Source organism: Robbsia andropogonis (assembly GCF_000970345.1).
Taxonomy (GTDB): Bacteria; Pseudomonadota; Gammaproteobacteria; order Burkholderiales; family Burkholderiaceae; genus Robbsia; species Robbsia andropogonis.
Map to the genome: position 1 here is coordinate 1 of NZ_LAQU01000002.1, position 115,343 is coordinate 115,343.

Annotated in this window: 93 protein-coding genes and 1 pseudogene (1 of these 94 running past the window's edge); 36 read left to right on the forward strand and 58 right to left on the reverse strand. The window is 58.8% G+C overall.

The annotated features are described in order from the left end of the window. Positions 1-414: 414 nt before the first annotated feature. On the reverse strand, positions 415-1,749 hold the full coding sequence (gene brnQ / locus WM40_RS02000) for a branched-chain amino acid transport system II carrier protein (RefSeq protein WP_024905886.1): 1,335 nt from the start codon (positions 1,747-1,749) through the stop codon (positions 415-417). Positions 1,750-2,156: 407 nt separating this feature from the next. Here brnQ and WM40_RS02010 point away from each other — a divergent pair, with 407 nt between their 5' ends. Together WM40_RS02010 and WM40_RS02015 are read left to right on the forward strand one after the other, a co-directional pair. Further along, positions 2,157-3,104 carry an HDOD domain-containing protein gene (locus tag WM40_RS02010; RefSeq protein ID WP_046152044.1) on the forward strand — a complete coding sequence of 316 codons (948 nt, stop codon included), beginning with the start codon at positions 2,157-2,159 and terminating at the stop codon, positions 3,102-3,104. After that, positions 3,065-3,595: a hypothetical protein gene (locus WM40_RS02015; protein WP_157685671.1), complete on the forward strand. Its 531-nt coding sequence runs from the start codon at positions 3,065-3,067 to the stop codon at positions 3,593-3,595. Before WM40_RS02010 ends, WM40_RS02015 begins: the two co-directional genes overlap by 40 nt. A 4-nt stretch (positions 3,596-3,599) precedes the next feature. Here WM40_RS02015 and WM40_RS02020 read toward each other — a convergent pair whose 3' ends face one another. From WM40_RS02020 to corA, 3 genes are all read right to left on the reverse strand, one after another. Next, a complete protein-coding gene (locus WM40_RS02020; protein WP_024905889.1) occupies positions 3,600-4,379 on the reverse strand; it encodes a dienelactone hydrolase family protein in 780 nt (259 codons plus the stop codon). Between the two features lie 231 nt (positions 4,380-4,610). Next, on the reverse strand, positions 4,611-5,210 hold the full coding sequence (locus WM40_RS02025) for a hypothetical protein (protein WP_157685672.1): 600 nt from the start codon (positions 5,208-5,210) through the stop codon (positions 4,611-4,613). Positions 5,211-5,382: 172 nt separating this feature from the next. After that, entirely contained in the window at positions 5,383-6,348 is a 966-nt protein-coding gene (gene corA, locus WM40_RS02030) for a magnesium/cobalt transporter CorA (RefSeq protein WP_024905891.1), read from the reverse strand. Between the two features lie 160 nt (positions 6,349-6,508). Between corA and WM40_RS02035 the strand changes: the two genes are divergently transcribed. Further along, positions 6,509-7,882 carry an MHYT domain-containing protein gene (locus WM40_RS02035; protein ID WP_082102411.1) on the forward strand — a complete coding sequence of 458 codons (1,374 nt, stop codon included), beginning with the start codon at positions 6,509-6,511 and terminating at the stop codon, positions 7,880-7,882. 21 nt (positions 7,883-7,903) lie between these two features. On the opposite strand, the gene WM40_RS02040 is transcribed toward WM40_RS02035, so the two are convergent. Then, on the reverse strand, positions 7,904-8,839 hold the full coding sequence (locus WM40_RS02040) for an alpha/beta hydrolase (protein ID WP_413783793.1): 936 nt from the start codon (positions 8,837-8,839) through the stop codon (positions 7,904-7,906). Between the two features lie 607 nt (positions 8,840-9,446). On the opposite strand from WM40_RS02040, the gene WM40_RS02045 reads away from it, so the two are divergent. The 10 genes from WM40_RS02045 (at position 9,447) to WM40_RS02090 (ending at position 22,100) form a co-directional block, all read left to right on the forward strand. Continuing rightward, positions 9,447-10,532 (forward strand): porin, encoded by a 1,086-nt coding sequence (locus WM40_RS02045; RefSeq protein WP_046152048.1) that lies wholly within the window; start codon positions 9,447-9,449, stop codon positions 10,530-10,532. 167 nt (positions 10,533-10,699) lie between these two features. Then, positions 10,700-12,289 carry an ABC transporter substrate-binding protein gene (locus tag WM40_RS02050; RefSeq protein ID WP_082102386.1) on the forward strand — a complete coding sequence of 530 codons (1,590 nt, stop codon included), beginning with the start codon at positions 10,700-10,702 and terminating at the stop codon, positions 12,287-12,289. A gap of 110 nt (positions 12,290-12,399) precedes the next feature. Next, positions 12,400-13,677, forward strand: coding sequence for an aromatic ring-hydroxylating oxygenase subunit alpha (locus tag WM40_RS02055; RefSeq protein ID WP_236693348.1), 1,278 nt, complete (start codon positions 12,400-12,402; stop codon positions 13,675-13,677). A gap of 67 nt (positions 13,678-13,744) precedes the next feature. Then, positions 13,745-14,869 carry an ABC transporter permease gene (locus WM40_RS02060; protein WP_052738127.1) on the forward strand — a complete coding sequence of 375 codons (1,125 nt, stop codon included), beginning with the start codon at positions 13,745-13,747 and terminating at the stop codon, positions 14,867-14,869. Beyond that, on the forward strand, positions 14,866-15,858 hold the full coding sequence (locus WM40_RS02065) for an ABC transporter permease (RefSeq protein WP_082102387.1): 993 nt from the start codon (positions 14,866-14,868) through the stop codon (positions 15,856-15,858). Before WM40_RS02060 ends, WM40_RS02065 begins: the two co-directional genes overlap by 4 nt. Continuing rightward, positions 15,855-17,786, forward strand: coding sequence for a dipeptide ABC transporter ATP-binding protein (locus WM40_RS02070; RefSeq protein WP_046152049.1), 1,932 nt, complete (start codon positions 15,855-15,857; stop codon positions 17,784-17,786). The genes WM40_RS02065 and WM40_RS02070 overlap by 4 nt, the downstream gene beginning before the upstream one ends. 14 nt (positions 17,787-17,800) lie before the next feature. Next, positions 17,801-18,661: a 4,5-DOPA-extradiol-dioxygenase gene (ygiD, locus tag WM40_RS02075; RefSeq protein WP_024905901.1), complete on the forward strand. Its 861-nt coding sequence runs from the start codon at positions 17,801-17,803 to the stop codon at positions 18,659-18,661. Between the two features lie 38 nt (positions 18,662-18,699). Next, the gene (locus tag WM40_RS02080) at positions 18,700-19,779 is read left to right on the forward strand and encodes a PDR/VanB family oxidoreductase (RefSeq protein WP_157685673.1); all 1,080 of its coding nucleotides are present in this window, start codon (positions 18,700-18,702) and stop codon (positions 19,777-19,779) included. A gap of 111 nt (positions 19,780-19,890) precedes the next feature. Next, the gene (locus WM40_RS02085) at positions 19,891-20,967 is read left to right on the forward strand and encodes an acetamidase/formamidase family protein (protein ID WP_024905903.1); all 1,077 of its coding nucleotides are present in this window, start codon (positions 19,891-19,893) and stop codon (positions 20,965-20,967) included. Between the two features lie 29 nt (positions 20,968-20,996). Continuing rightward, entirely contained in the window at positions 20,997-22,100 is a 1,104-nt protein-coding gene (locus tag WM40_RS02090; protein ID WP_024905904.1) for a helix-turn-helix domain-containing protein, read from the forward strand. A gap of 66 nt (positions 22,101-22,166) precedes the next feature. Here the strand turns inward: WM40_RS02090 and WM40_RS02095 are convergent, their stop codons facing one another. The 4 genes from WM40_RS02095 to WM40_RS29870 all read right to left on the reverse strand — a co-directional run bounded on the left by WM40_RS02095 (position 22,167) and on the right by WM40_RS29870 (position 26,031). After that, entirely contained in the window at positions 22,167-23,261 is a 1,095-nt protein-coding gene (locus WM40_RS02095; protein ID WP_024905905.1) for a TauD/TfdA family dioxygenase, read from the reverse strand. Between the two features lie 156 nt (positions 23,262-23,417). Continuing rightward, positions 23,418-24,743 carry a nitrate regulatory protein gene (locus tag WM40_RS02100; protein ID WP_024905906.1) on the reverse strand — a complete coding sequence of 442 codons (1,326 nt, stop codon included), beginning with the start codon at positions 24,741-24,743 and terminating at the stop codon, positions 23,418-23,420. 158 nt (positions 24,744-24,901) lie between these two features. Continuing rightward, complete coding sequence (locus tag WM40_RS02105; protein WP_024905907.1) at positions 24,902-25,837, reverse strand: aldose 1-epimerase; 936 nt, start codon at positions 25,835-25,837, stop codon at positions 24,902-24,904. 44 nt (positions 25,838-25,881) lie between these two features. Next, positions 25,882-26,031, reverse strand: coding sequence for a hypothetical protein (locus WM40_RS29870; protein WP_157685241.1), 150 nt, complete (start codon positions 26,029-26,031; stop codon positions 25,882-25,884). Between WM40_RS29870 and WM40_RS02110 the strand changes: the two genes are divergently transcribed. Next, positions 26,030-26,617, forward strand: a complete 588-nt coding sequence (locus WM40_RS02110) for a hypothetical protein (protein WP_024905908.1) — start codon at positions 26,030-26,032, stop codon at positions 26,615-26,617. The genes WM40_RS29870 and WM40_RS02110 overlap by 2 nt on opposite strands. Beyond that, positions 26,614-27,177 carry a GNAT family N-acetyltransferase gene (locus WM40_RS02115; protein ID WP_024905909.1) on the forward strand — a complete coding sequence of 188 codons (564 nt, stop codon included), beginning with the start codon at positions 26,614-26,616 and terminating at the stop codon, positions 27,175-27,177. Before WM40_RS02110 ends, WM40_RS02115 begins: the two co-directional genes overlap by 4 nt. Here WM40_RS02115 and WM40_RS02120 read toward each other — a convergent pair whose 3' ends face one another. Then, entirely contained in the window at positions 27,178-28,428 is a 1,251-nt protein-coding gene (locus WM40_RS02120) for a lactonase family protein (protein WP_024905910.1), read from the reverse strand. Then, positions 28,370-30,139 carry a carboxylesterase/lipase family protein gene (locus WM40_RS02125; protein ID WP_157685675.1) on the reverse strand — a complete coding sequence of 590 codons (1,770 nt, stop codon included), beginning with the start codon at positions 30,137-30,139 and terminating at the stop codon, positions 28,370-28,372. Before WM40_RS02125 ends, WM40_RS02120 begins: the two co-directional genes overlap by 59 nt. A gap of 205 nt (positions 30,140-30,344) precedes the next feature. Between WM40_RS02125 and WM40_RS02130 the strand changes: the two genes are divergently transcribed. The 3 genes from WM40_RS02130 (at position 30,345) to WM40_RS02140 (ending at position 35,049) form a co-directional block, all read left to right on the forward strand. Then, positions 30,345-31,442, forward strand: coding sequence for a zinc-binding dehydrogenase (locus WM40_RS02130; protein WP_024905912.1), 1,098 nt, complete (start codon positions 30,345-30,347; stop codon positions 31,440-31,442). A 104-nt stretch (positions 31,443-31,546) separates the two neighbouring features. Then, positions 31,547-34,453: a phosphoenolpyruvate carboxylase gene (ppc, locus tag WM40_RS02135; RefSeq protein ID WP_082102388.1), complete on the forward strand. Its 2,907-nt coding sequence runs from the start codon at positions 31,547-31,549 to the stop codon at positions 34,451-34,453. A gap of 293 nt (positions 34,454-34,746) precedes the next feature. After that, positions 34,747-35,049 carry a hypothetical protein gene (locus tag WM40_RS02140; RefSeq protein WP_024904785.1) on the forward strand — a complete coding sequence of 101 codons (303 nt, stop codon included), beginning with the start codon at positions 34,747-34,749 and terminating at the stop codon, positions 35,047-35,049. An 11-nt stretch (positions 35,050-35,060) separates the two neighbouring features. Here the strand turns inward: WM40_RS02140 and WM40_RS02145 are convergent, their stop codons facing one another. After that, positions 35,061-36,506: an inorganic phosphate transporter gene (locus WM40_RS02145; RefSeq protein ID WP_096335607.1), complete on the reverse strand. Its 1,446-nt coding sequence runs from the start codon at positions 36,504-36,506 to the stop codon at positions 35,061-35,063. A gap of 583 nt (positions 36,507-37,089) precedes the next feature. Between WM40_RS02145 and WM40_RS32215 the strand changes: the two genes are divergently transcribed. Next, the gene (locus tag WM40_RS32215) at positions 37,090-38,715 is read left to right on the forward strand and encodes a methyl-accepting chemotaxis protein (protein ID WP_024904787.1); all 1,626 of its coding nucleotides are present in this window, start codon (positions 37,090-37,092) and stop codon (positions 38,713-38,715) included. 85 nt (positions 38,716-38,800) lie between these two features. On the opposite strand, the pseudogene WM40_RS28505 reads toward WM40_RS32215, so the two are convergent. Both WM40_RS28505 and WM40_RS02160 read right to left on the reverse strand, forming a co-directional pair. Then, positions 38,801-39,294, reverse strand: a pseudogene (locus WM40_RS28505) (IS6 family transposase); the annotation flags it as partial. Between the two features lie 54 nt (positions 39,295-39,348). After that, positions 39,349-40,020, reverse strand: a complete 672-nt coding sequence (locus WM40_RS02160) for a GntR family transcriptional regulator (protein ID WP_024904788.1) — start codon at positions 40,018-40,020, stop codon at positions 39,349-39,351. 161 nt (positions 40,021-40,181) lie between these two features. Between WM40_RS02160 and WM40_RS02165 the strand changes: the two genes are divergently transcribed. Beyond that, a complete protein-coding gene (locus WM40_RS02165; protein ID WP_024904789.1) occupies positions 40,182-41,027 on the forward strand; it encodes a fumarylacetoacetate hydrolase family protein in 846 nt (281 codons plus the stop codon). A 421-nt stretch (positions 41,028-41,448) separates the two neighbouring features. Here WM40_RS02165 and WM40_RS02170 read toward each other — a convergent pair whose 3' ends face one another. From WM40_RS02170 to WM40_RS02200, 6 genes are all read right to left on the reverse strand, one after another. After that, positions 41,449-42,333: a hypothetical protein gene (locus WM40_RS02170; RefSeq protein ID WP_157685137.1), complete on the reverse strand. Its 885-nt coding sequence runs from the start codon at positions 42,331-42,333 to the stop codon at positions 41,449-41,451. A gap of 470 nt (positions 42,334-42,803) precedes the next feature. After that, complete coding sequence (locus WM40_RS02175) at positions 42,804-43,790, reverse strand: prolyl oligopeptidase family serine peptidase (RefSeq protein ID WP_157685138.1); 987 nt, start codon at positions 43,788-43,790, stop codon at positions 42,804-42,806. A gap of 514 nt (positions 43,791-44,304) precedes the next feature. Continuing rightward, complete coding sequence (locus WM40_RS32220; protein ID WP_046152051.1) at positions 44,305-45,849, reverse strand: methyl-accepting chemotaxis protein; 1,545 nt, start codon at positions 45,847-45,849, stop codon at positions 44,305-44,307. A gap of 763 nt (positions 45,850-46,612) precedes the next feature. After that, positions 46,613-47,752, reverse strand: a complete 1,140-nt coding sequence (locus tag WM40_RS02190) for a porin (RefSeq protein ID WP_024904794.1) — start codon at positions 47,750-47,752, stop codon at positions 46,613-46,615. 213 nt (positions 47,753-47,965) lie between these two features. Further along, positions 47,966-48,649, reverse strand: a complete 684-nt coding sequence (locus WM40_RS02195; RefSeq protein WP_024904795.1) for a histidinol-phosphatase — start codon at positions 48,647-48,649, stop codon at positions 47,966-47,968. 392 nt (positions 48,650-49,041) lie between these two features. Then, on the reverse strand, positions 49,042-49,824 hold the full coding sequence (locus WM40_RS02200; RefSeq protein WP_024904796.1) for a DeoR/GlpR family DNA-binding transcription regulator: 783 nt from the start codon (positions 49,822-49,824) through the stop codon (positions 49,042-49,044). Between the two features lie 671 nt (positions 49,825-50,495). Between WM40_RS02200 and WM40_RS02205 the strand changes: the two genes are divergently transcribed. From WM40_RS02205 to WM40_RS02225, 5 genes are all read left to right on the forward strand, one after another. After that, on the forward strand, positions 50,496-51,596 hold the full coding sequence (locus tag WM40_RS02205) for an ABC transporter substrate-binding protein (protein ID WP_024904797.1): 1,101 nt from the start codon (positions 50,496-50,498) through the stop codon (positions 51,594-51,596). Between the two features lie 208 nt (positions 51,597-51,804). After that, positions 51,805-52,740 (forward strand): ABC transporter permease, encoded by a 936-nt coding sequence (locus WM40_RS02210; RefSeq protein ID WP_024904798.1) that lies wholly within the window; start codon positions 51,805-51,807, stop codon positions 52,738-52,740. Positions 52,741-52,745: 5 nt separating this feature from the next. After that, a complete protein-coding gene (locus WM40_RS02215; protein ID WP_407691483.1) occupies positions 52,746-53,540 on the forward strand; it encodes an ABC transporter permease in 795 nt (264 codons plus the stop codon). Between the two features lie 20 nt (positions 53,541-53,560). Continuing rightward, positions 53,561-54,631, forward strand: a complete 1,071-nt coding sequence (locus WM40_RS02220; RefSeq protein WP_024904800.1) for an ABC transporter ATP-binding protein — start codon at positions 53,561-53,563, stop codon at positions 54,629-54,631. A gap of 242 nt (positions 54,632-54,873) precedes the next feature. Further along, a complete protein-coding gene (locus WM40_RS02225; RefSeq protein WP_046152053.1) occupies positions 54,874-55,365 on the forward strand; it encodes an MgtC/SapB family protein in 492 nt (163 codons plus the stop codon). A 36-nt stretch (positions 55,366-55,401) separates the two neighbouring features. Here WM40_RS02225 and WM40_RS02230 read toward each other — a convergent pair whose 3' ends face one another. The 12 genes from WM40_RS02230 to WM40_RS02285 form a co-directional block, all read right to left on the reverse strand. Then, on the reverse strand, positions 55,402-55,848 hold the full coding sequence (locus tag WM40_RS02230; RefSeq protein WP_046152148.1) for a PA2169 family four-helix-bundle protein: 447 nt from the start codon (positions 55,846-55,848) through the stop codon (positions 55,402-55,404). A 68-nt stretch (positions 55,849-55,916) separates the two neighbouring features. Then, the gene (locus WM40_RS29875) at positions 55,917-56,198 is read right to left on the reverse strand and encodes a hypothetical protein (protein WP_157685139.1); all 282 of its coding nucleotides are present in this window, start codon (positions 56,196-56,198) and stop codon (positions 55,917-55,919) included. A gap of 236 nt (positions 56,199-56,434) precedes the next feature. Next, on the reverse strand, positions 56,435-57,385 hold the full coding sequence (locus WM40_RS02240) for a TauD/TfdA dioxygenase family protein (RefSeq protein WP_024904804.1): 951 nt from the start codon (positions 57,383-57,385) through the stop codon (positions 56,435-56,437). 179 nt (positions 57,386-57,564) lie between these two features. After that, on the reverse strand, positions 57,565-59,547 hold the full coding sequence (locus WM40_RS02245; RefSeq protein ID WP_046152055.1) for a family 2A encapsulin nanocompartment cargo protein cysteine desulfurase: 1,983 nt from the start codon (positions 59,545-59,547) through the stop codon (positions 57,565-57,567). After that, positions 59,522-60,454: a family 2A encapsulin nanocompartment shell protein gene (locus WM40_RS02250; protein ID WP_046152056.1), complete on the reverse strand. Its 933-nt coding sequence runs from the start codon at positions 60,452-60,454 to the stop codon at positions 59,522-59,524. The genes WM40_RS02245 and WM40_RS02250 overlap by 26 nt, the downstream gene beginning before the upstream one ends. 116 nt (positions 60,455-60,570) lie before the next feature. Continuing rightward, complete coding sequence (locus WM40_RS02255) at positions 60,571-60,822, reverse strand: helix-turn-helix domain-containing protein (protein WP_024904807.1); 252 nt, start codon at positions 60,820-60,822, stop codon at positions 60,571-60,573. Beyond that, positions 60,819-61,769: a serine O-acetyltransferase EpsC gene (gene epsC / locus WM40_RS02260; RefSeq protein WP_024904808.1), complete on the reverse strand. Its 951-nt coding sequence runs from the start codon at positions 61,767-61,769 to the stop codon at positions 60,819-60,821. The genes WM40_RS02255 and epsC overlap by 4 nt, the downstream gene beginning before the upstream one ends. Positions 61,770-61,792: 23 nt before the next feature. Further along, complete coding sequence (locus WM40_RS02265) at positions 61,793-62,266, reverse strand: rhodanese-like domain-containing protein (protein ID WP_024904809.1); 474 nt, start codon at positions 62,264-62,266, stop codon at positions 61,793-61,795. A gap of 256 nt (positions 62,267-62,522) precedes the next feature. After that, positions 62,523-63,326 (reverse strand): ABC transporter ATP-binding protein, encoded by an 804-nt coding sequence (locus tag WM40_RS02270; RefSeq protein ID WP_024904810.1) that lies wholly within the window; start codon positions 63,324-63,326, stop codon positions 62,523-62,525. Beyond that, entirely contained in the window at positions 63,320-64,411 is a 1,092-nt protein-coding gene (locus WM40_RS02275) for an ABC transporter permease (protein ID WP_024904811.1), read from the reverse strand. The genes WM40_RS02270 and WM40_RS02275 overlap by 7 nt, the downstream gene beginning before the upstream one ends. A 299-nt stretch (positions 64,412-64,710) precedes the next feature. Further along, positions 64,711-65,856 carry an FMNH2-dependent alkanesulfonate monooxygenase gene (ssuD, locus tag WM40_RS02280; RefSeq protein WP_046152057.1) on the reverse strand — a complete coding sequence of 382 codons (1,146 nt, stop codon included), beginning with the start codon at positions 65,854-65,856 and terminating at the stop codon, positions 64,711-64,713. 289 nt (positions 65,857-66,145) lie between these two features. After that, positions 66,146-67,129 (reverse strand): GlxA family transcriptional regulator, encoded by a 984-nt coding sequence (locus WM40_RS02285; protein WP_024904813.1) that lies wholly within the window; start codon positions 67,127-67,129, stop codon positions 66,146-66,148. A gap of 132 nt (positions 67,130-67,261) precedes the next feature. Between WM40_RS02285 and WM40_RS02290 the strand changes: the two genes are divergently transcribed. Beyond that, positions 67,262-67,951 carry a DJ-1/PfpI family protein gene (locus WM40_RS02290; protein WP_046152151.1) on the forward strand — a complete coding sequence of 230 codons (690 nt, stop codon included), beginning with the start codon at positions 67,262-67,264 and terminating at the stop codon, positions 67,949-67,951. Between the two features lie 26 nt (positions 67,952-67,977). On the opposite strand, the gene WM40_RS02295 is transcribed toward WM40_RS02290, so the two are convergent. The 4 genes from WM40_RS02295 to WM40_RS02310 form a co-directional block, all read right to left on the reverse strand. Further along, positions 67,978-70,389 (reverse strand): glycoside hydrolase family 31 protein, encoded by a 2,412-nt coding sequence (locus WM40_RS02295; RefSeq protein ID WP_024904815.1) that lies wholly within the window; start codon positions 70,387-70,389, stop codon positions 67,978-67,980. Between the two features lie 58 nt (positions 70,390-70,447). Next, the gene (locus WM40_RS02300; RefSeq protein WP_024904816.1) at positions 70,448-71,704 is read right to left on the reverse strand and encodes an MFS transporter; all 1,257 of its coding nucleotides are present in this window, start codon (positions 71,702-71,704) and stop codon (positions 70,448-70,450) included. A 551-nt stretch (positions 71,705-72,255) separates the two neighbouring features. Further along, positions 72,256-72,645 carry an MAPEG family protein gene (locus tag WM40_RS02305; RefSeq protein ID WP_024904817.1) on the reverse strand — a complete coding sequence of 130 codons (390 nt, stop codon included), beginning with the start codon at positions 72,643-72,645 and terminating at the stop codon, positions 72,256-72,258. A 120-nt stretch (positions 72,646-72,765) separates the two neighbouring features. After that, the gene (locus tag WM40_RS02310) at positions 72,766-74,547 is read right to left on the reverse strand and encodes a cyclic peptide export ABC transporter (protein ID WP_052738131.1); all 1,782 of its coding nucleotides are present in this window, start codon (positions 74,545-74,547) and stop codon (positions 72,766-72,768) included. Between the two features lie 361 nt (positions 74,548-74,908). Here WM40_RS02310 and WM40_RS02315 point away from each other — a divergent pair, with 361 nt between their 5' ends. Further along, positions 74,909-75,556, forward strand: coding sequence for a nitroreductase family protein (locus WM40_RS02315; protein ID WP_081765087.1), 648 nt, complete (start codon positions 74,909-74,911; stop codon positions 75,554-75,556). A 26-nt stretch (positions 75,557-75,582) separates the two neighbouring features. On the opposite strand, the gene WM40_RS02320 is transcribed toward WM40_RS02315, so the two are convergent. Beyond that, complete coding sequence (locus WM40_RS02320; protein WP_024904820.1) at positions 75,583-76,482, reverse strand: LysR family transcriptional regulator; 900 nt, start codon at positions 76,480-76,482, stop codon at positions 75,583-75,585. 294 nt (positions 76,483-76,776) lie between these two features. Here WM40_RS02320 and WM40_RS02325 point away from each other — a divergent pair, with 294 nt between their 5' ends. Next, positions 76,777-77,835 carry an NAD(P)-dependent alcohol dehydrogenase gene (locus WM40_RS02325; protein WP_024904821.1) on the forward strand — a complete coding sequence of 353 codons (1,059 nt, stop codon included), beginning with the start codon at positions 76,777-76,779 and terminating at the stop codon, positions 77,833-77,835. Between the two features lie 136 nt (positions 77,836-77,971). On the opposite strand, the gene WM40_RS02330 is transcribed toward WM40_RS02325, so the two are convergent. The 6 genes from WM40_RS02330 to WM40_RS32225 form a co-directional block, all read right to left on the reverse strand. Next, positions 77,972-78,844, reverse strand: coding sequence for an NAD-dependent epimerase/dehydratase family protein (locus WM40_RS02330; RefSeq protein ID WP_236693349.1), 873 nt, complete (start codon positions 78,842-78,844; stop codon positions 77,972-77,974). A gap of 110 nt (positions 78,845-78,954) precedes the next feature. Further along, positions 78,955-79,734 carry an ABC transporter permease gene (locus tag WM40_RS02335; RefSeq protein WP_096335608.1) on the reverse strand — a complete coding sequence of 260 codons (780 nt, stop codon included), beginning with the start codon at positions 79,732-79,734 and terminating at the stop codon, positions 78,955-78,957. A 227-nt stretch (positions 79,735-79,961) separates the two neighbouring features. Further along, entirely contained in the window at positions 79,962-80,846 is an 885-nt protein-coding gene (locus WM40_RS02340) for an ABC transporter permease (RefSeq protein WP_024904824.1), read from the reverse strand. Continuing rightward, a complete protein-coding gene (locus WM40_RS02345; protein WP_024904825.1) occupies positions 80,843-81,922 on the reverse strand; it encodes an ABC transporter ATP-binding protein in 1,080 nt (359 codons plus the stop codon). Before WM40_RS02345 ends, WM40_RS02340 begins: the two co-directional genes overlap by 4 nt. Before the next feature lie 74 nt (positions 81,923-81,996). Then, on the reverse strand, positions 81,997-83,097 hold the full coding sequence (locus WM40_RS02350; RefSeq protein ID WP_081765088.1) for an extracellular solute-binding protein: 1,101 nt from the start codon (positions 83,095-83,097) through the stop codon (positions 81,997-81,999). Between the two features lie 498 nt (positions 83,098-83,595). After that, the gene (locus WM40_RS32225; RefSeq protein WP_082102389.1) at positions 83,596-86,760 is read right to left on the reverse strand and encodes an HD domain-containing phosphohydrolase; all 3,165 of its coding nucleotides are present in this window, start codon (positions 86,758-86,760) and stop codon (positions 83,596-83,598) included. A gap of 420 nt (positions 86,761-87,180) precedes the next feature. On the opposite strand from WM40_RS32225, the gene WM40_RS02360 reads away from it, so the two are divergent. Further along, complete coding sequence (locus tag WM40_RS02360; RefSeq protein ID WP_157685140.1) at positions 87,181-88,458, forward strand: multidrug effflux MFS transporter; 1,278 nt, start codon at positions 87,181-87,183, stop codon at positions 88,456-88,458. Here WM40_RS02360 and WM40_RS02365 read toward each other — a convergent pair. From WM40_RS02365 to WM40_RS02410, 10 genes are all read right to left on the reverse strand, one after another. Further along, a complete protein-coding gene (locus tag WM40_RS02365; RefSeq protein WP_236693350.1) occupies positions 88,442-89,344 on the reverse strand; it encodes a MipA/OmpV family protein in 903 nt (300 codons plus the stop codon). The genes WM40_RS02360 and WM40_RS02365 overlap by 17 nt on opposite strands. Positions 89,345-89,590: 246 nt before the next feature. Next, on the reverse strand, positions 89,591-90,424 hold the full coding sequence (locus tag WM40_RS02370) for a M55 family metallopeptidase (protein WP_024904830.1): 834 nt from the start codon (positions 90,422-90,424) through the stop codon (positions 89,591-89,593). Positions 90,425-90,451: 27 nt separating this feature from the next. Beyond that, positions 90,452-91,603, reverse strand: coding sequence for a DmpA family aminopeptidase (locus WM40_RS02375; RefSeq protein WP_046152060.1), 1,152 nt, complete (start codon positions 91,601-91,603; stop codon positions 90,452-90,454). 75 nt (positions 91,604-91,678) lie between these two features. Continuing rightward, positions 91,679-92,620 carry a glutathione ABC transporter permease GsiD gene (gene gsiD, locus WM40_RS02380; protein WP_024904832.1) on the reverse strand — a complete coding sequence of 314 codons (942 nt, stop codon included), beginning with the start codon at positions 92,618-92,620 and terminating at the stop codon, positions 91,679-91,681. Positions 92,621-92,646: 26 nt separating this feature from the next. Beyond that, positions 92,647-93,567: a glutathione ABC transporter permease GsiC gene (gene gsiC / locus WM40_RS02385; RefSeq protein WP_024904833.1), complete on the reverse strand. Its 921-nt coding sequence runs from the start codon at positions 93,565-93,567 to the stop codon at positions 92,647-92,649. 31 nt (positions 93,568-93,598) lie between these two features. After that, on the reverse strand, positions 93,599-95,164 hold the full coding sequence (gene gsiB, locus WM40_RS02390; protein WP_024904834.1) for a glutathione ABC transporter substrate-binding protein GsiB: 1,566 nt from the start codon (positions 95,162-95,164) through the stop codon (positions 93,599-93,601). 156 nt (positions 95,165-95,320) lie between these two features. Next, positions 95,321-97,255, reverse strand: a complete 1,935-nt coding sequence (locus WM40_RS02395; RefSeq protein ID WP_046152061.1) for a dipeptide ABC transporter ATP-binding protein — start codon at positions 97,253-97,255, stop codon at positions 95,321-95,323. Between the two features lie 15 nt (positions 97,256-97,270). Then, positions 97,271-98,260 carry an isoaspartyl peptidase/L-asparaginase family protein gene (locus WM40_RS02400; protein WP_024904836.1) on the reverse strand — a complete coding sequence of 330 codons (990 nt, stop codon included), beginning with the start codon at positions 98,258-98,260 and terminating at the stop codon, positions 97,271-97,273. A gap of 167 nt (positions 98,261-98,427) precedes the next feature. Continuing rightward, complete coding sequence (locus tag WM40_RS02405) at positions 98,428-99,315, reverse strand: MurR/RpiR family transcriptional regulator (protein ID WP_024904837.1); 888 nt, start codon at positions 99,313-99,315, stop codon at positions 98,428-98,430. A 111-nt stretch (positions 99,316-99,426) separates the two neighbouring features. After that, the gene (locus WM40_RS02410) at positions 99,427-101,337 is read right to left on the reverse strand and encodes a hypothetical protein (RefSeq protein ID WP_046152063.1); all 1,911 of its coding nucleotides are present in this window, start codon (positions 101,335-101,337) and stop codon (positions 99,427-99,429) included. A 293-nt stretch (positions 101,338-101,630) separates the two neighbouring features. Between WM40_RS02410 and tssB the strand changes: the two genes are divergently transcribed. The 6 genes from tssB (at position 101,631) to WM40_RS02440 (ending at position 106,906) form a co-directional block, all read left to right on the forward strand. Further along, positions 101,631-102,221: a type VI secretion system contractile sheath small subunit gene (gene tssB / locus WM40_RS02415; protein WP_024904839.1), complete on the forward strand. Its 591-nt coding sequence runs from the start codon at positions 101,631-101,633 to the stop codon at positions 102,219-102,221. Between the two features lie 69 nt (positions 102,222-102,290). Next, positions 102,291-103,808: a type VI secretion system contractile sheath large subunit gene (tssC, locus tag WM40_RS02420; RefSeq protein WP_024904840.1), complete on the forward strand. Its 1,518-nt coding sequence runs from the start codon at positions 102,291-102,293 to the stop codon at positions 103,806-103,808. A 63-nt stretch (positions 103,809-103,871) separates the two neighbouring features. Beyond that, positions 103,872-104,351, forward strand: coding sequence for an Hcp family type VI secretion system effector (locus tag WM40_RS02425; protein WP_024904841.1), 480 nt, complete (start codon positions 103,872-103,874; stop codon positions 104,349-104,351). Between the two features lie 201 nt (positions 104,352-104,552). After that, a complete protein-coding gene (locus WM40_RS02430) occupies positions 104,553-104,927 on the forward strand; it encodes a hypothetical protein (protein WP_046152064.1) in 375 nt (124 codons plus the stop codon). Positions 104,928-104,992: 65 nt separating this feature from the next. Beyond that, on the forward strand, positions 104,993-105,955 hold the full coding sequence (gene puuE, locus WM40_RS02435) for an allantoinase PuuE (RefSeq protein ID WP_036011790.1): 963 nt from the start codon (positions 104,993-104,995) through the stop codon (positions 105,953-105,955). 234 nt (positions 105,956-106,189) lie between these two features. Next, entirely contained in the window at positions 106,190-106,906 is a 717-nt protein-coding gene (locus WM40_RS02440; RefSeq protein WP_046152065.1) for an MgtC/SapB family protein, read from the forward strand. Between the two features lie 151 nt (positions 106,907-107,057). On the opposite strand, the gene WM40_RS02445 is transcribed toward WM40_RS02440, so the two are convergent. From WM40_RS02445 to WM40_RS02460, 4 genes are all read right to left on the reverse strand, one after another. Continuing rightward, positions 107,058-107,477, reverse strand: coding sequence for a RidA family protein (locus tag WM40_RS02445; RefSeq protein ID WP_081765084.1), 420 nt, complete (start codon positions 107,475-107,477; stop codon positions 107,058-107,060). Positions 107,478-107,658: 181 nt separating this feature from the next. Then, entirely contained in the window at positions 107,659-109,392 is a 1,734-nt protein-coding gene (locus WM40_RS02450) for an efflux transporter outer membrane subunit (protein ID WP_157685676.1), read from the reverse strand. Further along, positions 109,389-112,493, reverse strand: a complete 3,105-nt coding sequence (locus tag WM40_RS02455) for an efflux RND transporter permease subunit (protein WP_046152066.1) — start codon at positions 112,491-112,493, stop codon at positions 109,389-109,391. Before WM40_RS02455 ends, WM40_RS02450 begins: the two co-directional genes overlap by 4 nt. Further along, positions 112,493-113,797 (reverse strand): efflux RND transporter periplasmic adaptor subunit, encoded by a 1,305-nt coding sequence (locus WM40_RS02460; RefSeq protein WP_081765085.1) that lies wholly within the window; start codon positions 113,795-113,797, stop codon positions 112,493-112,495. The genes WM40_RS02455 and WM40_RS02460 overlap by 1 nt, the downstream gene beginning before the upstream one ends. Before the next feature lie 715 nt (positions 113,798-114,512). Here WM40_RS02460 and WM40_RS31065 point away from each other — a divergent pair. Next, on the forward strand, positions 114,513-115,055 hold the full coding sequence (locus tag WM40_RS31065) for an HAD family hydrolase (protein WP_176026018.1): 543 nt from the start codon (positions 114,513-114,515) through the stop codon (positions 115,053-115,055). Between the two features lie 71 nt (positions 115,056-115,126). Here the strand turns inward: WM40_RS31065 and WM40_RS02475 are convergent, their stop codons facing one another. Then, a protein-coding gene (locus tag WM40_RS02475; protein ID WP_024904849.1) for an ABC transporter ATP-binding protein crosses the window boundary here: on the reverse strand, positions 115,127-115,343 show its final stretch. The gene runs 1,121 nt beyond the window's last position; 217 of the gene's 1,338 nt are visible here — the last part of the coding sequence; its start codon lies beyond the right edge, outside the window — the gene reads right to left on this strand; the stop codon is at positions 115,127-115,129.

The following is a 115,343-nucleotide window of genomic DNA, read 5'->3' on the forward strand; positions in this document are numbered from 1 at the left end:
ACCTCGCGGCGCATAAAGCTCAATCGAAATATCCCCGCGTTCGAACATAACGTTGAAAGGTAACGGGAGTTTAGACAGCGAGGCTGCCGCCCCTTTTTCTGAAATGTGAAAAACGTCGTTCGGAACGGGTTTCATGATCGTGTTTTCTTGCATGGCAAATGCGCCTTGAGCTGATTGTCTTGTCGGCCGCGATCTGCCCTGTCTTGGCATGCATACGACTGCAATGGTCAATCTTTTTTCTTAGAAACAGCCTATGCTGGATAGTGATAACAGGTAGCGCAACAGCGGCCGCTCGGCGACATCATTCTACTGAGTGTAACCAAGCGAGCCTCATGGTCAGCACTAGAAGCCGGTGTCGTCCTGATTACAACAAGCACCAGCAAATTCTGCTTTCAAGCCAACCTATGTTGCCAGTCAAACTTGGTCACGCACCGGCCGCGTATGACCAGCAACACCATCATAGACCCAGGCCAACGCCCAGACCGTAAGTCCCGGCAGCAACCAACCGAGTCCCGCTTGTGCAAAAGGCAAGGACCGCGCCGAGTGGCTCAATACGGGCATCGTCAGGTTGGCGCTGTGTAAGCCATCCAGACACCCCATCACGGTGGTGACAAACATCACGGGCCATAGCACGCGACTGGGCGTACGGGTGCGATGTAGCGTAAAACTCATCACCACCAGAATGATGCACGGTGGATAGATTGCCGTCAGGGCAGGAATGGAAAACGCAATCAGATGATCCAGGCCGAGGTTCGATACCAATAGCGCGAAGAGCGACAAGCCAATGGCCATCGTTCGATATCCAATCTGCAACCACTCACTGAAATAAGCTGCGCAGGCGCAGGTCAAACCGACGGCGGTCACCAGGCAAGCAACGGTGATCAGGACAGTCAGCAACACCACCCCGCCGTTTCCAAACGCATGCGCAACGTATGCGTCCAGAATCTGTGCCCCATTCGTGGCGCTCGGCGCCAACGTGCGGCTCTCCGCACCAAGCTTGAACAAGCCCAGATACAGCAACGCCAGCCCCACGCCCGCGATGATGCCCGCGATCATCGCATAGCGCGTCTGAGCGTAGGCCGAGGTAACACCGCGTGAACGCATTGCGTTGACCACGACAATGCCAAAGACCATGGCACCCAGCGTATCCATTGTCAGATAGCCATTGGTGAAGCCGGACGACAGCGCATGGGTGGCGTACTCGGGTGTAGGCACGCCTGGGTAGCCTGCGGCGATAAACATGGCCGAGGCGGCGAGAATGGTCAGCATCCCGATCTTCACCGGCGCCAATATCCTACCGACAATGTCGAGTAACTTTCCGGGGTACAGTGACAACAACAAAACCGCGACAAAATAAAGCACGCTATAAATGAACAGAGCGGATGCGCTGTTTCCGGTCCAGGGCACAATACCCAGAGCAAACGAAACGGTTGCCGTGCGTGGTGTGGCAAACAACGGACCCACCGCCAGATAGCACACCACGGCCAGCGCACGCGCCGCGACAGTGCCGAGCGGGCCGCTCAATTTGTCCAGTGTTCCTCCAACGCGCGCCATCGCGACGATTGTCAGAATCGGCAATCCGACCCCGGTCAAGAGGAAACCGATCGCAGCGGTGCCATACCGCGTACCCGCTTGGAGCCCGATGAGGGGCGGAAAAATGATATTGCCTGCCCCAACAAACAGTGCAAATGTCATAAAACCCAGCGCAATAATATCGCGCCGACGTAAAACTTGATTTGAATCCAACATAACCCGCTATCACCATACCTGACTTACCACGCATGCGGCCACTGCCTCCCTCGTTCCCCAACTGCTTGGCGAAGAGTGAAACCATGCAAAACGCAAAGGAAAAGCTGCATATTCTAGCGCCAGTGCGTTTTCAAGACTTTCAAATAAAAGGATGGCCCTATCGAAAACACTGTTTCATCAACATCACTTCGCTCCATACCGTCCCAATGTCATGCTGCAACGCGTCAAGCGGCGCAACGCGGGGACGCGCATCCAGCCCCGCCTGATCGACCCCATCGCATGTCGAAATACGTCGTTTTCGCCCGACACCTCCAGTCAAGGCTCGAATTAAAACAAACGATCGAAATACTTTCAGGGTATCTTTATTATCCCGGTCCATTGCAAACTGCGATTAAAGGATAAGTACGGTGATAGAAATCGAAAATAAAGCCGACCTTCTGACCCGATTATTCACGGCAATGGCGGAACGTGGTGAATTACCATCACTACAAAGCTCATCGGACCGCATTATCGCCTCATTAAAAGACGAGGAAGCCTATCTTGCGGATTTAACGAATCTGGTACTGTCCGATATCTCGCTTTCCCAAAAGGTTATCCGGCAGGCAAATTCCGCAATGCGGCATTCATTTGGCGACGAGATTATCTCTATTTCTCGTGCCATCCGGGTTCTTGGCGTCAATACCGTAGAGCAATTTAGCGCGGAATTGCCCGATATCGCAGATTTTCAGGCCAACTCGCCGCACCTCGATACCGGTCGCGACGCGCTGAAACGCGCGATGGTCGCATCGGAGTTTGCGCGCAATATGACCCACCGTCATGCCAGCCAAGCCAGCGAAGAGGCGGTCCTGTCCACGCTGATGTACTTGCTGGCTCCCACAGTGCTTGCGTTGTACCTGGAAAAAGACTGGCAGCAGGTTCTGGACTACACGCGCTTGTATCCGGACGTGACGATCCGGGACGCATGCCGGGAGGTACTCGGGGTAAGCCTGACAGATATCGCGGCAGCCCTGGCGCGGCATTTCAACGTCCCGGAGACATTGGCGGACTGCATGGCGGGCGCCCTGCCAGACGCAGGCGTGCGAAACGATTCGCACACGCAGTGGCTGATAATGATCTCGACCGTCGCTGCGGAAGTGGCGACGATGATCGAGAAAAAAACAGCGCCCCGCGATATCGAACAATTCGTCAAACCTTACCTCAATGCCTTGGGCATGGATGCGCCCACATTGAATAACGCGTTGGAGCACGCACAGAGCGCCGCTGTTCGCGTGGATCGGGGGGGACGGGGAGATCGGATGACGCAGAGGCTTTCGAGATGCCAGCCAATCCGATGGAACGATTTGGCGAAGCGCTGACACATGTGCGGTCGCTCGCACCGACATTGAACACCGCCGGCGTCATTCCGCTGGTGGTCGAGAATATCGGCCAGTGCCTGAACTTAAGAAATGGCTTTCTGCTCCTGCTGAATACGAAGGAAAATGTTTATGCGGCCAAGGTGACGTACGGCGAAGGGGTACGCGATCATCTTGTCGATCTGCGCTTTAACGCTGGCTTCGAAGACAACATCTTTCACCAAGCACTAGGTAGTCGCAACCCCACGTTTTTCCAGGACATACGCGCTGACAGCTTCGTCCATCGCGTGCCGGAATGGTACAAGACCGCTTTCCCGACCGCACGATCGATCGTATTCGTGCCGGTGCATCTCAATGATCGGTGCATCGCTTTATTTTGTGGCACATGGGGCGCAATAGCGGCATCGCGCCCCCTGCTCCACGGCGAATCACAAAGTGTCAAAGCCCTTGCAGACGAAATCTCGCGCAGTCTGGAGCGGTCGATTCGTCGGTAGGCATTTAACCGATCGTACGCCTGTAGAACGCGAACAAGGCCTTCCAGCCGCGTTCGGCGGCTGGCGCATCAAACACCGGCATGTCCGGCTTCATCCAGCCGTGCAGCTTGCCTTCGTAGGTTTCACTCTCGTGCTTGATGCCCGCTTCAGTCAAGGCAGCGTTAAAACGCTGGGCCATTTCGGGCGGATAGCTATTGTCCTTATCCGCGGCAGCCACCAGCAGTTCAGCCTTGATCTTTGACACCAGCAAGTGCGGGCTGGTCGGGAGATCCGTTGCCAGATTGCCGCCGTGGAAGCTGGCGGCGGCCGCGATACGATCCGGGTAGTAAGCAGCCGCACTGATTGCCATTCCGCCCCCCATGCAGAACCCGACGGTACCAACCTTGCCCTTCTTCACGTCGCCGCGCGTATCCAGATATGCGAGCAGTGCAGCGGTGTCTTCCGCAGCCTTGTGATTATCGGTACTGGCCATCCGCGGGCCGACGATCGCCCGGAAATCGCCCTTGAAGACCTCTTTTGGGTCAAGCGTTTCGTACTCGCCGAAGCGGTAGAACAGATCGGCTAGCAGTACAACGTAGCCCTGCTTGGCTACATGGCTCGCCATTTCGATCATTGCGGGGCGGATGCCGAATGCGTCCATGTAAAAGATGACGCCCGGCCAATTGCCCTCCCCCGCAGGCGTCAACACCCAGACCCTGCATGGGCCGTCTTTGGCTTGGACGGTAATCTGCGTCTGGCTGGCACCATACGCGTTCACGGCGGCGGCTTGATTCGTGTTTGACATCGAAAGGATCCTCGTCATGAAAATGAAAGAAAAGATCCACTATGCAGCGGCTTTTCCTGCTTGGCGACAAGTGTAAAGCAGAGTGCGAATCAGTGCTTCGCGCGCCATAAGATGCGGGAGTGCCTGACTGGATCGGCGGACGTTTTCGACATCCCGTCGATCTCGCAGTCGCAGGCAACACCAAGCAGGAACCGCAACCGTCCCAGCGCCGCGGCATGCATTCACATTACGTTACCGATGCATCAGCGAGGGCATGGCCGCACGTAACAGCGATGCCGCCGTCGACTGCTTGCGCTCCGATTCGCCGCTAGGAAGCCCGTTTCCGTCCCCATCGATTCCGGCGCCCGGACATTGCGATGCGATATTTGGTCCGCCGATCATGCCCGGCAGCCACTTGCCCGCCTCGGCCGCCACCGCGCGTTGCAGGGCGACACAGACCGCCTCCACGCAACGCGAATCGGTCAGGCACTCCGCGGGAATGAGATTCCCTGCGATATCGATGGATACATGGCTCTGGTGCGGCACGCGTTCCACCGGAATCCACGGATCGGCAAGCAATTCGAGATCGTGCTCGATCGGCATGGACAATGTGAACTGGATCCGGCCCGGAGCGTCTTCGCAGACAATCACCGCATCGTCACCTCCCACACCATTTCGGTCGAGGACCCGTACAGATCCTACTGGGGCGCCTAGCCGACGCTCTACCGCATACGCAAGCGCGTTCACCTCTTGGCGGCAACGCCGTTTAAAGACGCGCTGAGCCTCCCGGCCTTCATGCAGCGCGGCGATCATTTGATCATACGGTGTAGTGGGAATATTATCGGCAGGCATGGCGTTTCTCGGTATTCAGGGTTTGCTCGCCGCCCGTCAGCAGCTGAATACGCAGGCAGCAAATACGTCGCCTCATCGGCGACGATGCATTGCACAGTACGATCATGCACGGCAACGGGCAACATTGACTGCCGGAGGAAGACGCAAATGCCATGCCCGTCCTTACCCGCGTCTACAACCAACCCGCCCGCCGAAATCGCCAGTACATGACGGCACAGCCAATTACCGTCCCGCATAGCGTGACGGGATAGCCCATCGACCAATCCAATTCGGGCATGGATTTGAAATTCATACCATAGAGACTGAATACGATTGTCGGCACGGCCAGCACGGCGCCCCACCCCGCGAGTCGTTTGACAATCTCGTTTTGCGATACCTGTACCAGTGCCAGATTCACCTGGATGGCCGTGGTCAGCATTTCCCTCACGACATCGACCGTATCCACTACACGGGCAATATGATCCTGAACGTCTCGAAAATATGCACGCAATTCTTTCGAGACAAGATCCTCATGCAGCCGGATCAGCTCGCTGCAGATGCCCTCCACCGGCATGGCAGCGCCCCGAAGATCCACCATCCGTGCCTTGATTTCATACAGTTTTTGAATGGCGCGATTATCGAATTGGTCAGTGAAAATTTCCCGTTCCAGCGCATCGAATCGCAATTCCAGTTCCGTTGCTACTTCACTGTACTGATCGACAACAAAATCGAGAATGGCGTATAAAACATACGCGGCGCCTTTATCAAGCAAATGCTTTGCCGACTCCGCACGCTCCCGCACCGGCGCGAACGATCGTACCTTTCCATGGCGGATCGTGATCACGCATTGCGGACTGGCGAAAATATGCACCTCGCCTTCCTCGATATCGCCATTTACCATTTGCATCGTGCGCAGTGCGATAAAGAGCGAATTGCCATACGTTTCGATCTTCGGCCTTTGCTCAGCCGTCAACGCATCCTCGATCGCTAGGTCGTGCAGGCCAAACTCCTCCTGGACCTTGCGTAGCTCATCGATTGTCGGATCGGCGATACCGAGCCATACAAACGTTTCCTTGTCGCATAAAGCGTCGCTGATACCGTCCATCGTCACCGGGCGTGGTGGACGATGCGGCGCATAGGCCAGACAATTGACAATCATGAGTTGCACACCGCGAAATCACGTAAACGAATGTTTTACGGGAAATTTCTAATCAATGCAATCACGGTGTAAGTCATTATAGAGAATGGCGCGAAAGGTTCGCATTTTTCCGCCTTTCAGCGCCTCCCAATTTTGCTCGGTCACCGGAAATGCATGCATCATGGTAGGAACATTCAATCCGACGCTCGTTGTATTGTCTCTGATCATCGCAACGCTGGCGTCCTATACGGTTCTCGACCTGACGGCGTTCATCTCGTTTCTCGAGCGTCCTCGTGTCAAGCATGCATGGCTCGCCGCTGGTGCCACCGCGATGGGTATCGGCATCTGGTCGATGCACTTCGTGGGCATGTTGGCATTCTCCCTCCCTATTCCGCTAGGTTATGACCTGAAAATCACGGTGGCGTCACTGGCACTCGCCATCGTGGTCTCGTATTTCGCACTGAACGTCGTCATTCGTCCCGTGTTGTCGTTGCCACATATCGCCGTCGGCGGCGTCCTCATGGGTTGCGGCATCGCCGGCATGCACTATGCCGGGATGGCCGCCATGCGCATGCAGCCTGGCATCGACTACGATCCAGTGCGGGTCGCACAATCGGTGGCCATTGCCATCGTGGCCTCGGCTGCCGCACTCTGGCTGGCCAACACGCTCAGCGGTACGACGCGCCGCCATCTTCTCGCGAAGCGAGTCGGTGCGGCGTTGATCATGGGCTTGGCTATCACCGGTATGCACTACGTGGGCATGAGTGCCGCGCATTTCCTGCCGGGCTCGGTCTGCGGGGCCGCGCGTGGCATGAATATGCCGTGGCTGGCCACCACCATCGTCGTGCTGACGCTGATGATCCTGATGGTGACACTCGTCGTGTCGCGTTTTGACGCCCGAGCGGCGTTCCTGCGGCGAATGACCAGCACCCTCGAAGGCCAGTTGCAAAGTCGAACCGGAGAATTAGAGCGGGCGGTTCACCAGCATGCCCTGGCGACCCAGGCCTTGGATAATGCCCGCTTGAAAATTGAACAGGAGCTGATCGTGCAGCGCGAGACAACCGCTGCGTTGACCGAGCAAAACGAGCGGCAGTTGCAGGAAATCGACGCGTTGAAGCGGACCGTGGAAAGCCTCCTGCAATCGATGGAAGCCTCGGTGCATGGCGCACCGATCTGCGCGCTGCCCGACGTGTCGAGCCTTCCGGCGACACTGGCATCCCGCGCGACCGAAGGATCATCCACTCATGGCGCTGCCGTCGCACGAAAGGTCGGAGTGTCCGACAACGACGTCTCTTCCGTTGATCCGGATGCCTCCGCGGATGCGTCGATGCAGCGACTCGGCGCAAATCTGATCGCATTGAAAGCCCGACTCCACCGCATGTTCCGCCTGCCGGCCATCGACGCCGGAGAAGGAGAATTGTGGGAGGCGCCAACACCGGCACCGAATCACCCGTTACGGCGCGCCAGCGACAGACCTGCCACGCAGCCTGATCCGGCGCAACAACAAGTATTGACGCTGGTCGACGAAACGATCGACCTGGCGTTGCAGCGTTGACGCGCCGCCGCTGCGCATGGCTCACCGAATCGGCAACGCCGCCGACGTCTGCCGTATGAACGCCACTACATCGCGCCGCACGGGCGCGATGAAGCGCAACGGCGCACCCACGACCCCCACCGTGAGGGCATGGTTGACTCGCGGATAATATCGGACGGTCACCCGGTCGCCCGCTTCCATCAAACGCGCCGCAAATCGAGTCGTATTGCCGGGATCGACAGTCTTGTCGGCGTTACCGACACCCAGGAACATCGGCGGCTCGGTGCCATCGATGTAATGGATCGGCTGGCTTTCCTCGCGGCGAGCCAGCGGAAAGATGCGCTTCAACGTGTCATCCCGCAAAGGCAGGAAATCGTACGGACCGGCCAACCCGACTACGCCCGCGAGCATCGATTTGTTCAATCCCTGCGCCCGCAGGTAACGATCATCGGTTGCCAGCAGGCCGATGATCTGCGCCCCTGCCGAATGCCCCATCAGGAACAAGCGGCGCGGATCGGCACCATAGGCGCCGGCGTGATCACGCGCCCATGCGACTGCCGCGGCCGCATCGTCGACAAAGCCCGGAAAGATCGTTTCAGGATAGACGCGATAGTCCGGAATAACCACGACGAAGCCGGCCGACGCCAGGGCCTCTCCCACAAATCGATAATCGGTCCGCGACCCGCTTTGCCAACTGCCGCCATAGACAAACACGATGATCGGCACGGGCCCCGCGTCGGCCGCTAAAGCGCCCTGCGCCGGCGCGCCGTTACCCGATGTCTTCGTGCCCGTGAACGTCGGCAATGCCGTCGCCATGCCCTTTGGCACATAGACGTCAAGTTGCTCTCGATCCGACGTGCCATAGCGAATGCCGCGCTGTGCCACGTAAGTATCGCCGGGTGTCAGCGCATTGAGCGTCCCAACCGGGGAACATGCGGCCAATCCTGCCATCCACAGCGCCATCATGACGCTTGCCATCTGCCTCATCGTGCAAACCTGTTCGTCGTATCCACCTCTTTATCGTGCCATGGATCAACCGGGGAAGCAGATGCGCGTCCAGGAACGACGTCACCGCGCAACAGACACGTCCACAGTGACGCTCCCATATCACCCGCATCCGTTTGAGCCGCTCACATTGGCGTTTGGCAGATGCCAGCCTTGCGATGTCTCGGTTCGCGATTCGTCGCGATGACAATGCGCCAGCCGTCGCACCACTGGCCTCGAAAATGCCCCGTTTTTGCGCTTGCCTTACGCGGAAGAGCAAAAGATCAAGTTTGCGCGCGTGCGCGGACAACTTCGCCCGAATATGGTCGGGTACGTTTTGTACTGCGCCGCGCACGTCACCACAAGCGTGTTTCAGCGCAATGTCCAAGGTTGATGCAATCCCCATTCCGCCACACACGGCCCAGCGACAGGAAACACCATGAACCAGGCACACCCGGCCCGCAACCCGCAAGAAGCACCGCACCCCATCGCGGTTGCTTGCGCGCGGGTCCAAGACGTTCACACAACGCCCCGCCGCCTTGCCACCCGCCTCTTGCCATTATCCAGTTTCGCCCGAGGCGCTTGCGCGGCGCTGTTCGCCATGGGTGCGACAAGCAATGTCCATGCACAAAGTAGCGTCACGCTATACGGCATCATCGACGCTGGTATCACCTATGTCAGCAATCAGGCAGGCAAGCACCAGTTCAAGTTTGAAGATGGTGCCAACTTCGGCAATCGGTGGGGCTTGAAAGGGAGTGAAGACTTAGGCGACGGCATGAAGGCCATCTTCGATCTGGAGAATGGTTTCTCGCTCGGCACGGGCGCATTCCGCCAGAACGGCGCGGAATTTGGGCGCCAGGCCTATGTCGGCCTCGCCACACCGTATGGCACGGTGACGTTCGGCAATCAATACGATTTCATCTTCGATACGATCACACCGTTCAACGTCAACGGCTATGCCAGCGTGTACTCGGGCCATATGGGCAATTTTGATCGGATATCCGGCGTCCAGGTAGCGAATTCGGTCAAATACATGAGCAATGCCTATAACGGCCTCTCCTTCGGCTTGATGTATGGCTTCGGCAACGTAGCCGGAAACTTTCATCAGAACAGCTCATACAGCGGCACCGTGGCGTACACACATGGCGGATTCAGCACCGCAGCCGCCTATACACGGCTCTATAACGTCGCCATCTATCCTTACGCTCAGATTGGTGTCACCCAGTTCCTGGGACAGACCGTTGCCACCCGTAATGCAGACGGCAGCGTGACGGACCTGTATTACACCTCACCGTTCACGGTCGATCGCGATGCCACTGCCGCTGTCGGCGCGAGCTACCAGTTGGGAAAAGTCACGCTGGTAGGCAACTTCACATCGACGAACTTGCGCTATGGCAGCAACAGCGCCACGATGAACGTCTACGAGGCTGGCGCCATGTACGCGCCGCGACCTGATGTTCTGCTCATCGGCGGTTGGGAATACACCACGTTCGAAGGTGCACACTGGCATCAACCAACGCTCGGCGCACAGTATTACCTGTCCAAACGTACGTCGTTCTACGCGAACGTCTCTTATCTACGCGCATCATCAGGTGTCGATGCCAACCAGGGCGCCGGTTTCTATTCCCTGCCGTCCAATACACAAACCCAGGTCGTCTCACGGATCGCCATGATTCATCGTTTCTGAGATGGTCACGCCGCACCGGATGCAACGGCGGTACGCCGTGCGCATGACGACAAGACGGCGGAAATTTAGCTGCTTATGCTTGGTTCAATCACGTTGTCGACGTCGTCCATGCCTATAGCGGCGCGGCGACGGTTCATCGATAGACAAAGCCTCGGAAAAGGGCCCCAATGATAAGCCGTAGACATTTTCTTCAAGCGCTGAGCGGCGGCATTGCCTCCGGCATGCCGCTCGCCGAGACCCTCATCGCAGGTCAGCGCCTCCTCGGCGGCGCCGCTGCCGGCACGCTCGCCACGGGACTCGGCATCAGTACGACAGCGCATGCCGCCGCACCCCTTGCAATCGCGTTCCCGGTTGATGTGCCATCGTGGGACCCCTTGGTCCGCGTTGCACCAAATCCGATTTCGATCTATCGCTGCGTATTCGACACCGCACTGGATATCGACGCGAAAGGCGCACTGTCGCCCGCCATCCTGACGGCGTGGCGATGGAAGGACACCGCAGGGACGGTCCTGGAACTGGATCTGCGCGACGACGTCTATTTTCATAACGGCGACAAAGCCAGCAGCGACGACTTCAAATTCACCTACTTCGACCGCCTGCATGCCGACAAAACGTTGCAAGTGGGCGGCATCTGGTGGGCACTCGATCGAATCGAGACCCCTACGCCGACCCGGGCAGTGATGCATTTCAAGGCCCCAATGGTGTCGGCACCGGCCTACCTTGCCTATCTCGGCGGCTATCTGTTGCCGCGCAAGTATTTCGAGAAAGTAGGCAAGGAAGGCTTCATCGCCAAGCCGGTAGGATCAGGACCCTATCGCCTGACGGACTACCAAGCGGACTCACGCGTGACGCTCACCGCATTCGACAAGCATTGGCGCGGAACGGCAAAGGTTCGCGATGTGGTGTTTCAAGTGGTCAAGGACGCTACCGCGCGCATCGCGGCGGTGCAAGCAGGGCAAAGCAGCTTTGCTTCAGGACTGCCGGTGAAACAAACAGCCCGTCTGGGCGGCACGCAGGGACTAGCCGGCACGATCACCGCGACCAGCGACACCTATCTGATTCACATGATCAATGCGGGCCCGACCGCCGACAAGAACGTCCGGCTGGCTATGCATCACGCCATCGACAAGCAGGCATTGGCACGCGCGTTCTTCAATAACGTACCGAAACCCCAGTCCACGCCGGCCGCTCCTGGAACTCCGGCCTACGATCCGGATTACACGTTCGCCTATGACCCTGCGCTATCGACGAAACTGCTCGCCGCCTCCGGTTTCAGCCCGGCCAAACCCGTCAAGCTACCATTCCTCGCCACCAATGGCGTGTATCCGGGCGACCTCGACATGGCCCGTGCCATTGTCCAGATGTGGAAGCAAGTGGGAATCGATGCCCAACTGACCATCATCGAGCCGGCGCAGTTCTTCACCCAGGCGGCAAATGGCACGCTGGCTGGACCGGTGCTATGGATGTGGCAGAACGGCAGCGGCGACCCGGAATTGTCGGCAGGCAGCTACCTGAATCCGAAAGGCTCGTTCGCGGTCTGGCGCAGCCCGGACATCTCCGCCTATCTCGATCCATTGACGGCGCAGACCGATGAAGCCAAACGTATTGCCGGCTACAAGGCGTTCCATCGATGGGCGATCGAGCACGGATATGCATTGCCCTTGCTGCAAGGGATCGCCACCGCGGCCTACAAGCACGACCTTGCTTATACGCCGTTCCTGAGCGGTTGGATGCTGCCAAGCTACTGGTCCGCTTGAGCGTGATGCGCGCCAACGCGCCATACGTGAATCGACATACCGATTTTCACGCCTTGCCCGATGCGCTCGCATATGCAACGCGATTACGTTACGTATTAAGAGATATTGTCATGAAGCCGAATATCGCCCTCCCACGGATGCCGCAAGCATTCGACGACGCATTCTTCGCAGGACTGGAAACGAGCACGCTACCAGTGGGCCAGGCCGAGACCCTGCCGCCCCAGTGCTACACGGATCCCGCCTTCTATGAATTCGAGAAGGAAGCGGTCTTCAATCACGAATGGCTCTGCGTCGGACGTACCGACTGGATTGCCAAACCAGGCGATTTCTTCACCACGTCGATCGTCAACGAACCGCTGCTGATCGCGCGCAATGCGCGTAATGAAATCAAGGCGATGTCCGCCGTGTGTCAACATCGCGCGATGCTGGTCGCGGAAGGCAACGGCAATACCCGCGCATTCCTCTGCCCCTATCACCATTGGGCCTACTCGCTCGACGGCGAATTGATTGCCGCTCCGGCAATGGACGCCACGGAAGGTTTCGACAAAAAAGCATTTTGCTTGCCGACGTTGCTCGTGGAAACGTGGCAAGGCTTTATCTTTGTCAACTTCGACAAGGAAGCCGCGCCGCTTGCGCCGCGACTCACGGCGCTCGATCCGGTACTGGCGAATTTCGAACTCGATCGCGCGGAAGGACCACGGCCGAGTGACGCTGCACACTTTCCGTGGAACTGGAAAGTCATGTTCGAAAACAACAACGACGGGTATCACGCAAACCGGCTGCATCACGGTCCGCTGCACGATTTCGTGCCAAGCGCGTTGGCGTCCTTCCCGGACAGTCTTCCCGAAGACACGGCCGGCTATTACCGTTTCAACGGCACGATTCACGCGGACGCCGCCTTCAACCCGACGCAAAAAGCGCTGTTTCCGATCTTCCCCAAACTGACGGACGAAGAGCGCAACCGGATGCTGTTCGCCAATGTCCCGCCCACGCTGTCCTTGGTGGTTACGGTCGACAGCGTGATCTACATGATCCTGCGCGCCGACGCGGCCGGTACGCATCATATGGATCAGGGCGTGCTCTATGCACCCGGCGCGATGCAGGACCCGCTGTTTCAAAAACGGGTCGAGCTGTCGTTCAGCGCCGTGTCCGATATCGTCGCGCAGGACCTGCACGTGGACGAGCTCGTGCAAAAAGGCCTGCAATCACGGTTCGCCATTCGCGGCCGGTATTCCTGGCAAGAACGCGCACAGCAAGAGCTGAACGCCTGGCTCGTCCCACGCTACCAGGCCGCACGTCAACGTATCGGCAAGGCGGCCGCTGCCCGCACGACGCTAGAGGGCGCGCACGCCCGGCTCGCCGCCATTGACGTGGTCACGGCAAGCTGAACGCAGTACATGGTCCGCACAGTGGTTTGCAAGTCCCTTATGCAGGTCTACGTCGACGAGGCGCCGTATGTTGACGCATCCCAATAAAACGCACGGCAGACGAGTTCGTGCTGCCGATGCCACGCTGCCGGCATCTCCCTCCCCCACCGCCGATGCGACAGTGCGGGCTGCCGTACGGCGCCATAACGCGCGGCGCTTCGGCCTGCGGCTGCTAAGGCGCGTGGCGACGATGCTCACGGTTTCGGTGGTTGTCTTCGTCGTGCTACGGATGCTCCCGGCAGATCCGGTCGCCATGCTGCTGCCGCCCAACGCAAGCCAAGCCGATGTACTGGCGATGCGTCATCAGCTTGGTCTCGATCGCCCCCTCCCGGTACAGTACCTGCAATGGCTTGCGGATATCGTGCGCGGCCAGTTTGGCTATTCGCTGCAAACCGGTCAACCGGTAGGCGCGTTGATTTTGAATGCGCTGCCAACCACACTGCAATTGCTGGCAGGCGGCCTGTTGCTTGGCGTCGTGGTCGGCGTGGGCACAGGCATCATCGCGTTTCTTCAACGTGACACCCGGGCCGAGAAGATCGCGGAAGTCGCCAATGGTCTGGCGATGTCGATTCCCGATTTCCTCTGGGGCATTCTGCTGATGCTGGCGTTCGGTATCGGCCTCCGGTGGCTGCCTTTCGTCGGACCGCTTGACGGCCGCTATACCATCGTACGTCATACCGGCTTTTTATTACTGGACGCATTGCTGGATGGTCAGTTCGCAGCCTTCGGCAACGCGTTATGGCACCTGGTGCTGCCTTGCGTCGCATTGGCGATGGGTATCGCACCGCCGCTGATGCGGCTATTGCGCTCGTCGTTGCTGGAAGTCTATGCGGACGACTACGTGACGGCCGCGCGCCTGCGCGGCCTCTCCGACCGCGAGATTTTATGGCGACATGCGTTGCGCAATGCCGCCTTGCCGACGATCAACGTGCTAGGCATCCAGGTCAGCCTGATGATCGGCGGCACGCTGTTGGTCGAGAAGGTTTTTGGCATGCCGGGCATCGGCAACGTGATGATTTCAGCCATCGGCGCGCATGATCTTCCCACTATTCAGGCGCTGGCCTTGCTGTACGCGCTGGTCGTGCAAATGGTCAATGCGATTGTCGACGCGTTGGAGTTGATGTGGAATCCCCGTCTGCGGAGTGCATCATGATCGCTACCCTGTTGCACGTCCTGCGCGAACCCCGGGTTGTCCTGGGCGGCCTGATATTGCTCGCCGTCGCCGCGATGGCCCTGTTCGCACCCTGGCTTGCGCCTGTCGCACCGGACCAGCAGGACCTCATCAACACGCTGTTGCCGCCCGCATGGGCAGCCGGCGGCATGGCGAGCCATTTTCTCGGCACGGACTCGCTTGGCCGCGACATCCTTAGCCTGACGATTTACGGTGCCCGCGTCGCCATGTTCGTCGGTTGCGTCGCCCCGATCGGCGCGGCGCTGGTCGGCGGCACGCTCGCATTGCTGGCCGGTTGGCGCGGTGGGCGAACGGATTGGGTAGTGATGCGAATCGTCGAGACCTGGATGTCGTTTCCGGCCGTGGTCCTTGCCTTGATCCTGATGGTCGCGCTGTCGCCCAGCATCATCAATGTCGTGATCGCACTCGTGTTCGTCGATTGGACGCGCTTCTGCCGCGTACTGCGCGCGGAAGTCGCCGTGATCCGTCGTCGCGAGTATGTTGCCGCCGCGCGCATCGCCGGTGCGGGAACGTTCCGCACAATCGCGCACGACGTCCTGCCCAACATGATGCCGACGTTGATCACGTTGATGAGCCTGGAAATTGGGATAGCCGTCGTGGCCGAATGCAGCCTGTCTTTCGTCGGGCTCTCGGCGCAGCCCGGCACACCAACCTGGGGCAGCATGATCGCCGATGGACTGGCCAATGTTTTTACCACCCCTTGGGGCTTAATTGCCCCCATCACCTGCATTGTCGTCACGGTGCTGGCTACCACGTTGCTCGGCGAAGGACTGCGGCGTGCAACGGATGCCCGCTTGTTGGTGCGCGGGACGAATCGCGGAAACGAGCGCGGCGGCAAGACCGATGGCACGCGTCCGGTATACGCAGTCGCGGAATCGACATCGCATGAGGCCCGCCCGTCGAGGAAAGCGCGTGCGCCTACACCGGCGCGCGAGGAGGCGGCACGATGACCGCATTACTACACATCTCGCGCTTGAACCTCCGCCGCGACGGCGTCGCGTTATTGCGAGACATTTCGCTGACCCTGAAAAAAGGCAGTACGCTCGGCCTCGTAGGAGAATCCGGCGCGGGAAAGAGCATGCTGGGCCGCGTGCTGGGTCGGTTGATTCCCGCGCATTTTGCCACCGATGCCGCGTTCCTGTCTTTCTCCGGCGAAAACCTGCTGTCGATGTCACCTTCGGCGCATCGTGCCTTGCTCGGCCGTCGGATTGCGTATATTCCACAGGAGCCGACCACGGCACTCGATCCGACGTTGTCGATCGGCAAGCAATTCGCATTACATCTCGCGCGGCTCGGCATCCCGTCGGGCGCACGGCGGCAACGCACGCTGGATGCCCTGACGGAAGTGCTGTTGCCAGACCCTGTTGCCTTGTTGACGCGCTATCCGTTCGAATTATCTGGCGGCATGTGCCAACGGGTGGCCATCGCGATGGCATTTGCAAGCAATCCCGAACTCGTCATCTCAGACGAAGCCACCACCGCGCTGGATGTCAGCACGCAACGCCATGTCGTCGATCTGATGCGCACAATGCAAGCAAAACGCGGCACGGGGATTTTGTTCGTCACGCACGATCTAGGCCTCGCGCGATTTGCCTGCGACGACATTGCCGTTCTGTATGCGGGAGATATCGTCGAGCACGGTACCGCGCAGCAGGTGGTGACCCGTCCAGCGCATCCCTACACACAGGCGCTGCTACGCGCGAATCCGCCTCTGAAGGGGCCTTTGGTCCGCGTGGTGCCGTTGGCCGGCCACATGCCCGGCTTCGAATCGTTCGGCGACATCGGCGGCTGCCGTTTCGCATCGCGCTGCATGCTGGCCGTCGAGGCTTGCAACAAAGCCCCCGTGCCGATGATCGATACAGGTGGCACGCTATCGCGCTGCCTGCTGCCGATGGGCAGCCCTGATCATGCTCGCGGCACGTTGTCGGACGCACGCCCTTCGAAGACGCTGACGCCGCCATCATCCGCCGCTGAGACCGTGGTTGATGCATTCGCGGTTGCCGCATCTTCAATGGCAGCCCAAAGCGCACGCGCTCCACGCCGCGAACCTGGCCCCTTCCTTCGTTTGCAAGGTGTGTCGAAACGCTATACGGCGGTGGGTGACACCGCCGGCGGTGGTGCGAACAATATTGCGCCCTCGGCGCTCGCGCCCCTGGATCTCGATATCGCGCCCGGTGAATTCGTCGGTATTGTCGGCGAAAGTGGCAGCGGTAAAAGCACGCTTGGCCGACTCGTCATGGGCCTAGACACCCCCACAAGCGGCACGATCACGCTCGACGAGCGTGCGTTGGGAGCAAGCCGTGCTGAATGGCAACGCCGCATTGGCGCGATCCAGATGATCTTTCAAGATGCGCGCGCCGCGCTGAACCCGCGCCGACGCCTCGGCGACATCGTCACGCAAGCTTTGTCACAGCGCGCGCATTTGCACGTCGATCGCGAACGCCGCGCGCTGTCTCTGCTCGAAGAAGTAGGTCTTGCGCCGGAACTGGTCGGACGGTACCCCGCACAACTGTCCGGCGGTCAACGGCAACGCGTCAATATCGCCCGCGCCTTATGCGACGTACCACGCCTGATCGTCGCCGATGAAATCGTCTCCGGCCTGGATGTCTCTGTGCAAGCCCAGATCATGGCACTGCTGCTGTCGCTGCGCGACTCGCACAATGTTGCGCTGCTATTGATCTCTCACGACCTTGCCGTCGTGCGCTATCTCTGCTCGCGTGTCCTGGTATTGCAACGCGGCGTTGTTGTCGAACAGGGTCCGACCGAAACGGTCCTCCACAATCCAAGGCACCCCTATACCCGCAGCCTGCTGGCCGCCGCACCGCATGTCGAGCGCCATGACGATCCGGCGGCGGTTCCCGTATCCTCTTTTGCCTGACTGACCACCGTACCATGCCCGACATTCCATACCGCCAGCCGGTTCTCTTTTTTGGACATGGCAGTCCGATGAACGCATTGGAAGACAATGCCAACACCCGCGCCTGGGCCGAGATGGGTCGGCACGTGCTCTCACGTCGGCGGCCGCGCGCGATCGTCATGGTATCGGCACACTGGATGACCCGTGAAACGGCGGTCACCGCGATGGCACAACCACAGACTATTCATGATTTCGGCGCCTTCCCACAAGCGCTATTCGACGTACAGTACCCGGCACCAGGCGCACCGGACGTCGCACGGGAACTGATCGAATGCGCTGCGGCCGCGGGCATCGCGGTCACGCCGGACGAGCGCTGGGGTTTCGATCACGGCACATGGTCGGTACTCGTCAAGGCAATGCCCGAAGCCGATATCCCGGTCTTGCAACTCAGCCTGAACCGGGCGTTCTCGCCACGCGATCACTTCGCGCTGGGCCGTGCATTACGTCCGTTACGAGATGCGAACGTCCTGCTGGCCGGCAGCGGTAACATCGTGCATAACCTGCCCGCCATGAACTGGTCGCGGCCAGACTCGGGGTATGACTGGGCGCAACGTTTTCATACCGTCATTCGCAATGCCATTGCCGCGAACCAGTCGGATGACGTCATCGATTTCGCCAGGCACGGCCGCGACGCCGCCATGTCGATCCCCACAGCCGAGCATTATCTGCCGGTCCTCTACGCGCTGGGCGCCCGACACGATGACGATATGCTGCGCTTCGAATCCGAGCGCGTCGAATACGGCTCGCTGAGCATGCTGAGCTTCTCCTTGCAAAGCATATCGCCCTTGACACAAGCCACGAATGGTGCGTTTGCGTCTACCGGGGCAATGCAATGAATGCGCACCTTCTGCTCCCTGGTAATCCGGACACACACATGGAATCGATGCGCACGCCGGTTGCCACGACGTCCTCCCGTCCGCCAGTACTGCGCTTGCGCGTCATCGCGCGGTACGCGCTCAGCGAGCGCATTATCGCGCTCGAACTCGAAGCGGCCGACGGTATGCCCTTGCCGGCCTACGAGGCCGGCGCGCATCTGGCAATCGACTGTCGCCCCGCATCGGATTACGCGAACGATCCGGCGCAAGATGAGCCGCGTTTGCGGCACTATTCGTTGTGCGGTGATCCGTCGAACCCCATGGTCTACCTGATCGCAATACAACGGGAATCCGATGGTCGTGGCGGCTCGCGCTTTCTTTGCGATGACGTACGGCCCGGTGACCTGCTGCACGCATCGACGTCCTCGAATCTCTTTCCCGTGCGGTGGCCCGCCGTTGGGCCGAATAGCACGCCGCCCCAGTTGCTGATCGCCGGCGGCGTGGGGATCACACCACTGATCGCCATGGCCTGGGCCCTGGACAATGCAGGGATCGCCTTCACGCTACATGATTTTGGGCGAAGTGCCGATGCACATGTTTCCGCCCAACTGTCGACCGGCACGCGCTGGCGGCATGCGGTGCGGCGTCACGTCGGACGCGGTCAGGATCTGGTCGCCTTGATCGGCCCGCCCGAACCGCATCGCCATTTATACGTATGTGGACCGGCCTCGATGATCGATGCCGTTTTCGAGACAGCCGCGACGCTAGGCTGGCCGCACGATCATATTCACACCGAACGCTTCACCGCGCCGACAACTGGCGCGGAACGACCAGGCGGCGAAGCGAACGCGGAAGGCGGGCATCATGCCGATGGTCCCTTTGTCGTAGAAATCGCCAGTACCGGCCAGCGTATTCCGGTAACGGCCGGTGAAAGCGTCTGCACCGCACTGTCGCGCGCTGGTGTGCGCATCACGGTGTCGTGTGAACAAGGCGTCTGCGGTGCCTGCACGACGCGCGTGCTGTCCGGTACGCCCGACCATCGCGACTGGGTCCTGAGTGCCGACGAACAGGAAACAGGCACGGTCTTCACGCCTTGCTGTTCGCGATCCCGGTCACCGCTACTCGTACTCGATCTGTAATGCCGTGTCGCGTGATGCAGCGTGCCGCGGCTCGTCACCGCCTAGGCCCATGAAGTTTGCGGGTGTTGCCCTATTTTTTCTACCGATCCCGTTACCTGTCAGGAAATTGCAATGGCTCTGATTCCCTCCCCTGCGCACGTCCGCGCGGACACGCCTCCCAAGCAACTACACACGCTGCGCGCCACTCCGGAGAATGTGCACTGGGGTTACTTTGATGCATCGTTGCGTCCATCCCTGACAGTCGCGAGCGGTGACATCGTCCATGCGGAAACGGTCACGCATCATGCCGGCGACGCGCCGGACTTGATGATGGATGAGGCGCTGCATACGCTCTGGCGCGCTATCCCGGAAAAAGATCGCAATCCCGGCGTGCACATCATGACTGGCCCGATCCATGTCACGGGTGCGCAACCAGGCGACATGCTCGAAGTCCGCTACCTGTCGATGACGCCGCGCTGCCGCTACGGCTCGAACCTGGCGGCAAACTGGGGCTATCTATACAAGGAAATGGGCGAAAGGGAACGCGTGACAATCTATGAACTGGATGCCGCCGCGCAGTACGCTAGCGCACGCTATGCCTACGATTTCAAGGGAAAATACCTAACGCCCGGCACGATCACCGATTGCCCGGTCTGTGACCGACAGACCGCATTATCCGGCGTGCGCATTCCCGCCCGCCCACACCTCGGCACCGCGGGCGTCGCGCCAGCGCTGAATGGCCGTGTCAGCACGATTCCCCCGGGCCGGCACGGCGGTAACATCGATAACTGGCGGATTGGCGCGGGCGCGACGATGTACTACCCGGTGCAGGTAGAAGGCGGTCTATTCTCGGTTGGGGATCCGCACGTCTCGCAGGGCGATGGCGAAGTCAGCGGTACGGCTATTGAATCATCGCTGAATGTGACGATGCAGATCATCTTGCGCAAGGACTTTCACTTTCCCGCGCCGTTGCTGGAAACGCCCGACTGCTGGATCGTTCACGGGTTTGGTGATCAACTGGACGACGCCTTGCGCGGCGCCACGCTGGACACCATGACCTTGCTGGAGGAGCACCTTGGACTCAGTCGCAACGATGCCTACTCGCTGATTAGCGTGGCGGGTGACGTTGGCATCACGCAGGTGGTGGATACCACGCTGGGCGCACACGTACGCATCCCACGCGGCATCTTTCCGCCGCGCCACGACTGACCGCCCCTCTCAACACGCACTTTTTTGAATTGTTTGACTTGCATCACATTGGCGCGACAATAGGGCTAGACAAAAGCATCAATATCCCCTGTCTTGATTTATTCCGCGATATCGCCACGATCGAGACGAACCGTGCCGAGAGGACCGATGCGATGATGACCGTCAAGAACTGGCATTATTCGACCCAGGGCAGTGCCGAAACGGCGCGTCCGTATGTGTGGCGCGAGGCCATGGATACGATGTGCCTGCCCATGCCGGAAATAGCGTTAGGCGACGATTTCCACGCCGAAGTCGTTGGCATGGTGTCGCCGACAGGCATTGAATTTTCCCGCCTCAGCGCCTCGCCGCTGACCATCTCAGGTAGCTATCAGAACCAACAGGCCGGCCTCTGGCTTGCGGTATTGCTCGACGGGAGGTCGGTGTTTTCCGAAGCAGGCGATCGCATCGCATTGTCTCGCGGCGACATTCTCTATGGACCGAGCCGACGCGATTCGACGCTCGAATTGCATGCCGATTTCCGGATGCTGTATGTGCGGATGCCGATCAACGCGTTGCACCCCGGTCTTGTCGATCCGGGGACATTGCGCAGCGGCATCCTGCCGGGAGATAGCCGGCTGACACGGATGCTGACCGGCATGTTGCTGTCCGTCGGTGATGAGCTGGAAGCGTTTGCTCCGCACGAGATTCACCCGCTGGAAGTCGCGCTGTCGGAATTCCTGGTTGCCAGCCTCGCCGATGCGCAGCCAGGAAAGCGTTTCGGCGATCGTATCCGGGCGGCGCATTTCCATCGAATCTGCCAATCCATCGATCAGCAATTAGGTGATGCCGAGTTGTCGTTGTCAAAACTGACCGAACAGCAAGGCATCTCACCGCGCTATCTGCAAAAATTATTCGAAGAAGCCGGTCTGACGTTCAGTATTTATCTTCGCGATCGTCGACTGGCACGTTGCCACGCAGACCTGTGCAGCAGCGCGCATGGCACATTGTCTGTGTCTGAAATCTGCTTCCGATGGGGTTTCAACGACGCCGCGCATTTCAGCCGTAGCTTCCGCGCGAAATATGGCATCACGCCCCGCGAATGCCGAACCAGGCAAATGCGCGTCACCATAGCCAGCACGCGCGCGGTCGTTTAAAGGAAAAGACCCGGCAAGGACGGGATCCAGACCCGTTGCTGTTGCCACCGCGATGCGGCAGCGGCATTACCCGCCCATGCGGGGGACGGCAGCAATCGCAATCTTGAAATTACCGGCGACATCGGCCATTGCATCGGGCAGATCTTGCTGCCGCCGACCTTCGTGTCGATCCTGCACGACCGCGTTCTTCCCGAACCCGGAGACAATCGGCCGCCCGCCCGCGCGCCGCAACCACAAACGCAACAGGTGGCGTCGTCTCTGCGGCTCCGGGAAGTCGACAAATCGCGTGCGCGAATGCAGCGCCGCGTAGTTCGAAAGCCACTGGATGTCGCCCGGACGGAAATCCATTTCGAGCGACATGCCCGGTTCATAAGCAATGTCGTCGAATAGCTTGAGCACTTCCGTCTGCGCCGACGTCAAGCGCGGCACTTCCGGGTAGTCTTGCGCGGTGAACACGTAGAGCGAGCCCGCATACATGCTGAAGACTCCCTCGGCCAAGCTGACGATCGGCGAGGTATAAGTATTCGCCGGAGCGCGTGGGTCCTGTCGACGCCAATCCCAATGGAATGGCTCGAGCAACAACGGCGCCAGGTCCGGACGCCGCCGCAAAATCTCGTTATAGATTTCCGCGCCCGAAACGAGGCACGATGCGCCACCTTCTTTCGCGGGCCGCAGACACATCAGCGCGACGATATCGGAGCTATCGGAATGAAATGGCAGCAGATCGCGGATCTTCGAGGACAAGGCGCTCGGATCGTCAAGCAGCTTGTCCGACGTGGCGTAGACGTGATCGAGCAGATCACCCAACTCGTTCTGTCGCATCGGATCGCCCATATGCAAGCCAAGAATGTAGTAGATGGCCGCCGACAACGCATCCGAATAGAGATGCGTGCGCAAACCACGCGCGAGCACGAAACCGCGGCCCGTGTCGACATCCTTTCCCCACGCCGCAATCGCCGATGCGCAGTGGTCCAGCGGATAATCGGCTGCGGTAACACAACGCAAGTCCGGATCCGCCTCGACAAAGCGGCGCCCGAGTCGCTCCAGTTCCGCGACCTGTTCTTCGCTGAGTTGATAGATCCAGCTGTCCTTGCCACTGAGCGCGTCGCCGCGCCAGGCCGGCGCGCCGCTGACCGGCGTCAATGCCACTGAAGAAGTCATGATGTCGTGATCCGCGAATGAAGGAAACGTGCCGCCGAAGGATTGCGCGCCAACCGGTATGCACCTTTTCGGGCCCCCGTTGCACCCGCGCTCCGTCGCACGACACGATCCGTCATCTTCGCCGCCTCGGGCGGGACTGTCTTGTCTGCATGCGCATCACGACCGGCCCTTGGCGCGCAAGGCGTCACGCCCGTCCCCACCGGGCATGTGCGGTGAGGTGTCGGGCGACGCCAACGCCGCTTCCGCGACATCGACCAGGCGTTTGTTCTGATCCATCGCCCCTTTTTGCAGCATCCTGAACGCCGCTTCCTCACGCAAGCCATGCCGCGCCATCAATGCCGCCTTCGCACGCTCGATCAGCTTGCGATCATGCAGCGCGCGCCGTGCCGCGTCGAGCTCGACCTCCACCCGCGCCAAGCGCGCCGCCTGCGCTTGCAATACCGATTGCAGGCTCGCCACGGTCGAGCGGTCCGCGGAGGAAAAGCGGTCGGGCAATGCATACGCGGCAAACTCGTCGCCGGACGCTCCGGCAAAAAAATGTTCGAGCGCATGGGTGTGAGGAGGCGGATTCTCGCGCCACTGCCGGAACAAATGTTCCGAATCCCGCAAGGCCTGCCGTGCCACACCAATCTGCGTGTCGCACGCCTGCCGTACATGCATCGTCAACGCGATTTGCAAATGCCAAAGGTCGGTAATCCGCGCGCTGGTGGCATCAAACCAGGACTCGGTCAACGCCGCGTCCAAGGTGTCGCCGGCCTTGGCGGCAGTGATGATCTGGCGCAACGTTTCAACACGGCTCACATGCGGCGTCGCCGTGCGCGTTTGCCACCATTCGCAATGTGTTGCACCCGCGAACTGCAGGAACACGTCCAGGCTGCGCTGCTGCGCACCGATCAGATGCGCGAAGCGCTGCTGCTGGTCCGCGGAAAACGTCCCCGCGGCAAACATATGCCCGCCCACGGCCCGTTCCTGCCCAGCCGCCTCCTTGCCTTGCACCACGTGAACCAGCGCGACCAGCGTACGCGAAATGCCAGGGTCCGGCGATACATCCGCCAGTTGGAAGATCAACTCCATCAGACCACCGATGACCTTGCTGAAGGCCATTACAGAGTCAGGCGCGGACACCGTACGCCGATCGATTCGCGCACGCAGCGCGTCAAGGGAGTCCAGATCGAGCAGCACCCAGGCGATCATCGACAACATGCGCGCCGTGGCGTGCTGGGTCGGCCCCAGCTCCAGATCGAGCCGGTCACGCAGCGCCAGCAGGATCGGCGAGGACGCGTCACGCACGGCACCGCGCTCGGTCACGAAACGTTTGCCATCGGATGCAAGGTAGATGCTCGAAATGCCCCGCTCACGCTGCAATGCGTGAATCAGCCGGCCGAGCAGATCAGTGAGTTCGATCCGGTCGGCCAGCAAACGCAACGCGTCGATTTCCCGTTGCTTCGCGTGCAACGTGAACTGCATGGCTGGGGAGGACATCGTCGAGAAAGAGGCGTGTATCGTGAAGGAGGATTTTTTCCATTGCTATTGTAAGCGTGACAATATCAGCGCGACCGTGCTCGTGCGCGGCGTCGCACAAGATACGACACATCCGCCGCCTTTCTCTATCGCGCGCAATGGAATAATCGCCTGTCCCGTCAACAATGCGCGTAGGCGATCCGCATTTCGACACACAGTCGCTGTCCCGGGGGTAGTGCTTGCATGCTGGCCTGCCCCGGCAACGCGCGATTGATCACGTCCACGCCATGGGTGACCGGCTCGATGCAGAAGAACGATTGTCCAGCCGGACGATACAGAATCAGCGAGCGCAAGGGTTCGGATGCGATCAGTTGCAAGACCTCATGCCCATCGATATTCCCGGCATCGGGTTCGGAAACTTGCCGTGACAGCGTGACCGTGCCGGCCCAACCATGAAAACAGTGGTCGATCTCGATATCCGCCATTTGGACGCCGGTGTGAAAGGACCAGGCTTTCGGCGGGGGTACGACGGCCGTCGGCAGGCCATCGTCTCCCTTTATCTCGATGGTGCCTACCGATGTGACCAGCCGCGTCCCGGCTTCCAATGGAAAATAAGGGTGCCATCCCAAACCGGCGGGCGCCGGCACGCCGGAATCATTGACCAATTCGAGCCGGCATGTCATGCCCGAGTCGTCGAGCCGGATTGTCTGCAGTGCAGCGAAGTCGAATGGCCAATACGCGTCGGCGCGATGCCGCAGCACCATCGTCACGGCCTGTATATCGCGCGACGTCACCTGCCAGGCGCGACGCAAGCCAATGCCATGCAATGCATGCGGGGCGGCGCGATCGTCTGGTGGCAATCGATAGCGAGCGCCTTGCCAATAAAAGCTACCGTGATCGATGCGATTGGAAAACGGCACCAACGGAAAACACGCCAGTGCCCGAATATTGCCGGTCATTACATCCGTCTCGCCGCCCCCACGCAAGACCTCGCGACCGCTACGCCATAGTCCGACAATCGCGCCACCGAGTGACGGACAAACCGACGCGGTCCATGTGCCAGCCGAAAGCGTCAGGATTGCCGCGGACGAAGGAACCGATAAAACGTTTTGCATATGCACGCTCCATAGCGCATGCTGACAGCAGCGCGATGTGGACATTACACATCATTATTGAAAGCATCGTCAGATTCGAATTGTCCGTCGAAATGCTCTGAGCGACAATCAGCGCCAATAGGCAGGCACATCTCCTGGTCATTTGCCCAGTTTGCCGTTAAACCGGAAAGCCGTCCCGAACCACGCTGATTCATGTCCCCTTTCCGCGTTCACCTCGCCTCGATACTGGGCACGATCCTCATGTTCATCGCGGCGCTATGGCTCAATGAGATGCTATTTGCGCGCACGGAGTTCGTTCAAGGCATCAACTGGATCTACCTGCCCGCTGGCGTTCGGCTGCTGAGCACATTACTGTTGGCGGAAGGAGGGGCCATCGGCTTGCTGCTGGCCGGCTGGATCGTCAAATTCACTTATGTCTTTCCCCACGATCCGCAGCGCGCCTTCATCGGGGGCATCATCTCGTCCCTGGTTCCCTACCTGATCTATAAAGCCGCGCAGCACAGATATGGACTGGAAGCGTCGCTGTCCAATCTGACAAGCTCCCGGTTGTTCGTGCTGATTCTTGCGTTCTCCTTTCTGGACCCACTGGCGCAGCATGTCTGGTTACTGCTGCAAGGACGCACGCATCTGCTTTTCGAAGGCCTTACCGTAATGGTCATTGGTAATCTGGTCGGCACAATGCTGGTAATCTACACGCTGAAAGCCGGGCTCGCCTTGTCGGCCCGACTGTTGCCGCACCCGCCGGCCCGCGCAAAGGCGCATCAACGTATTCCCCCATGACCATCTCATCCGCACAAGGCACCCGACCTGACGTCTCCGGCGACGTCGATACGATCACCATCCGTGCGGCAACGCCGGCGGATATGACCGACGTAGCACGGATCTACGCGCCGTATGTGTTGTCTACAACGATCTCGTTCGAAACAGAGCCGCCTAGCGTCGACGCGATGCGCCAGCGCTACCACGATATCGTCGCTGCAAATGCACCCTACCTGGTCGCCGTGCAGGATGATCGCGTTGTTGGTTACGCCTACGCCGGCACCTACAAAGCGCGCGCGGCGTATCGCTTTACCGTCGAACACTCGGTCTACCTCGATGCATCCGTCACCGGGCGCGGGCTCGGTCGCCGGCTACTCGAAAACCTGATCACGGCATGCCGCAGGGCCGGCTTCAAGGAAATGATCGCGACGGTTGCTGGCGACGACAACGCCGCATCGCTGGGCTTGCATGCACGCTGCGGGTTCGTGCCGATCGGGCGCTTGAAGAACGTCGGATTCAAGTACGATCGGTGGATAGACGTCACGCTGATGCAGTTGTCATTGCGTGACGCCAATGCTTGATCAACCAGCCAGCGGCGCGGCGACCGTAATCCAATTCGCGCCTTTACCCGATGCACATCGGTCAGATAGCGTCAACGCACCGGTTGCCGAATCGATGCGGTAAGCCGACAGGAAATCGGAGCGCTCGCCGCTGGCAAACAAGTATTGTCCATTGGCATCGATTGCGATGCCTCGCGGCTGCGCTTCCGTGTCGATCCATGACACAGGTTGCCAGCCGTGCGTTTCATCCGCAGCATGCACGATGATGCGGCTCGATGCCCGCTCGCTGATATAGAGGAAACGATTGTCGGGGGTCAGTTGCAGATCCGCGGCCCAGATCCAACGGGCCATCTCGGTGGGATCGGGCTGATCCGGATCGGAGAAGTTCGGTCGCGCTCGCCCTTGTATCAACGCTGACAAACCGTCGCTGCGGGGTGATATCGAGATAAGCGTCAAATGCCCGGTCTCCGGCGCACGCGCATAGGTCGCCACCACGCCCTGGAACTCGCTAAGGACATGCAGATAGTCTTCGGCGAGGCTCAGGCGCATGTGACGGGGGCCGAAGCCAGCACCCACGTCCACCACGTCGTTGACCGTGAGTTGGCCATCCTGCAGAGTAAAACACCACACGGCGTTGCCGCCCAAGGCAGACACATACACGTGGCGTCCATCACGGCTTACGACAACGGCATGCGCATGCGCGACGCCATCGATCACCTGCCGTGGCGGTACTTCCCGCGACATGTCGATGTCGGTATCGCGCTTCTTCCCGTCGCCTTCCTGCGCGGAATGCCCACCGGCAGCGGAAAGGAGCGTGTCGACGTCATACACGCTCACGCGGTTCTCACCATACGACGCACCAATCGCCGTGCGGCCTGATGGATCGATTTCAACATACGCCAGACTGGACGCGATGGAAGCCCGGCCCAACCGTTGCAGTCTCGGCCACGTCTTCTCGAAAACGGCTGGCGAAATCGAGGCGTTCCCACTGATCGACGAGGAGGCCGTATCGACCACGCGGTAGATGACGATATGACGATTTTCCGCACGTGTCGCCGCCAGCAGCAATGCCCCGTCCGGACGTGCGGATACCCTCGCGGCGTGAGGCGACGCGAGGGTTACGCGCCGCGCCCACGACAGCGCCATCGGCATGACGACCGGCTCAGCCGGATGGCGCGCCGATCCTACAAAACGGCCGATATCGCAATCAAAATCATAGCCGCCGATATCGCCGTCCTGCGCATGCGAGACCCATACCGCCAGGCGGGTCATAGCACACCGTCCCACAAGGCCAACTCGTCACCCGATGGATTCGATGCCAGCGCGGGCTTGTCACGCAGCAACATCGTTTCACGCGGGGCCGGGCCGCTGTCGTCCTGATCTTTCTGGCGCGTGCGCGCATGTGCGGTTGGATCGTCATCGACCAGCAAGGCCGGGCGCAGCTTCTGCGGATCGGGCGAATAGGGCAACCAGCGCGGCAGCATCCGCGATGCGGGCGCATCACCCTTGATGAAAGCAACCCATGCCTCCTGCATGGCCTTGCCAATGGGCGGCATCGGCGCACTGCCCTTGTAGTACATCTGTGTGAATGGATCGTCCAGATTGCCCCAGACAAACGGCAATTCCGAGCCGTGCACGGTATATCCCTCGAAGGCGCCAAAAGCCAGTGGCCGTTCGAAGCGATAGGACCACGTATCGCCCCCGCTAGCGCATGCGCATCCGCCAGTCGAACCGTAGGCACCCAATATTCCTCGGCGGTCAGCAAGCGGATGCGCCGGTCGAATGCGGACAGCGATGAAAACGTCTGCTGGTACCGCGCCGATGCCTTTTCCATGTCCGCTACACGCAACTGCGCCAGTTCGCGCGGCAAGAACGGGGCCGCGACGCTCGGGTCCTTGCGCCCCGCCGCAACCGACTCCGGTGAGAAAAAGACCAGACTTTCATCCCGGTTGGAACCGATCAGCAAACGCACTTGATTCGACGCGCCTTTTGCAATGGCATCCTGCGGCCTGGCCATCAACATCGCGCCATCGACGACCGATCGGAATGCGAAGGCGCGTTGGTAGTTGGCGATGGTCGCGGCTTGCGCCTGAAGGATCTGAGCCGTCGAAGCACTCAGCAGGTCTTCCTTCTTCAACCCTTGCTTGTCGAGCGCCTGTAAAAAAATGCCCGTAACGCGGTCCGCCTCCGGGAGATCGTGGACGGTCTGCCCCCCACCACTTTCGATGATCGCCGACTGGAACAGTCCCGCGGAGGCCGGCATCGCCATCAATGCCGCAACCGCCTTGCCGCCAGCGGATTCACCAGCCAGCGTAACACGCGCCGGATCACCGCCGAAGGCCGCAATATTCTGGCGTACCCACTGCAATGCCATCAACTGATCGCGGTTTGCGTTGTTGCCGCTACCCCGATACGCATCGCCGAGAACACTGCCCAGTTCCAGGAAACCCAATGCGCCGACGCGATAGTTCAGTGTCACGCAGACGATGCCCTGCTCGGCGAAGTGCGTGCCGTCATACAGCGGTTGGCTGGCTGCTCCAGCGATATTGCTGCCACCGTAGATCCAGACGAATACCGGGTGAGTCCCGGGGTCGACAGGTGCCCAGACATTCAGGCGCAAACAATCCTCATCGAGCGGCACGTCGCCGAGCAGCGATTGATCCGATCCCGGTAGCTTGCGAACCGCCTGAATCGGGGCAGGCCCGAATGCAAACGCGTTCCACGTATCGTCCCATCCCGGAGAGGGCAGTGGCAGCGGCGGCTTGAAGCGCAGTTCGCCCACGGGCGGCTGCGCATAAGGAATGCCCTTGTACACGTCGACGCCATCCTGACGCATGCCGCGCAACGGTCCCGCCGGTGTCTTCAACGACACCGCCTCACGTGGCGACGGTGCGCGGCGTGGCGCGGCATGCGCCAGGAACGGCCACGAAGCCACGGCGGTCAGCGCGGCGGAATGCTGCAGGAAGGCACGGCGTCCTTTCACGGGTTCCCCTTTGGATGTGAATGTCACTATGGTAATAGGTCCAGATGCGCCCGGCTCCACGAACGCGTCTTTCTCGTACATATTGCCTAATTGCGCACGATTATGCAGACAGCGAGGGGCAGCCGTCCAGTTACCCCATGCGATAATCGACGATGTAGATCATGGGCATCGACGATTTAATAATCATTCAACGGAGCGTGAAGCGATGAAAGCTGCCGTCCTGACTGCCTTTGGCGCACCGCTATCCATCCAGACGTTGCCTGCGCCCGTCGCCGGTCCCGGCGAAATCGTCGTCGATGTCAAGGCGGCGCCGATCCTGCCCTACACGAAGGAAATCCTGGCAGGCGCCCGCGTCTATTCGTTGACACCCCCCATGGTGCCCGGATGCGGTGCAGTCGCGTGCGTGTCCGCGGTCGGACCCGACGCGACCACGCTACGCCCAGGCGATTGGGTTTTCTGCGATCCGACATTGCGTTCGCGGGACGATCCGCATACCCGTGACGCCGCGCTGCAAGGCTGGGACGCCCGCGGCGAAACAGGCGCCATCCTGCAACAGCGCTATCGAGACGGTCCGTTCGCGCAGCAAATGCGACTACCCCTCGAAAACGCCTTGCCAATCCCGATTGATCGTTCACCCGCTGCCCAGGACGACGACACCCTCCTCCAATGGAGTGCGCTGAACACGTTGCTCGTCCCCTACGGAGGATTGGCATCCATTGGCTTCTCCCCCGGCGAGACACTGCTCGTCAGCGGCGCCACCGGGCATTTCGGCAGTGCCACCGTGGCGGTGGCATTGGCCATGGGTGCCGCACGCGTCGTGGTGGCAGGTCGCAATACCAAGCGTCTTGCGGCGCTGGTAGACCGCTTCGGTTCGCGAGTGGTACCTGTCGCGCTAAGCGGGATCGAGCCGGACGATAAAAGGCGCATGCGCGCCGCCGGTCGCGACATCATCGATTGCGTACTTGACTTCCTTCCCCCCACCGCCACCTCTCGCACCGCGCGGGCGGCAATGATGAGCGTAAGACAGGGTGGTCGCGTGGTATTGATGGGGGGCATCGGGCTACAGGGCGAAGAAGATCTGGTGCTGCCCTACCCTTGGTTCATGCTGAACAACATCACCGTGCGTGGGCAGTGGATGTATTCGCGTGCCAGCGCCCCGCGCCTGGTCGCGCTCGTGGAAGCCGGGCTGCTGCGACTGGACGACTTCGCGATCATGCGGTTCGCACTCGACGACGTGAATGCCGCGATCGAAGACGCGGCCGCGCATCCGGTGCCATTTCGACTCACGGTCGTCTGCCCCTGACAATGGGAGAACGCGGGCGGGCACGCAGTTTGGCATAATAGGTCAGCTTGCCGACTCCACCGCGCGGCGCCGCATCGGCACCGCAACCACGCCCAGCGCCCGCCATGACCCTCCCCCGCACCGCTGCTCCGTCAAACGCTTCCGACCTCGCTTCCGTGTTGCCCTCCGGCCATGGTGCCATCCCGGTCCCTGCCGCCGAAGTGCCGGACAAGGATCGCCCGTTGTTCGAGGACATTCGTTTTCTAGGTCGATTGCTGGGCGAAGTGGTCCGTGATCAGGAAGGCGAGACGATATATGCATTGGTCGAGTCGATCAGGCAGACCGCCGTGCGCTTTCGACGGGATGGCGACATTGCGGCAGGCCAGGCGCTCGACAAGGTGTTGAACGGTCTCAGCGACCCGGAAATGGTCTGCGTCGTCCGCGCCTTCAGCTATTTCTCACACTTGGCGAATATCGCGGAAGATCGGCATCACAACCGGCGGCATCGGCACCATGAACTCGCGGGCACGGCACCGAGAGCGGGCTCGTTGCCGTATGCCTTATCCCGCCTGCGCGAAGCGGGCATTGACGATGAGGCAACGCGCAATGCGCTGCGGCACATGCTGATCGTCCCGGTACTGACGGCGCATCCGACGGAAGTACAACGCAAGAGCATCCTCGATGCGCAAAAGGCCATTGCGGACCTGCTGGCCCAGCGCGACGCACCACTGAGCGCGCGAGAACGGGCACGTATCGATGCGCTGATTCAAGCCCATATCACCACCCTCTGGCAGACGCGCATGCTGCGGCCGGCGCAACTCAGCGTCGAAGACGAAATTGTCAACGCGCTGTCTTATTACGGCACGACGTTCCTTGACCAGTTGCCGGCGTTGTATGGCGATCTGGCGGAAGCGATCAAGGCGCCAGGGCCGCTACCCGCTTTCTTGCGGATGGGGAGCTGGATTGGTGGTGATCGTGACGGTAATCCAAACGTCGATGCCGGCACGTTGGCCCTTGCCGCGCGGCGACAAGCACGAATCGCATTGACTTACTACCTCGATCAAATCGCCGCGCTGCGCACCGAGCTTTCCATGTCGTCGACGCTCGTCTCGGTCAGTCCGGCGCTGGATGACCTAGCAACACGCGCAGATGCCTGGCTGCCACCGTCGACACACCGCGAAGACGAGCCCTATCGGCGCGCCTTGGGAGGGATGGCACTCCGGTTACGCGCAACGGCATTGCAGCGCGACGTCGACCTTCCAGGCCGCCCCGCGCTACCGCACGATGCGTTGGCCAGCGCGACGCCTTACGCGAACGCCGCGGCATTCGCCGACGACTTGAAAATCGTCTATGACTCACTGCATGCACACCACGGCAGCGCTCTGACGGCCGCACGATTGACACCGCTACGACAGGCACTCGCCATTTTCGGTTTCCATTTGGCCAGCGTGGATCTACGGCAAAGTTCCGATATCCACGAACAGGTGATCACCGAGCTGTGCGCCGTTGCAGGCGATGCCGATTATCAACGGATGGACGAAGCAAGCCGGGTGGCCTGGTTGCAGCAGGAACTCGCGCATGTGCGGCCTTTACGCAGCCGCTACGCACGATACAGTGCACTGGTGCAAGGCGAACTTGCCATCTTCGAACAAGCTGCCACGCTGCGCGCGCAATTCGGCGTCGAAGCCGTGCCGCATTATATCGTCTCGCATACGGAGACCGTCAGCGACCTGCTAGAAGTTCTGCTGCTGCAGAAGGAAACGGGGTTGCTTGCCGACGCGGACAACCCAGGCATCATGGTCATCCCGTTGTTCGAGACAATCGAGGATTTGCAAAACGCACCGGCGATCATGGCAGCCTGGCTCGCCCTGCCGCACACACAAGCCCGGATGCGCGCGCTGGGACGAGAACAAGAAGTGATGCTGGGATATTCGGACAGCAATAAGGATGGAGGCTTCCTGACATCGAACTGGGCGCTGTATCGGGCGGAAGAAGCATTGGTCGCGGTGTTTGCCGAACATAACGTGCAATTGCGGCTGTTTCATGGTCGCGGCGGCACCGTGGGCCGTGGCGGCGGCCCAACCTATCAGGCCATCCTGTCGCAACCGACCGGCACTGTGCAAGGACAGATTCGGCTGACCGAACAAGGCGAACAGATCGCGGCAAAGTTCGGTAATCCATCGATCGGTCGGCGCAATCTCGAGTCCTTGGTGGCGGCAACGCTTGAAGCCACGCTGCTCGACGACATCAAGGCGGGCGCGGGTGCGGGTGCGGGTGCGGGTGCGGGTGCGGGTGCGCAGGATGCCCGTTTCGCGCGATATGGGCAGATCATGGATCGGTTGTCGACGTTAGCGCAGCAAGCGTATCGCGCCTTGGTGTACGAAACGCCAGGTTTCGTCGATTATTTCTTCGCGGCAACCCCGATAGCCGAAATCGCTGATCTGAATTTGGGCAGCCGTCCCGCGTCGCGAAAACTGCAGGACCCCGCATCGCGCTCCCTCTCTCATCTTCGCGCGATTCCGTGGGGATTCTCCTGGGGACAATGCCGTCTATTGCTGCCGGGATGGTATGGCTTCGGCAGCGCCGTCAAGGAATGGCTTGCACAAGGGGAGGATACCGAAGCAGCGCGGCTCGCGGAATTGCAGCAGATGGTACGGCAGTGGCCATTTTTTACAACATTGCTGTCGAACATGGACATGGTATTGGCGAAAGCCGATTTGCCAATGGCGTCACGCTACGCGAGCCTGGTTGACAATGCCGCACTGCGGCAGGCGATCTTCGGCGCAATTCAACGTGAATGGCAAGCCACCGTGGAGGTTCTCGAAGCCATCACGGGTCAATCGGTGCGACTTGCCGACAATCCCCTGCTCGCGCGGTCGATTCGCAATCGCTTCCCGTATCTCGACCCGTTGAATCATCTTCAAGTCGAATTGCTACATCGCTATCGCAGTGGTGAATCGAGTGACAAACTTCGTCGCGGCATCAAGTTATGCATCAACGGTGTCGCGTCCGGCCTGCGCAATACAGGGTGATCCACTAACCTCTCAAGCATATGGGGCGTCATCGTAAAATCAGCGCACGCCCGCTGTTACAGAGCTCAGAAAAATCGCAAAAGTACTTGCCTATACTGGTTTGTAAACGTTTCCAATCTATTTATTTAGCCCGAGTATCATTCTAGCGTGGTAACGTCAAGCCGTTGACACGGCGGGTCGAGGTCAGATATGTCTAATTTACATGGATAATTATTGATCATTGAACAGTAAAATAAGAGAGAATTCGCACGGCGGCAACGCCATTGCATTCGCGATGTCTCAGGAGAAACAAAATGTCCCATCGTGTCAACAGTGCGACAGTGATTCCGTCAGAAACCCTGCCGGGTACGACGACGTTGATCGACACTGTCACGCAATTGCTGAACAGCCAACAGATTCACTACCGTTTGGCTGATCGCATTTCCAAGTCCATTGTCGTCGCTTTACCGACGGACGCGTCCACCGATACACACGTCGCTCTGGCCGCATATCAAGAGGCACTGGAAAAACTCAGGTACTCGGTCAAAGCGGCAAAAGCGGGCAATATGATGGACGCCCTCATCCGTCTGCGCGAAGCCGACCAGCCGTCGGCCTGATCTCGGCTGCGCTACAGCGCGGGGTTATCGAGGACGTAGAATAGAACGCCCGCGATCAGCATCGTGACCGGCAGGGTCACGATCCAAGTCAGTACGATGCGGATCAACATGCCAGGCTGGAGGCCTTGCCCTCCAGCCGCCATCGTTCCGGCGATACCCGATGTCACGATATGGGTCGTGCTGACGGGAAGGCCCGTAAAACCAGCGGTTCCGATCAGAACCGAACCGACCAGTTCGGCGCTGGCACCCTGCCCTGGCGTCATATGCTGCTTGCCCAGGCGCTCACCTAACGTGCGGACCACGCGCTGATAGCCGAACATCGTGCCCACGCCGAGGCAAAGCGCACTCAGCAGCCGGACCCATAGCGGCGCATATTCCACGGAGTCACGCATTGCTTTGCGGATTTCGGTCGCTTCATGGCGTTCCTCCGCCGACGCATCGACCGATCCGGCAACGTGCTTCATCTGCGAGACAATCTGATAAACATCGCCGCGCAGTTGTGCGCGTGTGGCGGCGAATTGCCCGCCATTGGCATCTAGCGGACTACTTTGTCCCTGCTGCTGCGCCTCGATGGCCTGTGCCTGTTGCGCAAGTACGTGGCTTGACCCGTGCAAGCGACTCGCCGATGTCAAAGCCTGGGCCTTCATATCGTCGCCGTAAAGCGCGATCAATGGAATGGCTCGACCCGCATAGTCGCTGAGTGTGCGGATCTGGTTATCCGCCGACGGATTCAAGGCGTAGGTTGCCGGCAGCATCCCGATAATCGTCAACATGATCAAACCAATGCTCTTTTGCCCGTCGTTGGTTCCGTGAGAAAAACTTACCGACGTACACGTCAGAATCAGCAAGACGCGCATCCACCAGACCGGCGGCTGATGCGGTGCCGGCGGCACGAACAAATGGCCGCGGCTCTTCAGAAAAATACGTAGCAGGCCATACAATGCGCCCGCCAGGACAAACCCTAACACGGGAGAAATCGCGAGCCCTTTTAGAACGACCAGAATCTGCTTCCAATCCACTCCTTGCGCCACACTGCGGGATTGCAGTAACGCATCAGCCGCTGCGACACCGATCAGCGAGCCGATAATGCAGTGCGAACTGCTGTTCGGCACGCCAAACGCCCAGGTCAGGACGTTCCAGAATAGTGCCGACGCAAAGATGGCAACCAACATCGGTACCGCAGGGGCGCCGTTTGGCGGCGTCAACACGTCAGGAGGCAGAATTTCGACGAGGGCATACGCCACCGTAATGCCTCCTACCAGTACGCCAACGAAATTGCAAATGCCGGACCAAACCACCGCTGGCGTGGCCTTCAGGGAGTTCGTGTAAATCACGGTGGCAACGGCGTTCGACGCATCATGGAAGCCATTGGTTGCTTCGAAAGCCAATACCATCAAGAAACACACAGCGAGCATCGCAATCACGATCCCCGACGACGGTACAAAATGTGACAGCATCAGCGTTTTCCCGAAAAGACGCGTTGGCAGAATGCCAAGCGATGGCTGGAAATGAAATCAACGGACGCATGGAGCACGTAGGTGGACTTTCGCAGAGTGGGCTTGGGTTCGACGACAATCCGTTGAGCGCAGCCCCCTGTTTATCGTAGGCGATTAGCATGACAGGCATGAGGCAGAAAATTTCGATTGACTAACAGGCATGTTTTTTTATTTTATGTTGTACTGCTTATTAGTTTTTTAGTGCGGCATGATTTTATGACGACATCGCCAACAGCATATTTTGTATTCTAGATGCCGCACCGACGGCCGGGAATCACATGCGCTGGCGCGCAAGCATGATGCGCGTGGCCGCTGATGGTGCCGATCCTCAGTGGTAACGACTCCCCCCCAATCCGACGACACAAACATAACAACAAAGGAAAGGACGTTATTGCCTGTTAGTTGCATTATAGGAAGTTGACGACCAAGTTGGTATTTTTACTATTCCCCTGTAGGAATGGCAAAACATGCCGTTTACCAATTGGAAGCCCGATTGGCGATACGCCTCTTGGCAACTCTTCTTAAAGCGAAGTACTGGAGCACCATGGGCAACATGTCTATTCGATGGCGCTTACGCGTCTCAGTGTTTTTCCTGGCGATTTTGGTTGTGATCGTCGGGGTGTTAGGTCTCGTCGGCATGAACAAAGCCGTCAGCGGCTTGCGCGAGATCTACAGCAACGACCTGAACGCCACGCGCTTTCTCGGCGATATGGAAATTCAGATCGGCCGTGCACGCGCGGTCGTCCTGCGAGCACCTTTGGCCACGACACCTGAACTCGGCAAAGAGGATTTGGACAAGGGACTGGTATATTGGACTGAATCAGACAAAGCGTGGTCGCAGTTCACCGCACTGCCGATGGACGACACCGAAAAGGAATTGTCGCGGGTGGTCTCCGACAAGCGTGAAGCGCTACGCAGCATCTTCATGAACTTTTCCAATGCAGTGCGCGGCGGCAATAGCGCGCAGTACTACAGCACGGCCAATGCCGTTGGCAAGGCGTACACAGCGCTTGTCGTTGCGAATGATGCACTGAAAGCGCAACAATCCACTGCCGGTAAAATATCGTATGAAGATGCGGAATCGACGTACTCGCGGTTGACGTTCCTGGTATTGCTGCTCATCGTCTTTGCGCTCGCGGCGGCTATTGCCACCGCATGGTCGTTGGCGAAAGCGATCAACGCGCCACTGGATTCGGCCCTGGCACACTTTGCCGCCATGGCGAACGGCGACCTGACGCGCCCGGTGCATATCGGTAGTAAAAATGAGATGGGCCGCCTGATGGAGGCGTTGATGAGCATGCGCGACAGCTTGTCCGCCACGGTTGGACGCGTGCGCCGCAGTGGCGAATCGATCGCCAGCGCAAGCAAGGAAATTGCCGCCGGTAACAACGACCTCTCATCGCGCACGGAAGAGCAAGCGGCATCGCTGGGCGAGACGGCCGCCAGCATGGAAGAGTTGACCGCCACCGTCAAGCAAAACGCGGACAATGCACGCGTTGCCAGCGCGCTTGCTGGCGAGGCGCAATCCGTCGCCACGGAAGGCGGTGCGATCGTCGGACAGGTCGTGCAAACAATGGCTGATATTCAAGATAGTTCCGGCAAGATCGCGGACATCATCGGGATCATCGAGGCCATCGCCTTCCAGACCAATATTCTGGCGCTGAATGCCGCCGTGGAAGCGGCGCGCGCCGGCGAACAAGGGCGCGGCTTCGCCGTGGTTGCCACCGAGGTGAGATCGTTGGCGCAACGCTCGGCCAGCGCCGCCAAGGAAATCAAGACATTGATCGATACGTCGGGAAACCGCGTGGACGCAGGCTCGAATCTCGTCTCGCAGGCCGGCGAGACCATGGAAAAAATGGGCAAGGCCATCCAGCGCGTCAACGACGTCATGGCGGAAATTGCCGCGGCATCCGAGGAACAAACCCGGGGGATCGAGCAGGTCAATCAAGCCATTTCGCAGATGGACGAAGTGACGCAGCAAAATGCCGCGTTGGTCGAGCAGGCCGCGGCGGCGGCCAGTTCGCTCGAAGATCAGGCCGAGCACTTACGCGTCGCGGTGGAGGTATTCAAGATACGGGATGCGGTGGAGTCTGGTGATCAGTCGATGATGACCGCGCACCGTTCCCGTTCAGGCGCGCATTTTTCTACAGCGCCTGCCGTTGCGCATTGAGTGATCGCGGCAGAACGACATGGACGGCGTTCTCGCCGGTTCTATCGCGTTGATGGTTGGAAAGCGAATTTTTCGCGACATGGCGCTACGTCCCGCAAACTGAACGGACCATTCGTGCCGGTGCAAAAACTTGTTCGGCGAACGATATTGCATTCGCTCCGATTGCGAATTGCCCCTTGCTGATCATGTGCATGCGTTCCACGCCAGCAAGCACCACGCTAGCGGCCCGGAACGATTTGAAGTTGCGCATCGGCCTAGTCACCCGCTTGATGGCGCGATGGTCCTGTTCGACGATGTTGTTGAGGTACTTGACTTTGCGCACCACGACGGATACGTCGCGGTCGGCGTTGATCTCATCACCAGCAGCCCTGTTAGCGCCGCTATTGTCCATCGCGATCTTCAGGGATTGCCGTTTGGCCTTATAGCTTTGTAAGAGAAGCGCATCGCCGAAGATATGTCGCACTTCGCAGTGAGCAGGAAGTCGAAGGTCTTGCCACGTTTGTCAACCGCGCGGTAGACATATTTCCAGACGCCCTTGACCTTGACGTACGTCTCGTTGATGCGCCAACTGACACCGACCAGCCACGCCGGAGTACGTAGCCAGCCGTATTAGTAAGACCGGCCGCCAATCTATCATTCAGCCGTCGACATCCGTATGAGCAGTGCATTTGTAGTGCTCATGATGTGAGCCTCCATAGATGCTACCGCTGCATCCGCGTCTCGCTTTAGGGCGGCATCCATTAACGCGCGATGTTCGCTTTCGAGGTCCCGCTTATCCCCAGTTATCGAAACCGAAAGCGCACGGTATCGTGCGTTTTGCTCGAAAAGCATGATGCGGAAACGCCTTAGCCATGTGTTCTCACAAGCACTGACAAGGGCTTCATGAAATGCGGTATGCGCATAGCTCCAATCGACCGGAACATGGCCGCCCCGAAGCGGGGACTCAGTTTTCGACAGTCGATGGAATGCAGCAACCACGGCAACCTCCCACGCGACATCACCATTTGCAATCGATCGTCGCAGACAAGTCCCCTCTATCTCGATACGGGCTGCCGTCAAATCCTGTAGGTCCTGGACGGATATTGCCGCGACCCGAAAACCTTTCTGCGGCTCTGCCACGATCAACTCTTCGGCCGTAAGCCGTGAGAGCGCCTCACGTAGTGCACCGACATTGGTATCAAGCGATTCGGCAAGCTCCTTCACATTGATACGCGCTCCAGGACGAAGCTCACATGTCAAAACAAGCTTTCTGACCGTTTCGTATGTCGATAGGGTCAAGCTTCGAGCAACGGCTGTAGCGGACATAGCATTCCTCTATTGATAAACTGATTTTATCCTATAAAATAGTTTTTGCTTAGATAAAATGTTTTTGCATTGATCATCGACTCAACACCATGCCTTCGCTTCGGAATGCTCCGTCGTGATGTCAGTCGCATATAAAGTCCGCCAATTGAAAGGAATATGAAATGAAACTGTGCCGCTTTGGCGCACCGGGCGAAGAGCGCCCCGGCCTCGTCGATCCCCAAGGACGAATTCGCGATCTTTCCGCCCACGTGGCCGACATCGATGGGAGCCAACTGTCACCGAAACGTCTCGCTGCGATTGCCGCGCTGTCGCTCGACATGCTGCCGATCGTCGAAGGGGCTGTGCGCTATGGGCCTCCTGTGAAGAGCGCTTCAAAATTTATCGCCATCGGCACTAACTACCGCGATCACGCAGAGGAAGCAAACCTGCCGATACCCGATGAACCATTGGTATTTTTCAAAGCGATCAGTTGCTTATCCGGACCGAACGACGACATCGTGCAACCTCCGCACTCCACCAAACTTGATTGGGAGCTGGAGCTGGGCGTCGTCATCGGCACACGCGCTCGCTATGTCAGTGAGGCGGACGCGCTGGATCACGTCGCTGGCTACACGATTGTGAATGACGTGACAGATCGCGGCTTTCAGTTTCAGAGCTCGCAATGGGACAAAGGCAAGGGCTGCGACACTTTTGGCCCGGTCGGCCCCTGGTTGGTCACGCGGGACGACATCCCCGATCCGCACAATCTCGATATGTGGCTGGAAGTCGATGGCGTGCGCAGACAGGCAGGCAACAGCAAAACGATGATTTTTAGCGTACCCCAGATCGTCTCGTATCTTAGCCACTACATGACCCTGGAACCAGGCGACATCATTTGCACCGGAACGCCACCGGGCGTTGGTCTAGGCATCAAGCCCACACCGATTTTCTTGAACCAGGGTGAAACGGTCCATCTTTGGATTGATGGCCTCGGCGAACAACGCCAGAAGGTGATCGCCGCGCGATAGCTGTCGCGGAGCCGGTGGTAACGAGAGGGGAGAAGGTATGTGATCCTCTCGTCGCCAGCAATGCATCTCTTATCCCAACCAGGGACATCACAAATGACCTGCAAACGCGATGGCGTCTGCTTCGCGATCGTGGGCACGTATGCTCTTATCCGTTCGAACCCGGCACCGCATTGGATCGCCGGGCGCTTACTCAAATTCGGCCTGAGCGGTCGCTCTGCACGAGGTCTATCGATGCCCGTTGTCGGCAAGAAAACGGTCGTTAACCATCCGGTCGGAAAATTTGTGGCGCGGGGTCCGATACCGACCCGTTTGAGTCACTCAGCTAGCATGGGCGCCGGTCCACTACCGCACCGATATAAGACATTCGCATGCAGCGCTGCAGTCACTAGCATCAGTAGCTGCCGAGACGACATCCATCCGTTCAGCCGCGCCACTGCACCGCAGTCTGACAATGGACCTTCGTGCCGACGACCTTGCTGATAAGTTCGTTTGCAGTGTTGATCGCGCGAGCCGCGTCGTCCCACATTACGGGACGGAGGCTATGTGCAAAATTGTTACGCGTCCGTCTTGCATCATCCAAACGCGCGAGCATGTCGTCTTCAATTTTTTTATGAAAAGAGAGCATCTGCGTCACGATCGAAGCAGTGTAGTCGTGCCCTTCAAGCAGCATCCTGCGGCGATCGCGGTTCATCTCGGTGTGCCCGCCATTCCTTGCGTCTAGTTCATGTACAAGGCTCGCCCACACTTTATTGAGTGATTTTTCGATAACCGACCAGGCAATAAGGTGGGCGGATTCGTATTGATGAAGTGTCAACTGATTGCCCGCAGTCAGGCAGAGTGCCAAGATTTTTAGGCCGTCGTCCTCAAACACTTCGCCACAGCGTGCCATCACATGCAATGCATGATCTAGGGCGGCTAGCTTTATATCCTGCGCCAAGAAGTTTGATCCCTTCACTTGGCTGATTGAAATGTCTGTGATAAGCCAGAGACCTTGCTGCTCAAAAGCCTTGCAGTAGCTAGTTGGATTCAGCGGCGATTGTACGGGTGTTCCGGTTTGCATCGTCTCAGCGATACCCGAATGCAGCGCCATCAAGAATGCGTTCATGTATTGAAAGCGCTGATGGGCTAGTTCCTGGCGCTCTCGCATAATCTTCTCGTCAAACGTCGTACTTGGTACTTGCCGGAAGTTTGGAGACTTGTCAAAGTCAAAGATCAGAAAACCATCGCGGCGAGCTGATATGGGCACATTTGAGGGGCCCGTTTCTTGCCATACGATTTCCGCCAGCTTACGGTTGACCTCATCCATAGACGTCATATCCCTAGGCGCGCTTTCGAAGCAATACTGGATTCCTCCGTAGAAGTAGACCGCCAGAGCATAGGGTGAGATTGCGAGCGAGTTTTCCATGCGCTTGAGGGGGCGTTTTTTGTCGAAAGTGTTCGAGATAATCTCATAGGCGACATCAAATGGGGCGCATGACCGAAACGGAGCTCCGTTGAGCCATAAGTCAGCGCCACGCGAGCGTCGCTTAATGGCCGATTACCGCCTCACAATGCTAGCGCGGAAATAATCAGGAAGATTGTCCCCGATAGACTAGTTTGAGACTTTCGACTGAAAGGTCAAGATCGGCGACAATCGACACCGGTGTGTGTGGCGATTCTCGAGAAATAGATGAAACTAAATGAAGGGCATCGACACGTCCAACAAAGGAAACTCGTGCCAGGGTCTCGACTGCATCGGAGTGCGCACCAGGCCCGACTCGAACGGCAGGATATTTTTCAAGGCGCTCCGGTTGGCGTTCCCGCCCGGGCCGCTTGATTGACGATCTCACTGAGCGCGTTTGCCTGTCGCGCATTGTCGGTAAGTCCGGTGAATGTTTTCGTGATGAACGCGCTAGGCAAGCCGTCCATGCAAGCCTGGACTACGCGCATACCTGTCATCATCGTTTGGTGATGTTCGGCCCCGGTGCCGTTTATCGCAATCTGATATGCCTCGATCCCTTTGTCCTTTACCGCCTCGACAAAAGCAGTCTGCGTGCTGAAAGGGACATTGCTGTCGGAAATCGAACTTACGGCAAACAAGCGAAAACCGGGCATCGGATGAATGGCATTCACGTGATCAATCGGATCCCAGACATTGCCGAATGACGTCCCGGTGGCATCGACACTTTGCCCTTTCAATTCGGCGCGGGCTTTTACGCTCAACACGCCCGAAGTGGGTACCGCGCACAACACGTCGTTTCTTTCCGCGATCAGCGCACCCACTAGCCCGCCACCCCCACTTTGGCCGATCAGGCCGAATTCTCGAATCTCGTACCGTTGTTTCAGTTTGTCGATTGCCGCATTGATGACCGCGGTTTCATATCGCTGGCGACGTCTTTTCTGATCGCCGCTGGAACCGTCGGTTCCCGGTCGCCCCAGTAAAACCCATGCCATGTGGTCATGCGCCTGTTCTCTCTCGGCTTCATCGTAGAGATCCCGAGGCGTGCGCTTCGCGTATCGCGGCCCTACCGCTCGCCCCGAAATCCAGTCGCCCTCCATCGCGACAATGGCGCGATGCGTCTTTCCCGCGACAAAGTCACTCGACGGATAGTATTTGATACATTCCGCAAAATCGGCGCCGTCTACCCATACGGTATCTGGCTTTAGCGAACAGGCTTCCCGAGTAGTGGTTGCACCGGACAGCACTTCAGACGCGCTGAAATGATCATTCAAGCCATAGTGCGTCACTTGTGAAGCGCATCCTCCCAGCAGTACAACTGCCAACGCACCGCCATGGACAATCCACCTCGATAAAACATCCCGTTTATTTTTCCTATGCGCTCGCATCGTGGCGTTCTTATAAAAATAAAATGGCAGACAAATTAACCCTATGTCGAGGCGGGTGCATATGCCTCGTGCTGGCATTGCCACGTTACTGAGGCTGGGGCGAGAAAACGGTATGTTGCCGACCCAGTTCAAAACAAGAATGGATTTTAGCCGACAAGCGTAAACTGTCACCACGTGTCAAGGCGGGCAACGCATGGATGCCAATGCGTCATCTCGCCAAGCCTGCCACTGGAGCGTGAAATGCCGTCGAATCACTCGAAAACATGACAGAAAGTCCCGGGCACGCAGCTGCGCTGAAAACTTCACATGCGCGATGCACGTTCTCGCGTTAAACCATCTCATGGCGCTTACCGCGACCATCACTAATACACCAGATCCGTCCGGGCGCCGGATATCGACGCCGCATAACAACCTCGCTTACGTGAAGATGCCGGGATGACCTGCCGCACAGTCAGGCGACATGAAAAGCGCCGATGGCGGACCGCAGTTCGTCGGTCTGGTCTTCCAGCGCACCAGCCGAAGCGGCGGCCTCTTCGACAAGCGCCGCGTTCTGCTGCGTGACCCCATCCATTTGCGCAACCGCGAGGCCGACCTGCTCGATGCCGCGGCTCTGTTCGTTCGACGCGGACGCGATCTCGGTCATGATCGCTGAAACCTGCTTGATCGCTGCCTCGATCCGCTCCATCGTCGCACCAGCCCGCATGACGAGTTCGGAGCCGGTCTGGACACGCGCGCCGGAGGTGTCGATCAATGCCTTGATCTCCTTCGCGGCAGAGGCGGAGCGCTGCGCAAGTGATCGCACCTCGCTCGCCACCACTGCAAAGCCGCGCCCGTGCTCGCCTGCACGCGCGGCTTCCACTGCGGCGTTGAGCGCGAGAATATTGGTCTGGAATGCAATACCTTCGATTATCGAGATGATCTCGGCCATGCGAGCAGCACTTTCGTTGATAGCCGCCATCGTTTTCACGACATCACCAACAATCGCATTGCCCTCGTTCGCCACCGAACGTGCCTCGGAGGCAACGCCGCTCGCGTGCTGCGCGCTCTCCGAATTCTGCCGTACCGCCGCGGTCAGTTGCTCCATGCTCGCGGCGGTTTCCTGCAGTGACGCCGCCTGCTGCTCGGTCCGCGACGACAGGTCCATGTTGCCCGCCGCGATCTGCCGGGTCGCGTCGGCGATAGCCGACACCGAGCCCTTGATCGTGCCGATCGTCTGTGACAGTTGCGCTTGCATCTGCCCGATCGAGAACATCAGACTGGTCTCGTCGGCATGGCCGACGTCGAACCGCATGTTGAGATTGCCCCGCGCGATCTCGAACGCGGCATCGCGCGCACGTGCCGGGTCACCACCGATCTCGCGCGACAGGCTGCGAATGATCCAAGCCGCCAGTAGCGATGCAAGACCGCCAGCGAGCAATACCTCGACAGTCTGCACAAACAGCGCGCGGTAAAACACGGCGTCAATGTCGTCGATATATGCGCCGGTGCCGACTACCCAGTTCCACCCACTGACCGCGCGCACCGCCGACAGTTTCACTGAGTCTGTCTTCTCGCCCGGCTTCGGCGTGTTGGTATGCAGGTAGCCGTGGCCCGGGCGCGCCGCGGCCAAAATATTGGCGTAGATTCGATTACCCTTTGCATCCTTCAGATCGCCCACATACTTGCCAACCATCTGCGGCCGGGCGGGGTTGAGCAGAATAACCGGCTCGGTGGTCGCGACGAAGAGGTATCCATCACTGCCATAGCGCATCAAGTCCAATTGCGCGAGTACGGACCTCTGCGCGTCCGCGAGTGACATCTGATTTGCATCGACCCTTTTCTTGTAGCTATCGATCACATGGCTTGCGGCATCGAGCAAGGTATCCAACATGGCCTTGCGATCATCGAGCATGGTCTGGCGGTGTTGCCATACGCTTAATGTGCCAATGATCGCAAGCGCAAGCCAGACCACGGCTACGAGGGACCACAACTTCCGATGGAATGAGAGGCGATTCATTAATAGTGCTCGCAACAGGAATAACCAACGCGATTTAACGGCAATTTCTCAAAATTATTTATCGTTCCGAGGGAAAACCCTATAAATCAGCGCATTCCCCTAATCGGATTTAGCCGCCTAGGCGTTTTAATAATAAGGTCACGGGACAGCAAGCAGTGAATGAAGGCTACAGTAATAACGTGACGGTGAACTGTAAAAAATAGAATCGTGTTTGTGCACCATCTTATTATTACGTGTCGAGATAACGACGCGGTATTGTCATTTCAGCAAGAGAGACGAAAAAATCTTATCGCCGTTAATATTAAAAACAAGAGGATTTTGACAGGCTAGCGTGGCCTGACGCAGTGATGCGAAGCGCTCAGTACATTGATGTCAATGCTCGGTAGCAAGCGCCTGAGCACCCATACTGTAAAGGTATTGAAATGTTAGCGGGGATGTGCGAGGCCGTCGCTCAACCAGTAAGGCTCGCCGAGCGAACGCATAGACATCTTATGCAGATGCCGCGTTGTAGTCATGCGCGGTGCGACCTATGCATGGCGTGAAAATATGCGCCAAATGCATTCCGCCGATGCTGGTCGATTCGTACCTGAGGATAACACCCTGCTCGGGCCGCTGCACTTGGATATTGCGAAAGCGCAGCGGCAAGCGACATTGCACAGCGCGGTTGATAATGGCATGCAAGAGCCGAACATTACGGTAGACAGGCATGTTCATTCGCCCGGCTTCCCATCACCCGGCGAACGTCGCCATGCCGCATTGCGGTTTAAAACCTATGACGCACGCCAACGGTCAACAATGCCTGAGAGCTGCGCCCTGAGTCCGTATCCGTCGAGCCCACCACCGCGTCCGCTGCGCCAATGCCGTTCGAACCGCTGGCGTGCGTATAACCGGCAAAAGTGTACACATCCGTCCGCTTGCTCAACGCGTAATCCGCTGCCACGCCGAACTGATTGTAGGTCGCGGAAGAATCGCCGCTGGACTTCATATACACGTAACCCAATTCCGCGCTCAACGGCGTACTGATCTGCCACACGGCGTAGGCCGAACCGACCTTGTACTTTTCGCTGGTCTGGAAAATCGAGCTGCCATCGGCCTTGTATTCTGAGTAACTGCCGTAGGCGCCGACCGTCACCGCACCAATCTGATAGCTTGCGCCGATACGCGCAATATCGATTGCCTTTGCCGTGCTGTAATGCGAATTGATATTCGTATTGAACAGGGAGTCCGACGTGGACGTAGACGTGCTGGTGCCGCGCCTTGCGGCGGTCCCGTTGTCGATGTGCATATAGCCGCCGGCCATCGCCAAGGGGCCATTGTTATACGCCAACGAGGCGGCATAAGTCTGGCCGTTCGACACCGAGCCCGCTACCCCACCCACCGCGTACATGGCTGACGCCTTCAAACCACCCCAGTTCGGGCTGGCCCACTTGATCGCGTTGTTGAAACGCGCGCTATTATCGGCGTTGTCGACATCGCCTGGTGAAGTGAAAATGCCGCCCAGGTAATTATCACCCTGCACCGGCTGTACCAAATCTATCAACGGATCGTATTGGCGACCCAGGGTGAACGTGCCAGCACCGGATGTCACCAAACCGACGAAAGCCTGACGACCGAATTCACGACTACCCTGCCCCAAGGTGCCGGTGGTGGAATTAAAACCGTTCTCCAACGTAAAGATGGCCTTCATGCCATCACCCAAATCTTCCGAACCCTTCAACCCCCAGCGCGAACCGGACTCGTTACCGGAAGTCATCGCAATTTGCGTCGAATGGCCGCCGCTATTGTGCGTGTAGGTAATGCCGGTATCGATCAGGCCGTACAACGTCACTGAACTTTGCGCATGAGCGGCGCCAGTCACAGATATCACCGTCAAGGCAGCCGCGACATTTGCTAACTTTTTCATTCGTTATCCTTATCTAGTTTTGTGGAAACGCAGGAAGGTGAAACAACTTATGCACGAGGTAATATCTCAAAACAAACAGAAAGCATTGGTAATATTCATGCAACGCTTTTATTTTCCATACCTTAATACATCACTTAACGGGATGAAATAAAATCCGCATCACGCTAGCCTCCTACAGTACCGTCTCTTAATAAAAGCAGGTAGTGAAAATAATCAAGGGAACAGCTCGATGATGGGCCACTGCCGCTGCAACGCAACCTCGCGCAACCTCGCGTCGGGATTGCTCGCGATCGGATCCGTCACACGCTCGAGCAATGGCAAATCGTTAATCGAATCACTATAAAAATAGCTTCTGGAGAAATCACTTAAGCGATGCCCCAGGCTTGCCAACCATGCTTCCGTACGAATCACTTTACCTTCGCGAAACGTCGGTACGCCATGAATCTCACCTGTATAGGGGCCGTCAGGATCGTCGTTTTCGGTGCGCAAATCAATCGCCAGTAAATGCGCGACGCCCAAGGCGGCCGCAATCGGTTCAGTCACAAAGCGATTGGTCGCCGTGACGATGCAACATAGGTCGCCAGCCTGCTGATGCTCAGCCAGCAAGGCCCGCGCGGCAGGCAAAATGGCGGGAGATATCACCGCCTCCATAAATTGCCGATGCCAATCTCGCAGTTGCGCACGGGAGAATCGCGCCAAGGGCGCCAAGGACAATTCAAGATAGCCGTCCATATCGCGTTCGCCAGCAACATAGCGCAGGTAATACTCATCGATGGCCGCCGCATGCGCAACACTGCCGTCCACACCCAAGCGGATCATGAATTGCGCCCACGCTTGATCGCTGTCCAATGGGATAAGCGTGTGATCAAGGTCGAACAAAGCCAAACGTCGATCCATACAGAACTCCTCTGCGTTTGCTAGTGCGGCAAGGCCATTCGCGCTGCATGCTGCCCGAAGCAAATCCGTGTCGTCGGCAGCATCATGCACGCTATCACCGAATACACACAAGTACAATATGCCTAAAATGTGCAAGCGATAAAACAGGTGTTGGCGAAGGCACTGCAAGTCCGTTTTTGCCGGACATGATGAAGCAGTGTCACCGAACCGACTTTTGATTGTGTTATCTCGTGCGGGCGAAGAGAAGATCAGCAGCGCGGAGAAAAACGAATAGCTGCGATGGAACGCTACTTTCAAGCGATCTGGCGGCACGACCAATCGACGCGAGGATGATGCCAAGGCAATATGGCAAGGTGCCTGAAGCGGCTTCGCGGACCCTGCCAACAGGCAGCTCAAGCGAGAACGACGTCACCCACTTTACGCTTGAGCGCGGCGAACGATGCGGCTTCGCGCGCTTTTTCATTCGTAATCAGCACATCGATATGCTTAGGCAAGCAATAACTGATGCGGCTGCGCTGACCGATCTTGCTGTAGTCCGCCAGAATCACCACGCGCGCGGCATGGGCCACCATGGCACGTGCGACATCCGCTTCTTCCTGATCGAAATTACTCGCACCCTGGTGTTCATCGACGGATACCGGTGACAATAGGGCGAGGTCGGCGCGATAACGCTGGATGTCGAGGATGGTCGCCGCGCCGACTGTGGCCAAAGCACGGTGACTCAAGCCCCCGCCTAGCAGCAGCACTTCATTGGCACTGCGACTCTGCTGTCCATCACCGCGAAAACGACTGGCCACGTCGACCGAATTCGTCACGATGAATAAATTGGCCAGCTTCGCCAATTCATCTGCCAGCAACGCCGTCGTGGTACCGGCATCGACAAAGATTGTCTGGCCGCTTTTGATGATCCCGGTGGCCGCACGCGCCAGAGCGACCTTGGCCTTCACCCGCATGCGCGCGCGCTCGGCGATAGGCGCCTCGCTATCGCCGGCCACTTGCGCCGCCACGGCGCCACCGTGCACGCGGCGCAAGGCACCAAGCGCCTCCAGATCGAGTAAATCGCGCCGCACGGTTTCGCGCGACACCTCCAAATCCGCCATGATGCGTTCGGTCGACACTCGCTCCAGCGTCGACAGCAATGCACGAATACGTTGATGCCGCTCTTCCTGCCACATTTACTCGATCCTTATTGAGATAAGACAGACGCAAAGGCGTCGGCCCACATTGCAACAAGGCAGCGTGGTGGCGTCCGCACCCGATGGACGCGCACCGATACTATCATTACAAACGGATAACATCACCTGAACATGCATTGCATATTTTTGCGTACTTGCAAATATAGGTATTTAATATTAGCCTAGCGCTAAGTGCAGTGGTGCAAGGGCACATCGATCGGACTTACCTTGTGCAGCAGCGCTCACCTGAGTAAGCTTCGTCTGCTCGGCGCTCACCATGCAATGTTCTGAACGCGTATTACATACGTATTTTCAGCTCGATTCTGTGCCGGATGCATGCGGCGCACGAGCTGGGCGTGCGCTCAAGAATGACATCATCGCGGCCGTCCGCACGCACAAGTGGTAAAGCAATTTATTTATTTCGTTATGCTTACCATTTATTCAGAACAAGCTGAAGCGCTAAATACAGCCGCCCCTTCAAAAAAGTAAAATACTACTCCATGAACGATCTTTAACACATGTTTGTCACATGACAATTGCATGATGATGCCTGATTCGGAATGGGTGGCACTCGTGCACGCCTGGATGATTTTCGAACAAAACGTGCTTACAAACGGCATGGTGCGGGGCGCACCTCAAGCATTACATCCTACTAAAGGTCAGGGAACACGATGAATCGCAATTGGCTGGCACACGTCCTCTCCATCTCCACCCTTACCGGCTTGTCGATGGCCGCCCATGCGGCATTGCCGGAAGGGCTATTGGCGGCAGCGAAGAAAGAAGGCCAATTGACGGTGATCGCGTTGCCGCATACATGGTGCGGCTACGGTTCGATGATCGCTGGCTTTGAAAAGAAGTACGGCATCAAGATCAACGAATTGAACCCGGATGCAGGTTCGGGCGATGAAGTGGAAGCCATCAAGGCGAACAAGGGCAACACGGGGCCGCAAGCGCCCGACGTCATCGACGTCGGGCTGTCATTCGGACCGACGGCAAAGGCGCAAGGTCTGTTGCAGCCGTACAAGGTTTCCGAGTGGAGCGAGATTCCAGAGACGGCCAAAGACGCAGCCGGTTATTGGTACGGCGATTATTACGGTGTCATGTCCTTTGAAGTGAACATGGACATGGTCTCCAAGGCTCCGACCGATTGGAGTGATCTGCTGCATGCTGATTATAAGAACGCGGTAGCCCTGGCGGGCGACCCCCGCTCGGCGAACGAAGCCATTCAAGCGGTATATGCGGCAGGCAAGCCGACCGCTGGCGGCGACCCGGTGAAATCGGCACAAGCCGGCATGCAATTCTTTTCCGAACTGAACAAGCGCGGCAACTTCGTGCCGGTAATCGGCAAAGCAGCATCCTTGGCACAAGGCACCACGCCGATCATCATGCGCTGGGACTACAACGCCTTGGCCGACCGCGACACGCTCAAGGGCAATCCGAATGTGCAAGTAATCGTGCCAAAGACAGGCGTGGTTGCAGGCGTTTACGTGCAAGCGATTAGTGCGTTCGCACCGCATCCGAATGCCGCCAAATTATGGATGGAATACTTGTATTCGGACGAAGGTCAGTTGGCATGGCTGAGCGGTTATTGCCACCCGATCCGCTACAACAGCCTGGTTGCAGCGAACAAAGTCCCGCAAGCTCTGTTGGCCAAGCTTCCGGCAGCCGACGCGTATAAACGCGCCCTGTTCCCGACGCTGGCCGATCAAAATGCCTATAAGGAAGCCATCACCAAACAATGGGACACCACCGTGGGCGCGAGTGTGAAGTAGCGCGGTGATGTAAATCGGTGAGCTGATGCACTGAAGTAGTTCGCTGCATTCGTGCCGTGGACATCATGCAGCAACGCCAGGCGGTAACGTCGTGCTTGGAACGTACGCAGGGCACCGTTCCAGTACGCACGCCACACCGCCCCCGCTCCCAAGCCTAGCCAGCCGACTCGCGCGGGTGCCCGAGTCGCATTACTTCACAAATCTGCCGATGAGTGTCCCCTCGAAAGCCGGATCGGTGCAGGCCGAACTGATGACGCCCCCTACGCATCAGCACGCGCCGAATGCGCGCGGACGGGCGTTTGGAAAAAACCTGTTCAGTTGGCTTGGCGTCTTGCCATTTCTGGCGTTTGCGCTGTTTTTTTTGATATTGCCGACGGCTTCACTCGTGATCGACGCGTTTCGCGATCAGAGCGGACATTTCACATTGGCAAATTTTCGCTCGCTGCTGACCCCGGAAGTGCTGAACGCATACTGGATCAGCATCAAGGTCAGCGCGGCGTCGGCCTTCATTGGTGGTATCTTTGGCACTTTGCTGGCGTGGGCAGCCGCACAAGGTGGATTGCCTGCGTGGATCAGGCCGACACTAAGCACCTTCTCCGGCGTGGCGTCAAACTTCGCCGGGGTGCCACTGGCATTCGCCTTCATCTGTACATTGGGTCGCATGGGTCTGGTGACCGTGATGCTCCGCAAGTACTTCGATTTCAATCTGTATTCTACGGGTTTCAGCATCCTGAGTTTTGCCGGCTTGACGCTGACGTATTTATACTTTCAGATGCCTTTGATGATCTTGATCGTCACGCCAGCGCTAGACGGATTGAAACGCGAATGGCGTGAAGCATGCGAATGTCTGGGCGGCAGCGCATGGCATTATTGGCGCCACGTTGCGCTGCCGGTACTTTGGCCTACCGTGCTCGGCGCATCTTTACTGCTCTTCGCGAACGCTTTCGGTGCGGTGGCTACCGCTTATGCACTCACCGGCAGTTCGCTGAATATCGTGCCTATCTTGCTATTTGCGCAAATTCGTGGCGATGTATTGCATAACCCGAATTTAGGTTATGCATTGGCAGTGGGCATGGTAATAATCACCGGTCTGTCTAACGGCGGTTATATCTGGCTGCGAGCACGTGCCGCACGAGGACGCTGATGAACATGCAAAAGAAGCCTTCACGCGTCGGCGCCTGGATCGCTATGGTTGTCGGCGCGCTCTACTTCATGATTCCTTTGATCGCCACATTTGAATTCAGTTTGCGAATGCGGCGCGGCACTTATAGTTTTGATGCTTACCGTGTCGTGCTAAGCGACCCGAATTTCCAGGCTTCCTTCGGTTATTCGGTCTTGATGGCCATCTTGACGATTGTCACAGGCATCTTTCTGGTCGCGCCTACCGCATTCTGGGTACAGCTTCGTTTGCCAAAACTGGCGCCCGTAATCGAGTCAATCACCCTATTGCCACTGGTGATTCCCGCCATTGTCATCGTCTTCGGCTATTTGCGTATTTATAACAGCAGCAGCTGGCTGCCCTTGACCGGTAGTGCGGGTCGTACCAATATCTTGCTGATTTTCGGCTACGTGACGCTATCGCTACCCTATATGTATCGTTCGATCGATACCGGACTGCGGGCCATCGACGTGCGTTCGCTCACCGAAGCAGCTGAATGTCTGGGCGCCGGTTGGACCACTATCCTATTGCGGGTGATTCTGCCCAATATTCGCACGGCACTATTGTCCGGCGCTTTCCTTACCTTCGCTATCGTGATCGGTGAATTCACGTTCGCCAGTCTTCTCGACCGCCCGGCGTTCGGACCGTATCTGCAATTGATCGGCGCCAACCGCGCTTACGAACCATCTGCCCTGGCGATCATTGCGTTTGCCGTTACCTGGGCCTCGATGGGATTGATTCAACTGTTCGACTCGCTGAAGCAGTCTGCCACCCGTAAAGCCTGAATGGCACGAGGCATCGCATCATGGCTTTTCTCGATATCAAAGATCTGCTCAAATCGTTCGGGACGAACGTCGCCTTGCATCATTTCGCAATCAGCATCGAGCGCGGCGAATTCATTACCTTCTTGGGACCATCGGGCTGCGGCAAGACCACGGTTTTACGGATGATCGCCGGCTTTGAATCGCCGACCAGCGGGACGATTCATATGGACGGGCGCGACGTGACACACCTCCGACCGCGGCAACGCAATATTGGCATGGTGTTCCAGTCGTACGCGCTGTTCCCCAATATGACCGTAGCCGAGAATATCGGCTTCAGCTTGCGGATCGCCGGCGCCTCGAAAGCCGCCATCAAAACTCGTGTGGGCGAGATGCTGGAACTGATCAAATTGCCGCTACTTGGACAACGCTATCCGTGGCAGCTTTCCGGTGGCCAACAACAACGCGTGGCCTTGGCCCGAGCGTTGGCGAGCAAGCCGCAAGTCCTGCTGTTGGACGAACCGCTATCCGCCCTCGACGCAAAAATCCGCGTGTCATTGCGTCAAGATATCCGCGCGTTGCAGCGGGACTTGGGTATCACCTCGATCTTCGTTACTCATGATCAAGAAGAAGCGTTGTCGATCTCGGACCGCATCGTCGTCATGAACGAGGGCCGGATCGAACATATCGGGACCCCATCGGAAATCTATAACTACCCGCGTACCCGTTTTGTCGCGTCCTTCGTTGGTACTTTGAATATTTTATCGGCACAAGTGGTGGACGCACGCAGTGGCCGCATGATGCTCGGAGATCAGGAGCTGGTCACCACACACCCTTTGCAACACAGCGACATCGGCAAGCAGCGCGCGTTGGCACTGCGCCCGGAAGCGATTTCCATAGACGCGCCCGTGGCGGGGCGCAATGCACTGCGCGCTACCGTACAGGACGTACAATTCCTGGGCGCGGTGGTGCGCGTCAAAACCAGTGTTAATAACGCTGCCATCTCGTTGGATATCTTCAACGATCCGAACCGTCGACTACCCGAGCGGGGACAGCCGATTTCACTGAGTTTTTCTCACGACAATTTACTGGTGCTGGAAGATCAGCCAACGTAATAGTCGATGGGGCACCCGAGCAGATCCAGACCGTTCTCTGAAACGGCGAACGACACGGATGTCGGTTAATCTGTCGTGCGGATGTTCCGATGGGCGAGAAAAGCGTAACGGATCATCGCTACAAGGACCAATTCGGAACGGACACGGATGGTTGACCAACATTGTCGGTCAGTCCCTTCACCCGGTAATTTTCTACCTCATTTCACGCTATAGTTACTCCAATTTGTCATGGAGTATGCGTTATGCCATCCGTATTACACGAAATAGGTCAGGTCATCGTGAAGGAGTTCTCTGATCTCCATGACGCTTCGCAATGGACCGAGCTTCTGATTCGCCTGTTGGTCGCCATCGCGCTGAGCGGCGCCATTGGTTATGAGCGGGAGAGCCGCCAATCCGCGGCCGGACTGAGAACACATATGCTCGTGGGACTCGGGGCGGCCATGTTCGTGCTTATGCCGCTGCAAAGCGGGATGACCATTGTCGATATGAGCCGCGTGCTCCAAGGACTTATCGCGGGCATTGGTTTTTTAGGGGCAGGGGCCATTATCAAAATTGACAAGGATCGCGCCATTCATGGCTTGACCACCGCAGCGAGTCTCTGGCTGACCGCGGCGGTTGGTGTAGCGGCCGGCATGGGGCGAGAAGCGACAGCGGTCACGAGCGCCATCCTGGCGCTAATTATTCTGTCCTTCATGCGCCGCTTCAAGGATCACGCCGATTCAGATGAGACATAGCATGCCATTGACGCGGCCGCAGTCACTCCCGCTCTATTATTTAGCCGCGCGCCGCTCGTTACGCAGATCGCGAATACGATCGTGGTTACGAATGACACCTTGATTTTGTTTTTCGATCAACGTACGCACTTCCGGCGGAAGATCTTGGGCAAGTGCTTCACGATAATTCTTCTTGGCGGCATCTTCCCCACGCTCGACTTCCTCAAGGACCGCCAGATCGTCATGCGACGCCACGGCCGCTTTCACCGAAAGCCAACCACGATGCAACGTGCCGGCAAACGAGCCTTCATCTTCCGGCGATGCACCTAATCTGCCTACTTCTGCCTGTAGTTCGGTTACCGCTGCCGCGCACTCCCCCGCCCGTTCAATAAACAGCGCTTTAAGGCCACTATCTTGCGTATCCTCAGCAGCCTTGCGGAACCCTTTTTCACCATCAATTGAAGTTTCAATCAGGCCGTTCAAAATCTTTGTCGTTGTCGTCATTGCCATTCCTTTATGAATTAGTGAATCACCGGCAACGGTAACGTAGCAATGTTCAGACCACGCCCGTATCAAATGACATTTTTTGAGCAAGTTGTGAGACGGGCGATGATATTTTTTATTTTTGCAATAGCAAATAGACAAACCGATCGGCGTAAATCTATGCCCACACTAGCGTATGAGCGCAGACGACCCGCGGTACAGCGCCTGCGGGAACGTCCATCCCTTGCTGGCAGGCGGCGCAAAATGCCTCTTTCCCGCAAGATCGGAAACACTTCATTCGCAACGGTGCAAAAGGCGTTGGTTCCTTTCAGCACGAAGCCATCCGCAGCGTCCTGTTCGAACGATTCCATGAAGTCCCTTGCGATAGACTCAGGCGTACCGATCAGGTTCAGACGAACAAATGCGTAAATACTGACGACATGCAACGCTTCCGATCGCGATAGAACGCCACGGCGGCATTGAGGTTCAGTGGGGCGGTGAAGGCAATCCGGCGTGACGCGTCGCGAAATCGCGTCCTGCTTTCGAAGCACCGACCTGGACAATGACGGCGCGCTCCTGCCGTCTGGTCAACGGTCAACACCCGCACTCAATTCAACGCCAATGCGGCGGCGGCGTTGACGGGGGAGCCTTCCAATGCTTCAGATGGCCGACCGTCCGGTCCCACCGGTATGTCCCCCACCAAGGTCGTGCGATAAAGCTGCCGATCAAAGTCGAGGTCGAAAATATCGGTGGGAGCCAAGTGCGCGGTTGATCTGTTATCCCAGAATGCTAGGCTGCCGGCTTCCCATTTGAAGCGCACCGTGAAGCGCGGCTGCGTCACATGCTCCCACAATAATTCGAGCACCGCCTGACTCTCGCGCGGCGTTAATCCGACGATATGCTTCAAGAAGCTCGGACTGACATACAGTGCCCGCTCCCCGGTCTCGGGATGCACTCGCACGAGAGGATGCTCGGTGACAAGGATGCGTTGCTCCACGGCCTGCTTGTAATCATGGCTGGCATGCACACCCGCTGGCGGCGCAAAACGATGTACCCCGCGCAGGCCGTCGACAAACGCGCGCAAGGGCGCGGAAAGCGCTTCATATGCCGCTACCAGATTTGTCCATTGGGTATCACCACCATACGGCGGGATGGTCACGCCCCGGAGGATGGAAGCAAATGGCGGATTGACGGCCGCCGTCACGTCCGTATGCCAGCCGGTCCACGGACGCTGGACACCTTGGCCGCTAAAGCGCGTTGCTTGACGGAACTTGTCGATGGAATACACCTCGGGATGCCCCGGTACGTGTCCAAACACCGGGTGGCCGAGCGTCAACGCACCAAACTGCGCGGAAAATGCAACCTGCTGCGCATGCGTCAGCGGTTGGTCGCGAAAGAAGATCACGCGCCACTTCAGCAATGCCGCTCGGATCGCGACAACCTGCTCGGGTCGTAGTGGCACGGAGAGATCGACGCCCTCGATTTGGGCACCGATATGGGCGGATATCGGCTTGACCTTCACACTGTTCGCGGCCACTTCCTTGATCACTGCACTCATCGCAAGCATCCTTTGACGTAAAGGGCATTGTGGAGCGCGATGACGACTGGTCGATGAGCGAGCCACAATCCCGGTGAGGGGAACGACGATTACCAGACTATCGTCGTAGGGCAACGGCCAAAACCATTTTTTTGGGCTTATCTTATGCTTTATTCGTGTTTTAAGCCGCTGCCCGCTCCTTAGCGCCGTCCCGACAAACGCCGTACGACTGACGTCAGGAGATCGACCTCGTCGCGTGTGTTGTAGAACGCCAGCGAAGGTCGAACCGTCGCCTCAAGGCCAAACCGACGCAATATGGGCTGGGCGCAGTGATGACCAGACCGCACGGCGACCCCTTCATCATTCAGGGCCCGGCCGACTTCTTCGGTTTCATAGCCTTTCAGGACGAACGACAGCACGCTCGCCTTCTCGTTGGCGGTACCAACCAATCTCACCCCCGGCACTCGCCCAAGTCGTTCGGTTGCATACGCAAGCAGATCATGCTCGTACCGTGCAATGCGCTCGATCCCGATGCGATCGACGTATTCGAGTGCCGCCCCGAGCCCCACCGCGTCCGCAATGTTACCGGTGCCCGCTTCGAAACGGCTAGGAGGCGCTTGGAAAACAGTCCGTTCGAAGGTCACATCGGCAATCATATTGCCACCGCCCTGCCAAGGCGGCATGGCGTCGAGCAAATGACGCTTTCCATAGACCGCGCCAATGCCCGTCGGACCGTAGATCTTGTGTCCTGAAAACACGAAGAAGTCAGCATCGATCGCCTGCACGTTCACCCGCATATGCGAAATCGATTGCGCACCGTCGACGAGCGCCACGGCGCCTACGCTATGCGCGAGCGTGACAATCTCCTTTACCGGCACTACGGTACCGAGTGCATTCGAGACCTGCGTGACGGAGACGATCTTGGTTCGGTGAGTCAATAATTGGCGGAATGCATCCAATTTGACCTGCCCGGAATCGTCGACCGGAATCACCTTCAAGGTCGCGCCCTTCCGCGAAGCCAGTTGCTGCCACGGGACGATATTCGCGTGATGTTCGAGATGCGAGACGATGATATCGTCTCCGGCTTCGACGTTCTGTTCGCCCCATGTCTTTGCCACCAGGTTGATCCCTTCGGTCGTGCCCCGAACGAAGATAATCTCGTCGGACGACGCGGCTCCGATGAAACGCCGTACGGTATCGCGAGCATGCTCGTATGCATCGGTGGCACGCCCGGCCAACGCATGCGCCGCGCGATGGATATTCGAGTTCTCATGCGAATAAAAATACGCAAGACGATCGATGACCGCTTGCGGCTTATGCGTGGTGGCCGCGTTATCCAGCCACACAAGCGGCTTGCCGTTTACGCGCTCGCGCAGGATCGGGAAATCGCGGCGCACGGCATCGACATCGAATGTCGCGTGCGTTGACGTAAAACGGTGTTCACCGTCAAGCCGATCCGAGGTGATGGGTCTTCTCGAGTAGTCCGGAGCATCCGGCTCGTCGAGGAAGTACCGTGGGGGCACTTCCGAACCGCTCTGGGATGCATGCCGATGGTTCGATGACAGCAAATCACGCAAGCTGTTGGCGTCCGGCAGGCCGAACGCCTCAGGTGCCACCGTCGCGCGTGCGGGGGGCACGACGGCAGCGGGCTGGGCACGCCATCCATGTGATGCGCTGTCGATAAAGTAGAAAAGAGAGGAAGTGATGCCCGGTGTGCCACCCAGCGCGGTTCCTCCCGTACGCGGCTCGATGGTCGGTGCGGTTGTCACCACGGTATCGGGTATATCATTCCCGGCGGATGCATGTGGTGCAAGCGACGGTGCGCGATTGCCGAGTGTCAGCACCTGCGTGGGTGCCGACGATAACAGGTTTGTTCCAGGAAGTGCCCCTACTGGAACGCCCGAAGAAGAAGCGCCGGTGCCGGTGCCGCCGGGCCCTGCGAACGGCGAGCCCCCGGGGGCGGGATTCGCGGCGACGTTCAATGCGGTAACAGCCTGTGGCAATACTATCGTCACGCCCCCTGGCGCACCGCTTCCCGGCACCAGCGACGATGCGGGCGATTGTCCCGGCAATGCCGTAAAGAACGCCGTCGCAAGCCGCGCGAGTGTGCCCGGATCGGGCAATCCCGCCGGTGCCTGCGCCCCCGGATTGGCGATATCAGCGGTAGGTGTCGGGGTAGTCATGGTACTTGCCGATCTCCACGTCTTCGAGAACCGCGAGTGCATCCGGTGAATGGACCGCGAGTGAGCAATATAGCGAAATCAAGTAAGAAGCAATCGCCTGGTTGTTGATCCCCATGAACCGTACCGACAAACCGGGACCTTGTTCGCCGGCCACGCCGGGCTGGTAAAGACCAACCACGCCTTGGCGTTTATCGCCCACGCGCAGCAGCAGGATCGACGTCTTGCCATCGGCAACCGGCACCTTGTCCGACGGAATCAGCGGGATACCGCGCCAGGTGATGAACTGCGATCCGAACAGGCTCACTGTCGGCGGGGGCACGCCGCGGCGAGTGCATTCACGGCCGAATGCGGCAATCGCCAACGGATGGGTCAGGAAAAATGCCGGCTCCTTCCATACCTTGCTCAACAACTCGTCCATATCGTCCGGTGTTGGCGCACCCGTCAACGGATACACGCGCTGCTCGTCGGTGACATTGGCCAGCAGGCCGTATTCGGCGTTATTGATTAGTTGGCTTTCCTGCAACTCCTTGATTGTTTCAATCGTCAGGCGCAGTTGCTCCTTGATCTGATCGTGCGGACTGCTATACAAGTCCGAGATACGCGTATGTACATCCAGAACGGTACTGACCGCATTAAGAAAGTATTCCCGTGGCGCTTCTTCGTAGGGCACGAACGTCTGGGGCAGTACCTGTTCGTCTTCGCGCTGCGTACATGCGGCCTTCACTGCCTCAGGATTCTTGACCTGATTCAATTGGTAGATGCCGGCTTCCACCGGCACCCATTGAAGGAGGTGGGTCAGCCAGCGGGGCGTAATGGTGGCGAGCTGGGGGACGGTCTTCGTGGCATTCGCAAGCTGGCGCGCTGCCTGATCGCTCAGCGTGGTCGGACCATTTGCTACGGTCGACATATCGGGCTCCGGGTTAGAAGAAAAACGGGAAAGCTTATAACGCGCGGAGATTATGACGAGTGGAACGCGCCGCCCTCAACAGGCTATAGCCATCACTCCGATATTCCTATGAAATATCAATCGACCGCGCTACTGAGCGTGCCAATATGGCGGCGTTCTGTCTGCCGCAATAGCGATGTGATAGGTTGATCGAGCGCGTTCGCCAGTTTCTCCGCGGTCAATATGGACGCGATCACCTCGCCGCGCTCGACTTCGCCCACATAGGAACGATTGAGGCCGGCATGTTCCGCAAGCTGCTCCTGCGACCATCGCCGCGCTTCGCGGTAGCGTCTCACAGTCACACCGAATTGCCTGATCAAGGGTGTCATGCCGTCGCGCGGGTAGGGAGCGCCGACGGCACGGGTGCGGCCACCGGACGGGATACAGCGGTAGAGGCCACGGCCTGGGTCACGTGACTGCCTGGCGCCACATCCTGCGTCAGCCAGACGTTTCCGCCGATCACCGCGCCGCGGCCAATCGTGATACGACCGAGTATTGTCGCCCCTGCGTAAATAACGACGTCGTCCTCGACGATTGGATGACGTGCGAGACCTTTTTCGAGATTACCTGCCGCGTCCCGTGGAAAGCGTTTCGCACCTAGCGTGACAGCCTGATAGATACGAACTCGCTCGCCGATGATCGCCGTTTCACCAATCACCACGCCCGTCCCATGATCAATGAAACAGCCTTGACCTATGCGCGCCCCTGGATGAATATCCACACCGGTCTCGCCATGCGCGCGCTCGGCAAGCATTCGCGCTAGCAAAGGCAAGCCCAGCGTGAACAATTCGTGTGCAAGCCGGTGGTGAATAATTGCAAGAATCCCTGGATAGCAAAGCAGCACTTCATCGACGCTGCCCGCCGCGGGATCGCCTTGGAACGCCGCAAGCACATCGGCATCAAGACGTGAGCGGATATCCGGCAACCGCGACGCGAATGTCTGCACGATGTCGTGAGCGTCGACCTTGGCCAACTCGCCACCGTCACGGTACCGCGCGGAATAGCGCAACTCGAGCCGCGCCTGAATCAACAAGGCGTTCAACGCTGCGTCCAGGCTGTGCGCGACGTACAGGTCTTCACTTTCCTGGCGTAGATCGGGCGGACCCAGGCGCATGGGAAACAACACGCCTTTCAAGGCATCGACGATCGCTTTCAGTGCGTCCGGCGAGGGAAGATCGCGGCCGCCCGCTTCGATGGCGCGCTGCTGACGCTTACGCCAATCATGCCGGGCAGTATGCAGGGAACGAACGATCCCGTCGATGTCGAATGCGGCCACGTTGGTGCCCCTTATAAGCAAAACTAATCTTGAATCCAAGGTAGCTGGCGGAAACGCCAACCGTTGACGCCCCCGCGATGCTGCGCGGCATCCAGATCGCCTTCGAAACCTTCCAGGACATTGAACACGTGCGAAAAACCGGCTTTCGCGGCGGCATCCGCGGCCTGTGCCGAGCGGTTGCCGCTACGGCAGAGCAGCAGTATCACGGCGTCCTTGCCGCCCGCCTTGGCCTCCAGCTCGCGAACGAAACGGGGATTCCGTGTCAAGCTGGTTCCGGTCGCCCACGGCACATGCACGGTGTCGGGCACATGGCCAACGAATTTCCGTTCTTCGGCGGTACGGACGTCGACCAGCAGCGCCTCGCCGCGCGACACCAAGGTCCAGGCGTCGGCAGGACTCACGCCCCCGGCATAGGCCAGCCTGCTTTCGCGCGCGGTTTCGCGGGCGTAACCCAGTACAGTCTCAGCGAAGGTCTCGTCTTCCAAGGCAATTAGCATGATGAATTCCCCTCCGGTCATCGGTTTTAGCGGAATACGCTTGCAGCAAGAAACGACGCGGCAAGACCAGGGGCATCTCTGCCCCGCGCCGCGATCTGGCTTCGCCACTTTGCATTCGAATCACCAGACAGGGAACCAATTTAATGTCATTACTTATTTCATAACGAAGCAGTTCCCGTGCAACGGCGGCGTACTTCGCCTCACAACAGCCGGGGCCGCCGATACTACAAAGACAGGGAAATCCTTCACGTCACGCTCACGATACGGCCACGCCAAGTTGTCCCAGCACATGCTGGCGCAAGGCAACAAGGTGCGGATCATCGCGATGTCGCGGATAGGGTCGATCATTCGGGATATCGGCAATGATGCACGCAGGGCGGTCGCTGAATACGATCACGCGCGTGGCCATGAACAATGCCTCTTCCACATCGTGCGTCACCAAAAGCGTTGTAAAACGGATCCGATGCCACAATGCCAATAACTCACTTTGCATGTTCAAACGCGTCAGCGAATCCAACTTGCCGAAAGGTTCGTCCAGGATCAGCAGCGATGGGTCATTGACAAGGGCACGCGCCAACGCGGCACGCTGTGCCATGCCACCTGACAATTGGTGCGGGTAGGCATTGGCGAACGCGGCAAGACCCACCGTCTCCAACGCTTCGTCGATGCGACGGTCCGCATCGCGTCGACCCTGCGCGGCCGGCCCCAAACCGACGTTGCGACGGATGGTCAACCAGGGATAAAGCGTTGGGTCTTGAAATACAACAACCCGATGCGGATCCGGGCCGGCAACACGGTCGTTGTTGTAATAGATGGCGCCTTCACGCGGGGCTTCAAGGCCCGCAACCAATCGTAACAGCGTCGACTTTCCGCAGCCGCTTGGCCCCAGCAATGCGACAAAATCGCCCGGTTCAGCGGAAAATTGTACGTTATCCAACACCGGCAACGAAGTGCCATCCAATACAAAGGCATGGCTGACATCGCGAATATCCAGATAGCCGACCGCAGGGCCGATGGATGCATGTGCCGATACCGCCTGGTTTTCGACGATCGTTACCATTTGAGAAGCCCCTTCTGCCATACAAGTAATCTTCCGCGAACGGCAAATAGCAACGTGATCAGGCCTGAGCACATCAACGCCATCACCAATAACGCCGCATACATATTCGCGTACGCGGCCCATCCTTGCGCCCATTGCAGATAGAAGCCCAATCCCGCCTTCACGCCCATCATCTCGGCGACGACCAATACCGAAAAGGATGCCCCAAGTCCCATGAACAAACCGACGAATACCGATGGCAACGCCGCTGGCACGGCAACACGCAAGACCAGGAACCAAGGCTTTCCACCCAGCGTGCGCGCGATATCGTAAAAAGCCGGATTGACACTCGCCACGCCCGACCATGTCAGCACGGCAACAGGAAACCCACTGGCGAGCGCGATCAGGAAGATGCTCGCGGAGAAGCTGGATGGGAAAAAGAAAAATGCCAGTGGCAACCACGCGGTGGCAGGTAACGGCCCGATGATCCGCAGGATGGGATGGACCCAATACCCGACGATCCGCGACCACCCCACGCCAACGCCAACCACAAACCCGGTCATCGCGCCTGCCACATAACCAAGGAACAATAACCGCAGTGAATACAGGAGGCTTGTTCCCAACTTGATGTAGTCGTTACGGAATACGTCCAGCAAGGCCTGCGGCGGCGCGAAAAACGGCCGGGGCAAGAGACCCAGCTTTGCTGTCACGACCTCCCATCCGGACAACACGACAGCCAGCGCGATTGCCCACGGGAACACGCGCGTTATCGCACCAATGCGCGCATCGGCAAGCGCCTCGGCATGCCTGCGCGATCCCGATATCGTCGCGAAGAACAATACGGCTGCGAGCACCACTGACAGCCAAGCCAGTGTGCTTGTTTCGGGGAAGTCGTCGTAATTCGGCCAGATGCCGACGATCGCTGCCAATGCGGTCCACGCCGCGGTGGCCACGGCACCCACAAACGCAACGCGTCGGTTGAATTGCCCCTTGCTTTTCGCCCGCGCATCCGGCGAAGGTAGCGCGGCATGTGACGCGCGATAGGTTCCCGGATCGCGCGATCCGACCACGTGTGGCTGCGATGATTCAGATTGGGAATAAGCCATGGTCGAAAGCTCAGAGCAAGGAATCGGCAAAGACGTGATGTGCGGATGAACAGCGAGTGACAATCACGAAGAACGTCATCGCCGCTGCGGCACATATATTCCGTAAATCATCCGCGTACATCATCGGGCTCGTCTGTGCAAGCCTGACTTCAACCCGAAAGTCATCTGAAATGGACATATGGCTCACCAAATTATCGCTGGTAGAATTTGATGGAGCTTATCTCGCACGACAGCCAGGCAAAACCAAGCATTTCTGCTTTTGATATGGTTTTTTAAGAAGTCTGAACGGGTGTACCACGCTATGCCGCGGCACGCGGCAGCAAGCCCGCGCCGACGACTTCACCAAATGGGCCGGATAACAGACCACCTGACCGGGTTTTCTGCTCCCGTGGCAGCAATGGAAATACCAGCTCCGCGAAGCGGTAAGATTCCTCCAGATGCGGGTATCCAGAGAGAATGAAGGTTTCCACGCCCAGCGCCGCATACTCTTTCATCAATGCCGCGACCTGCTCCGGATTCCCGACGAGAGCCGTCCCCGCACCGCCACGTACCAAACCAACCCCCGCCCAAAGGTGGGGATAAATCTGCAACTTGTCACGTCGGCCATTATGCAGTGCCGCCATCCGCCGCTGCCCTTCCGAATCCATCTTTGCAAACGATGCTTGCGCACGCGCAATGGTATCGTCATCCAATCGACTGATCAGCTTGTCCGCATCGGACCATGCCTCCGCCTCCGTCTCGCGCACGATCACATGCAGCCGGATGCCGAATGTAATCTTTCGCCCTTTCGCCTTCGCCCGTTGTCGTATATCGGCAATCTTTCTGGCAACGGCGTCGGGTGTTTCGCCCCACGTCAGATAGGTATCGATATGATCGGCGGCAATCGCATGCGCCGCCGGTGACGAACCGCCAAACCACAATGGCGGATGCGCCGATTGTATTGGCGGATACAATATCTTCCCGCCTTTGCTTTGCAGGTGTTTCCCGTCGAATTCGATTGTCTCGCCCGCATGGGAGGCAGCGAGGAGGCCACGCCAGATATGCAGGAATTCGTCGGTCACTTCGTAACGCGTATCATGATCCGTAAAAATGCCGTCTCCGGCGAGCTCGGCCGGGTCGCCGCCCGTTACGACATTGATCAATAGCCGCCCTTTCGACAGTCGATCGAACGTGGATGCCATTCGCGCCGACAAGGCAGGAGAAGATAGCCCCGGCCGGATTGCGACGAGGAATTTAAGACGCTGCGTGAACGGCATGAGCGACGATGCGACAACCCATGCGTCCTCGCAGGATCGCCCCGTCGGCAGCAACACCCCTTCGTAACCGAGCGTGTCGGCCGCAACGGCAATCTGACGAAAATAGTCGAAATCCGCGGCGCGAGCGCCCTCGGAAGTCCCCAGGTAGCGACTGTCTCCGTGGGTAGGAATGAACCAAAAGACATTCATCGGACGGTCGCTCCTCCTATCCTCCGGCCGTCGATTCGGCCCCGTGCGTGATTTCCCATCATGTCGACACCTCGTTTAGGCAGCGCCGCGTGATAAGCAGGCGGCGCTCACGGAATAATCGGCATGACGTTAGCAAAAGGACGGCGGTGGCCGAACCAATATTTCCGTATGTGCTAATGCGGAATATCGGAAATCATCATGGGAAGAGGGTTACAGGAATGTGTCCGAAGCCGACCGCACCCATTTCGTGCATGGCAATGAAGGTTACCGGCTTTCGCACGCTGCCGCGCTACCGCGACGTCGTTTGCCCACCAAAGCGTTCACGGTAGGCTTGCGGCGTGACCGCGCATACCTTCATGACACTTCGCCGCAGGGAATCTTCGCTCCCAAAACCACACTTCAACGCGATGCGTTTGACTGGCAATGCCGTATCGACAAGTAGCCGCAGGGCCGCTTCCGTGCGAAACAATTCGATTGCCCGTGCCGGTGTATTGCCGGTTTTGTCGCGATAGTGACGCACGAAGCTTCTCTCACTCATGCCAGCCCGTCTCGCGAGCGCCGGCACCGACATATCGGATGTGAGGTTCTCTGCGATCCATGCGTGAAGCGCTTCGAAATCATCGCTGGCGTTCTGCAGTAGCAATGTGGCACTGAACTGTGCCTGGCCGCCAGGCCGTTTAAGAAATACAACGAGCTCTCGGGCCACGTCCAAGGCCAGCCCGCGACCGCAATCCGCCTCCACGAACGCGAGGGCAAGATCGATGCCGGCGGTAACACCTGCCGAGGTCCATACCTCGCCGTCCCGTATATAAATGGGATCTGGCTCAATGCGCAGCATCGGATAGCGATGACCAAGCGCCTGACAATGCGCCCAATGCGTTACAACGCGTCGCTGATCAAGCAGTCCCGCCGCCGCCAGCAGAAAGGCGCCAGTACACACCGATGCAATCCTTCTCACTGCTTCAGTGTGTTCACGCACCCATCTCAAAAGCGTGAGGTCTTTCGACGCGGCATGTACGCCGCGCCCACCCGCTACGATGAACGTATCGGCACCCGCGCCTGCGACGGGTAGCGGAAAGGTGTCAAGTCCTAAACCCGCGGAAGACACCACTTTACCGGACGCCGATACCACACGAACCTCGTACGGGCGCTGTTTGCCGCGTTCCAGGCAGAGCTCGTTCGCTGACGCGAACACCTGCATGGGCCCGGAGACATCGAGAAGTTGTACGTCGTCAAAAGCCAGTATGTTGACGGTTCGAAGCGTATCGGACACGAGAGAATGGCGTAAATTGCGGCCTGATTGGCCTTTACGCCATACGCTACACGTGTACAGTGCATCTGTCCAATACTCATCGACGCGCCATGCAACATGGCGGTCATTCCCTCCTGCTCCTACGATATCGACATGACCATTCGCATCGGCTTCCTCGTTTTTCCTGGCGTGCAACACCTCGACCTCGCAGGTCCATACGATGTCTTTGCATCGTTGGCGGATGTGCGCATTCGTCTGATCTGGAAAGCGTTGGCGACCGTGAAAGCCAGCAACGGATTACCGTTGGCACCTGACACGACATTCGACGATTGCCCTACGTTGGATGTCATTTGCATTCCCGGAGGCGCAGGCGTGGGCGAGGTAATGGAAGACAACGTCACGCTTGCATTCATCCGCGAACAGGCGGCCCAGGCTACTTTTATCACCTCGGTTTGCACAGGTGCATTGGTACTGGGCGCCGCCGGACTGCTTCATGGGCGTCGCGCGACGACGCACTGGGCCTACCATGCATTGTTGTCGCGGTTTGGCGCACAGCCGGTCCAGGAACGCGTCGTTCGTGACGGGAACCTGCTGACTGGCGGCGGTGTCACTGCGGGAATCGATTTCGCACTGACATTGGTCGGGGAACTTGTCGGGGTCGACGAAGCACAAGCCATTCAACTGCAAATCGAATATGCGCCGGCACCGCCATTCGCCGCGGGCAGCCCTGACACCGCGCCCCCGTCCGTCCTTGAAGTCGCTCGTCAACGTACCGCGGCGAACGTCGCGAAACGGACGGAGATTGTTGCACGCGCGGCCGCCAGACTTGCTGCACACGGTTAGCTTATATCTTCAAATAACCGGATGCCTCACGACACTCGTACAGTCAAGCTACGCCACGGGCCAGCCGCGTTATCCGATATCAACGCAACATTTTGGAAAACAACTGGTCTCGTCTCGCTGCGTGGAATCAATATCTGCAACTGATTCTGCCTGCCTGGCATGTGCCCAAGACGGGTAACCGAGAGCACCAGATTTCGTCGCGTGGACTCGAGCCTGATATCCCACCGGCCTTGCTTACCACTACGCCATGCTTCCGTTTCACCGTCGTCCTCCACGGATCCCCCCTGAGCGACGCCTTCCGTCTTAAAGGGTGCCACCATGAACGCCCTTTCATCCGCGGGTGAGGCAAAATGTTGATCGGCTACATTCAAGGCAATCACACCACCCTCGCGAATCAGCATGATTGGCTGATCGAAAGGGGCAGGCAAACAGACCGTGTTGCCTCCATCGAACGCTTCGCCGCTCCAATACGAGAACCAGCGCGCGCCGGAAGGCAGATAGATTTCGCGCGCCGTCTGGTGTGCCTCGACCACCGGCGCTACCAGCATATGCGGCCCCAGCATCATGTCGTCGCCATCGTCGAGACAACGCCCGTCGCTTGGAAACTCAGCAAAAAGAGGCCTTAGAACCGGTTCGTAACAACTGTGCGACTGCCATAACAAGGCGTAAAGATAGGGGATCAAGCGATACCGCAATTTGATAAGCGCGGATATGTGATGGGTATGCTCCGGAAACATCCACGGCTCATTCACGCTGCCATCGTCGTTCCATGAATGGATACTGAAGCGCGGCAGGAAGACACCAAAAGCCACCCAGCGCATGAACAACTCCGGGTCCGGGGCTGGTCCGGAAAACCCCCCGATATCATGCCCCGTGTTCGACACGCCGGACATGGCAAGGCCCAAACCCATCTTCAGGTTATAGCGTAGCGTCTCCCAGGACGTGTAATTGTCGCCCGACCACGTTTGAACATAACGATGCATGCCCACACCTCCTGACCGCGAGACCAAGAACGGTCGCGTCGACGGCGCATATTCACGCTGTGCGGCATGTGATGCCTGCATCATCAACTGCGTTTGCAATACCTTCGCCTGTTGCGCCACAAACGAACGTCCAAAACCGTTCGCAATCGCATCAGGCGTCCAGATTTCAAACTCATTGTTGTCATTCCACGTCGCCGCGATACCGTAGGCGAGGAGGCTATCCTTTACCTTTCCCTTCCACCAATCGATTGTCGCAGGATTCGTGAAGTCGAGATAAGCGCCCACCTCATCCCAGAATTGAATCCATGCGGGGCCGCCATCGCCGGCACGGATAAGAAGTCCCGCTTCATCGACTTCCTTGAAAGCAGGATGATCACGAAGGAGGCACGGTTTGATGTTGGCGCATAAGCGGACGCCCTTTTTGAGATAACTGTCGACGAACCCTTTGATGTCAGGAAATTTCTCGCGATTCCAGTTGAAAACGTAGCGCTTTGCACCAATCGAAGTGTAGCCTGAGGACAAATGAAATGAGTCACACAGGATGTCGTGTTCGGCACAACGCTCGATGAACTCGCCCATTTGTTCCTGTGCGTTCGGGGCGTCGGTATAACGCATCGTCGAGCCGGAGTAGCCCAAACCCCACTTCGGCATCCAAGCCGGTTTTCCCGTAAGCCACGTGAAGCGGCGTACCGCGGCGAGGGGCGTACTCGGCGATGCGATGAAGTAATAGTCGAGATCACCATGTTCGGCGATGAAATGACGGTAGGCGCCATGATAGTTGTCCAACTCGCGACCCATATCGAACCGGCAGTCGGACAGCGTATCGTAGAAGAGGCCAAAGCCGCGCTGTGTGTCCGGCCGCCACGTCACATAAAAAGGAATGTGTTTATAGAGCGGGTCGGTAGTGCGCGCGCTATAGCCCATCGCATCGATATTGCGCATTTCATAGCTTTGGCCCGCACGATCAACCGATCCGGCACGCTCGCCCAGGCCAACATACATTTCACCGCGCTCGCGTTCGACGTAGTGATAGACCCTGGCGTCCCACCACGAGAAGTTGTACGCCTGCGTCTGGCGATCCCGCAAAACACGATGCCATTCGCCGTTCTCGCGTAAGTCCCACGAACAAAATCCTCCCGCATAGTCGACGGTCAAACGAATACACGCTGTTTCGACGACGAGATGACCCGCGGTATTCACGACGGAGAAAGACGGTGGCGTGAAACCACTCATGTCGCGCCGATCCCGACCTTCGATCGGGGTGTCTTCCATGCCTGGCGCGATGGCCCACGTATTCGGTCCATGTAGCTGCCCGTCGGGGAGAACAAGCACGCGAATGATGTCATCGGCGAGAACGAACAGTTCGATCAGGCTTCCCGTGTCCGACGCCAGGATGAGGTGATTGTCGGTGTGATGCGACAACGTGAATTGCGGTTTAACGTTCAATGAAGCCATATCAGATCTCGTGTCTTTATCAAGCGGCATCTTGAGCACTGCTTTTGCCGCACGGTGGCTAGCGCACGGCGGCATGGCCACGCATCAGGATGACGAGGAGCGTAGCGCCTATCAGGTCGAACAGGCCCAATGCGGCGAAAAGCGGTTTGTAGCCAATCGAGTCAGCCAACGCCCCGACGACGAGAGAGAATCCCAGGCCGCCGATCCAGGCCGCCATGCCGGCGAAGCCTGCGGCGGTGCCGACTTCCCCAGGCACAAAGACATCCGCGCTCAGTGTATTGACCAACGCCGAAATCATCTGATGCGCGAATCCGCCCACGCAGAACAGTGCAATGGCTTCATACGGAGAAGCGACCAGGCCAATGCACGCGGGTCCGATCATCATCACCGCGCCGAGCACGACGCCGGCAATGCGCGACCAGATCAGTGAGATGCGCAGATGCTTCATCAGGAAGGGCGAAAGATATCCCCCGAACAAACCGCCTAAGTCGGCGGCCAGAAAGGGCACCCATGCAAACAAAGCGATCTCTTTCAGATCCATGTGCCGTTCCGTGGCAAGATACAGCGGAATCCAGAAACTGAACGTCTGCCACGCGGGCTCGGCAAAGAAACGCGCCTGAGCGATCGCCCAAAAACGCCGCGTGGTGATGACATCTCGAATGCGGTATGTATCTCGCACCGTCTCTGTCGCGATACTTTGTCCACTGGTGATCTGCTCCTGCTCTTCGCGAGAAATCCGGGGATGTTCCGTGGGCGTGCGATAAAACGCGTACCAACACGCAGCCCAAATAAAGCCTAGCGCACCGGTTACCAGAAAGGCAGCCTGCCATCCATAATGAAGTGATACGAGTATGACCAAAGGCGGCGCCAATACTGAACCTAAGGAGGTTCCCGCATTGAAATAGCCCACGGCGATGGACTTTTCCCGATTTGGAAACCATTCAGCAACCACCTTCATCCCCGCGGGAATGGCGACCGCTTCAGCAAGGCCCATGAAGCCACGCATTGCCGCAAGGGAAAGCCAACTGCCGGCGAAGCCATGAAGGCACCCTATCACCGACCATAAGCAGGCAAATAACGTGAAGCCAATGCGCAGCCCGATCAGATCGATGATTACGCCGCATACCGGCTGCATGATCGTGTATCCCACCTGGAAGGCGCCCACCACATAGGAGTACTGTTGGGTACTCATATGCAGCACCGTCTTCAACTCCGGCGCTAATACACCCAGAGCATTGCGGGAAAGGTAATTCACAATGGTGCCGGCACACACAAGTGCAATGATCCACCATCGCAAGCCAACGATCTTTTTCACGTGCTTCCCCCGTTCCGTTCAGCAAGCGTTTTCGCTTGCATCGCCAGAATGTTCGCTTTCGAACGACACGCTTGTCGTTATCGGACATCCTACCGTGCGCAAAGCATGAGAAAATCAGGGTAAACGCGGATATGGCTCTGTTTTTACTCTATCTTTGGATTATTTACGTTGATTCTTTTTACGTTGTCAGATGACTCAACACAAATAATATTTGATGTTCGTTTTCGAACTGTCTATTAAGTCAATTTTTTGAATGCAGCAGACATGCTTGCCCCATACGGCCATTTTTATGGATTGCCGCCTGGACCCGTTCCGGAGCACAGCGGAACCGATCAAACGTAATGCCTATGCGCGCGGGCTGATATAGCGGGAAGCCGTTATCAAGGCAGCAACGCTCCGCCCCAGCTTTTCCGGCACGCCGGAACAGGTCGCGGACAGATTGTCGCCATGGGGCGAGGCTCGATCAGATATATGTGAACGTGCCAGGGGCGACCATGTTCGCGCAAACAAAACGCAGTCAAAGCATGATGTATTTCCACCGCATGCCCGTTTTAAAGCATGGCCAGCAACAACAAGACAATCCCGCCAATCGATGCCAGCCAGCAGTAAGAGCGAACATACGGTACGCCAAACGCATAAAGGGGTACATAGACAATGCGCGCTATCAGGTAAACCATCGCGCCGATATGACTCAGCATGCCGGCTTTACCTGCCAGATGAACAATCAATACCGCGGCAATGAAAACAGGCAACGTCTCCATGAGGTTCTGCTGCGCCCGTTTCAATCGTCCTGTCACGGGTCCGACGGGTGGCCCGGGTTCATCCCGCGGCCCTGCGTTATATTGCAAGCCCGTCTCCCGGTTGCGCCACATCGCGGGCAATATTACCTGTACCAAAGTCAGTACCAGGACCCAGGCAAGGATTGTCATATCGATGGTCATCGTTTTATTCCTTTATTGAAAGCAACTTGTCTCTCATGCTACTGACCTGACCGATCCATCGCGGGACACGTGATTCGGCCAACAGGCCGTTTCGCAGAGCAATTATCGCGCCCAGGTTCCTTAATCGACACTCGCGGCAAGCGCGGCCTGCTGCAATGCCGCGCCGTCGCCTTGCTCCATCACTTGTCCGTACTCCAGCTTCATATAGCGATCCGCGAGCCCGAAGTAGCGATCGTCATGCGTGATCACCAGGACCGTTTTTCCGCGTGCTTTCAATGCCGGCAATAGACGCCGATAAAACAAGTCCTTGAACAGCGGGTCCTGATCGGCTGCCCACTCGTCAAACACATAGAACGGGCGGTCTTCCAGATAGGCGACCAGCAACGCTAGGCGCTTGCGCTGCCCTTGCGACAGTGCCAACGTCGAGAAGACGCCTTGCGTGATGCTGACCTTGTGATCTAATTGCAGTTCGTGCAAAAGGCGCTGTGCGTCGGCGTCGAGGTCGCCAGCCGATTGCGCGGCGTTGATGGCCATCGCAGCGCGTAAGCCCAGCAGATTATCGAACAAGAAGAAATCACTGAAGACGACCGAAAAGTGTTGTCGATACGCGTCCCGATCGCCAGCGCCAACCGGCAGACCATCAACGACAATGCGCCCCTCTTCGGGCGGATACAGTCCCACCAGCATCTTGGCCAGGGTCGTCTTGCCACTGCCATTGCCGCCAATCAGATAGACAATCTCGCCGGGCGTAAACACCGTGCTGACCGGACCCAATGTGAACGTACCATTGTCCTTTTCCCGAAAATAACGATGCGCGACACCCTCCAGAACGATCTCTCTGAAGCCGCGTACTGGCGTATCACATCCTTCGACGGCGGTGCCATCATGGGCGCTATCGCATGTGTCGGAGGAACCATTGACATGATGGTTCACGCGGACTCTGGCAGATGTCCGTGTTATCTCATCGTCCCCTGTTTCCTGTACCAATTCACCGTTGACATGCTCGATCCGCTCCAGGGCGACGCGGGCGGCACTGACCATCGGCATGGATGACAACACCGCCTCGATCGGCATGATCATGTAAACAAACACGATCGCATAACCAGAGAGCACCTGCTTGCTGGCGCCCAGATGTTGCCCGAACACAAACAATGTCAAACCGATAAAAGCAAACAGAATGAAGTTGCCCCAGCTGTTCGCCGCCGCATACAACAGATAACCGCGCGTGCGCTGCGCGCGCACCGCCTCTACATTTCCCGCGAGCGTACCGTCGATGAATGCGCGACGGCGCGCACGATGCAGCTTCAATTCCTTGGCGCCATCGAAGAGCGATCGGAAATGCCGAATCAATTCGTCCTCTCGCACCCGTGAAGCCCGCAAGTGAAACAGGGCCTGCGTATGCGCAAGCCGATATCCAAACGTGCCTAAAACAATTGTTAAAAAGGCGACGACAAAAATGCCCCACGATAAATATGCCAGGTACGCCAGGCACCCGACAATCAGCGCGCCTTGCGTGGCCAGCGCCGGCAAGCCGATGAACAAGGCAACAATCGTATCGAGATCCTGCGTGAGGACTGCCATCGATTTCGCCGCGCCCTGCCGCTCCAGCGAAAGAAACGATGCACCACCAATGCGGTGAATCGTGCTCATCCGTAATCGCGCCTTGACCTGCTGCCCGAGGCGCATGAACAATGTCTGTGCCAGTGTGCGCGTGACCAGGACAACGATGCCGAGCATCAAAAACATACCGCCCAGATGCGGTAGCCCTTCAGCGTCCGCGGCAAGCGCCTGATTGATCAGTGCCAGCAGACCCGCATTGCCAAAACCGCCGATAAAGCCACACAACGTTGCGAACACCAGCACGCCGCGGGATTGATGGACCAGACGTAAAAGGATCAGCATGGTGTTCCTCGTGAAGCCTGTCCGGACCTGCATCACCGTGCCGCGCGACGATCCCGACGTAGGCGATTGGTCATCGATACCGGACTTTCTAATTCATCACCCACTTAATGAGAATCATTCTTCTTCGCGAGTGCGACGATACGGTGCCGGCGCTGCCGGTGTCAAGCGCGCGTTTTCGTTGATACCGCGCGATTTTTCGAGATAACGATCGATTCACGGCATCGACGCGAGGGCATTTATCACCCCTCTAACAAAATCATGTTAATAAGACTCATTTGCATTTAATCGGATTTTGTTTGAAGATAAGGTTTTTGTGGAGAACCGCATGGATCGCCCTGACGCGCTACTGTCACCTTCCGGGATGCCAAGCGAGAGTGCCGCCACGACGCTGGCGCCCTCTCCTACCGTTCCATCGATTGCATCGCATGATGCCTTGTCCCGGTTGCTGGCGCGTCAGTCGGCGTGGCCACTTGACGCGCCGGCACCCGACGACGCGGCGTTGGGGATCATTTTCGACATGGCTTTGCGTGCACCAGATCACGGTAGATTACGGCCTTGGCGCTTTGTCGTGATTCGAGGCGAAGCGCGGCATGCGCTCGGCCAGGTGCTCGTCGACGCCGCAGCCGGACGGCATCCCGATGCCGGCACGGCCGTACATGAAGGCCGACGTCAGAAGGCACTCGCGGCGCCCGTGATCATCGCAATGGCAACCGCCACCACGACGGCCACCAAGGTGCCTGAAATCGAACAGATGATGGCGGTGGGCGCGGCGGCGATGAATATGCTGAACGCCATCCACCTGCTCGGCTTCGGTGGCTTCTGGGCCACCGGTCCCGACACCTATGACCGCAACGTGCATCACGCACTGGGCTTTACCGAGACCGAGAAATTGGCCGGTTTCCTTTTCGTCGGCACACGGCGCGATGCCGCGACTCCGGTGCAAAGGCCCCCACGCGCGTCACACGTCCGCGAGTGGCTGGGGCCGTCCTCCACTCGTCACCAGGCGTAGTGCCAATTGGCCCGACACCGCGCCAACTACAGCACGACGTTGGTCAGCATGGCCACGGCTGCATCGAATACCACCCTTACTCGCGCGGGTACGGGACCGCGTTGGGGACGATAGACACATACCGGCCAGGACGTGGGCGCAATGTCGTCGAGGACCGTCAGCAATTTCCCCTCTGCGATATAAGGACGTGCGAGATAACGCGGCATTTGCGTGAAGCCCAGCCCCGCAACCACCGCGCGACACTCGGCATCGACATCATCGCTTTGGAATACCGGATGCGCCGGCGTGAATTGCTGACCGCCGGCCAGCTCCCATGGCCAGAGCCGCCCGGTGCGCCGATCGATGTAACCGGTCATGGGCATGTCCGCCATGTGTCCGATATTACCCGGCATCCCAACGCGCGCGATCAATGCAGGCGCGCCAACAATAACGAAATCGACCTGCGCAACCTCGCGCGCAACGAAGCGGCTGTCCCGCAAAAACCCGATGCGCACGCCGACATCGATCTGTTCCGCAACGGGGTCGACGATGGTATCGGAAAGGCGAAGATCGATCGTCAACCGGGGATATTGCACGGCGAGCGCCGTCACGACACGCAACAGCAAGGCATCACCCAGCAATTTCGGCGCAGCCATACGCACGATGCCGACTATGTCCGCGGCGGCGCGCGTATCCCTGACACCCAGTAGCCGGTCAACCTGCGACACAAGGTCACGAGCCTGCTGCGCAAAAGCAGCGCCCGCCTGTGTGACGTTGACGCGCCGGGTATTACGATGAAACAGCACTTCTCCGGTGGCGCGCTCCGCCTCATGCACTGCGCGCGTGACGGCCTGGGGCGAAATGGCAAGCCGCGCCGCCGCACCCTTGAAACTGCCCGCATCCACCGCCGCGCAGAAAATGCGCAGCATTTCGATTTTGTTTTGCATCGATCGAATCGTGACAATGCCATAAAGTGGAATTGTGAAATCGTAACATTTCCATTGCTTTGCATAGCGTGGATTTCTTACCATGGGCACACCGGCACGATGGTTGCGGCCGGCACCGACCGTTGGATGCCGGCGTATTTCGATACGTTACAAGCACGCTTCGCGCGCGCATGGCAACATGAAGTAATTGCCGCGTGAGGTCACGTGGTTCAGCCCCCTGCAAAATGAGCCGCGGCGCTGCTTCCCCGTATATCTCGCATTTGCGTTTCCCCAGGACAAAGAGAGAGTCAAACCATGTACAAAGCTTACGGTTATGCAGTGCAATCCCCCACGACACCGTTCGCCCCGTTCGACTTCCAACGTCGTGATACGGGTCCGAACGATGTGCGCATCGACATTCAATTCTGCGGCGTCTGTCACTCGGATCTTCACACTGCTCGTGGTGAATGGGCGGGTACGGTCTACCCGAACGTCCCAGGCCACGAAATCGTCGGCCGCGTCGCCGAGGTCGGCAAGGACGTCACGAAGTTCAAGGTGGGCGACATGGTCGGCGTCGGCTGCATGGTCGACTCCTGCCGCGCGTGTGCTGCATGCAATGAAGGATTGGAACAGTACTGCGAAGGCCCCGGCGGTTTTATCGGCACTTATAATGCACCGGACAAGCATACGAACGGCGTGACGTATGGCGGTTATTCGTCGTCAATCGTCGTCGACGAGGCGTTCACGCTGCGTTTGCCGGACAACCTCGACCCGGCCGCCGCCGCGCCCCTGCTGTGCGCCGGCATCACTACCTATTCGCCGCTGCGTCATTGGAAGGTCGGCCCAGGTCAAAAGGTGGGCGTCGTCGGGCTAGGCGGCCTTGGGCACATGGGCGTGAAGCTCGCGGTCGCGATGGGTGCCAAGGTCGTGCTATTCACGACCTCCGCCAGCAAGGTGGACGATGCGAAGCGCCTGGGTGCGCACGAAGTCGTCATATCGAAGGACGAAGCGCAAATGGCCGCGCATGCGAATTCTTTCGACTTCATCCTGAATACGGTCGCGGCATCGCATAATCTGGATCAGTTCACCGCCCTGCTGAAGCGCGATGGCGTGCTGACACTGGTAGGCGTGCCGGAACATGCGCACCCGTCGCCGTCGGTCGCAAACTTGATCTTCAAGCGTCGTACGTTGGCCGGCTCGCTGATTGGTGGCATTGCCGAAACACAGGAAATGCTGGATTTCTGCGGCAAGCACAACATCGTTTCCGATGTCGAGATGATTCGCATGGACCAAATCGAAGAAGCGTACGGCCGCATGTTGAAGAGCGACGTGAAGTACCGTTTCGTCATCGACATGGCGTCACTGGCACGCTAAGGAAAAGCGCCACGCCGGGTCACGGCGTGGCGCCTCCTGTCATGCCCTCCTTGTCAGATGACGTTACCGCATACTGCCGGCACCGGCACCAATGCCCTGCCCGCTAAGTCATGCGTCAGACGGACGGCAACGATGTTCACGATTCGCGTGGGGGCGTCCGGCTGAAGTCCGTCGCCGCGAAATCCGCCCCTTGAAAGCGCGACTCCAGGGCGTCCACCGGCTTCGCATCCGCCAGGATCTGCTCCGCGTAGTCCTCGGCATTGTCTTGTGGATGGTAGGCTACCCGGATACGGCTATTGTCCCACCACGCACGCGTATTCCCCGACATCCCGTACACGATATCAAAACCAACGTCCGGGGTGTCCAGGCTGGCGTCCACGAGCGCGCACGCGTCGCGATGCGACAACCAGGTACTCAGGTGGCGTATCGACACCGGCCGCGGCTGGAAGGAGCCTATCCGCAGGCACACTGTCTCGATGCCGTGCTTTTCCCAATATAAACGTGCCAGCCCTTCGCCCCACACCTTGCTCAGTCCGTACAGGCTATCCGGATTAACCGGCATCGACGGGTTCAGCGCCATATCGCATGCGTACATGCCCGTGGCGTGATTGCTGCTGGCATAGACAATGCGCCGCACGCCACACTGCCGCGCCGCTTCGTACACATGGAACAGTGCAACGTAGTTGTGCTGCAGCAGAATATCGAACGGCTGCTCCACCGAGATTCCAGCCATATGAACAATCGCGCCGGCACCGTCGAAGAGGCTGCGACAAAAGGCCGGATCACCTAGATCACCCTGCCGGAACCCTCCGCTTTCCGCGGCGTGAGGGGCGACCGTCGCGTCGTCGGCGAGCGGCTTGATGTCGGTATAGCGGCCCAATCGACCTGTCTCAATAAAATGCGCGCGCAGCACGCGGCCGATGGCCCCGCCCGCTCCGGTCAGAACCACCGGCTTACGTTCTCCGTCCACCGCGGCGGCGATGCCGGATTGTGTCATTGTGTCTGTCATTGCGACGCCTTGTCAAAAATCAAATGGCGGGCGTGAGAGCGATGCTTCATGCATGACTCTCACGCGCTCCCCCTCCGGAAACACGCAACCCGTGTGCTTCCTCTCACCGCTTAGCGCTGCTCCTTGACCCGCGACACCAACTGCGTCGGACTCACGAACTGCAGCGCGATCAACACCCACAGCAGCGTGATGGCCATATAGATCATCGCCATGGCATCGATCGATTGCGGTGCGCGTACGCCGGTGGAAAATACCGCGTAGTACAACGCGACCACGAGTGTCTGGGTGCTGGGTCCCGCGGTGAAATAAGTAAGCTCGAACATGCCGATTGTGCGAACGAGCACCAACAAGCCTGCCGCTAGCATCCCCGGAACCAGCAAAGGCAGCAGCACATACCGGAAATAGCGTAACGTGTTTGCGCCGAAGATGCGCGCGGCCGATTCAAGGTTCGGATCGATCTGTTCGATGAACGGCGTCATTACCAGGATCACGAACGGGAGTGCAGGCACCAGGTTCGCCATGATCACGCCGGTCAGCGTGCCCGCCATCCCGAATTTATACATCACCGTTGCTAGCGGAATCCCGTAGGTGACCGGTGGCACCATCATCGGCAGGAGAAACACCAGCATCGCCCAACGCTTGCCGGGGAATTCAACGCGCGCCAATGCATACGCCGCGGGAACGCCCAGAAGCACGGACAACAGCACGGTGGCACCGACGACGATCGTCGTCACCCACAACACGCTGCCCAACTGGAAATCGGACCAGGCCTGTGCATACCAGTGCAGCGTGAATCCCTGCGGCAATAGCGTGCCGAACCAGCGCGTGGCCGTTGAATTCACCGCCACCGTAGCGATGAGCAACAGCACGTTCACCAGGAAAAAGATCATCGCGCCCCAGACCACCGTCTTCCACAGACGGTCGCCCAGGTTGGACGGTGGACGGGGTTGCCGACGTTGCAGCACGTCGGCGCTTTTCTTGCCCTCGCTGACACGGTCGACCACCTTGTCTTGCTCGCCGGAGCCGTATCGGTTCCCATCATGGCCATCGGCAATCGCGAACGCGCCGGCATTCGCGCGCGTGTCGCCTACTACTGCCAGTCTTTTGCGCGTATTCATCAGCCTTTGCCTCCCGTGACCGGACCGCGATAGAAAAAGCGGCGTGCACCCAGCATTGCAGCCACGACCAGTAACTGGGCAAAGCCCATGATGATCGCGATCGTCGATGCCAATCCGTAGTCGTAGCTTTCGAAAGCGGCCTCCGATGCGGCAATCGAGATCACCCGCGTCGGCCCCGCCGGCGACCCAAGCAGAATGGCGGATGGAAACACGGAGAATGCCTGCACGAATGACAGGCAAGCCGCCATCGTCAATCCGGGCACCAGCAGCGGCAGATAGATTTGCCGGAATTGCTGCCAGGGCGTCGCGCCAAGTGTTGCGGCGGCACGGGCTAGCGTCGGATCGATGCCTGTCACATAAGACAAGGTCAGCAGGAATGCAAACGGGAAACCGGACACCACTAGCGAGATCAACACGCCCCAGTAGTTATGGGTCAGGCGAACTTCATCGTCATACAGGTGCAGCGCATGCACCGCCTGGGAGAACCAGCCGTTCGGGCCGAAGTAACTCAACATGCCATCCGCAATCAATACGGTTCCCAGCGTCACCGGGATCACCAGCAATGTCGTGACGAGTTTCTGATACGCCGATTTCCGCCGCAGCGCGAACGCCACGGGCACGGACAGCCCGACATTGATGATGGTCGCGGGAATTGCCAGTTTCATCGTGACGAACACGGTCGGCCACATCGACCGGTCACTGAAGAACGTCAAATAGTTAGCCCAGACGCTGCCGCCGTTCATCGGCTGGAACGACAACATCAAGCCATAGAAGAATGGGTAAATGAACATCGCCGCGATAAACAGCAAGGCCGGTACGACGAGCCAGGCCTTCAAGTCACGCGGCATCCTCACCGGTGGGGTTGGCAACGCGGACGCATTCATGCATTTTCTCCCGCATAAACCAAGGTGCGATCGGTGGGTACGCTCAAACGGATACGTTCACCCTCGCGCACGTCACCAGGCAGACGCGCCCACAGCGTACCGAATTCCGCACGCGCGAAAACGAGCGAATTGTGACCGCCATACTCGACCGTTTGCACCTCGACGTCGAACACATTGTCGTCTTCGGACGTGGCGATCGTCAAATCCTCCGGACGGATGGCCAGGCTTACCGCCTTGCGTTCGAATGCAGCCATCGCGATACCGGTCAAGGTAACGCCGCCAGCATTGACAACAACGCTATCGCCACGCATGCCGTCCAATGTGAACGGGAATACATTTCGATACCCCATGAAACGCGCGACATGGAGATTCGACGGACGACCATAGACTTCCTTCGGGCTGCCCACCTGCTGCACTTGCCCTTCCTTCATGACGACGATGCGATCGGCCATCGACAATGCTTCATCCTGGTCATGCGTGACATAGATCGTCGCCCGGTCCAACTCGGAGTGAATCCGCCGAATCTCCGCGCGCATTTCAATACGCAGCTTCGTGTCGAGATTCGACAATGGTTCGTCCATCAGGATCAACGGCGGCTCGATGACAATCGCCCGGGCGATGGCAACGCGTTGCTGTTGCCCGCCCGACAATTGGCCAGGCAGTTTTTTCTCGTGACCCACCAACTGGACCAGTTCAAGCGCGGCCCGTGCTCGCCGCATGGCTTCCGCTTTTGCAACACCACGCATCTTCAAACCGAACGCGACATTGTCCAGAACGGACATGTGCGGAAAGAGCGCATAGTTCTGAAATACCATGCCGAAACCACGTTGCTCCGGGGGCAGGATATCGATCCGTTCGTCATCAAGCCAGATGCCGCCACCAGTCAGCGGCTGCAATCCCGCAATGCAGTTCAAGGCCGTGGATTTACCACAGCCGGACGGTCCGAGCAAAGCGATGAACTCGCCGCGCGCAATATCGAGATCGAGCTCTCGCAGCGCATTCAACTGCTGGCCTTCGGCATTGGTGAAACTGCGCGATACCCCGTCCAAACGCAATTGACGGAACGAATGGTTCATCGTGGCACCTATCGAGACTTTTAAGACGCAATCAGCGCGCCATCAGGCGCGCTGTGGGAGGGAAAGAGACAACCTTATTTCGACTTCAGCGCGCCGATGTCCCGGTCCCATTTCTGGAACGCCGCCACCATCGCCGTGGCATCCAACGGCACGACGTTAGGACGTTGCGCAATCCACGCGCTGTATTCCGGGCGGCCAAACTTCTTGATGACATCCTGGCTCTGTTGCGGCGCCATCTCCAGCGTCACACCTTTCACGGCCGGGCCTGGGTAGAAATAACCATCGTCATACGTGCGCGCCTGCTGTTCCGGTTCGAGCATGAAGTTCATCAGCTTGAACAGCGTATCCAGCTTCTCTTTCGGCACGCCCTTCGGAATGGCCATATAGTGCGCGTCGTTGACCCATGTCATGTTGTCGAACGCCTGCACCTTGAACTCCGCCGGGACGATGCCCAATGCGCGCGGATTGATATCCCATCCGGTGACCGTGACCGTCATGTCGCGGGTACCTTCACCCAACTCCTTCATCACCGCCGACGTGCCACCCGGGTAATACGGAATACAGCTGTCGAGCTCCTTCAAGAACGCCCAGGTCTTGTCCCAACCGTTGATCGGGTCCCGCGGATCCTTGTCGCCCAGCAGATAGGGCAAGCCCATCAAAAACGTCCGGCCCGGCCCCGAGTTCGCGGGGCGTGCGTAGATCAGGCGATTCGGATTGGCTTTACACCATGCCAGCAGTTCGGCGGGTGTTTTCGGCGGATGGGGTACTTTCGCGGGATTGAATTCGAGCAGTGGGCCAGCCGGCATGTACGTGACTTCCACCGCCTGGTTTTGTGCAATGTCCTGCATCTTGCGCGGCCCTGGCGCGTACTTGTCCAGCAAGCCCGGGAATGCCGCCTGGTGCTCCGGCAAGATTGCCTCGAACAGCTTTTGCTGAATGCCCGCGGCTAACACGTCGGTCCCAATCAGAATCAAGTCGATATCGGACCGGCCGGCGTTCTGCATTGCCTTGATCTTGCCGGGCAGTTGCGGCGCGGGAGAATTGGTGAATGTGATGGACGAAACCAGATCCGGGTACTTGGCCTTGAACGCTTCGAAGCTCTTTTGCGTGAGTTGGAGATTTCCCGCGGCGTCGACGATATTGATCGATACCGGTGCTGCGTGGGCATGGCCCATTCCTCCGGCAACGATACCCAGGCTTAACAACACGCCAGCACAGATTGCCGTGAGAGAAGTCCGGCGCTTTGCAACGTTCACCATCATCTGTCCCCTTCCTTTATTATCGATATCGTCCATCCCGCTGCCGTTGCCTTACGCCTTTTAATCAAGCGTATGCAACAGGTCATGCACCCGCGCCTCGATCAATGCGGCATGCACGCTTGCGGCTTCAGACCTAAGACGCTGTCTTAGAGATAGGTTATCTGATGTCGAATCCTAATGGCCGGGGAAAATGCCTACTATCAATGTAAACCCTCGCAACGTCGTTTTGGCGCATTCCGAGGCGTGCCAGGACCGTTACTTCCCGATAAACCCTTATGAAAAAAAGCAGAAATCGGGGGAAATCATTCAAATAACCAGCGAGCACCACTCGCGCTTAAAAGAATGACTACGTGATCAGACATCTTATGTTTTCGCGTGACAAATAGCGCAAGAATGGGTGGGAAACCCGTTACGTTACGTTGCGCTGCGCTCACGCGGCGTAATCGCCAAGATGTCGGCAATATCCGGGTTGTCGTCTTGCCAGGGCATCAGGAACCGCGATGCGTAGCTGCGCCAGACGCCAGATGACACGAAAAGGTCAAGCGAGTCCGGATCAAGATGGTTATCGCGTTTCATTTTTCCCATGATCTTGAACGCCTCACTCAGGGGTTTGGCTTTTTTATATGGCCGATCGCCCGCGGTAAGCGCCTCGAAGACGTCCGAGACGGCCATCATTCGTGCGATCGGGCTCATCTGGTTACGCGTCAAGCCGCGCGGATAGCCGCCGCCATCCATTTTCTCGTGGTGACCACCGGCGTATTCCGGAACGTTTTTCAAGGCACCGTTCAGCGGCAGCCCTTCCAGCATCACAATGGTTCGGGTGATATGGCGATTTATTTCAAACCGTTCTTCCGGCGTCAGGGTGCCCCGCTCGATGGACAAGTTGTGCAGCTCTCCAAGATTCATCCGATCTGGGAGCGGTTTCATACGGAAGCCGAAACGTGCTTCCCGCTCGCTCAATGCATTCGGTTCATGCCCGATGATGTGCTCCTCGCGATCGGCAAGCAATGGCTCCTCCCTCGGCAAACCGATTGCGGGCGTATGATCCGCGCGACAGTGCGCCATGCGCGCGCGTTCATCGCGTGAGGTGCCCAGCATGTCGTCGAGCGTGCGCGTCCACCTTCGCCGAGCGATGGTGCGCAAACGGTCTACATGTTCTGGCTGCATTGATTCGCCGCCTTCGTTGCAATGGGCCACGAACGCGAAGTCGTCGTCAAGCGAGCGTAACGCCTGATCCCGGGTTGCCCGGGCCTCAGTCTCCAATGCCCCCGTGGCGACAGCGCGCCAGTAATCGATATGTGCGTGCGCCTTCAGTACCTCGAAGCGCATGCGAATCTCGTGAATGCGATTCGCCAAGGTCTCGAGCTTGGTTGCCTTGTCGATGACATATTCCGCCGTCGTCAGCTTGCCGCAGTCGTGCAGCCAGCTTGCCACCTCCACCGCCTCCCAATCGTCCGGTGTCAGGGAGAAGGATGCATACGGGCCGTGCTTTGCCTCGCATGCCGCTTGAACCAGTGCCTGCATCAAGACCGGTACGCGCTGGCAATGCCCGCTGGTATGCGGAGACTTCGCATCGATCGCCTCCGCGATCATCCGTACGACGCCATCGAGCAACGCCTTTCGGGATTTAAGCAGCAATGCGGTCTCCAGTGCGATGGCGGCATTGCCTGCGAGCGCGCGAGCCAGATCGAGATCGCCCGGCACGGTGCGAGGCGATTGGCCGCTCACGTTTGCAGCGATATCGTCGCCGTGCATCAACAACAGCATGCCGCCAATCAACTCATTTGCGCGATTGCGCAAGGCAATCACTTGCAGCCGCGATGTCGGCGCCCCGCCGTGGTTCTCGGGGGTACGACCTGCCGTCAACGCAGCAAGCAAGGTTTCACCCGGCACGCTCCCGGCGGATACGCCCCCCGCTATCGGCCAGCTTAACTGGGTGGCGGCGTGGCGTTGCAATGCATCGCGAATTCGTTCTCCCAGGCCACCGGCGCGCGTGTCCACGGCCATGCCCTCGGTCCCGAACACCCGCGCGATCGTCATCGACGCATTGCGCTGTCGATCCGTTGCCTCGGATGTCCCTGGGTCGTTCGATCCCGCGTTTGTCCGTGCGCCGATACGGAAATGCACGCCGTCATCCTCGGTCAACACGATGACGCCACCATTCGACCGCGTGGCGTGCACCGTTTCATCCAGCAGTCGGGCCAGCAGCCGATCCGGATCACGCTCGGCGGCCAGTGTCCGGCCAATTTCAACGAACCGCTGCAGCGTTGCCCCTGCCGCATGCAATGCCCCGGAGAGCGTCTCAATTTCGGTCACCGGCGAATGCTGCTTGCGCATCGCGCCGGAAAAATCGAACGCGTTCAGCGCCTCTGCCTGTCTGGAGATGGCGACCAATGGCTGGCTTACCCGGCGCGCGGTGAAGCGGATGACAATCAGCATCACGAACACCGCCAGCAGACTGATCATCTCCAAAATGGCGACCATGCGTCGCTCCTCGGCCAGCACCTCGTCATCCGGCGTGGCCAATACGACCCGAAACAGCCAGCCGGAAGCGCTTACGGGCATCACACGCATCGTCCAGCGATGGCCCTCCACCGTAATGCGTTGTGGTCCGGTGGACGACACAGTGTCACGCGACGCGCGCATCATGCGATGCATGATTGGCGAGGCGGTCAGACCCTCCTGCGTCGCTGGCGATATGGGCTCCGGCGCCGCACCGTGTGCATGCAGCGCCACGTCGCTGGCTGGCGTAACCGCTTCCGCCGTTGTCGCCAACACGTCGCCGCGTGCGTTGGCGATCAGCAACGCGGTGCTGGCCGTATTGCGCAATCGCATCAACTTCATGGACAAATCGGCAAGGCCGAGGTCAATACCTAATACGCCGTCGCCATGAGGCAGGCGCCGCGCAAAGGTGATGCCGCGTTCCCCGGTCGCGTAAAACCAATAAGGGTCTGTCAAGATCGGCTTTGACTGCGCGCGAGCGTGACGATACCAGTCCCGCGCGCGCGGATCGTAACCGAGCGACGATGGCGGTGAAATGAGGATCGGATGCAAACCATCATCGAGGAACGTCAGCGTGGCCGCCGTCACGCTGACATGGGACGATTTTTCATCAGCCTCCGGCGCAATGCGCTCCAACAGGAAGCGCGCCTCATCAGGTGCTGCGAGGTGACGGCGCACCGCATCCGACGAGAGGCGCCGCAACAGGACAAAGCCCCCGTTCTCATAGCCGATATACACTGCCGATACCACGGGCATGGCATCCAACACCACCCGCATCCGCTTGATAAACGACGGTTGCACCGCATCGCGATACGCTACGGCCTGGGGGTCCGCCGCCACCAACATACTTAGTGCATCGATGGATGTCAGGCTCTTGTCGATAGCCGCGCCGCTTTCACCAGCCATATGAGCGAAAAGGGTCTGCGATGCCCCATCGACGATTGACATGGTTCGATTATTGACAAACAACACGATACTCAATAGCACAAAGACCGCGGTCAGGCCAAACACCAGCGTCAAATGCGTATCAAGTCGCCGCCGGGATAGGGTGCGATATAGCCTGGGCCAGCGCGTCATGATGTCTACCTATATAGGCACGCCTGCCGCACAGCGTGGCAAACCCGGATTGCGGCGGTTTCATATGGGGTCCCAATATTCTTATCAAATAAACGGTTTTGTGGAAAGATTAAACGATCTTATATCTCGAAAATGCAACGATATTACGAGATTGCGTGGCAGGACGGATGACGCGAAATCGCTTTGAGAACGGGGACATAGCACTTTAAAAACGAATTTCTCAATTTTATTGCTTGAAAACCTTAAATTAGGGCGCAACGGATTTTGCCATGCGGCGCCAACACGCTATCATGGGATCATTGATATATAAAATCGGGTAGCATCAGATAGACGCTTGATGCTTATGCACGTAAGCCGTCTCGCGGCCTTTGTGCCAAAATAAAATGCATGCTTATTGAAATGCCGTCGAAGTCGTCGCTCATGAAATCGTCTTCATTACGGCTGGTGGTGATTTGCGGCGTACTCACGGCGTTTCCCTCGATGTCCATCGACATGGGACTGCCCGGTTTCGCCAATATGGCGGCAACCTTCAATGTGTCCGTCGAGCACGTCTCACAAACCCTCAGCATCTTTTTCTTCGGCTTTTCGGCGTCGCCGCTGATCTACGGGCCACTGTCGGATCGGGTAGGTCGCCGCCCCGTGCTGCTTTCGGCCTGTTTCGTCTATGCCCTCGCTAGTGTGATGGCGACGATAACGTCGGCGTTCGGTGCGCTGCTGTTCTGGCGCCTGCTGCAAGGCGCCGGTGCCGGTGCGGCATCCGTGCTGGCGATAACGGTGATCCGCGATCATCGGCAAGGTGCCAGCGCGCGTCGTCTGCTGTCTTATGCCGCGGTGGTGCGGATCATTGGGCCGACCACCGCGCCATCGATCGGAAATGTGCTGTTGTTGCTGGGAAGCTGGCGCTGGATCTACGGCTTCATGGCGTTCGGCGGCATCATGATGTCACTGATGGTGGCGCTTGGCTTGCCGGAATCGTCGCGTACGAAGCTGGCGGCCGTCGCCGCACGAGCAGATCGGGCTTCGACGGCCGGTTTGGAGGCAACACATGCGCCACGCCGCTCGGTACTGAAGGATTACAGGTTGTTCCTGTCGGACAGGGTAAGCTTTGCCTATGTGCTCATTATCGCGCTGACATTTTCAAGTCATTTTTCCTACGTGACCGGCTCACTCTATGTCTTCGTCAACGTTCTGCATGTCTCCACGGCGAAATATGGACTGCTGTTCGGCATCACCGCCTTGTGCCTGATGCTCGGCTCCTTTCTAAGTGGCCAGTTGTCGAAACGGGAGATCCCCGGCGACGTCGTGATTGGCGTATCGCTTTGCATTTCCGTGGTTTCGGCGCTGACCATGCTGATTCTGGCGTCCACGCACTTGCTGGCCGTGCCGGTGCTCTCGGTGCTGCTATCGACCAATGCACTCTGCATCGGATTGCTGACGCCCAGCGCCCAACAGGGCGCAATGGAAAACGCGGGGGAATTCGCGGGCACCGCTTCCGCGCTGATGAACGCCATCGCGACCGGGTTGGGCGCCTGCACCAGCTATGTGGAAGGCCTGTTGCTGGTCTGGTTCAATACACTGCCCGCAGTGGTGATGAGCGGGCTGATGATGCTATGCTGCACCATCGCTGCCGCCGTGTATTTCAAGACAGTGCGTCCGGCGGCACGAAGCGGTGGATACAGAACTAGAACGCGTAACTGACGGACGGCAGGATCGTCAACCCGAACCGACGTTGCACGATCGGGCTGGCAGCCGCCTTCGACGGATAGTAGCTGCCACTTACAATCAGCTCGCCCGCCCAATGCTTGTCGAATTTACGATCCCACGTCGCTGTCAACGCATAGGCATAAATACCGAAACCCGGATGATAGGCGTGGTAGCCCGATGCGTTCTGCTGGGCGTTCGTTACGCCGAAATAGGTCTGGTTATACTGGCTATCCCCGATCTTCGCGTTCAAATCGAGCGTTAGCGTATCGACGCCCTGCTTGTAGGCAACGCTTTCCAGTCCAAGCTGATATTGATTGCCGCGACGGTGCCCGTCCAACCCGAATTCAGCCTGCGCATTGACCGACAGCCAGGGCACGATCTGCTGCGCGACGGTCACCGTGTTCGTCACCGTGCCCTTGACGCTACCCATATTACGCAAATTGTCCCCACCGGGGCGCAGCCAGTCATTGCGGTCGTCGCGACCCGGGTCGTAGTTGAACGTATCGCCGACATAAAAACCGCCGGATGACTGGTACTGCACCCCCACCCCTTTCACAGCATCCGCGAGGAACACGCCCCGCGTAACGGAAAACATCGGGACGATCATCGGGCGATAGTCACGCGCCCCCATGTAACGCTGGTCAAGTCCCAGACCCAGGCCCACGTTGACATCCGCATGATCACCCCAAAGTTGGGACCATACGGAACCGCCGCCTCCCGCGGACGCCGAACTACTGGCGGCGCTCGACGTTGTTGCCGCTGTCGTTCCCGAAGCGGATTCGGAAGTCGACTGGGCGTGCACGGTACACACGCCGACAGAAAGGCAAACCCCGGCCACCACGGCCGGAAACATCCGTGACCGACGTGATCCATGAGGCACGGCACGCCTCCGGTTTGTCACTACGGACGCCGGGCGGGGCGTATCAAAAAAGTCGAGGCGGTGATCATCGAGAGCGGGCATGGGTGTGCAATAGAGGGAATAGAGATCGAGCAAGCATCATATCCAATTTCCACACACTGAACCGATTAACGCGTTTGGGGACCAAGGTGGCCGCCGAGAGCGAGCACCATCCTTCATCCGCCATGCGTCTGCCTCCACCCTCGCCGGCGATGGCCGCCCTTACTGTCAGCGCAGCATGGACGACATTGCGGAAAGGCAATTGAGCATCCGAACCGCGGCTTCGATGTCAGGGGCGTCGAACGCAAGCGCATTACCGGCGGTGCGCTTCAACGTGGGCCATTGGCAGAACAGATCGGCCTGTGCGGGCGTCTGCGTCTGCAATGCAACAAGCAGCGGCGCGCCCAGCCGCAGCGGTTGCGGGCCGACCGATTGTCCGGCACGCATGTCACTTACCGCCTGCCGGGCGCCCGCCTGGATTGCCGCGCACGATCGCGCTGGCGACAGGCTGATGCCGCTCAACTGGCCGGTGGCGCGCTTCGTCTGGACGAACACCGCGTGCGGGAACAACGCGCGGTTCTCGTCGATGAATTCATCATCACCGCTCGCCATGATCACCGGGGCGCCGTATGCACCGGCAAGTGCGCCATACAGGCCCGCCTCGCCCAACGCCTGTCCATTGATGCAGACCTCGGCGAAGGCAAAGCTATTAATGGTATGGGCCAGAATGCCGCGGCCTTGCGCCCGCGAGTGATAGCCAAGCAAGCAGACGCCGTCGATGCCCAGTTCAACACCGGCCACCATTCCGAGATAGCGCGGCTTGCCCTGGATGACCTGTGCGCGCTCATCCAGCAGATCCGGTGGCATGTTCCGAAAACCACCATGCGAATCGTTTAGAAACACGTCGGTGGCGCCGCCATCGAACGCACCGGCCACGGCCGCGCTGGCCTCCGCTGCCATCAGGCGGCGGGCACGCTCATATTCCGGATTGCCGGGACGAACCTGTTCGTTGTGGTACACACCCGCCACGCCTTCTATATCGGCGGAAATCAATATCTTCATCGTTGTCGCTTGGGTTCGAATACGGTGTCAGGCTGCGCGTACATCCAGCCGGGTCAACAGGTCACGCAGCGCGGGCCGATGGTTGCCATCCCGCCCGGTAACCGGTTCCGCGTGCCACAAGGCGTGAATAATGGCTTGTTCGACCGTGTCGGCAGCGGCTTGAAACAGCGCGTCGATCCGGGTCTCGTGCAACGTGGTGACCGGCGGCATCGGCCGATCGGCAGTGTGGGGCACCGTATAAGCGGTGCTGAATGCCACCGCGATATCACCGCTGCCATGACCATAGATCGAACCTGTCCGCGCCAGCCCCGCTGCCGCTCGCCCCGCCAGGCGGCGTAGCTGCCGGGCGTCAAGCGGTGCATCGGTGGCGAGGATCATGATGATCGAGCCTTTTTCAGGATGATCGACATACGTGAACGCCTGGCGCGATTCTTCTTCCAGCAAAGACATGATGCGGGGCCCGATGATCTCGCCGCCCCATATCAGGTTTGGCATCAGCCCATAGTTCGACAAGACCAGGGCACCGACGGTGTAGCGGTGCATGACATCCTCGATCATGCCACCGGCACCCGCCCGCACCGAAGATATCGATACCTCACGCGAGGCCGTGCCGATACCACCTTTCATCTGAAAGCTCGACATGCCACGTCCTGCGCCCACCGCGCCTTGTGCGAGATCGTGGCCCGCACTGTCACTGGCCGACCTGTAATCGGCCTCGCTGACGTGCATTTTCTGGATGTCATTGAGGAACCCGTCATTGCATTCGAGCACCAGCGGATTCACCGTGGGCAATGACCGTCCTATGTCCGGATTCCGCGCGAGCGCCTGCCGGATCTGTGCCTGCGCGACCGCGCCGACGGAAAACGTATTGGTCAACGCAATCGGCGTTTCCAACTGGCCCAACTCGTCGAGCTGGATCAGCCCGACGCTTTTGCCAAAGCCGTTGATCACGGCTGAGGCAGCCGGCACCTTGTTGCGGTACGGATCGTCTCCGTGCGGATGGATCACCGTCACGCCAGTCTGCACCGGCCCATCGGCCAGCGTGACGTGGCCTACGCGGATACCCGCCACATCCGTGATGGCGTTGCGCGCCCCCGCCGGCAACAGACCCACCACCGGTATCCGCCGTGCACCTGGATCGCGCACGTGCGGCACTGCGATTTCAGGATATTCGTTCATCGTCTCTCCGGCCTTGTCGGCATGGGCGCGGAGCGATGTACACGCACGTCATGTCCGCGTCACGCCCTGTCGCACTTATTGCCGATCGATCTTCGGGTCCAGCGCGTCGCGCAACCCATCACCCAGGAGGTTGAACGCGAGCACGGTCAGAAAGATCGCCAAGCTAGGAAAAATCGCCACATGGGGCGCATTGACCATATCAGCACGCGCATCGTTCAGCATGGCGCCCCACTCCGGCGTGGGCGGTTGCGCGCCCATCCCCAGAAACGACAAGCTGGCCGCGGTAATGATGGACGTGCCTACACGCATCGTGAAATACACGACAATCGATGAAATCGTGCCTGGCAGGATATGCCGAATCATGATCGTCCAGTCGCTTGCACCAATGCTGCGCGCGGACTCGATATACGTCAATTGCTTCAGTACCAGCGTATTACCGCGTACCAATCGCGCGAACGCCGGGACGCTGAAGACGGAAACCGCCACCACGACGTTCGTCATGCTGCTGCCCAGGATTGCTACCACGCCCAGGGCGAGAAGGATTCCCGGGAACGCAAACAGCACGTCACACACCCGCATGGTCACGCGATCCCACCAGCCCTCGTAATAACCGGCCAGCAGACCGAACAGGGTACCAATCACGCAGCCCAGCACCACCGATAAAAACCCGGCGGCCAGCGAAATGCGCGCGCCCATCAGAATACGGCTCAATATGTCACGCCCCATCGCATCCACGCCGAACCAATGCAACGCCGATGGCCCCTCGTCTATGTGATCGTAGTCCGCGTAATGCTCGGCGTCGTACGGGGTCAAATGCGGTGCCAGGATCGCGGCCGCGACCAACGCCGCGATAAACACCAGCGCGATCACCGCTACCTTTTGTTTCTTGAATTTGCGCCAGAACTCCCGCCACGGCGTACGTACGGTGCCGCTGACCGGAGCGGGTCCCGTGGGCACCGGCGGCGGCGCGGGCGAGTGTGCGGGCGTGCCGGAAACAGGGGTCGAGGATGCCGTCATGATGATGTTCTGTTTAGCGGTCGAGATTACTTGTAGCGAATGGTCGGATTGATCAGGCCATACAACATGTCGACGACGAGGTTGATTAGGATGAATTCGAGCGAGAACAGCAACACCAGCGTCTGAATCACCGGGTAGTCTCGCGCGCTGACGGAATCCACCAATAAGCGGCCGAGACCCGGCCAGTTGAATACAGCCTCCACCACGATCGAGCCGCCCAACAAGAACCCGAACTGCAGGCCCATCATCGTCACCACCGGAATCAACGCATTGCGCAAGCAATGCTTGAGCACCACGATCGGCTCGCTCAGGCCTTTCGCCCGCGCCGTTCGGACAAAGTCCTCTTGCACGACTTCGACGAACGATGCACGGGTAAACCGGGCCATCACTGCGGCCACACCGGCGCCCAACGTAAGCGACGGCAACACATAGTGGCGCCAGGTATCGGCACCGACCGTGGGAAACCAGCCCAGTTTGACGGAGAAAAGCTGCATCAGCATCATGCCCAACGCGAAGGCGGGAAACGAGATGCCCGATACCGCGATCGTCATCCCGATGCGATCGGGCCAACGGTTGCGATACACGGCCGAGACGATGCCGATGACAAGGCCGAACAGGGTCGACCACACCATGCTGGTCACCGTCAGGAGGAACGTCGGCATGAACCGCACACCGATCTCCTCCGTTACTGCCCGGCTGGTCCGGATCGAGACACCAAAATCACCGTGCAGCATGCGCGAGAAAAACGCGATGAACTGCTGTGGCAGTGGCAAGTCCAGGCCCAGCTCATGGCGCACCATCGCGACGGTGACGTCATCGGCATCTTGCCCCGCGGCAAGCCGTGCCGGATCACCAGGCAACAAGTGCACGAACAGGAACACCAGTACGGCAACGATCAGCAACGTGGGAATCAGACCCAGGAGCCGTTTCAGGAAGTAGTTCAGCATTGCTCTTGCCGCTTGCGCGGCGTCTCCTTACTTACTTCGATACCGACATGTTGTAGATATCGATATTGCCATCCGGCTGCACGTAGACACCGCTCAACCGCTTCGAGTTACCCGATACATTCTCTTCCGTCACCAGCGGCACGCGCGGCAGATCCTTCGCCAACTGGTCCTGCACCGCCTTGTACAACGTGGCTTTCTCGGTGTCGTCGGTAGAGGTCAGCGCTTTTGCAATGTCCTTATCCACCAGATCGTTCTTGTAGTAGGTCACGTTATTCAACTTGGGCGACCACGCCTCTGAAGCGAACAATGGCCGGAGGGCCCAGTCGGCCTCCCCCGTGGACGACGACCATCCGGTGTAGTACATCCGCATCTTTGCCGTCGTCGGCTCCGGCCAGGAATCCACCAATTGCACGCGCTTGCCCGTCTCCAATGCTTCGATCTGAAGCTTGATTCCGACTTGCGCCAACTGCTGCTGGATGAATTCGATCGTCTTGCGGGCGGTTGTCGTCGTGTAGGCCGACCACAGCGTGGATTCGAAGCCGTTCGGATAACCCGCTTCCTTCAGCAGTTCACGCGCCTTTGCCGGGTTGTATGGGATGGGCGCCATCTTTTCCGCGAATGGAACGCCCTGCGGAATAAAGCCTTCCGCCGGTACCGCATAACCGTTGAACGCGACCTTTGCCAGCGCTTGCTTGTTGATCGCCAATGCGATGGCCTGGCGGACACGGACATCGGTGAAAGGCTTTTGCAGCATATTGAAGCCGAGGAAACGCGTAATGATCGACTTCGATGCCACAACGTCCAGTTTGCTGTCCGCTTTCAGCTGCGCCGCTTGTTCATACGGCAGCGGAAAGGCGAAATCCGCTTCGCCCGTTTGCAACATGGCGGCACGCGTAGCATTTTCCGGCACCGGCTTCCACGTCAGGCCGTCGACTTTCGGAAAGCCCTTGTTCCAATACCCATCAAACTTCTTCAGCACAACACCGTCTTTCTGATCGAATCGCACCAGCTCGAATTCGCCCGTTCCCACGGGATGAAAAGCGATGTCCTTGCTGCCATACTTCTTCAATGCAGTCGGCGAGATCATGGCGGCGCACGGGTGCGCCAGCGAATTGATGAACGGCGCAAACGACTCCTTGAGCGTGATGCGCAACGTCAATGGATCGAGGACCTCGATCTTCGTGATGCGATTGAATTGCGGCGAGCGCAGCAAATGATTCTCCGGCGCCATCGCACGGTCGAGATTGAACTTCACGGCATCGGCGTTGAAGTCCGTGCCGTCCTGGAACTTGACGCCCTTGCGCAACTTGAACGTGTAGACGGTGCCGTCTTTCGACATTTCATAGCCGGTCGCCAGCACCGGCACGATCTTCAAGTCCTTGTCGAAGCGGAACAGGCCTTCGTAGAAGGACTTCGTGATAGCGAGCGTAAGCGTCATGTTGGTGTTGTACGGATCAAGCGAGTCCGGCTCCTGCCAAATGGCCAGAACCGGATTCGCCGCGGCGAATGCCGCGCCGCTTGCACACAGTGCCGATGCCGCCAGCACGCCAGCGATCGCACGCAACGCGAAACGTGCATTGGAAGAGACGTAGTTCATCAAAAACACTCCAGGATCAAAAAGACATGCCATGGCGGCCGGCTCTCACCGCACGCTCCATGCCGTACACATCACGTTCACCACGTTGGCCGAGGCCCTTCTCTACTTTCAACGTTCGTCGCCGACATCGGCACGCGACCGTAACGACGGAACCTATCAATACAAACCTGCTACCGTATGCCGTGCGACGAAGTGGCCTGGCCCTACCTCCACCAGGGGACTGACCTCGGGTTCGTCGCCTACCTTGCGGATCGGACTGGGTATTTCTCCTTCGAGCAACGCACGCTTCAAGTGGCGACGCGTCGGGTCCGCGATGGGTACGGCCGCCATCAATTTGCGTGTGTAAGGGTGCTGCGGATTCTCAAAAATTGCCCGGCGCGGTCCGATTTCGACGATCTGTCCGAGGAACATCACCGCCACCCGGTGACTGATGCGCTCCACCACCGCCATGTCATGCGAGATAAACAGAAATGCCACCCCGAGATCCCGCTGCAAATCCATCATCAGATTGACGATCTGCGCCTGAATGGATACGTCCAGTGCCGACACCGACTCGTCCGCCACCACCACCTTCGGGTTCAACGCCAACGCCCGTGCAATCGCAATCCGCTGGCGTTGACCGCCAGAAAATTCGTGCGGATAGCGTTGCGCGTATTCGGTCGGCAACCCCACTTTTTCCAGCAGCCAATCAACTCGCTCCTGTGCCGCTCTCTGGTCCTTAACGGCCTTGTGGACCAGCAGCGGCTCCATGATCGAATACCCCACCGTCAGGCGCGGATCCAGCGAGGCGAAAGGATCTTGGAAAATAAACTGGATGTCGCGTCGCAGCGATTGCACCTGCCGGGTCGGCAGGTTCAGGATATTGCGGCCACCGAATTCGATCGCACCGCTCTGGCTGTCGACTAGGCGCAGCAGGGAACGGCCCGTCGTCGATTTGCCGCAGCCGGACTCCCCGACCAGCGCGAGCGTTTCACCTGGATACAGGTCGAAACTCACCCGTTCGACGGCATGTACCCGTCGCGTTGTACGGTTGAACAGTCCGGAGCGCAGGTCGAAACGCGTGACAAGGTTCTTGACCCGCAGAATCGGCGGAGCTCCCGCGGTGCGGGTGTCGATCGGCGCAATGTACCGGCTATCGGGGATAGACGCACCAGCCACGGTGGACCCCACGTCGGCGCTTGCTTCGTCGGGTTTCAACAATGCGAAATGGCGCGGAAGATCCGTGCCGCGCATCGCGCCCAATTTCGGCACCGCGGACAACAATGCCTGCGTGTAGGCATGCGATGGTGCCGCAAAGAGCGCATTCGACGCGCCCTCTTCAACCTTGTTGCCACGGAACATCACCAGCACGCGATCGGCGACCTCGGCCACCACTCCCATGTCGTGGGTGATGAAGATCACGCCCATATGCATTTCCTCCTGCAACTGACGGATCAGTTGCAGGATTTGCGCTTGTATGGTCACGTCCAGCGCCGTCGTCGGCTCATCGGCGATCAATAACTGCGGCTTGCATGACAACGCCATTGCGATCATGACGCGCTGACGCATGCCGCCAGACAATTGGTGCGGATAGCGGTCCAGCACGTTACGCGCCTCAGGAATGCGCACCAACGCCAGCATCCGCAAAGCTTCCGCACGCGCCGCCGCGCGATCCATCCCTTGATGGCGCCTGATCGACTCGGCGATCTGCTCCCCGGCCGTGAAGACCGGATTCAGCGAGGTCATTGGCTCCTGGAAGATCATCGCCATATCGGCGCCGCGGACGTTGCGCATTGTTGCCGCCGAGGCATCCTGCAGACGCAGGATCTGGCCATTGCGCTGACGCAGATGCATGCTGCCGTTCAGAATACGGCCGCCGCCATGCTCGATCAGCCGCATCAACGCGAGCGATGTGACCGATTTCCCGGATCCCGATTCGCCGACGATTGCCAGCGTTTCGCCCCGGTCGACGTGGAACGACAACTGACGCACCGCATCGACGGTACGCTCAGAGGTCGAGAATCGAACGGTCAAGTCATCGACTTCAAGCACGCGCTGCGGCAAGAGGTCCGCGGCGTGCCGCGCGGTCGCGTTGGAACGAATCGAACTCATATCAGAATAGACACATCAATTGAAGATCGCGACGCTGGGCGTCCCGCCGACACGGCCATAACCGCGATACATGCCTTCGGTATTGAATGGCAGGCTAACATTGCCTTGCGCGTCGATGGCAATCAGCCCGCCACGTCCGTCGATCTCTTTCAACACCTGGTGAACCACCGCCTCGCTCGCCTGCTGCAAGGACTCGCCGCCATAAGCCATCCGCATGCAGACGTGATGTGCCGCCACGGTCCGGATAAACGATTCACCGTGGCCCGTACATGACACCGCAGCCTGCCGATCATCGGCAAATGTACCGGCGCCGATCTGGGGGCTGTCTCCGATGCGGCCGACGCGCTTGTTCGTCATGCCACCGGTCGATGTCGCCGCCGCCAGATGGCCATGCATATCCAACGCTACCGCGCCGACCGTCCCGAATTTCTTGCTTTCGTCCAATGGTCGCTGTTGCAACGCGGCGGCGCCGTCGTGGTCCAGCACGGCGCCCGACTTGGCCGCCTGCGCCGCGCGCAGTTGCGCCAGACGCGCTGCCGTCTCGAAATACGCAGGCTCGACCATCTGCAGTCCTGCTTCGCGCGCAAGCGCTTCGGCGCTCGCACCACCGATCAGTACATGGTTCGTAAGCGTCATCACCGCACGCGCTGCCAGGACCGGGTTGCGGACATGATTGATGCCCGTTACCGCACCCGCCGCACGCGTCGCCCCATCCATCACCGCCGCATCGAGTTCATGCGTGCCGGCGGCGGTGTACACCGCGCCGTGGCCAGCGTTAAACAGCGGGCAATCCTCCAATAGTGAAACGGCATGGCACACGGCATCCATGGCGCTTCCCCCACGCGCGAGTACGTCCTGTCCTCCGGCAACAATGTCATGCAACGCCTGGTGATACGCCCGCGTGTTCTCTTCCCTGATCAAGGCGCGGCTCATCGTTCCAGCACCACCGTGGATCGCGATCACCGGGATACGCGCATTCGAAGGTCCTGCGAAATAGGTCGACATGGCAAAACTCATTGATATCTTGATAAAGCAACACCAGCGCTTGGCGCGTGATGCCGGTGCGGAAAGCACGAAATAATTCCCCATGCCGGATCATGCCAGTCCGCTCACGTCGTAATTCGTATGTCACTCGCACATCATGCGTTTCGGGTGGCACGCGGCAACAGCCGCTAGCGTTTTCTATCGCGCGACCCCTTATGCAGCCAGGGAAGCACGGCGTCCGTGATCCGCGCAGCGCTCCGCATCGTTTCCTGCGATTGATATGCGACGGCACCAGACAACGCCTCGATCAAGGCAAGGCCGACCGCATCGGCGTTTGGACCGAAATGATTGTCTGTTTGCGCGAAAAGGCAGATATTGGCGTGCGGCACCAGCGGAGAATGTCGCCCATCCGTCAACGCGAGCACCTGCATATTGCGGGCGGCGGCCGTCTCGGCAAGCAAGACGGTATCCGCCAGGTAGCGTGGGTAGGCGATGGCGATCAGGAGATCATCCTGACGCGCCGCCGCGAGGAGCCGCGCCCCATAAGAGGCTCCGCCCACGCCGGCCAGCAATTGCACGTTTTCGCAAAACGGGTCAAGGCCGCGCTGCAGCAAGCCTGCCAACCAACCGCTGGCACCGAAGCCGGCAAGGTAAATTCGACGCGCCTTGAGAATGGCCGCAACCGCCGCCTCGCATGACGCCGCATCCAGCGCGTCAAGGGTAGCGGCGATGTTACGCTGACTTTCCTCCAACGCCGTGGCAAACACATCGACGATGCTGCTGGGCTTTTCGAGCTTGACGCGCATCTTCTCCAGCGGCGCAAGCATCGTCTCAAAACCGCGAACCAGCTCGGCACGAAGCATGGGGTAACCATCGAGCCCGATCGCGCGGGCAAAGCGGTTCGCCGTGGCGATCGACACGCCAACGGCGCTCGCAAGCTCGTCGATCGGCATCGTCGCCACTTGCAGCGGATGCGACAGGACATAGTCCGCCAGCCGCTGATGTGCGCTAGTCAACGTCAGCCGCGCCCGGTTGATCCGGGTCGTAATGGGTGGGTTGTCGTCGTTTTCAGGCATCGAATGCATCGTGTCAATGACGAAAACGTCATTGATGGTGAATTTTCATTCGACGCATATTAATGAAAAAAAAATATCATAGGGGATTTTTTTGAAATATCTGACGACATCTCATTCGCCCGGGCCACGCAATGGCCTCGCTGGCGCTCTGCGCGCGCCGGCTCCGGGAAAGGTCGCGGGACGTCTCGGCACGGGTGGCGCACCGGAAGCAACAGGCGGGGGGAGCGGGGCCAGCGGCCGATGCGGCGCATTGACGTGCTCAAACTCCGGATCGACAGGAAAATCGCTGCCGTTCAAGAATGCGACACCCGCCGCCCAGACTTTCTCGCCGAGCGTCCGATTCGTACTACACGATTTAGCCTGCGCCAAATATGCCTTGACGTCAGCCGTTGTCGAGGATACTGCAATGCCGCATCCATTGAGATATTGGGTGCCCCAGCCCTTCATCGCGTCGATGAATGCGACACCCTTCTGGAAGCCATCTTCGTTGATCACCTTGCCATCGGACGTCATCATGTCCATGAACTGCATTTTGCTGCCCGTGATCCCGGTATTGAGGGTCAGTATCGCGACGATCGGCGATGTCGATGCGTACGCGCCATACCATGCGTTGAACGCCCTTGGCCGCTTGTGCAGTGCGTCCGGTGCCTCCCGGTTATTCCACAGTATTTTGGCTTCGTCGATCAGCGCGCGAAATTGAAGGAGTTCGAAAATCCGGATCACGCCGCGGACTACCAGTTCAACAAGCTTCGTCACCGCGGTCGCGATGATGCCAAAGCCAGGCGCCAATGCTTCCACCGCGACCCGGGCCGCGCCCCCCATCGCGGTCAGCAATCCTTCCGCCAAGCTGATTTCCATGGTCGACTTGATGGTGTTAAAGATCGTCGAGGGATGCCCGGCGGCGATCCGCACCGAGCGATTCGACCACATCTTGAACCGATCCACGCTGGCGTCGATAGCATTGACAAGTCCCTTGAGGACATCCCGGCTGCCCCCTAGAAACGGTACCGCTTCAGCACAGAATTTCACCAGCAAACCATCGACCAGGGCACTCGCCAGTGATGTTAGTTTAGGCAATACAGTTGGCAGGATATTCGGCAGAATCGTATGTTTATAGAGCCTTAAATTGGGAAGCAGTTGATTCGTAATGTATTGGCATACGGCGTCCTTGGCGGCGTTGAGCGCGGCACGGATCTTGGCCACGATTTCGTGCGCGGTCAGCGAGACATGGTCGATCCCCTGCGAAATAGCTTCCGCTGTTAGCGGAACAGCATGTGACACAAGATATTTTCCGCGTTGATAATGCCGCGTTGCCGCCTCTTGCCAGCTTTCCGGCGGCGTGGCCACCGGCGCCGGGGCGGGAATCGAGGGTCTTCCGGGCCTGGGCCGTGTCAGCACCGTCTTTTCAACCAGACCGGAAACGGGCGTCGCAACCACGCCGGCTTTTCCAACAATGTTGCGGGCCAACGCTACGCGTTGCATTGTTTGACTGACGGAGTCGTTAAAAGCCGCCCCGGCAGGCCCGGCACGCTGCCTTGCTTCCTCCGAGACGCGGCCTAGCAGTTCGAGATCGTTTGCAAAGCTCAATCCAATATCGGCAGCTGAAAAGGCCGCGCCCACCGCCACTTCGGCCACGGTCGAGTCGACATGCAGTTGCGAAAATAGATAGATAACGCCGAGCCTGGCGTGGATGCGATCCGATATGGGAATCGGCGACGCACCTTGGTTGTCAACGTCGTCCGATTGCGCCAATTGCCTGGCGAGGGCGCTGATACACATCGACCGATTCGCAGGATCGCGCTCCCAATTCGGCCCTACCGTCGAACGCCATGCATTGAAGGCATCGCGTAACCGTTGGAAGGTTGCCGCGTTCCGATGATTATCGAACGCGTACATAGCTGCATCCACCTGGCCAAGGCCTGACTTCTGCCGGCGCCCGAACAAGCCGTCACTGATTCCCGTCCCGGCATCCCACTGTATATACGTCATCACGTTTTGATACAAACCCGGCACGGTGGACATGGCAGCGGCCTCACGAAATCCATCGACATTGCGACAAGACGCGACGGTGCAATAGGCCCGTACACGCCACTGAGCCTTGGGTGACGCCCCAATGCAATTCGTGCCCTCCCGCCGAGGTTAATTTGCTTCGTATCGTGGAACCAGCATTCGCTTTTTTGACACGAAGCGAGCGTGCATTGATCACGACCGTGCGCCCGCGTACAGCTTGAAAGCGGATTGGAGCACGCCACCGACAAAAATCGGGTCAGCCCGAAACACGGACACGGCAAGAAAAATTTGCTTGGGAGAATGGGATGTCAGACAGCTTGCAAAACTGGGTGGGCCGCAACCGGCCACCGCGTGTACAGATCACCTACGACGTGGAGGTCGGTGATGCCGTCGAGAAGCGCGAACTGCCAATGGTCGTTGGCATCATGGCGGACCTCTCGGGTCATCCCATCAACCCTCTGCCTAAACTGAAAGACCGACGCCTGGTCGAAATCGATCGCGACAACTTCAGCGACGTAATGGGTCAGATCAAACCACGATTAAAACTCAGCGTTCCGAACACGCTGTCCGGCGACGGCACGTTGCCGATTTCGCTGTCTTTTTCCACGATGGCCGATTTCCATCCGGATAACCTGGTCCGCCAGATCGCCCCGCTCGCAAAACTGCTCGAAGCACGACAGCAACTGCGCGATTTGCTGGCGAAGCTGGACGGCAACGACGAATTAGACGCGATGCTCGAACAGATCGTGCAAGACACGACGGAACTGGAACAACTGAAACAAGAAGCGGGCGCTGTAAGCGACGCGGACGCCGGCGCGCCCACCAACAAAGTTGATCCCACGGGCGATGCCTTCGCCCCGGCCACGCCTGAACCGACTGCCGGCGATCCGTCCTGACATGCCCCCGGACTCCCGCACGCGCGGCTTATCGTCTATCCATTCACGTACGTAACGAAGACACCTATCATGGCAAACAAAGCAAAGGCTGCGGCGAGCGCAGTCGAAGCGGATTCGGACATGGCAACCGCGGATGCGCCCGCCGCCAATGCCACGCTGCTCGATAAGATCGTTCAGGAAGGGAATATGGCCATCGAGCCATCCCAAAATACGTATGCAAAAAAACTGATTGGGCAGTTGGCCTCGCAAATCCTGGATGAAGGCATGCGAACGAGCCCGGACAAAGGCGTTGTCGCAATGATCAACGACCGTGTGGCGGAGATCGATCGCCTTCTAAGCGACCAGTTGAATACGGTCCTGCACGATCAGACATTTCAGGCGTTGGAGGCGTCCTGGCGTGGTCTTTCAGATATGGTGCAGGGGACAGAAACCAGTTCGAGGCTGAAACTACGGCTTCTCAACGTGTCCAAGTCTGAACTGCTGAAGGATTTGGAAACGGCAGTCGATCACGACATGAGTGTGCTTTTCAAGAAAGTGTACGAAGACGAGTACGGCACATTTGGCGGCAGCCCGTTTTCATTGTTGATCGGTGACTTCACGTTTGGCCGACATCCACAGGACATCGCACTGCTAGATCGTATCTCGAAAGTGGCCGCTGCCGCACACGCACCTTTTATCAGTGCCGCCTCTCCTGCGCTGTTCGACATGAAGTCCTTTGCGGACCTGGGCGTGCCGCGGGATCTCTCAAAACTGTTTGAAAGTGCCGAACTGGCACCATGGCGCAATTTCCGTGAAGCGGAAGATTCCCGTTACGTCGCACTGGTCTTGCCAAGTTACGCCGCCCGGCTGCCGTATGGCGCCACTACGAGTCCGGTGGAGTCGTTCCGTTTCGAAGAGGCCGTCGACGGTACCGACCATACGAAATACTTGTGGGCCAATTCCGCCTATCAGTTGGGTCTGCGTATCACCGCGGCTTTTGCCCAATATAGCTGGACCACCGCCATACGGGGCGTCGAAGGCGGAGGCAAGATCGAAGGTCTGCCGACCCATATGTTCCGTACCAATGAAGGCGATTTTGCGCTGAAGTGCCCTACCGAAGTGACAATCACCGATCGCCGTGAAAAAGAATTGAACGACCTGGGCTTTATTGCCGTCGTCAATGCAAAAGGTTCCAACTCCGCCACGTTTTTTGGTGGCCAGACCGTCAACAAACCGAAAACCTATTCAAAAGACGAAGCGAACGCAAACGCGCTGCTATCCGCACGGTTGCCCTACATCATGGCGGCCTCACGTTTCGCGCATTATTTGAAGGTCATCATGCGCGACAAGGTGGGCAGTTTCCAGACACGAGAGGAGGTGGAAGGGTATCTGAACAACTGGATAGCGGACTACGTCCTGCTCAATACGTCCGCGCCGCAGGCCGCCAAGGCACGCTTTCCGCTTAGCGAGGCACGCGTTGATGTGACGGAAGTCCCAGGCAAACCAGGCGCTTACAACGCCACGTGCTTCTTGAAGCCGCATTTCCAGATGGAAACCTTGACGGCCTCGATGCGACTCGTTGCGGAACTTCCCGCAGCGGCAGCCTGAACAAGCGGTCGCATAGCCCCCTTTTTTCCCACCGCCCCATAATCCATCAACGCGGGAAACATCATGGAATCGCTTTTCCTCTCGATCAAAAGCATCAAGGGCAATTCGATCATCGCAGGTTATGCCGACAAGATCATTGTCGAGTCTTTTTCTCACGGCGTATCACTGCCGCTATATGCCGACGCCGGAAACAGTGATCGGACGATCGGTCGCCCGACATTTTCGGAAATGTCCTTCTCCAAAACGACCGATGTTTCCACGCCGGCGCTGCTGGCTGCGTGCGCCAGCGGCACGAATCTCGGCGACGTGGTACTGGACATGGGGCGCACCGACAAGGGAAAGTACATGTCACTGATCAAATACACCATGGCAAACGCCATGATTTCGTCCATTCGGACAGCCGGCCACCCTGGCGGAGGATCGGACACCTTTTCGCTGAACTTCACGAAACTGACCTGCGTATTCACGCAACAGAAACCGGACGGCACTCCCAAGGGGAACGCGCAGTTCGGTTGGGATTTGACAAAGAGTGTAGCCGCCTGATCAGGGGGGGCGCCTGGCGCGCCCCTCCCCACCCTCCCTCGACGCCAGCCGCAGGCATCGCGGAAAACCGCGCACGCATTAAAATACCACTGATATACTATCGCCGTGGTCATTGCTTGACTGCGTCGTCCGTTCGCCGTCGCGCCATTCCGCAGGCCATTTCCCTGGTCACGTATACGCCCGAGAGGGAATCCTTCGCGCATGAACCGCCCCGCCGATCTCTATATTCAATTCCTGCACAAGACACAGGCGGGGTCTGGCACGGCAGCGTTGCCTGAACTCGATGCCGTCGAAGAACAAATCCTTATTACCGTCGCGTTACGTCAAGGTGCGCACGAAAGACTGTGTGTCCGGGATCTGATCGGTATTGCTCGCCTCGGGTCGCCTACACGCGTCTTTCGTCGCCTGCAGGCCATGCGCACGAAAGGGTGGCTGACGTTGCAAGACACAACGGACAATCGCCGCAAACAAGTCGCACTGACCTCCGCGGCAATGGATCATCTCGACTATCTGGGCGGTTGCATACGAGAAGCGGCAGCGAGTGCGCGTGGCGACGTGGGTTCGGCTTCCGACTAGTCCGCCTGCACAGATAACGGCAGCGGATACGTTCTTTTCCTAAAAAAATCGGCGCCTGATACGATATGGCGCTGAATCCGAACAGGAACAGACACGCCATGCACGCTAACGCTTATCCTCGCGACATGATCGGCTACGGCCGCGATCCGGTGCAAGCCGGTTGGCCGGGCAATGCCCGTATCGCGCTGCAATTCGTGCTGAACTACGAAGAAGGCGGCGAGAACAATATCCTCCACGGTGACGCCGGCTCCGAGCAGTTCCTCTCTGAAATCGTTGGCGCCGCGTCTTATCCGGCGCGGCACATGAGTATGGAATCGATCTACGAATATGGCTCACGTGCCGGCGTCTGGCGCATCCTGAGGGAATTTGAGAAACGTCGATTGCCATTGACCGTCTTCGCCGTCGGGATGGCGTTGGAACGCCACCCCGATCTGGCCAGTGCGTTCACTGAACTGGGTCACGAAATCGCCTGTCATGGCTGGCGCTGGATCCATTATCAGGATATGCCACGCGATAAGGAAGCGGAACATATGCGGCTGGGAATGGAAGCCATTACCCGGTTGACCGGCAGCCGTCCTCTCGGCTGGTACACCGGCCGGGACAGCCCACAGACACGACAACTGGTGGCGGAATACGGGGGGTTTCTCTACGACTCCGACTACTACGGGGACGACCTTCCGTTCTGGACGAACGTGCGCACGCAGCAAAGGGGCACTGTCCCGCAATTGATCGTGCCATACACGCTCGATACCAACGACATGCGTTTCGCCACGCCACAAGGGTTCAACACCGCGGAGCAGTTCTTCGTCTATTTACGCGATAGCTTCGATGTGCTGTATGCCGAGGGCGCGGACACGCCGAAGATGATGTCGGTCGGCATGCATTGTCGGCTGCTCGGGCGGCCGGGCCGGTTCATCGCGTTGCAACGATTTCTCGATCACGTTGCACGACACGACAGAGTCTGGATCTGTCGCCGCGATCACATCGCACGTCATTGGCATCAGCATCACCCGCATGTGACGCCATAAAAGCGCACTGTGTCAATCGCGTTCGTGCCAAGGCGGCGTGCGATTAGCATGCCGCCTTGGCACGCGAACAGCCCTGTTTTTCAACCGCCATCCAGACCTGCCGATGCGCCAGAGATGCTGAGACTGCCAGAACGCTAATCCGTGGCGCGCATTGTCATACGCGAGCGCTATAATCGTGCGCTTCAACGGGGGCCCCAGGGCACCTGCAACACGGCAGCACGGCGGAAAACAGTTATGGAAGCAATACAAAACTTTCAGATCGATTCGCTGCTCGACACCTGCATCAGCTTGATCGCCGCGTTCCTGCTAGGCGGCGTGATCGGCCTGGAGCGGCAATATCGGCAGCGCACCGCGGGACTGCGAACGAACGTCCTGGTTGCCGTCGGCGCGGCGGTCTTTGTCGACATGGCCAATCGTCTCGATGGTCATCAAGGCGCGGTACACGTGCTGGCCTATGTGGTGTCAGGCGTCGGTTTCCTGGGCGCGGGCGTTATCATGCGAGAGGAAGGCAATGTCCGTGGCTTGAATACAGCGGCCACCCTGTGGGGATCAGCGGCAGTGGGCGCAGCGGCCGGCGCGGACCTGATCGGCGAGGCGTTGGTCGGGACGTTGGCGGTACTTGCGGCGAACACACTGTTGCGGCCGATCGTCAACTCGATCAATCGCAAGCCGCTGGATGTGGAATCGGTCGAAGTCACCAATACCGTGCATGTGATCGCCGAGCGCCTACATCAGAAGCGGGTCATGAAAATGCTCGAGGATGCGCTCGAGAACAGTGACCACCCCACGCGCGACCTCGACCTGCATGCATTCGGCCAGGATGAGATCGAGATTGAAGCCACGCTGGTGGCAACCTCCGTCGATGGGGACGAGCTGGATGCGCTGGTACAGAAATTAGCGGCCATCCCGGGCGTACGGCAAGCATTCTGGAGTCCAAGCACCACCGAGTAACCTGGCGAGGCCATCGGACGCGTTCGACCCCGGTGCACCGCAGCCCTTAGGAGTCGATCGCCTCAGGCGCAGGCCGACGCCCACGGCTTGCCGTCGAAACGCCGTCGGACCCACGGCACTACTACGCCACGCGAACCCACGGCGCCCCATGTCACGGGCGACGCGCCACCATATCGATCTCGACCACCGCCTTGCGTGCCAAACCGGTGACGCCGATGCAAGTGCGGGCCGGCAGCGGCTTCGGCAGGAAATAAGCCTTGTAGGCCTCGTTCATCGCCGCGTAGTCTCGTTCGAATTCAGTCAGGTAGATCCGCACGCTGACCACGTTGTCCAGCGTCAGCCCGACGCCGTGCAAGACCAAAATCAAGTTGTCCATCACGCGCCGCGTCTGGGCGGTCACGCCCTCCGGCAACGGCGTGGCATCGTTGTCCGGGTCGGTTGGCATCTGCCCGGTCAGAAACACCCACCCATCGGTCTCGACGGCGTGGGAAAACGGCCCCACCGGCGTTGGCGCGTCGTCCACCATCAGGAAGGTCGGCAACAAGGACTGGCGGGCGTGGGTTTCAGACATCTGTTTTCCTTGGTAGGGATGGACGGAAGCGACGGTCGCAAACAGGCGAGTGGCCGCAGCTTCCTTTATTTAACGCCATAAGTATCTCAATTTAAATTTTCTGTTGCAAAGCACGTTGCCGGATCATTCGTCAGGTCCTGCCTCATTGTCAGCGAGGGCCTCTGCAGGCAAGGCTAATGCATCACGCAGCAGGCGCTTCCGCATCGGGAGCGTCGGCCGCTTCTGCCCGTCCGTCCCACCCGCCGCCCAGTGCTTTCTGCAAGCCGATATAGGCGAGCGTCACTGCCACCCGACTGTCGGCCAGCCGAGTACGCGATGCAGCGTGGTCACGTTTGGCAATCAACGTCGCGTCCTGCAAATCCGCCCCTGCCTCGAAACGTGACGTGGCGAGACGCGCAGCCTCCGCATAACGGCCTTCCGCGGCCTCGGCGGCGTCCGCTTCGGCAATCGCGCCGGATAATCCGACCACGGCGTCCTCTACGTCCCGCAACGCCGTCAACACCGCCGACTCATAGGTCAGGAACGCCTGCTGACGCACACTCATCGCCATGTCCACCGCCGCGCGCAAACGCCCGCCGGTAAATAGCGGCAACGAAATCTGCGGGCCGATCCCCCAGCCAATGGACGAGCGACGGGCAAGATCACCGGGACGCAAACCGATGGAATAGAGCGAGCCGACCAGAGAGACCTTTGGCATCCGCTCCGCTTGCGCCACGCCGACTCTCGCCGTCGCCGCCGCGTACTGCCGTTCCGCCACCTGAAGGTCCGGACGCATCAACAGCACGGAAGACGGCACGGCAACCGCGATGGGAAAGGACGGCAATGGCAATGGAGGTGGCGGCAAGACACCTGCGTGCGCCGCCGTCTGTGTCGACATCGAGGCGTGGGACGAAACGTCCGCCAGATCATCCGGTCCCTGTAATGCGGGCAACCAGGTGCCAGGCGCTTCGCCGGTGAGCATCGATAACGCGTGCTCGGCCTGTCGGTATTGCACGGCCCGCGCGATGATGCGGGCCTGCGTGGTTCGCAGGTCCGCATCGAAGCGCAGGCTTTCCAGACGCGACGCCGTGCCCGCCTCGCAACGCGCACGCGTCAGCTTCAGGAGATGCGTGAGCGTGCGGGCGTTATCGCGCTCGATCGCATGTTGCTGCTGGGCAAGGCGCGCTTGCGTGTAGTAACGGACCACATCCCCCACCAATGCCAGCATTGTCGCCCGGTGCTGCCAATGCGCGGCGTCCAGACCATAGCGTGCGGCTTCCGCGGCACGTCGATTGCCGCCAAAGAGATCTACCTCCCAACTCGCTGACAATCCGGCCTGGAGAAACGATATCGGTCCACCCGAGAGCGACGACTGCCCGCCGGAGCCAGCGCCGCTCCCCGCACCGGGGCCCGCGAACGCCATTACCATCGACGGTTGATCCTGGCGTGTGCCACGCGCCGTCGCGGACAACGAGGGCCAGCGTTGCGCCGACGCCTGTCCGTACGCCGCGCGCGCCTCACGTACTTTTTCCAGTGCGATGGCGAGATCGCGGTTACGCGCCAGTGCCGCGCCAACCAGGTCATCGAGCACCGGATCGTTCAACCTCTGCCACCACGGTGCCAGGGACCACGCGTGCATGACATGTTCGTCGTCCACCGCCTGGCGCAGGGCGCGCTGTCCATCATCCAGCCCGGATCGGACGTCCGCCGCGCCCATGCTACGCCACTGCGCCGGCACCGCGACGTCCGGGCGGCGGTAATCCGGCCCAAGCGTGCAGGCACTCGAAGCGACCAAACCAGCAATGGCACTCAATCGACAACCCACACCAATCGCCCGGCCGCCGCGCGACGGCGCCGTTGCCCGCAGCCGCGGTGCAACGCATTGCGCGGATGACACGACCACGCCCGCCTTTTTCTCATTCCCGCGTCCGCTCATGATGCCCTCCGCCGGCAACACGACCGAATGGCGACATAGCAGACCGGCACAAAGAAAATCCCCAGCGCCGTCACCGCGATCATCCCGCCCATGACCCCGATGCCCACGGCATTCTGCGCGCCGGAACCCGCCCCGCGCGAAATCGCCAAGGGCAGCACGCCAACGATAAACGCAATCGATGTCATCAGAATCGGACGTAGGCGCATCGTGGCGGCATCGATCGTCGCCCGCAGCAACGCATGTCCGGCCGCCTGGCGTTGCAACGCGAATTCGATGATGAGAATGGCATTTTTCGCTGATAGTCCGATGATCGTCAGGAGACCGACCTTGAAATACACATCATTACTCTGGCCAAATGCCATCGCCGCAAGAACGGACCCGGCAACGCCAAGCGGCACGCTGAGCAGCACGGCAAACGGTATTGAGCAGCTCTCGTACAGTGCGGCAAGACATAGAAAAACCACCAGGATGGAAATCGCATAAAGGCCGATTGCCTGGTTCCCCGATAAGCGCTCCTCGAACGACAGCCCCGTCCATTCGTGCCCAAACCTTGCAGGCAACGTGGCAATCAGGTGGTCCATTGCAGCCATGGCTTGCCCGGAACTGTATCCCGGTTTCGCGCTACCCTCGATCTGCACCGCGCTATTGCCGTTGTAACGCGCAAGACCCGCGGGTCCGGTAGTCCAACGCCCCTTGGCAAACGACGAAAACGGCACCATCTGGCCCTGCACATTTCGGACATGCCACTGATCGAGTTGCTGCGGCTGCATGCGGAATGGCGCGTCGGCCTGGATAAACACACGCTTGACCCGCCCTCTGTCAATGAAGTCATTGATATAGCGACCACCCCACGCCGACGACAGCGTGTGATGAATCTGCTCGATCGGCACACCGAGCGCCTGCGCTTTTGCGTAATCGATATCCACGGTAAATTGCGGCGCATCGTCCATTCCCGTGAAACGCACATGGCTTAATACGTCCGATTGCGCCGCGGCAAGCAGCAACGTCTTGCGCGCCTCGTCGAGCGACGCGCCACCTTCACTATTCCGGTCCATCAGATACATGTCGAAGCCATTCGACGTCCCCATTCCCGGAATACCCGAAGGCGACAGCGCGAACACCTGTGCATCGCGCCATGTTGCAAATACGGCATTGGCGCGCGCTACCACCGCAGCGGCAGAGCGCGTGGCCGCGCCGCCGCGTTCACCGAAATCGCGTAGCTTGACCCAGACAGCCCCCATGTTCTGGCCACTCCCGGCGAAACTCCACCCCTCCACTGTCAGCACGCCTTCGACGTTTTCCGATTCATTCTCCCGATAATGATCGGTGATGCGCTCCAATACAGCGCGCGTGCGGTCCGTGACAGCGCCCGGCGGAAGTTGCACCACGGTAAAAAGCGAGCCTTGATCCTCCTCCGGTACAAAACCCGACGGCAAGCGGGCAAACAACCATCCCACGCAGACGACGATGACGACAAACACGACCAGCACGCGGCCAGTGTGTCGAATACCCCGCACCACGCCCTGGCGATAGGTTGTTGTCGCACGATCGAATGCCGCGTTAAACCATCGGAAAAAACGCCCCTTTTCGCTTGATTGATGCCCCGGCTTCAGCAACACCCCGCAGAGCGCCGGCGTCAACGTCAACGCCACCGCCAAGGACAACAACATTGCCGCAACGATCGTGACGGAAAACTGCCGATAAATCGCACCGGTCGAACCGGCCATGAATGCCATCGGCACGAAAACCACGCACACGATCGCCGTGATGCCCACCAAGGCGCCGCCGATCTGACGCATCGACCGCTCGGTGGCCTCCCGTGCCGGCAGCCCGGTCTCCGCCATCACCCGTTCGACATTTTCAACAACCACGATGGCGTCGTCCACCAGCAGGCCGATCGCCAGTACCAGCGCGAACATGGTCAACGTGTTGATCCCATAGCCGAATACCGACAACACGGCCATCGTGCCAAGCAGCACCACCGGAATAGCCAGCGTTGGGATCAACGTGGCGCGCAGGTTCTGCAAGAACAGCCACATCACGAGAAATACCAACACTGCCGCTTCGACAAGTGTCTGCACTACTTTCACGATGGACAGTTTGACGAAGGGTGTCGTGTCATATTGGTAGACAACCTCGACGCCTGGCGGCATGGCGTCTCGCAAACGATCGAGCGTCTCATACACGGCACTGGCCGTCGACACCGCATTCGCGCCGGTCGCAAGGCTGATACCTATCCCGGATGTCGGCTTGCCGTTATAACGCACACCGAATGCATAGGTTTCGGCACCGATTGCCACCCGGGCAACATCCTTCAACTGCACGATCGCACCGTCATCAGCCCGCTTTACGATCACGGCGCCGAATGCCTCCGGCGTACGCAACTGCCCCCGCGCGGTCACCGTTACATTCAATTGCTGACCCGGTACGGCAGGATGCGCACCCAGTTCACCAGCGGCAATTTGCACGTTTTGCGCCAACAAGGCCTGTTCGACATCGTCGGTATTCAACGCGTAGCGTGCCATGCGATGCGGATCCAACCAGATGCGCATCGCATAACTCCCACCGAATTGGCGGATATTGCCCACGCCCGGCACGCGGCGTATCACGTCGCTCATCGCGCTGCCGACGTAATCATCGAGATCCGTTGCATCGCGTTTTCCGTCGGTCGATACGAAAGCCACCACCATCAGGAAATCGGAGGACGCCTTGGTCACCTGCAAGCCGGTACGCTGCACGATCGCAGGCAACTGCGCCGTGACCAGTTGCAGCTTGTTCTGGACCTGCATCTGCGCCACGTCCGCGTTTGTGCCCTGAGCAAAGGTCAACGTAATGTCGCTTCCGCCCTGGCCACTGGAACGCGATGACATGTACATCAAGCCATCAAGCCCGTTCATCCCCTGTTCAATGACACGCGTCACCGCATTCTCGAGCGTCTGCGGATCGGCGCCGGGATACGACGCGGAGATCGCGATGGTCGCGGGGGCAATTTCAGGATATTGCGCAATGGGAAGCACGCGCATCGCCAACAGTCCCACCAGTGAAACGATCAACGCCAGTACGCACGCCAGCACCGGGCGGCGAATAAAAACACCCACCATCAGGATTGCCCCTCAATCCCTGCCGGCAACGCCAGGAGCCCGCTTCCGGGATCAATCCGCACTTCTTCCACGGCGACGGTCGCGCCTTCACGGACATGCATCTCCCCCTCGACGATCAATAGCGTGCCAGGGGTGATCCCGCCGTTCACCAGCCAATCGTTGCCATAGGGTTGTGCCTGTGGCAGCGTGCGTTGCTCGGCTTTGCCATGCACGACGACCCAGATCGACGGTTCGCCGCGCGCGTTTCGACTGACCGCCCGTTGCGGCAGGAGATAGCCATCTCGCAGTGTCCCCGCCGTCACATTTGCGCGAACATACATGCCAGGCAATAACGTGCGCTCCGGATTGTCGAACACGGCCCGCAGCGCGACGGTGTCCGTATCGAGCGCCACGCGCGATTCCGTCAAATCCAGACGCCCGGTCTGGGGATACGGCTCGCCGTCGGACAACGTCAACGTCACCTTCGACGCCTTGCCGGTCAGGGCACCGGACTGTTCAAGCGTGCGGCGCATGCTCCGCAACTGCTCAGACGATTGACGTAAATCGACGTAGACCCGGTCGATCCGATGAATGCGCGTCAGCGGCTCAACCTGTTCCGCCACCACCAGCGCGCCGGCACTGACGTTGGATCGATCGATATAACCGCCAATTGGCGCACGCACGACCGCGAAGTCGCGATCCAGTCGCGCTCGGCGTTGTGCCGCTTGCGCCGACGCCAGTGCAGCCTCTGCCTGTGCCAGCGTCGCCACCGCCTGATCGTGCACTTGTCGGCTTGTCGCACCGGATGCGAGCAAGCCACGCTCCCGTGCGAGTGTCGACCGCGCCAACGGTACCGCTGCGCGGGCACCGGCCAGGGCTGCCGTCGCCTGTTCATACGCCAGTTCGTAGCGTGCGGGTTCGATTTGGTAAAGTGGCTGTCCGGCCTTCACCAATGCCCCTTCCACGAAACAACGACGCTGAACGATACCACTCACCTGGGGACGTACATCGGACGTTTCATAGGCCAGTACGCGGCCAGGCAGGACCATGGAGATCGGCAGTACCCGCGGCTGCAAACGGAGCACGCTTACCGTTTTCCCAGCGCCATCATGCTTGCTGGGCGTCGCGCGTGCCGACACCGCTGGCGCTTTTGTCGAAGACGCTGGAGAAGACGATGAGGCCACCTCGGATATCGCGGCCTTGGCAGGATCGGAAGCCGATTCCAATGGTGTGGTAGTCGCGCGCTCCGATCGACATCCGGATAAGAATGAAAGGATAACCGCCGCGATGAATGCAGTCAGTTTTAATGCAACAGCGTGTTTCATGCCCTATCCAAAAAGACGTCGCGCCATCCATTGATTTATCGGAAGCAATGGATATGACAGGACAACGATGAGCTAACGATTTTTTCCTTCGTACCCGCCTGTCGCAGCAGACTGCGACAGGCGGGTAGTAGCGTATTGTTAGGCGCCACATCATCACGCATTACTGACTATGCATCTGATCGCAACTTCGTTTTGAAAACGTCATCTTCGCCTGTTTGCGACCGATGGCACAATCAGCCATATCCGAAACGGGGTGAAGCAAAACGAAAGCGACGTGGGACTGGACTGGATAGCAAGAGCGAGCGGCGAGTTCGACGCTTAAAGCGCGATGCGCGTGCATCTATAGAGACATCACGCTGGATTAGTATATTTGCACGCCCTTACATCCTCGAACAAGGGGATACGCGTGAATATCGATAAGGTCATCGTGATGGATTGGGATAACTGTATTTACGATGCATATGGGACGCATCACGCCCAGCTACATCACGCCATAAGCAAGGTAGCAAGAGATAAGTCAGAGGAAATCCCACCTATTCTGAGCGCAAGTCTCGCGCTGGAACAGGGTTGCGTCTCTTATTCAACGCACGATGAACATGCCCCACTTCTCGCGATGAACCACGACGCATTCCGCCATTATTGCAGCACACATGCGAGCGCATCGAAAAAATCGGTTGTCGAGGACTTTCTCAGTTGCACGTTGCCCAAAACGACGTTGCATGAAAAAGCCAATCTGACAAAAGCAATTCTTAATCAGCGCGATGACGATGCGCGCGCATGGTTGAAGCAACCCTGCAATCAACTGCTTGAATCAACGCCTTCCACTACAGCACACGCGATGCTTTGCGGCGGCGCCCTCACTTTTCTCGAAAAACAGCGAACCCCTTGCAACCGTATTATTCTGATAAGCAATACGGAACAAGAACAGCTCGACGATGAAGTGCGTCAGATGGGCGTGACAGGATTTTTTGATGTCGTGTCCGAGTTGCAGTGCGCTCCCGGGAGACGCTCCGAGAGCGATGCGAAACCAGATCCCACGCGACTGCTCGACAGTCTAAGCCGCTTATCAATTTCAAGCGCTGTACCCATAACGGCGTATGGCGACAAAGAACATGACATCTTGCAATGCGCCGTGCTCGCAGAGCGCGGACGGCATGTCGAGGGAGTGCTTATCGCGCCAGCGGATCCTCGATTGGGGACGACGATCAGGCTGGCAGGCATCCCCACGCGAGTGGTGGCGGACATCGACGGCCAGTAGAAGGACGCCGGGGGGCATATCCATTCTTGGGTATGCCGGACGTCCTGCACCGGCTGACACCGCGACTCGGGTCAGCCTTCGACGTCAGCCAGGCTGAACACTTCGGTCTGGTCGTTATACGAGAAGATTTCCGCGTAGCGACTCCAGTCGATCACCGTGTCGAGCGTTTCTTCCGCGGCGCTGTCGGACAACACGTCCTCCAACTCCTGGGCGAAACGCAGACGCGGCGCACGATGGCCCGGCCGCTCGTCGAGCACACCCCGGATGCGGGTCGCCAGCGGCACATGA

Excerpts from the sequence above, each read along its gene's own strand:
- brnQ (WP_024905886.1), bottom strand. The coding sequence starts at position 1,749 with ATGTTGGATTCAAATCAAGTTTTACGTCGGCGCGATATTATTGCGCTG.
- WM40_RS02015 (WP_157685671.1), top strand. The coding sequence starts at position 3,065 with ATGCCAGCCAATCCGATGGAACGATTTGGCGAAGCGCTGACACATGTG.
- WM40_RS02020 (WP_024905889.1), bottom strand. The coding sequence starts at position 4,379 with ATGTCAAACACGAATCAAGCCGCCGCCGTGAACGCGTATGGTGCCAGC.
- WM40_RS02025 (WP_157685672.1), bottom strand. The coding sequence starts at position 5,210 with ATGCCTGCCGATAATATTCCCACTACACCGTATGATCAAATGATCGCC.
- corA (WP_024905891.1), bottom strand. The coding sequence starts at position 6,348 with ATGATTGTCAATTGTCTGGCCTATGCGCCGCATCGTCCACCACGCCCG.
- WM40_RS02035 (WP_082102411.1), top strand. The coding sequence starts at position 6,509 with ATGGTAGGAACATTCAATCCGACGCTCGTTGTATTGTCTCTGATCATC.
- WM40_RS02040 (WP_413783793.1), bottom strand. The coding sequence starts at position 8,839 with ATGGCAAGCGTCATGATGGCGCTGTGGATGGCAGGATTGGCCGCATGT.
- WM40_RS02045 (WP_046152048.1), top strand. The coding sequence starts at position 9,447 with ATGGGTGCGACAAGCAATGTCCATGCACAAAGTAGCGTCACGCTATAC.
- WM40_RS02050 (WP_082102386.1), top strand. The coding sequence starts at position 10,700 with ATGATAAGCCGTAGACATTTTCTTCAAGCGCTGAGCGGCGGCATTGCC.
- WM40_RS02055 (WP_236693348.1), top strand. The coding sequence starts at position 12,400 with ATGAAGCCGAATATCGCCCTCCCACGGATGCCGCAAGCATTCGACGAC.
- WM40_RS02060 (WP_052738127.1), top strand. The coding sequence starts at position 13,745 with ATGTTGACGCATCCCAATAAAACGCACGGCAGACGAGTTCGTGCTGCC.
- WM40_RS02065 (WP_082102387.1), top strand. The coding sequence starts at position 14,866 with ATGATCGCTACCCTGTTGCACGTCCTGCGCGAACCCCGGGTTGTCCTG.
- WM40_RS02070 (WP_046152049.1), top strand. The coding sequence starts at position 15,855 with ATGACCGCATTACTACACATCTCGCGCTTGAACCTCCGCCGCGACGGC.
- ygiD (WP_024905901.1), top strand. The coding sequence starts at position 17,801 with ATGCCCGACATTCCATACCGCCAGCCGGTTCTCTTTTTTGGACATGGC.
- WM40_RS02080 (WP_157685673.1), top strand. The coding sequence starts at position 18,700 with ATGGAATCGATGCGCACGCCGGTTGCCACGACGTCCTCCCGTCCGCCA.
- WM40_RS02085 (WP_024905903.1), top strand. The coding sequence starts at position 19,891 with ATGGCTCTGATTCCCTCCCCTGCGCACGTCCGCGCGGACACGCCTCCC.
- WM40_RS02095 (WP_024905905.1), bottom strand. The coding sequence starts at position 23,261 with ATGACTTCTTCAGTGGCATTGACGCCGGTCAGCGGCGCGCCGGCCTGG.
- WM40_RS02100 (WP_024905906.1), bottom strand. The coding sequence starts at position 24,743 with ATGTCCTCCCCAGCCATGCAGTTCACGTTGCACGCGAAGCAACGGGAA.
- WM40_RS02105 (WP_024905907.1), bottom strand. The coding sequence starts at position 25,837 with ATGCAAAACGTTTTATCGGTTCCTTCGTCCGCGGCAATCCTGACGCTT.
- WM40_RS02110 (WP_024905908.1), top strand. The coding sequence starts at position 26,030 with ATGTCCCCTTTCCGCGTTCACCTCGCCTCGATACTGGGCACGATCCTC.
- WM40_RS29870 (WP_157685241.1), bottom strand. The coding sequence starts at position 26,031 with ATGAATCAGCGTGGTTCGGGACGGCTTTCCGGTTTAACGGCAAACTGG.
- WM40_RS02115 (WP_024905909.1), top strand. The coding sequence starts at position 26,614 with ATGACCATCTCATCCGCACAAGGCACCCGACCTGACGTCTCCGGCGAC.
- WM40_RS02120 (WP_024905910.1), bottom strand. The coding sequence starts at position 28,428 with ATGACCCGCCTGGCGGTATGGGTCTCGCATGCGCAGGACGGCGATATC.
- WM40_RS02130 (WP_024905912.1), top strand. The coding sequence starts at position 30,345 with ATGAAAGCTGCCGTCCTGACTGCCTTTGGCGCACCGCTATCCATCCAG.
- ppc (WP_082102388.1), top strand. The coding sequence starts at position 31,547 with ATGACCCTCCCCCGCACCGCTGCTCCGTCAAACGCTTCCGACCTCGCT.
- WM40_RS02140 (WP_024904785.1), top strand. The coding sequence starts at position 34,747 with ATGTCCCATCGTGTCAACAGTGCGACAGTGATTCCGTCAGAAACCCTG.
- WM40_RS02145 (WP_096335607.1), bottom strand. The coding sequence starts at position 36,506 with ATGCTGTCACATTTTGTACCGTCGTCGGGGATCGTGATTGCGATGCTC.
- WM40_RS32215 (WP_024904787.1), top strand. The coding sequence starts at position 37,090 with ATGGGCAACATGTCTATTCGATGGCGCTTACGCGTCTCAGTGTTTTTC.
- WM40_RS02160 (WP_024904788.1), bottom strand. The coding sequence starts at position 40,020 with ATGTCCGCTACAGCCGTTGCTCGAAGCTTGACCCTATCGACATACGAA.
- WM40_RS02165 (WP_024904789.1), top strand. The coding sequence starts at position 40,182 with ATGAAACTGTGCCGCTTTGGCGCACCGGGCGAAGAGCGCCCCGGCCTC.
- WM40_RS02170 (WP_157685137.1), bottom strand. The coding sequence starts at position 42,333 with ATGGATGAGGTCAACCGTAAGCTGGCGGAAATCGTATGGCAAGAAACG.
- WM40_RS32220 (WP_046152051.1), bottom strand. The coding sequence starts at position 45,849 with ATGAATCGCCTCTCATTCCATCGGAAGTTGTGGTCCCTCGTAGCCGTG.
- WM40_RS02190 (WP_024904794.1), bottom strand. The coding sequence starts at position 47,752 with ATGAAAAAGTTAGCAAATGTCGCGGCTGCCTTGACGGTGATATCTGTG.
- WM40_RS02195 (WP_024904795.1), bottom strand. The coding sequence starts at position 48,649 with ATGGATCGACGTTTGGCTTTGTTCGACCTTGATCACACGCTTATCCCA.
- WM40_RS02200 (WP_024904796.1), bottom strand. The coding sequence starts at position 49,824 with ATGTGGCAGGAAGAGCGGCATCAACGTATTCGTGCATTGCTGTCGACG.
- WM40_RS02205 (WP_024904797.1), top strand. The coding sequence starts at position 50,496 with ATGAATCGCAATTGGCTGGCACACGTCCTCTCCATCTCCACCCTTACC.
- WM40_RS02210 (WP_024904798.1), top strand. The coding sequence starts at position 51,805 with ATGAGTGTCCCCTCGAAAGCCGGATCGGTGCAGGCCGAACTGATGACG.
- WM40_RS02215 (WP_407691483.1), top strand. The coding sequence starts at position 52,746 with ATGCAAAAGAAGCCTTCACGCGTCGGCGCCTGGATCGCTATGGTTGTC.
- WM40_RS02220 (WP_024904800.1), top strand. The coding sequence starts at position 53,561 with ATGGCTTTTCTCGATATCAAAGATCTGCTCAAATCGTTCGGGACGAAC.
- WM40_RS02225 (WP_046152053.1), top strand. The coding sequence starts at position 54,874 with ATGCCATCCGTATTACACGAAATAGGTCAGGTCATCGTGAAGGAGTTC.
- WM40_RS02230 (WP_046152148.1), bottom strand. The coding sequence starts at position 55,848 with ATGACGACAACGACAAAGATTTTGAACGGCCTGATTGAAACTTCAATT.
- WM40_RS29875 (WP_157685139.1), bottom strand. The coding sequence starts at position 56,198 with ATGGAATCGTTCGAACAGGACGCTGCGGATGGCTTCGTGCTGAAAGGA.
- WM40_RS02240 (WP_024904804.1), bottom strand. The coding sequence starts at position 57,385 with ATGAGTGCAGTGATCAAGGAAGTGGCCGCGAACAGTGTGAAGGTCAAG.
- WM40_RS02245 (WP_046152055.1), bottom strand. The coding sequence starts at position 59,547 with ATGACTACCCCGACACCTACCGCTGATATCGCCAATCCGGGGGCGCAG.
- WM40_RS02250 (WP_046152056.1), bottom strand. The coding sequence starts at position 60,454 with ATGTCGACCGTAGCAAATGGTCCGACCACGCTGAGCGATCAGGCAGCG.
- WM40_RS02255 (WP_024904807.1), bottom strand. The coding sequence starts at position 60,822 with ATGACACCCTTGATCAGGCAATTCGGTGTGACTGTGAGACGCTACCGC.
- WM40_RS02265 (WP_024904809.1), bottom strand. The coding sequence starts at position 62,266 with ATGCTAATTGCCTTGGAAGACGAGACCTTCGCTGAGACTGTACTGGGT.
- WM40_RS02270 (WP_024904810.1), bottom strand. The coding sequence starts at position 63,326 with ATGGTAACGATCGTCGAAAACCAGGCGGTATCGGCACATGCATCCATC.
- WM40_RS02275 (WP_024904811.1), bottom strand. The coding sequence starts at position 64,411 with ATGGCTTATTCCCAATCTGAATCATCGCAGCCACACGTGGTCGGATCG.
- ssuD (WP_046152057.1), bottom strand. The coding sequence starts at position 65,856 with ATGAATGTCTTTTGGTTCATTCCTACCCACGGAGACAGTCGCTACCTG.
- WM40_RS02290 (WP_046152151.1), top strand. The coding sequence starts at position 67,262 with ATGACCATTCGCATCGGCTTCCTCGTTTTTCCTGGCGTGCAACACCTC.
- WM40_RS02295 (WP_024904815.1), bottom strand. The coding sequence starts at position 70,389 with ATGGCTTCATTGAACGTTAAACCGCAATTCACGTTGTCGCATCACACC.
- WM40_RS02305 (WP_024904817.1), bottom strand. The coding sequence starts at position 72,645 with ATGACCATCGATATGACAATCCTTGCCTGGGTCCTGGTACTGACTTTG.
- WM40_RS02310 (WP_052738131.1), bottom strand. The coding sequence starts at position 74,547 with ATGCTGATCCTTTTACGTCTGGTCCATCAATCCCGCGGCGTGCTGGTG.
- WM40_RS02315 (WP_081765087.1), top strand. The coding sequence starts at position 74,909 with ATGCCAAGCGAGAGTGCCGCCACGACGCTGGCGCCCTCTCCTACCGTT.
- WM40_RS02320 (WP_024904820.1), bottom strand. The coding sequence starts at position 76,482 with ATGCAAAACAAAATCGAAATGCTGCGCATTTTCTGCGCGGCGGTGGAT.
- WM40_RS02325 (WP_024904821.1), top strand. The coding sequence starts at position 76,777 with ATGTACAAAGCTTACGGTTATGCAGTGCAATCCCCCACGACACCGTTC.
- WM40_RS02330 (WP_236693349.1), bottom strand. The coding sequence starts at position 78,844 with ATGACAGACACAATGACACAATCCGGCATCGCCGCCGCGGTGGACGGA.
- WM40_RS02335 (WP_096335608.1), bottom strand. The coding sequence starts at position 79,734 with ATGATCTTTTTCCTGGTGAACGTGCTGTTGCTCATCGCTACGGTGGCG.
- WM40_RS02340 (WP_024904824.1), bottom strand. The coding sequence starts at position 80,846 with ATGAATGCGTCCGCGTTGCCAACCCCACCGGTGAGGATGCCGCGTGAC.
- WM40_RS02345 (WP_024904825.1), bottom strand. The coding sequence starts at position 81,922 with ATGAACCATTCGTTCCGTCAATTGCGTTTGGACGGGGTATCGCGCAGT.
- WM40_RS02350 (WP_081765088.1), bottom strand. The coding sequence starts at position 83,097 with ATGGGCCATGCCCACGCAGCACCGGTATCGATCAATATCGTCGACGCC.
- WM40_RS32225 (WP_082102389.1), bottom strand. The coding sequence starts at position 86,760 with ATGACGCGCTGGCCCAGGCTATATCGCACCCTATCCCGGCGGCGACTT.
- WM40_RS02360 (WP_157685140.1), top strand. The coding sequence starts at position 87,181 with ATGAAATCGTCTTCATTACGGCTGGTGGTGATTTGCGGCGTACTCACG.
- WM40_RS02370 (WP_024904830.1), bottom strand. The coding sequence starts at position 90,424 with ATGAAGATATTGATTTCCGCCGATATAGAAGGCGTGGCGGGTGTGTAC.
- WM40_RS02375 (WP_046152060.1), bottom strand. The coding sequence starts at position 91,603 with ATGAACGAATATCCTGAAATCGCAGTGCCGCACGTGCGCGATCCAGGT.
- gsiD (WP_024904832.1), bottom strand. The coding sequence starts at position 92,620 with ATGACGGCATCCTCGACCCCTGTTTCCGGCACGCCCGCACACTCGCCC.
- gsiC (WP_024904833.1), bottom strand. The coding sequence starts at position 93,567 with ATGCTGAACTACTTCCTGAAACGGCTCCTGGGTCTGATTCCCACGTTG.
- gsiB (WP_024904834.1), bottom strand. The coding sequence starts at position 95,164 with ATGAACTACGTCTCTTCCAATGCACGTTTCGCGTTGCGTGCGATCGCT.
- WM40_RS02395 (WP_046152061.1), bottom strand. The coding sequence starts at position 97,255 with ATGAGTTCGATTCGTTCCAACGCGACCGCGCGGCACGCCGCGGACCTC.
- WM40_RS02400 (WP_024904836.1), bottom strand. The coding sequence starts at position 98,260 with ATGTCGACCTATTTCGCAGGACCTTCGAATGCGCGTATCCCGGTGATC.
- WM40_RS02405 (WP_024904837.1), bottom strand. The coding sequence starts at position 99,315 with ATGCCTGAAAACGACGACAACCCACCCATTACGACCCGGATCAACCGG.
- WM40_RS02410 (WP_046152063.1), bottom strand. The coding sequence starts at position 101,337 with ATGTCCACCGTGCCGGGTTTGTATCAAAACGTGATGACGTATATACAG.
- tssB (WP_024904839.1), top strand. The coding sequence starts at position 101,631 with ATGTCAGACAGCTTGCAAAACTGGGTGGGCCGCAACCGGCCACCGCGT.
- tssC (WP_024904840.1), top strand. The coding sequence starts at position 102,291 with ATGGCAAACAAAGCAAAGGCTGCGGCGAGCGCAGTCGAAGCGGATTCG.
- WM40_RS02425 (WP_024904841.1), top strand. The coding sequence starts at position 103,872 with ATGGAATCGCTTTTCCTCTCGATCAAAAGCATCAAGGGCAATTCGATC.
- WM40_RS02430 (WP_046152064.1), top strand. The coding sequence starts at position 104,553 with ATGAACCGCCCCGCCGATCTCTATATTCAATTCCTGCACAAGACACAG.
- puuE (WP_036011790.1), top strand. The coding sequence starts at position 104,993 with ATGGCGCTGAATCCGAACAGGAACAGACACGCCATGCACGCTAACGCT.
- WM40_RS02440 (WP_046152065.1), top strand. The coding sequence starts at position 106,190 with ATGGAAGCAATACAAAACTTTCAGATCGATTCGCTGCTCGACACCTGC.
- WM40_RS02445 (WP_081765084.1), bottom strand. The coding sequence starts at position 107,477 with ATGTCTGAAACCCACGCCCGCCAGTCCTTGTTGCCGACCTTCCTGATG.
- WM40_RS02450 (WP_157685676.1), bottom strand. The coding sequence starts at position 109,392 with ATGAGCGGACGCGGGAATGAGAAAAAGGCGGGCGTGGTCGTGTCATCC.
- WM40_RS02455 (WP_046152066.1), bottom strand. The coding sequence starts at position 112,493 with ATGGTGGGTGTTTTTATTCGCCGCCCGGTGCTGGCGTGCGTACTGGCG.
- WM40_RS02460 (WP_081765085.1), bottom strand. The coding sequence starts at position 113,797 with ATGAAACACGCTGTTGCATTAAAACTGACTGCATTCATCGCGGCGGTT.